Raw genomic sequence first — 115,343 nt, forward strand, 5'->3', positions numbered from 1 at the left:
GGAGTGTGGTCACGTCTTCCCGGTCGGCGCGGTGCGGCGGAGGATGATCCCATGAGTGCGGACGGGCGGGATCTCACCGGCGAGCTGGCCGCGCTCGGCCAGGTGCCCGGCGAGGTCGCGACGCTGCTGCAGTTCTCCACGGCCTTCTGCGCACCGTGCCGGAGCACCCGGCGCATGCTGGCGGAGGTCGCCGCGGTCGTGCCCGGGGTACGGCATGTGGAGGTGGACGCGGAGTCGCACCTGGAGCTGGTGCGGCGCCTCGCGGTCCGCAGCACCCCGACCGTGCTCGTCCTCGACAGCTCGGGCACCGAGGTGCGCCGGGCGAGTGGCGCGCCGCCGACGCGGGCGGCGGTGATCGCCACCCTGGCCTCGTTGGGCGAGATCTTTCCGGGAGATCCACAGTCGGGTCCAGATGGTGATTCGGTGGATCTGTCGCGTAAGGGTTAACACAGCTGTGACGTTCGCTGCTACCGTGACACGCACCATGTGCGACACCCAGCTGGTCAGACGCCGCGCGGTCGATCTCTGCCGCGTCCGCAGCTGCCTGTGTTGCGTTTCCTGACCGTGCGCTGACGTAGGTCCCCGCCCTCGTCCACCGTGTCCACAGCCGTTCCGGGGCGTGCCCGGTCCCGTCCGGCTGCCCGAAACCGCCGCCGGCCCGAAACCGTCCCACGTCAGGAGAGCAGCGTCATGGTGGACCCACGGGGGCCGCGGTTCGCCGCGGCGGTCACCGTCGTCGTGCTCGCCGCCGCGATCATCACGGGAAGTCCCTGGGTCCTGCTCGCGCAGGCCGCGGTCTTCGCCGTGGGCTCGCTCGCCGGGATCCGCCACGCCCCGTACGGGCTCGTCTTCCGCTACCTGATCCGGCCCCGGCTCGGTCCGCCGGCCGAGATGGAGGCCGAGGCACCGCCGCGGTTCGCGCAGACGGTCGGCCTGATGTTCACGCTCGTCGGGGCCGTCGGTCTTCTCGCCGGGGTGCCCGCCCTCGGCTACACGCTCGCCGCGTTCGCGTTCGTCGCCGCCTTCCTCAACGCGGTCTTCGGGCTCTGCCTCGGGTGCCGCATGTATCTCGTCCTACGTTCCATCACCGCGAAGGGAGTACGCGCATGAGCCGCGAGACCGCGCTGGTCAACGCGACCTGGGTGGAAGAGCACGCAGGCGACCCCAAGGTCGTCCTCGTCGAGGTCGACGAGGACGTGTCGGCCTACGACCGGGGCCACATCCCCGGCGCCGTGCGGCTGGACTGGAAGTCCGAGCTGCAGGACCCGGTGATCCGGGACTTCGTGAACAAGGGGCAGTTCGAGAAGCTGCTGTCCGAGAAGGGCATCGCGAACGACGACACCGTGGTGCTGTACGGCGGCAACAACAACTGGTTCGCCGCGTACGCCTACTGGTACTTCGTCCTGTACGGCCACGAGCAGGTGCGTCTGCTCGACGGTGGCCGCAAGAAGTGGGAGCTGGACGGCCGCGAGCTGACCGTCGAGGTCACCCCGCGCACGGCGACCAGCTACACCGCCGCGGAGGCGCGCACCGACATCCGCGCCTTCCGTGACGAGGTCATCGCCGCCATCGGCGAGAAGAATCTGGTGGACGTCCGCTCGCCCGACGAGTTCTCCGGCCGGCTGCTCGCCCCGGCGCACCTGCCGCAGGAGCAGTCGCAGCGGCCCGGGCACGTGCCGACCGCGAAGAACATCCCGTGGGCGAGGACGGCGAACGAGGACGGCACCTTCCGCTCGAACAACGAGCTGACAGCGCTCTACTCCGAGGCCGGCGTGGACCTGACGAAGGACACCATCGCCTACTGCCGGATCGGGGAGCGCTCCGCCCACACCTGGTTCGCGCTGCACGAGTTGCTGGGCCTGGCGAACGTCAAGAACTACGACGGTTCGTGGACGGAGTACGGCTCGCTCGTCGGCGTGCCGATCGAGAAGGGCGCCTGATCATGTGTGGTGCTACCCGTGGCGGACCATCGGTGGAGGGAATCGACGTGGCCAAGGAGACCGTGATCCAGGGGGTCGTTGTCCGGGACGGCGAGCCGGTGTCGACCGGTTACGCCCGCCTGCTCGACTCCGGAGGTGACTTCACCGCCGAGGTGCCGCTGTCGGCCACCGGCCAGTTCCGGTTCTTCGCGCGCCCCGGCGAGTGGACGGTCCGCGCGCTCGTGCCCGGCGCGACGGGGGAGCGCAGGGTCGTGGCGCGTCAGGGTGAGCCGGTCGACACCCAGGTCGACGTCGCCGCCTGATCGGCACGCGGGCCTGAGCGCCTGACGACGGCCGGGTTCCGGGGAGAGCGCTCTCCCCGGAACCCGGCCGTTTCGTTTTCCCGCCCCGCCCCGCCCCGCCTCGTCTCCGCCTCGCCCCGCCTCCGTCACGGGTCCGCCTCCAACGCCCCGGCTCGTCGCCTCCGGGCTGGAGTCGGGAAACTGTCACAAGGTGACACTTGTCCATCGCAGGCGTATATTCGTCCTGGACGGAGATGTCCGGATGGTCTTAATCCTCCCGGTATGAAACGGATGCCGGGAGGGATGGCCGTCGGGACCGGCCTGGGGGGAAGGCGGCGTGGTGGCGGCGGATCAGGCTGAGGGCCTGCGCGAACGGAAGAAACGACGCACCCGCCAGACGATCATCGAGGTGGCGCACGAGCTGTTCCACACGAAGGGCTTCGAGGCCACGACCCTGGAGGAGATCGCCGCCGGCGCGGACGTGTCGGTGCGCACGCTGTTCCGCTACTTCACCGGGAAGGAAGCGATCGCGCTCGCACCGCTGGACGAGATGGGCGATCTGACGGTCGCGGCACTGCGTCGCCGGCCGGCGGACGAACCACCTCTGGCCGCCCTGCGCGCCGCGGCCCTGAGTGCCTGGGCGCTGATGTCGCCCGACGGTCAGGCGCTGCGGCACTATGCCGACCAGCTCCTGCCGAGCGAGCAGGCCTCACCGCTCGCCGGCGCGGTGCTGAGCAGGCTCATCGTCATCGGTGACCGACTGGCGATGGAGCTCGTCGACAACGAGGGGGCGGTCGACGAGCCCCGTGCCCGTGCCGAGCCGTCGCCTGACATACCTGACACGCCCGAAGCGCTCGCCGCGTCCGTGGCGGGGCCGACGGCGCGGTTCCCGGCGCCCATCGCCGAACTGGACGCCCAGCTGACCGTCGTCCGCTTTCTCAGTGCCATCCAGGTCGCCATCCGTTTCTGGTGCGGCTCGGGCAGTACGGATCTGTCGGCGCTTCTCGTCGTCGTCGAGACATGTCTCGACCGGATCTTTCCGAGCCCCTGATTCATCCGTAGTCGACCCTGCCCTATCGATCCGTCCCGGGACGGGCCGCGAACCGAGGTGGACGTTTCGTCGTACATGTCGGTGGGCCCGCCGGGTGGCCCCARCATTCAACTTCAGATGCAGGCTGGTTCCGCAGCCGCATTCGCAGGAAAGGGTGCGCGAACTTCCCATGTCCATTTCCGCGCCAGCGTCCGAGTCCGCCACGAGGTCCCGGCACTCCATTCCCGCGCAGGCTGTCGGCGGCACCGCCCCCAGGCGGGCCGCCGCGGGCACCGAGGCCCACGACAGCGGGGATCCGCTGGTCGGAACCCTGCGTCGGGCCGTTGACCACCTGCTTTCCCGCCAGGACGAGGCGGGCTGGTGGAAGTTCGACCTGGAAAGCAACACCACGATGGACGCCGAGGACCTGCTGCTGCGCGAGTTCCTCGGTATCCGCACGGAGTCGGTCACCGACGCCTCGGCCCGTTTCATCCGTTCCCGTCAGCTGCCGGACGGCACGTGGCCGCAGTATTTCGGTGGCCCCGGTGAGCTTTCCATCACGGTCGAGTCGTACATAGCGCTGCGCCTGGCCGGTGACGAACCGTCCGCCCCGCACATGGAACGTTGCGCGGACTGGATTCGCCGGCACGGCGGAATTCCCGCGACGCGGGTCTTCACCCGGGTCTGGCTGGCGCTTTTCGGCTGGTGGCGCTGGGAGGATCTGCCGGTGCTGCCGCCCGAGATGCTGCTCCTGCCGGCCCGTGCGCCGCTCAGCATCTACGCGTTCGGGTCCTGGGCCCGGCAGACGATCGTCCCGCTCACGGTCGTGTTCGCGCTGCGCCCCGTACGTCCGGCACCGTTCGACCTGGCGGAGCTCTACGCCGAGGAGGCCACGTCCGACCGGTCGGGGACCACCCCGGCGCCGTCCACCCCGTCCTCCACCACGCCGGCCCGGGCGGGGATCAGGAGGATCGGCTGGAAGGACGTCTTCCGCTGGGTCGACGCCGGGCTGCACCGCTACCAGCACCGGCCGATCGGCCCGCTGCGTCGGCACGCGCTGCGGACAGCCGAACGCTGGATCATCGAGCGCCAGGAGGCGGACGGCTGCTTCGGGGGAATCCAGCCGCCGGCCGTGTACTCGATCATCGCGCTGCGGCTGCTCGGCTATGACCTGACACACCCGGTGCTGGCGGCCGCGCTCGACGCGCTGGAGGCCTACACGGTCACCCTGCCCGACGGCGCGCGGATGGTCGAGGCCTCGCAGTCCCCGGTCTGGGACACGGCGCTGGCCGTGAACGCGCTCGCGGAGGCGGGCGCCGTGACCGGGATCGGGGCGGACGACCCGGCCCTGCTCCGCTCGGTCGACTGGCTGCTCGGCCAGGAGATCCGGGAGCGGCGCGGCGACTGGCGGGTCAACCACCCGGATCTGCCCGCGGGCGGCTGGGCGTTCGAGTTCGAGAACGACACCTACCCGGACACCGATGACACGGCCGAGGTGCTCCTCGCCCTGCGCCGGGTGAACCACCCCGAGCCGGAGCGGGTCGAGGCCGCCGCCGACCGCACCGTGGCCTGGCTGTTCGGTCTGCAGTCCAGCGACGGGGGCTGGGGGGCCTACGACTCGGACAACACCAGCACGCTCGTCTACGAGATCCCGTTCGGTGACTTCGGCGCGCTGACCGATCCGCCGTCGGCGGATGTGACCGCCCACATCGTCGAGGCCCTCGCCGACCTGGGCCTCGCCGACGACCCCCGGACCCAGCGCGGGGTGGCCTGGCTGCTGGATCACCAGGAGGCGGACGGGTCGTGGTTCGGCCGCTGGGGGGTGAACCACCTCTACGGCACCGGTGCGGTGCTGCCCGCGCTGGTCGCCGCCGGTGTGGCCCCGGCCCACCCGGCCGTGCGCCGGGGGGCGCGGTGGCTGCTGTCCCACCAGAACCCCGACGGTGGCTGGGGCGAGGACCTGCTGTCCTACGGCGATCCGGAGTGGGTCGRCCGGGGGACGTCCACCGCGTCGCAGACGGCGTGGGCGATGCTCGGGCTCCTCGCGGCGGAACCGGGTGCCGAGATCTCCGCGGCACTCGCCCGGGCGGCCCGCTGGCTCGCCGACCAGCAGCGCCCGGACGGCAACTGGGACGAGGAGGAGTTCACCGGCACCGGCTTCCCGGGGGACTTCTACCTCAACTACAACGGCTACCGGCTGCTCTGGCCGGTTCTCGCCCTCGGCCGTTACCTGCGCACGAGTCGGTAGGGGCCCGGAGGGCCGGATCCACCGCGGATCTACCGCGGCGCCTCCCGGGGGGCGGGCAGGTCGCGGACGGGGGCGGCGCCGGCCGCCACGTCGAACGGAATGCTGGTGGGGACAGCGAAGGCCATCGGACCCACGGTGAAGTGCCGCAGGTCGTTGTCGGTGGCGTAGGTGGCCGCGGCGCTGCGGTCCGGAAACGGCGCGACCACCCGGCGGACCGTGCGCCGGCCCGCTCCCTCGAACTGCACCACGGCGAAGAGCATCTCGGACTCCGGCATCATGCGATCATGAAAGCGTATCCCGATGGCCGGGAGAACGTGCCAGGTCGTGTGCTGTCAGTGGTCCGCTGTGTACGTGCAGCAGGACGTCCCACGCTTCGCGCATGTGCGTCGGGTATGTGCAACCCAGAGTGATGTCCGGGTGAATGTCAGTACACGAGCGCCTGGGCGCCGTCGGCGAGTGCTTCGCTGACGAACACCGCCGCACCGGCGATGCGCACGCCCTCGATCACGTCGTCCGGGCCGATCGAGCGCCGCGCCGCGCACTGCGTGCAGAGCGTGACCCGGCCGCCGGCCAGGACGGCGTCGAGCAGGTCGGTGAGCGGGGCGGACTCCGGCAGCGTGAACTCGGCGGCCCGGCCGGGAAGAGCGAACCAGGCGGACTCGCCGGTGAGCCACAAGGAGACGTCCACCCCCGAGGCCACGGCGATGGAGGCCACGGTGAAGGCCTGGGAGYAGCGTTCCGGGGCGTCGGAGCCGGCGGTCACCTTGACGACAAGCGATCGTGTCACGCGCCCAGTGTGCCCGTCCCGCGCGCGCCGTGCGGCCAGGCCCGCCCGCGACGCGAACGTGCCCGGCCGGGCACTTCCGGGACGGTGGCGGCAGAACGCGGCCGCGGTCGTCCTAGGCTGTGCTCCGTGCTGCACTACTTCATGAGCGGCCTGCTGGTGGCGACGGCGATGCTCATCGCCTGGTTCTCCGGCTACGCGGTCTACAAGTTGTACGGGGGCCGGCGCTGAGCCGGCGGGCGAGGAGCGGAGCACCGATGGGAACGGACCGGACCRGCGACACGGGCACGGTTGCGGCGGCGGCCCCGCCCGATCTGCACGCGAGCCTGCTGCCGTTGGCGTTCCTGGTCGGCACCTGGCGCGGCGAGGGCGTCGGGGGCTACGAGGGCCTGGAGTCGTTCCACTACGGGCAGGAGATCACCTTCGCCGCCGACGGGCGCCCGGCGCTGGGCTACGTGTCGCACACCTGGTGGGCCGACGAGCCGAGGGACGGGCGCGAGCCGGGCAGTCCGCTCGCCACCGAGACCGGGTTCTGGCGGGTGCAGCCGCCGTCCGGCGATCCCGGGCCGGACGGCAGTGCCGATCTCCGCCCGGTCGTCGAGGTGACGCTGGCGCACCCGTTCGGCATCGCCGAGATCTACGTCGGCACAGTCGCCGGCACCCGGATCGACCTTGACTCGAATGTCCTGATCAGGACGGCGACCGCCCGGGAGGTCACCCGGTCGGTGCGGCTGTACGGCCTGGTCGAGGGCGGTGACCTGGCCTACGCGATCGACATGGAGGCCGGCGGCAAGCCGCTGCAGTCGCACCTGTCGGCCCGCCTGCAGCGCGTCAGGGGCTGAGCGCGGCCCAGACTCAGGTGGGGCGGGCTGCGCTGCCGGCGTCGGCGGCGAGCTTGGCCCGCCACGCCCGCTCACGCTCGATGGCACCGGCGAAGCCGAGGGCGATGGCCGGGTCGAAGTTGTCGTCGGCGTACGAGCCGACGCAGCCCAGCAGCCGGTCGATCTCCTCCGCGCTGACCGCCGTGAGCGGGACCTGCCCGGTCAGGAAGATGTCGCCCACCCGGTCGATGGAGAAGTGCACGCCGTAGGTGCGCGCGTTGCGGCCCAGCAGGAAGCCGTAGGTACCGGCGGCGTTCTCCGCGGGGGCACGCATGAAGAACGCCTCCACGAGCAGGGTGTGGTCCTGCACCACCAGCCAGGTCATGGTGCGCAGCTTGTGCTCGCCCTCCAGGGCCACCAGGAAGGCACCGGTGTCGGCGTGCTCGTAGGACACGCCGAGATCGTCCAGCGCGGCCCTGATCACGTCGTCGAGCCGGGTACGTTCGGAAACGTCGATGGGTGCCGTCATGAGCAGGGATCTCCCCGGGGGGCGGTGCGGGTCAAGCCGGTGGGCGGCGGGCAGGGGGGCCGGCGGCCCCATCGCTGACGTTAGCCGGCCAGCGCCCTCGGCACAGCTGTGGCCGCCGCCTGGTAGCTCGCGAGGACGCCCCGGGCGGTGGCGCTCCAACCGAAACCGGCGGCCCGCGCCCGGGCGCCGGCTGACAGGTGCCGCCGCCACCGCTCCTCGGTGAGGATGCGCTCCAGCGCGTCGGCGTAGTCCGCCGGGTTCCAGCCGTGGACGAGGACGCCGGACGTCCCGTGCTCGACGGCGGTGCACAGCCCACCGACGGCGGCGGCGACGACCGGGGTGCCGCACGCCTGCGCCTCCACCGCGACCAGGCCGAAGCTCTCGCTGTGGCTGGGCACGACGACCGCGGTGGCCGCCCGGTACCAGTCGGCGAGCTGCTCCTGTGGGACCGGGGGCTGGAAGTGGACGATGTCGGCGATGCCCAGCTCCGCGGCGAGTTTGACCAGCGAGTCGGGGCGCTCGAGGCCGGAGCCGCTGGGCCCGCCCACGACGACGACCGCGAGCCGCCCGCGGCGGCGCGGGTCGCGGTGGATGAGGTCGGCCGCGGCGGCGAGCAGGACGTCCGGTGCCTTCAGCGGCTGGATCCGCCCGACGAACAGCAGGATCTGGGTGTCGGGGTCGAAACCGAGTCGCACGCGGGCCGCCCGCGCTCCACTGTCCGGCCCGCGGTCCGACGCACCCCTGTCGTCTCCGCCAGGGGGCCGGGGACCGTCGGGGCGGAAGACGTCCAGGTCGACGCCGGGGGCGACGACGTCCACCCGGCTCGGCGCGGCGCCGTAGAGGTCGGTCAGGTGACGGCGTTCGGTCTGCGTCGAGGCGATGAGGCGGCTCGCGCTGTCGATCACCGCCTGCTCGCCGCGCAGCCGCAGCTCGGGTTCCGGGCGGTCGCCGTCCGCGAGCGAGGCGTTCTTGACCTTCGCCAGAGTGTGCGAGGTGTGCACCAGCGGGACGCCCCACCGCCGGGCCACCGAACGGCCGACCTGCCCGGACAGCCAGTAGTGCGAGTGGACGACGTCGAACCAGCCGGCCTCGTACCCGGCCTCGGTACGCAGGACGTCCGCCGTGAACGCGCACAGCCAGGCGGGCAGCTCGGCGCGGCCGATGTCCTCGTACGGGCCGGCCGGGACGTGGCGTACCGTCACTCCCGGAACGATCTCCGCGGTGGGTGGGAGACGGCTGCTCACTGCGCGGGTGAACACCTCGACCTCGGTACCGAGAGCGGCGAGCTGGCGCGCGAGTTCGATGATGTAGACGTTCATCCCGCCCGCATCACCGGTTCCCGGCTGCTCCAGCGGTGAGGTGTGCATCGAGAGCATCGCCACCCGCGACGGCTTCCTCAGCCGGACGCCCTCACCACGGGCCGGCGGCATGCCATCGACCAGGTGCACCAACCACCTCCAGAACGGGACCGACGCGACGAGACCAATGTGAACCGGACGTGACAGTCATCGCCAACGTCGACAACGCCGGGCGGTGTCCGTCCTATGCCCGCCCGGCACACTCGGCACCAGCTGTTTGTGCCCGCGCCGAGTGGGTGCCATTCCGACCGACCCTGCGCGACCAGGGGATTCGCGGCCGGTGTTTTGAGGAGGGTGTGAGCGGAGTGACAGTGGCGCGGCGCCAACCCCGCCTTGCCGCCGGTCGGGCGCGGGCCCTGGGGGTGCCCACCCGGGGCACCACGGCACCCAACCGGTTGCGGCGGGTCGACCGGTGGCTGGCCGCCGCCGCCTGGTCGCCGCTGCGCCGCGCCGCCGACCCGCTGGTCGTGGACGTCGGCTTCGGGGCATCACCGGTCACCACGGTCGAGATGTACGAACGGCTGCGCCCGGTGCGGTCCGACGTGCGGGTCGTCGGCCTCGAGCTCGCCCCCGAACGGGTCGCCGCCGCGCAGGCCGCCGCGCGCCCGCCCGGGCTGCTGTTCGCCCTCGGCGGGTTCGAGCTGGCCGGGCACCGCCCGGTCGTGATCCGGGCGATGAACGTGCTGCGTCAGTACGACGAGCGGGCCGTCGGGTCGGCCTGGGCGGCCATGGCGGGACGGCTGTCGACCGGCGGGATGCTGGTCGAGGGCACCTGCGACGAGATCGGCCGCCGGGCCTGCTGGTTCACCCTCGGGGCGGGCGGGGTCCCGGCGACCCTGACGTTCTCGGCGCACCTGCCGAGCCTGCTCCGCCCCTCCGACCTGGCGCCGCGGCTGCCCAAGGCGCTGATCGCCCGCAACGTGCCCGGTGAGGACGTCCACGCGCTGCTCGCCGCGTTCGACCTGGCCTGGGAGCGGGTGGCACCGCGGGGGACGTTCGGACCGCGCCAGCGCTGGATCGCCGCCGCCGCGCTGCTGCGGCGGGAGGGCTGGCCCGTCCTCGAGGGCCCGCGCCGGTGGCGGCTGGGGGAGCTCACCGTCGCCTGGCCGCCAGGGCCTCGGTGAAGACGTCCAGCATGCGCCGGTCGAACAGGACGAACCTGGCCTCCGTGACGGTGGTGGTGGTGGTCAGGACGGCGTCGAGCGCGATGTCGGCGGCGTCGCGGGCCGGCCAGCCGTAGACGCCGGCGCTGACCGCGGGCAGGGCGAGGCTTCGGGCACCCAGCTCGTCCGCCACCGCGAGTGCCCGCGTGTAGCACGAGCGCAGCAGCCCGGACCGGTCCTCACCGGTGGTGTACACCGGGCCGACGACGTGGATCACGTGGCGGGCCCGCAGGCGCCCGGCCGTGGTGGCGACCGCCTCGCCGGTCGGCAGGCCACCGGGGAGCGTGGTGGCGCGCAGTTCGCGGCAGGCCGCGAGGATCTCCGGACCACCGGCGGCGTGGATCGCGCCGTCGACCCCGCCCCCGCCGAGCAGCGACGAGTTCGCGGCGTTGACGACGGCGTCCACCGCCTGGTCGGTGATGTCACCCTGGACGAGCCGGACGGTGATCATGCGGCCACTGTACCGAGGGGCCCGCAGGGCGCGTGGCCGCTCGGCCTGGCCTGGCGGTCGCTGTGGCCTGTCGGTTTGCCAGCGGTCAGCTGTCTGCGATGCGATGGGGGACGTGGCAGAACTTGTCGTGCTCGGGTTCAGCAGCAGGAACCAGGCGGAGCGGGTCCGGCAGCTGGGCCGCAGGCTGTCGCGGGCGGGCATGGTCGAGCTCGCGGACGAGGCCGTCGCCTGGCGCGACGAGGCGGGCCGGGTCCGGGTGCGGCATCCGGCCAGCCGGTTGAGATCCGCGGCCGTCAGCGGGGCGGTCTGTGGCGCCGCGGTCGGCGCCGCCTTCCTGGCGCCGGTGGCGGGCCTGCTGGTCGGCGCGGCGGGCGGCGCCGTCACCGGCCGCCTGGTCGCGGGCGAGACGATGGACACCGCCATGGTGCGGCGCGTCGCCGGATGTCTGCAGCCCGGCCGGGCCGCCGTCTTCGTCCTGGTCCGCCGGTCACGGCCGGGTGTCGTCGAAGCCCTGCGGGACTACCGGCCGATGGTGATCAGAACCTCGATGCCCCGGGACCGCGAGGAGGCGCTGGTCCGCGCGCTGCGCGGCCAGGAGCTCCGGGCCGAGCCCGGGACCGAGGCCGCGGGAGTCAGGCCGCCGCGGCAGTCAGGCGAGCGGGCGGCGGGTGGGAGCGATCTTGTCGAGGACGCTGAGGTCGTCCGGGCGCGGCTGCCACTGACCGGCGGCCGCGTTCGCCCGCACCTGCGCCGCGCTCGTCGCGCCGGCGATGACCGAGGCGACCCCGGGCTGGGCGGCGAGCCCGCCGATCGCGACGTCGAGCAGTGAGCGGTCCCGCTCCCGGGCGAAGGTCTCGAGCGTCTYGATCMRGTCGAACAGCTCGTCGGTGAGCTCGTCCTGCCGTCCGGCGAGCCGCGTGCCGGGCGGGGGGACCTCGTCGCGCTGGTACTTGCCGCTGAGGACACCGTTGGCCAGCGGGAAGTACGGGATCACCCCGATGCCGTACTTGAGCGTGGCGGGGACGAGCTCGGCCTCGACGTCCCGGGTGAGCAGGTTGTAGTGGTTCTGGGCCGAGATGAAGCGGGTCGTCCCGGACGCGCGGGCGGTCCACTCGGCGTCCGACACCTGCCAGGCGTCGAGGTTGCACGAGCCGACGTAGCGGACCTTGCCCTCCTGGACAAGCTCGCCGAGCGCCTCCAGCGTCTCCTCGATCGGGGTGAACGCGTCGAGGTTGTGCAGCTGGTAGAGGTCGAGGTAGTCGGTCTGCAGGCGGCTGAGCGACCCCTCGACGGCCTTGCGGATGTAGCGGCGCGAGGCGCGCGCGTTGAAGTCCTGGCCGTACATGCCGCCCATGTCGTTACCCACCTTGGTGGCGAGGACGACCTCGTCGCGGCGGCCGCGCAGTACATGCCCCAGCAGGGTCTCCGAGCCGCCCTTGTTCCCGTAGGTGTCGGCGGTGTCGAAGAAGTTGATGCCGGCGTCCAGGGCGGCGTCGACGACGGAGCGGGTACCGGCCAGGTCCACCCGCGAGCCGAAGTTGTTGYAGCCGAGCCCGACGACGGAGACCATCAGACCCGAAGATCCCAGGGGGCGATAACGCATGCCCTGATAACAACACGCGCGTCGCGGGCCGATTCCTGCCAGGGGCCCGGCCCGCGACGCGCGGAGTTGGTGCGTTGTCCCGTTGTGGCGCTGTCGTCAGCGGGGTGTTGCCGCGTCGCTGACGGCGCGGGCGGTGGCACTGGCCGCCTTACGGGTCGAGGTGCGCGYGGCCCGCGTCTGGCTGGTCGCGGTGCGCGTCTGCTTCACGGCCTCCTCCGTCGCCGGGCTGCGCCGGATGCCCGCCACCCGCTTCTCCCCGCGGCTCGCGAAGGAGTTGTACAGGTCGGTCGCGCGGCCCTGCAGATCCGAGATCTGCGAGCCCACCGTGATCGGCAGTGCGAGAACTGCCGAGCTGACCTGGACGGGGACCCGCGCGGCCTGCGCCGGGATCTGACTGACCCGCTCCGAGATGCGGCGGACCTCTGTCCCGTAGGCCGCGGGGATCGTCAGGAGCTTCTCGACCGCCAGGTCGGCGGCGCCCACGGAGGCGTACAGCGGCTTGCGGACGTCGGAAGTGGACGTGGCTTCGCTCTTCGCCTTCGCGCTGGTTCGGGCGGTGGCCATGTGATCTCCTAGTGATCTCCGGTGGTTGTGGCGGTGTTGGGTCAGGTGGTGCCGTCGTCAGCGGACGGTGGCTGCGCCGGGGCGGTCGGCCCTGCCGTGCCGCCGCCGGGTTCCGTGGCGGCCTTCGTACCGCTGCTACGCGGTGCCCGGCGCCCGTCCCCCGACTTGCGGGCGGTGGAACGCCTGGGCGCGGCGGTCGTGCCGCTTCCGCCGGCGGTCGTCCCGGCTGCGCCGTTGGACGTTCCGCTGGTGCTGGTGGACGTGGTCTTCGACGGTGAGCGCGTGGACCTGGTGGCACGCCGGGTGCCGGTGGCCCGCGGCCGTGCCCCCGCCCCGCCCGGGGAACCCGCGGCGGTGGAGGCGGTGGCTGTGGCAGCCGGGGCGGTGGTGACGTCGGGCACCACATCCGCTTCGGCAGCGGCAGGTTCCGCGTCGACGACGGGATTCTCGTCGGCAGGCCCGACGTCGGTCTCCGCATCGGTGCCCGCGGGCCGCATCGCGGCCAGGCGCGCCGTCGAGCCCGCTCCGGCGAGCGCGTTCTCCCGGCGGAAGGCGTCGTAGATGTCGACGATGACCTGCTTCTGACGCTCGGTCAGGGTGTCGTCGGCGTGGACGGCGGCGAGGAGGTCCTCACCGCCCTCGCGTTCCTCCAGGATGCCGGCCTGCACGTAGAGGACCTCCGCGGAGATCCGCAGCGCCTTCGCGATCTGCTGGAGGATCTCGGCCGACGGCCGGCGTAGCCCGCGCTCGATCTGACTCAGGTACGGGTTGCTCACCCCGGCCTGCCGGGCGAGCTGACGCAGCGAGATCTGGGCGCCGCGACGCTGCTCCCGGATGAAGTCGCCGACATCCCGCACATGAATAGCTGCCACCCGTTACCGACCTCCGCAGGTACGCCGCATCACCAGACGAACGTACGACGCAATGCTAGCTTCGGCAAGCGGGCAGTTAGCACACCGGGCGTTCCGGGCGTGCCGGTCAGCCCTGCTTCTCGGCCTGGGCCAGCCACGCCCGCTGGGTCGCCAGCGCCGTCTCGGTCTCCGCGATCTCGCGGGTCCGCCCGTTCGACCGGGCCCGCTCCAGCTTCGTCTCCAGCTTCGCGATCGATTCCCGCAGTCGGCGCAGGAACGGCGACTCGTTGATCTCGCGCTGGTCCCAGCGGGCGTCCGAGGCCTCGCGCAGCTTGTCGCCGATCGAGCTGAGCTGACGCTCCAGGCTGTTCACGACCTCACGGGGCACGTGCCCGATGGCGTCCCACCGGCCCTGGATCTCGCGGTAGCGGCGCAGCGACCGCTCGACGTCCGCCGGGTCGAGCGCGGTGGCTTCGGCGAGCAGTTCCTCCTTGCGGGTCTGGTTCTCCCGCAGCTCCGCGTCGCGCTCGGCGTTCACGGCGTTGCGCCGGCTGAAGAAGGCGTCCTGCGCGGCGCGGAAACGGGCCCACAGCTCGTCGTCGACGTCCTTCGCCGCCCGGCCGGCGGACTTCCACTCGGTCATGAGCGCCCGGTAACGCGCGGTCGTCGGGCCCCAGTCGGAGGAGTCCGACAGGCTGACGGCCTCGGCGATGATCGCTTCCTTGCGCTCCCGGGAACGGGAGCGCTGGGTGTCGAGGGCGGCGAAGTGGGCGGTGCGCCGGCGGGTGAACTCGTCCCGCGCCGCGGCGATCCGCCGCCACAGCGCCGAGTCGGTCCGCTTGTCGACCCCGGTGATTGCGCGAAACTCGTCGCCGATCGTGCGGAAGCGCTCGCTGGTCGCCTTCCACTCGGAGCTGCGGGTGAGCTGCTCCGCCTCGGTGACCAGCTCCTCCTTGGCGGTGACCGCGACGGCCACCCGGCGGGCGCGCTCGGCTGCAAGCTCGGTGCGGCGGGTGTCCGTCGCGGCCATGACGGCGTCGAGACGGGCGGCGAGTGCCTCCACATCACCGACGACCGCGGCCTGGGGGAGACCCTCGCGCAGCCGGCGCGCGCTGCCGGCGATGCCGGCCGGGTCCACACCGCTGACGGTCAGCCGCCGTTCCAGCAGCTCGACCTCGGCGGCCAGATCGTCGTACCGGCGCCGGAAGTGGGCGAGGCCCTCCTCCGGGCTGCCCGCGCGCCAGGAGCCGACGGCCCGCTCGCCGTCGGTGGTACGCAGATACACAGTGCCGTCGGAGGAGACCCGACCCCAGGGGGGCTGGTCGTCGCTCACCCGGTCGGCGCTGCGCGCGCTGGGAGGCCCGCTCCCGTCGGGGCGGGGGGCAGGCCCGCCAGGTCCGGTGCCCAGGCGTGCGCTGTCGTCGCGTCCGCCGTCGCTGCGGTCACTCATCGCGTTCCCGAAGATCGACATCAAGATGCCTGCCATTGTTGCAGGCATCGGCCCGGAAGGGGACCGTCCGCGGGTATCGGATCTGGTGGGAAGTCCGCGGGCCCCCGGTGGGTGCCCGATGCGCCGGTGTGGCCCGTCCGTCGGCGCGGCGCTCGGCGGCACAGCTCACTGCCCGACGGCCTGGCGGTACGGGCCTGGCGGTGCAGGCCCGGTGCGGCCTGGCGGTGCGGGCCGGATGGGGGCACAGCCGCGAGAAGTGTCACGTCGTCAGCACCTCGCCGGGCGGTCACCAGCCAATAGTTCGGAAATGACCCGCCTGGTCACCTTTTTCCCGCACCCGGTGCGTGCGTACGCATCCTCGCGGGGCCAAGATGCGTAACCGTGGCGGAGCGTACGAGGGCCGGGCGTGACGGCTGGCGCGCAGCCGCTCTGGTGACCCCGGCTCTGGTCGGGTTGTGCGTGTTCGTCATCGGGCCGGCTGCCGTGTCCGCCTTTGTCGCGGGGACGGACAAGAAGCTCACCGGTGTCGACTTCCACTGGGTGGGCACCGCGAACCTGCGGGAGGCACTGTCCGACCCGGATCTCGGCCGGGCCGTCCGCAACACGCTCGTCTACTGCCTGTTGACGGTCATTCCGTCCGTTGTGCTCGGCCTGCTRCTCGCGCTGGCCGCGAACAGCGTCGCCCGTGGCCGGCCTGTGGTCCGCTTTGCGTTGTTTCTGCCGGCAAGCGCGAACATCGTGGCGATGGCAGTCGTGTTCCGATACATCTTCGACGCCAGCCCGGACGGCCTGGCGAACACCCTGGTCGGCGTCGTGGGTGTCGACCCGCAGAACTGGCTGGGCGACAGTGACACGGCGCTGCCGGTCGTCGCGCTGGTCGGGGGCTGGCGGCTGACGAGCTTCGTGTTCGTGGTCTACCTCGCCGGGCTCACCGCCATCCCGCCCTCCGTCTACGAGGCGGCGGAGGTGGACGGCGTCCGCGGGCTGGCGCGGCTGCGCCACATCACGCTGCCGCTGCTGGGCCCGACGACCGTCTTCCTCGCCGTCTTCGTCACGGTCCTGACCCTGCAGACCTTCGAGACGGTCGCGGTGCTGACCGACGGCGGCCCGCTCGACTCCAGCACGACGATCATCTACTACATCTACCAGGTCGGCTTCACCGGTTCCTTCCGGATCGGCTACGCATCCATGATCGCTTTGTTGCTGCTGGTCACCGTGGTGCTCATCGGCGCCGCCGGTGCGCTGCTCGGCCGGCGCCTGCGGGTGGCCCGCGAGGACGCGGGCGCGCCCGCCGGGGCAGCACCCGCGCTGGAAGGAGCCCGGCGGTGACGGGGGAGGCGGCGAGCGCGTCGCCGGCGGCCTCCGGTGGAGCGCGGGCAGGCCTGTGGCCGGCCCGGGCCCTGTCCGGGACGGTGCGCTTCGCGTTTCTCGCCGTGGGTGTCACCACGGCGCTTCTGCCGTTCGTCTGGATGCTGCGCACGGCCCTCGGGCCGCCGCAGAACGCGCTCGGGATGTCGGCCAACCCGCTCCCGTCCTCGGTGAGCTTCCGGGCCTTCGAAAGCGCCTGGCGGGCGGCCGATCTCGGGCCGGCGCTGCTGACCGGTGTGGGCGTCAGTCTCGCGATCCTGGCGCTCCAGCTGCTCACGGCGATCCCGGCGGCCTACGCGTTCGCCTGGGTGCCGTTCCGCGGGCGGTCGGTGCTCTTCGGGGTGGTGCTCGCCACGCTGCTCGTCCCGCCGCAGGTCACGGCGGTGCCGAACTACGTGACGATCTCGGCATTCGGGCTCGCCGACACCCGTGTCGGCCTGGTGCTGCCGTTCATGACCCACGCGGCCATGATCTTCCTGCTGCGCCAGTACATGACCACGATCCCGGCGTCGGTGCTGGAGGCGGCGCGGATGGACGGTCTCGGGACGCCGCGCACCCTGCGCCGGGTCGTCGTCCCGCTGTGTGCCCCGGCCATCGCGACCGTGAGCGTGTTCAGCTTCCTGCTCTCGTTCAACGAGTACCTGTGGCCGCTGCTCGTGGCGCGGTCACCGGACATCGCCACCCCGCCGCTCGCCCTGGCCGGRCTGACCAGCAGGAGTTCCGCCCTGCCCGACTTCGCCCAGCTCGCCGCGGGATCACTCATCATCAGCCTGCCGACCCTGCTCGTGTTCATCGTGGCCCAGCGCCGGCTGGCAGCCGGCATCTCGGGCACCGGTCAGGGGGACTGACGGGACGATGAGTGAGCGCGCAGGCCCGGTCTGTCGGGAGGAAAAACCGTGATCCGTATCCGGCGGGCGGTGCCCGCGGCCGTCGCGGCAGCCCTGGTCACCCTGGCGGCGTGCAGCGGGGGCGGTTCGACGCCCGACCCGTCCGAGAGCCTGCGCCCGACCGCCCGGCCGGCCGCCGCCGGCGTCGACGACGTCGCCGGGGCCAAGGCGTCGCCCCGGTGCGCCGCCCAGGTGAAGACACTGCGGATGTACGCGGTGGCGAACCTGAACGACGTCGCCAGGTCCGGCAAGGCCTACCTGGAGAAGGCGCATCCCGGCCTCACCGTGGAGATCGTCGCCACCGCGCCCACCTACACGGCGCTGGTCCAGCAGCTGAGTGCGGACCGGTCCGCCGGCCAGCGGGCCGACGTCGCCGTCGCCGGCTTCGACGTGCTGCCGACCTTCGCCGCCCAGCTCGGCGCCCAGGAGCTGTCCCCCCGCCTGCTGCGGGCGTCCTACGACCAGCGGATGACGCCGCTCGGCCAGGTCGGCGGCCGCCAGATCGGCATCCCCCAGCAGGTCTCGACGCTCGCGCTCGCCTACAACCTCGACGTCCTGGAACGCGCCGGGGTCGACCCGGCGACGCTGACGACGACCGACGGCGTGATCGCCGCGGCCGAGCGGATCCGGGCCTCCGGACAGGACATCCAGCCGATCGACATCCCGACCGGCCAGGGGTTCGCGCAGTGGACGCTGAACAACCTCGCCTCGTCGGGGGGCGTGCCCATCCAGGATGACGCCGGCCGGCCGCGGCTGAACACCCCGCAGGCGCGGGCGGCCGCGCAGTTCCTGGCCAGGGTGGCCAGCTACGGGCCGCAGTCGGACAGCCCGACCAGCCAGGGGCTGCCCCGGTTCGGGATCCGCAAGGAGACCGCGATGACGATGGTGACGGTGGCGACGCTCGCCGGCGGCCTGCGGTTCATCCAGGACCAGGGCGAGCGCGGGTTCCGCGCCGGTGCGGTGCCGTTCCCCACCCTGCCGGGCGGCACCCAGGCGCCGGTCGCCGGCGGAAACGCGCTGACCGTGCTCGCCGAGGACCAGTGCCAGCGGGAGATGGCGACCGAGCTGGTCGTCTCCCTGCTGGCACCGGACGTCATCGTGGCGAGCACCGAATCGCTGAGCTACCTGCCAGTCGACACCGAGGCGCTGGCCCGGCTGGAGCCGCTGTACCGGCAGTACCCTCAGCTCCGGGCGTTCAACGACCTCGCACCGTCGCTGGTGGCGCCCCCCTCCTGGGGCGGCGCGCGTGGCGGCGAACTGCCGCAGGCCATGTCCGACCAGGTGGTGCGGATCATGGGCGGCGCTGACATCGACCAGACCCTGGCCGCGGCCCAGGCTGAGGCGGAGGCACTGACCCGATGACCAGGATGACGGGTGGGGCCCGGTGACGGCGGGCGCGGTCACCGCGGTCGCGGGGGCGCGGATCGAGGCCGTGGGCATCGGGCGGACCTTCGGCCCCGTGCACGCCCTCGCCGGGGTCGACCTCACCATCGCCGCGGGCGAGATCGTCGCGCTGCTGGGGCCGTCCGGGTCGGGAAAGTCGACGCTGCTGCGCATCATCGCCGGCCTCGACCAGCCGACCGCCGGCGATCTGCGGTTCGACGACCGCAGTCAGGTGGGGGTCCCACCGCACCAGCGGGACGTCTCCATGGTCTTCCAGCACTTCGCCCTGTACCCGCATCTGTCCGCGACGGACAACCTGGTGCTGGCCCTGCGGTACGGGCGCGGGATGTCCCGGGCGGACGCGCGCGACCGCGCCGCCGAGACCCTGCGGATGCTGGGCATCGCCGATCTGGCCCGGCGGCGGCCGGCCCAGATGTCCGGCGGGCAGCGCCAGCGGGTGGCCATCGGCCGGGCGATCGCGACCCGCGCCCGGGTCGTGCTCCTCGACGAGCCGATGTCCGGGCTGGACGCGAAGCTGCGGGTCGAGCTGCGGGTGGAGATCGTCGACCTGCTCCGCCGGCTCGGCACCACCGCGGTGTTCGTGACGCACGACCAGGCCGAGGCGATGGCGGTCGGCGACCGGGTCGCCGTCATGAACCACGGGGCCATCGAACAGATCGGGACCCCGGACGCGATCTACGACCTGCCGGCGACCCGCTTCGTGGCGACCTTCGTCGGCAGCCCGCCGATGAACGTCTTCGAGGGCACCTGGTCGGACGGCCAGCTGCGCGGCCCCGGCTCCGGCTTCGTCGTCCCGGCGCCGGCCGCCGCCACCGCCGTCGGCGTCCGGCCGGAGCACCTGCGCCTCGTCCGTGGCGCGAGCGGCCCCTCCGCGGGCGGCGAGTTCAGCGTGCAGGGGCACGTGGTCGTCGCCGAGCGGCTCGGCGCCGAGCGGACCATGTACGTGCGAACGGCCACGGGAATGGTCGGTGTCCGGGTGGACGCGGCCGTCCCGGTGGTGCCCGACGAGCCGGTGACGGTGACGGCGCCCGCGACGGCGCTGCTCTGCTTCGGCCCGGACGGCCGGGCGCTCACCGTCCCGCAGGCCCGCCAGCCCTCCTGACCGCAGGCTCGGCTCGTCCGGTCTCGGTCCGGAGATGTGCTGTTGGCTTCGGTGTCTGCTCATGGGCGCAGAGACGGACCTTGGTCCCTGGTCGGACGTGCCTCCGATGGTGAAAGCTCATTCCAGGGCAATCGCGGCATAACCCGGACGGGGTTCCCGCTGGCGGTCTGCGTCGGCCGACCGTGCGACACCGCCGGACTTGTCCCTCCCTGTGCCGCATCTGGCTTCTGCGGGGCGATGTCGGGGATGGTCGCACGCGCGTAGGTGCGCGAACCGTGCAATCAGCGCTGTGAAGTGGTCTGTGCGTTACCTCTCTGCACACATCGCACTCTCCTCTTGCCTGGGACACGAAGATGTCGCGACATAGCGTTGCGAGCTGGTCACGCAATCGACTGTGTCAGCGACTCAGAGGAGATACGCCGATGCTGACGGACAATGCCCACGCCTGCACCCACCCACTCGCCTTCGTCCGCGCCCAGCGGGGGTGGTCCTACCAACGGCTGGCACGCGTCGTCGCGCGGCGTGCCCGAGATCTCGGCGTCGCGAACATGGCCGCGGAACGGCAGAAGGTCTGGCGCTGGGAACACCGCGGGGTGGTGCCGGACCGGGTCTCCCAGCTGGCCCTCGCCGCCGAGCTCGGCGTCCCGGCCGACCGGCTCGAGTCGCACCCCTGGCCGGCGTGGCTCCCGACGGGCGACGCCGTCCGCACCGAGTACCCGTGGTCGTCCACCGGCAGTGTCACCGCGCTGATGGACGTCGTCGAGGACGCGCTGACCGACCGGCGCGGCTTCCTGACCATCACCGGGCCGGGCGTCGCCTCGCTGTCGTCGGAGTGGCTCAGCCTGGAGCCGGCACGACTGCACGCGGCCCTCGCCGGCGGGCGGGTGGACGAGCAGATCGTCAACCGGATCGAGCACAACATCCCGGGCCTGCGGGTGATGGACGAGCGTCTCGGTGGCGAGAGCGTCCGCCGCCTCGTCGACGCCGAGCTGGGTGTCGTCGCCGAGCTGCTCGCGCGTGGCTCCTACACCGAGGCGATCGGCCGCCACCTGCACCTGGTGGCCGCCGAGCTTGCCCGCTTCGCCGGCTGGGTCTCCTTCGACTCCGGCTACCAGACGGCGGCGCAGCGGTACTGGGTGACCGCCCTGCACGCCGCGCACGCGGCCGGTGACCGGATGCTCGGCGCGAACGTCCTGAAGAACATGTCCCTGCAGTGCGTCGACTTCGCCCGCCCGCGGGAGGCCGTCGACCTGGCGGAGGCCGCTGTCGCCAGCGCCCGGCGCGCGGGCGGGCGGGTCGCGGCGATGTTGCAGATGCGCCGCGCCCGCGCCCACGCGGCGCTCGGCGAGTCCAGCCTGTGCGCGCAGGCCCTGGCCTGTGCCGAGGCGGCGTTCGTCGAGGCCCGCTCCGAGGACCCGGCCTGGTCCGCCTACTTCGACGACGCGGAGTACCAGGCGCAGGTCGGCAGCTGCTACATCGACCTCGGCCATCTCGTGCAGGCCGACCGGTGGCTGGAGCGGTCGCTGGCGATCCGCACCAACGAGCGGACCCGTGACCGGGCCACCTACATGCTGCGGCGGGCGGCCGTCCAGATGGACCTCGGCAACCTCGACGCCGGATGCTCGATCGCCCGGGAGGCCCTGCCGATGCTGGAGTCGACCCGGTCGAAGCGCAACAGCCGGCGGGCGGACGAGCTTCGGCGCCGGCTGCGCCGACACTCGTCGGCCTCGTTCGCCCGGGAGCTGGACCAGGCCCTCGCCCGGATGGCCTGAGCGGTCCTGGCCCGGACGACCCGACCGTGGACGGGTCGTCCGCTGGCCCTGGCCGTCCTTCCCGCTGGCCCTGCCTGTCCTGCCCGCGGGCCCGGCCGCCCTGCCCGCGGGCAGGGCGGCCCGAGGTCAGCCCTCGGTGCCCGGACGGTGCAGTCGACCGGCGGGCCGGGTCGGCGCGGCCAGCTCCGCCTCGGGGTCGATCGTCGCCGCGACCTGCGCACCGTCCGGATCCGTCACGACCAGCGGGACGCCGGCGCCGGTCGATCGCTTCACCACGGCCAGCGCGATCGGGCCCAGCTCGTGGTGCATCTCGGACGACCCGACGAAGCCGACGGCCCGCCCGTCCGCGGTGACCGCGCAGCCCGGGGCCGCAACCATGCCGTCCAGGTGCAGAAGCACCAGGCGGCGGGGCGGGCGGCCGAGGTTGTGCACCCGTGCCACGGTCTCCTGGCCGCGGTAGCAGCCCTTGTCGAGGTGGACGGCGTTCGTCAGCCAGCCGACCTCGTGCGGGATCGTGCGGTGGTCGGTCTCCCGGTTCAGCCGAGGCCGCCGGTCGGCGATCCGCAGCGCCTCGAAGGCGCCCAGGCCGGCGGTTGTGGCGCCGGCAGCCCTCAGCCGGTCAGCGGTGGCGGCGAGGTCGGCGCGCGGCACGAGCAGGTCCAGGCCGTACGGCATCCGCCGCAGCAGCGGGCGCTGGCCACCGCCCGCCGCCCCGGCCTGGCCGACCGGGTAGGGGCCGGTGGTCACCGCACCGGCACTCGTGGCCGTGCCGGCGTCGGCCGCTCCGGAACCACCGCCGGCGCCCGGGACGGCCTCGGGGCCGAACACGGCCGCGGCGACCTCGTCCGCCCGCGGCCCGACCAGCGAGAGCACGGCGACGCCGTCGGTCACCTCGGTCGGCTCGACGCGGAGCATGAACTGCATCGACCTCAGGAACGACAGCAGCCGCCCGGAGGTGGTGGGCTCGACGTCGATCCAGACGGCCGCGCCGTCATCCGCGAGCACGAGGTGATGCTCGACATGGCCGTGCGGGGAGAGCACCAGCGCCTCGGTGCCGCGCATCGGGGCGAGCTGGGACAGGTGCTGGGAGGTGATGCTGTGCAGCCAGGTCAGCCGGTCCGGGCCGGTGATCCGCACCACCTCGCGGTTGGAACGGTCGACCAGCGCGGCCCCGGTCGTGGCCAGGCGCTGCTCGCGCAGCGGGTCGCCGTAGTGGGCCGCGACCGCGGCATCCGGCTCGGCGGCGGCGACGGCGCCCGGCCACCCGAGCAGCGGGGAGGGGGCCGGGGCGGTGCGGAGGGCCTCGGTGTCGGTGCTCATGACCGGTTCAACGCCGGCCGAGGGCCAAGCACTCCGCACACCGGCCCGCCAGTGTCAGGTGGTCCATGTCGACCACGAAGCCGAGCTCGGCGCGCAGCTCGCCGACGATGCCGGCGAGCCGCTCCGGCGAGATCTCCTGGATGGCGCCGCACGCGCCGCAGACCAGGTGCACATGGGGATCAACTCCGGTGACGTGGTAAGTGGGCGCGCCGTGCCCGAGATGTGCGTGGGAGACAAGCTCGAGCTCCTCGAGCAGGTCGAGGGTGCGGTACACGGTGGAGATGTTCACCGCGCTCGCGGTCTGCCGGACCTCGTGGACGATCGCCTCCGGAGTGGCGTGCCCGAGTTTCGCGACGGCCTCCAGCACGAGCTGCCGTTGCGGCGTGAGCCGGTGCCCGCTCGCGCGCAGCCGGGTGTGCCAGTTATCGACGTCGGCCGCCATGAAGTGAGTCTAGGCCGTGCCGCGCGGTTGCCGTGCCGTGCGGTTGCCGTTCGACCGGACCACAACGGGCGACCGCGAACAGGCCGTGACGAGTGACGCGGGCGACCCGCCGAAAAAACAGATTGCGGCGCCCCCCGTGGCGCGCGTAGCGTTCCCGGTACACGAGAAGGGAGGTGGTCCACGCTTTGTATGCACATAGGACTCGTGAGGTGACTGTCAGCTAGCCGGTCTCGTGGTCCTCACCCTTGCCGGGTGGCCCTCGGGCACCGGCGCCGGCGAGAACCAGGCAGTTACCGGGCCCCCGGGTGCCGTCGATCAGTCCCGACGGCCCACTCCGCCTACCAGGCAGAGTGGAAGCCCGGGGGTTTCTGCGTTGCGGGACGACACCGTGACACTGGCCGTGGACCGGCCCGAGCGGGCAGGATTCACCTATRCCGACGCTCGTCCTGCTCCGCCACGGCGAGAGCACGTGGAACCGCGAGAACCTGTTCACCGGCTGGGTGGACGTCGATCTTTCCGAGAAGGGCCTCAAGGAGGCGACGCGGGGCGGTGAGCTGCTCCGGGAGGTGGGCGTGCTCCCGGACGTCGTGCACACCTCCCTGCTCACCCGGGCGATCCGGACCGCAACGCTCGCCCTCGACGCGGCCGGTCGCGGCTGGGTGCCGGTGCGACGCCACTGGCGGCTGAACGAACGGCACTACGGCGGCCTGCAGGGGCTGAACAAGGCCGAGACGCTGGAGAAGTACGGCGAGGAGCAGTTCATGCTCTGGCGCCGCTCCTACGACACCCCGCCCCCGCCGATCGAACCGGGCCAGACCAGCGGCGTGGACGAGCGCTACGCCGATCTGGCTCCCGATGTCATCCCGCTGACCGAGTGCCTGCGGGACGTCGTGATCCGGATGCTGCCCTACTGGTACGACGCCATCGTCCCGGACCTGCGCGCCGGCCAGACGGTGCTGGTCGCCGCGCACGGCAACTCGCTGCGTGCGCTGGTCAAGCACCTGGACGGGATCTCCGACACGGACATCGCCGGCCTGAACATCCCGACCGGCATCCCGCTGCGCTACGAGCTCGACGATGACCTGAAGGTGGTGGACTCGGGCTATCTGGACCCTGACACGGCCGAGGCCGCCGCCGCGGCGGTCGCGGCGCAGGGAAAGAAGAAGTAGAGAACAGCAGAAGTAGAAGCAGAGGACAGCAGAAGTAGAAGGCATCGGAGCGTGCGGAGCTGGCCCGCCCCTGGCTGGTCAGCCCGGCCCCGCTGACGGCTGGGCCCGGGTCGGCCGGTTCGGGTCGATCCGGTCAGGCCGGCTTCTCTCCGGTGACCAGGTAGATGACCCGGCGGGCCACCGACACGGCGTGGTCGGCGTACCGCTCGTAGTAGCGCCCGCACAGGGTGATGTCGATCGCCGCCTCCATGCCGTGCGTCCAGGGCTTCTCGATCAGCACGTGGAACAGGGCGCGGTGCAGGCTGTCCATCGCGTCGTCGTCGGCCTCGAGCTCCTTGGCGAGCTCGGCGTCGCTGCTGGCGATCACCGATCCGGCCTTGGCGACGATGCGCTGGGCGACCTGGCCCATCTGCAGGATCGTTGAGTGCAGCTCCGGCGGGACCGCACGCCCGGGGTAGCGGCGGCGCGCGACCTTGGCCACGTGGAGAGCGAGGTCACCCATCCGCTCCAGGTCGGCCACGATGCGCAGGGTGGTGACCATCATCCGAAGGTCGGTCGCGACCGGCGCCTGGCGCGCCATCACGTCGAACGCGCGCTCCTCGATCTCGTTGCGGAGCAGGTCGACGGTCTCGTCCGCGCTGATCACGTTCTCGGCCAGCTGCAGATCGGCGTCGAGGAGTGAGGTCGTGGCGCGGGCCATGGCGGAGGCAACCATGTTGGTCATCTCTATGAGTGACCGGTTGATGCTCTCCAGTTCTTCCTGAAAGACGTCCCGCACAGACAGCTCCTTACATCTCGGGGAGGTTCGGAGCACCATTCGATCACAGTCGTTCGGTGGTCCTCGGGGGTTGACGTCCGACGATGAAGCGCAGCTGTCGCCGCCCGGTGAACATCGACGATAGGACGGATGAACAGCTGGCGACCATCGGCGGTGAAACATTGCATGGCAAAGCGCGGACGACCTGGTGGGGCCTAGCATTCGGCACGTGGCGGACAGGTCGGGTGTTGTGCTGACTCCTGGTCATCTTTCGTTTCCCGGCGGTTGTGCCACCGGTGACCGGTCGGGCACCCCCCATAGTGCTGCCCGTCACTGTGAAACGGTCGTGGCGTGGGGTGGCGCAGCGGCGAGGCAGGCCGGCACAGCGAAACGGACCGGCACGGATCTGACCGGCACGGATCTGACCGGCGGGGAGCGGACACGGTGACCGCGCAGCGGCCTGACCAGGACCTGCATGACGACCAGGCGGATGGGAGCGGCTCGGCTCCGGCATCGGGGCGCCGCCCTGCAGCGGGGATGACCGGCCCGCACTCGCTGCCACCCGCGCTTGTCCGGCAGGTCATCGCGGGGCTGCCCTCCGGGCTGGTCGTGGTGGACGCCGAGGATGTCGTCGTGCTGGTCAACTCGGCCGCGCGACGGATGGGCGTCGTGGACGGGGACCGGCTCGGCGTCATGGAGGTGGCGGACCTCGTCATCGCCTGCCGCCTGGCCGGTGCGGAACGTAACCGCCAGCTCGATCTGCCGCCGGTGCCGGAACCGCCACTCACCAGGGCGCGACCGGACCAGACCACGCTCGCGGTGTGGGCCTACGCGCGGCCGCTCGGTGACAGTGGGTACGTCTCGGTGCTCCTCGACGACATCACCGACTCCCGGCGGGTCGAGGCCGTGCGGCGCGACTTCGTCGCCAATGTGAGCCACGAGCTCAAGACGCCCGTCGGAGCGCTCCACATCCTCGCGGAGGCGGTGGGCGCGGCCAGTGAGGATCCCGTCGCCATCCGCCGCTTCGCCTCGCGGATGACGCACGAGTCGGCCCGGCTGGCCCGCCTGGTCCAGGAGATCATCGACCTGTCCCGGCTGCAGGGCGCCGATCCCATGCCGGAGCTCGCGCCGGTGCCGGTGTCCGTCGTCCTCGCCGAGGCTGTCGACCGGAACCGTTTCAACGCCCAGGCCCAGGAGATCTCCGTCGCCGTCATCGGTGCAGGTGGGCTGAGGGTGCGCGGCGACGAGGGCCAGCTGGTGACCGCGGTCGCCAACCTGCTCGACAACGCGATCAGCTACTCACCCCGCGGTACCCGCGTCGTGCTCGGTGTCCGGCGGGTCGCGGAAACAATCGAGATCTCCGTCGCCGACGAAGGCATCGGCATTGCCGAGAAGGACCTCGAAAGGGTTTTCGAGCGTTTCTATCGGGCCGACCCGGCCCGTTCCCGGGCGACCGGCGGAACCGGTCTCGGCCTGGCAATCGTCAAGCACATCGCGACCAATCACGGTGGTTCGGTGAGCGTGTGGAGCGCGGAGGGCCGCGGCTCGACCTTCACGCTCCGGCTGCCGTCCGGCGCGGACGAGCCCGTGGCCCGTGGCGGCGGCTCCGACCGAGCGGTGCGCGCTGATCGCGTCGGTAACGGTGATCGTGCTGATTCGGGGTACAGCGGCGCCGCAGTGCTGGACACTGTGCGCGGACCGTCCGGGAGTAACCGGACGTCACAGACAGGTCAGCCGGTGGCGCCGGATGTCTCCTCGGCCGGTCGCGGCGGCGGCGGCAGCAGCGCGGGCTGACCTGACTGCCGGTTTCGACCGGCCTTCTCGCGGTGGCCCCTGTTCCGGCGCCGAGCCGTTCCGACGGCTGACGCCGCGCGGCGTGACACCGCGTGGYACGTCGATGTCGTCCCCGGAGATCCCGGCGGACGAGGAAAAGAAGACAGGGAGCGTGACGGTGACCAGGCTGCTCGTGGTCGAGGACGAGGAGTCCTTCTCCGATGCGTTGTCGTTCATGTTGGAGCGGGAGGGCTTCGAGGTCGCGGTCGTCGGCGACGGGCCGAGCGCGCTGGCCGAGTTCGACCGCCGTGGTGCCGACCTCATTCTGCTCGACCTGATGCTGCCGGGYCTTTCCGGCACCGAGGTCTGCCGGACCCTGCGGGCCCGCTCGACCGTCCCGGTGATCATGCTCACCGCGCGGGACAGCRAGATCGACAAGGTGGTCGGCCTCGAGCTGGGCGCGGACGACTACGTCACCAAGCCGTTCTCGGCGCGCGAGCTCGTCGCGCGGATCCGCGCGGTGCTGCGACGCCGGGTGGAGACCGAGGAGGTCTCCGACGCCACGCTGGAGGTCGGCCGGGTGCGGATGGACGTCGAGCGCCACGTCGTGACGGTCGACGGCGACCAGGTGGCGCTGCCGCTCAAGGAGTTCGAGCTGCTGGAGATGTTCCTGCGCAACGCCGGCCGGGTCCTCACCCGCGGACAGCTGATCGACCGGGTCTGGGGGTCGGACTACGTGGGGGACACCAAGACGCTGGACGTCCACGTGAAGCGACTACGGACCAAGATCGAGGCGGAGCCGGGGGTGCCGCGCCATCTGGTGACCGTACGTGGGCTTGGTTACAAGTTCGAGCCCTGATCCCCTCCCTCTCCCGGGCGGCCGCGGCCACGGCACTACCGTCGACGGATGCCCCGGAGCGGTCGGGATTCCGGGGCTGACCCGCTGCGCGGCGTACTGGTCACGGGACGTCGGCAAGGGCATACACAGGGGGTGACCAGCTCGGTGGCACAGGGGCGTGGGGCAACGGGTCGAGGGGCAACGGGTCGAGGGACAGCAGGTCGAGGGACACAGCGTCATGGGATCCGGCGCCGTGGGGCAGCGGGTCGCGGCGGCGCCGCGACCATGGTCGTCTGGGCAGGTGGTCGGCAGTGCGGTTGAGGCCCACCCTGACTCGCCGGGGTCCCGGCGCGGGTGACATCGACCTGCCCGAGCCCCCGGAACCGCACTGGGGCGCGCCCGCGGCGGACGCCGAGATCCCGATCGCGGCTGCGGTTCCGGTCACGGTTCCGGTCGCGTTTCCGGTCACGGCCCCCGAGCAGCCCGACGCGGTCGAGGCGGGGCAGGTGGGGGAGTTGGACAGGACCAGCACGCGGGGGGCGTCCGCRCACACCCATGGCCCGATGCGGCTCGGCGTCATCGACATCGGCTCGAACACCGTCCACCTGCTGGTGGTCGACGCGCACCGTGGTGGCCAGCCGCAGCCGGCCGCGAGTGTGCGGGTGCCGTTGCGGCTCGTCGAGCTGCTCGACGGTGAGGGCCGCCTGTCGGACAACGGTGAACGCGCGCTGACCGACTGCATCCACGAGCTGCGGACACACGCGCAGGACCTGAATGTGGTCGATCTCGTGGCGTTCGCCACGTCGGCGGTCCGCGAGGCGCCGGACGGGGACGCCGTCCTCGCCCGTCTGCGGGCTGACACCGGGCTGTCGGTCACAGTGCTGCCGGGCGAGGCCGAGGCGCGCCTCACCTTCCTGGCGGTCCGCCGGTGGTTGGGCTGGAGCGCGGGACGCCTGCTCGCCCTAGACATCGGCGGTGGCTCGCTGGAGATCGGCGCCGGCATGCACGAGGACCCGGACGTCGTCGCCTCCCTCCCGCTCGGCGCGAGCCGGCTGACCAGGAACTGGCTGGGCGAGAACGACCCACCCAAGCGGGCCGAGCTGAGCGAGCTGCGACGCTACGTCCGCGCGCAGATCGCTCCGGTCGTCGGCTCGCTCTACAGCGTCGGGGAGCCGACCCGGGCAGTGGCGACGTCGAAGACGTTCCGCTCGCTGGCCCGGATCGCCGGCGCGGAGCCGTACGGGCGGGGCCCGTACGTGCGGCGGGTGCTGCGTCGGGCCGACCTGGTGGACGTCACCGCCCGGGTGTGCCGGATGTCGGTGGCGGAGCGCGCGGCCCTGCCCGGGGTGTCGGTGTCGCGGGCCGGCCAGCTGATCGCCGGTGCCGTCGTCGCCTCCGAGGCCCTTGACCTGCTCAACCTGGACGAGGTGGAGATCTGCCCCTGGGCTCTGCGCGAGGGGGTGATCCTGCGCCGGCTCGACCTGCTGACGTCCGGCCTGGACGGCCCGCGCTCGCTCCCACCCGTCGCGGGGGGATGACTCTCGCCGACGGCGGTCCGCGGAGTATGGCCTAGCCTGGATGGAGGGACCGGTTCCTCACCGGTCCGGGGCGGGCCCCGTGCGGCGAGCCGTCCGGCGGCCTGCGCCCCAGGTTCTGACAGGGAGTCGACGTGCAGCCACGCGGTGCCAGGAGGCGGTCGGCGCCGGTGGCACCGGCGGCGGAGACCACCCCGCCGCCGGCGCCACCAGCCGGCCTCGTCACGCCACGGCAGGAGACCACGCCAGGCGTGACATCAGGTGCGACGCCAGGTGTGTGGACGCCAGGTGGGCCACCAGGCGTGAGATCGGGTGTGGCGCCCGGCGGGTCGGCCGCCCGGCCGGGGTCCGGTGGGCTGATCGCGCTGTCCACGGCGTCCACGTACCCGGAGTCGACGGCCACCTCGTTCGAGATGGCGGCCCGGCTCGGCTACGACGGTGTCGAGATCATGGTCTGGACGGACCCGGTCAGCCAGGACCCGCAGGCGCTGCGCCGGCTCCGCGACTACCACGGCATCCCGATCCTGGCGGTGCACGCGCCCTGCCTGCTGCTGACCCAGCGGGTGTGGGGCACCGACCCGTGGGCCAAGCTGCAGCGCGCGCGCTCGGTGGCCGAGGCGCTCGAGGCGCCCACGGTCGTCGTACACCCACCGTTCCGGTGGCAGCGGGACTATGCCCGCGAGTTCGTCGCGGGCATCGATCGGATGGCGGGGGAGACCGACGTCCGCTTCGCGGTGGAGAACATGTTCCCGCTGCGCGCGCGGGGCCGCGAGGTCTCGGCCTACGCGCCCGACTGGTCCCCCGTCGACGACGAGTACCGCCATGTCACGCTCGACCTCTCCCACACCAGCGTCTCCCGGTCGGACGCGATGGCGATGGCGGACCGCCTCGGCGACCGGCTCGCCCACATCCACATGGCCGACGGCACCGGGCTGGCCAAGGACGAGCACCTGGTCCCCGGCCGCGGCACGCAGCCGTGTGCCGCGCTGCTGGAGCGGCTCGCCGTGAACGGTTTCGACGGCACCGTCGTCGTCGAGATCAACACCCGCCGGGCGGAGTCGCGTGACCAGCGGGAGGCCGACCTCGCGGAGGCGCTGGCCTTCACCCGGCTCAACCTGGCCGCCCCTGCCGGCGTCCCGTCGGCGACGTGACGCGGGCCGCCGGATAGGTCCACTATCGGTGCGTGAGCCCCGGATCACTCTTCGACCCGCTGGCCGACGCCTATGACCAGGCTCGGCCGAGCTATCCCGACCAGCTCTTCGTCGACCTGGAGATGCTGGCCGGGCGTCCCGTCGCCGGGGCCGGTGTCGTCGATGTCGGGGCCGGGACGGGGATCGCCACCCGGGCGATGCTCGCCCGCGGCGCCCGGGTCCTGCCCGTCGACCTGGGCCCGGTGATGCTCGACCGGCTGCGGCGGCACAGCCCCGATCTGCCCGTGGTCCGGGGGGACGGGGAGGCGCTGCCGCTGCGCGATGCCTGCGCCGACCTGGTCACCTATGCCCAGGCCTGGCACTGGGTGGGGGTGCCCGCCGCCGCGGCGGAGGCGGCTCGGGTGCTGCGTCCGGGCGGCTCGCTCGCCGTGTGGTGGAACGACGTCGACGCCGAGGACTTCCACTGGTACCAGCGCCAGCAGGACAGGCTGGAGGCGATGAGCCCCGGCTACACCCGGGACTACCGCAGTCGTCCCTTCGCCGAGGAGCTGCGCTGGACCGGGCTGTTCGCCGAGGTTGTCACCGTGACCTGCCGGTGGCACCGGGAGATCGACCTCGACCGGTACGAGACGTGGCTGCGCTCGAAGTCGTTCGTCGCCGCGATCGGTGACCGGGTCGAGGACTTCCTCGCCGCCGAGCGCCGTTCGCTGCTGCGCTCCTTCCCGGACGGCCTGATCATCGAGCCCTTCCGCACGGTGCTGGTGGTCGCCCGGCTCCCCTGAGGGTCGCGTCGCCCGCACCCGCCCGACCCGCCCGACCCGCCCGCACCCGACTGCCGGTGGCCGCCTGATGCCGAGGTCCTGGCGTTCCGGTGCGGCGGTCTGTCAGGCACGTGGGTGAATGTCTGATAAAGGGCGTCCGCTATCGTCTTGCGGGTTCGTGGGTTTCTGGCCGACTTGTCGGTCGTGACCCTGTCTGCGGATGGCGGGGCGGTCAAGTCCTCCCCGGCCGTGGACGGACGACGGTCCAGGGATGGCCGGGTGCCCACGCCCGGTTCGCCGCGGTCTCCCTGGCTGGACGAGGAGACGCGCGATCGTGAGAGCCGGTTCCCGGTCTGCGACCGACGGCCCGCCGGACTCTGGGCGTCCTGGTGGTCAGCGCCGCGGTGTGCCCGGAATGTCTGGAGTGTCCGGAGCGCCGAGGGTTCCCGGGGTGCCGGCGTCGAGGCGCGCGAGCGCTGCGGAGGCGACCGCCGCGGCGAAGTTCGCCTACAACCCGGCGCTCGACGGCCTGCGCGTCGTCTGCATCTACATCATCCTCGCCGGCCACATGGGCGCGATCCACGCCAGCAACGTCGCCGTGGACATGTTCTGCGTGCTGAGCGGCTTCCTGATCACCACACTGCTGGTGGCCGAGCAGGCCCGGACAGGCACCGTCTCGATCGGGCGCTTCCTGGTGCGGCGGGCGTTCCGGCTGATGCCGGGGATGTGGTTCTACCTGCTCGTCGGTCTCGCCGTGACGGTTGTCTTCAAGTGGGACGACATCGTCTACCGCGACGACTACATCAAAAGCACGCTGAGCGCCTTCTTCAACGTCAACAACTGGTACAAGGTCGCCCACCCGGACGGCGGCGGCCGCTGGCTGGCCCACGTCTGGTCGCTGTCGATGGAGGAGCAGTTCTACCTGGTCTGGCCGTTCGCGTTCGTGCTGTTCGCACGGTCGGCACGGCTGCGGCCCTACCTGCTCATGTTCCTGGTCGCCTCGATCGGCCTCGTCCTGGGCTGGACGTACGTCCTCGCCGCGAACGGCGCCCCGCGCACCCGGATCTACCTGGCGGCCGACACCCACATCGCGCCGCTGCTCATCGGTGCCCTGCTCGCGGTCTGGCGGGACAACCGCCTGCGGGCCCTTGCCGGYCCGGCCAGCCGGGACGACGCCGCCGAAGGGAAGCCCGGTAAGGGCGGGCAGAGTGCGGCGGCCGACCGCTCCGGTGGCGACCGGAGCCGCGGTGCCTCCTCCGCGGCCACGCGCGCCGCGGTCCAACGCTGGACGACGGGCCGCCGGCTCGGCGCCCTCGGCCTGCCGGCCGCGATCGTGATGCTGCTCCTCTGTTTCCTTGGGCCGACCAAGGAGGCGCACGACCCGAACTGGATCGACTACACGGCCTACGTGCCGACCGCCGTCCTCGGCGCCATCCTGATCATCGGCGCCGACGTGAACCGGGACGCCACCTGGGTGCGCCTGCTCGGCCATCCGAAGATGGCCTGGCTCGGGAAGATGACCTACACCATCTACCTGTGGCACTACCCGTTCATCTCGGCCGCGGCCGGCCAGCTCGTCCCCCGGATCGGGCTGTGGCCCGCGGTTTTCGTCGCCTCCGTGGCCACCACCATCACCGCCTACGTGGTGAACCGCTTCGTCGAGAAGCCCATCCAGGCCCGCCGGCCGAAGTGGTCGGACACCCCGCGCGGCCCGGCCCGTCCTGCCGCCGACGAGGCTGCCCGCCCGCCCGTCAGCCTCGGTGCCGGCAACGGGCCGGGCCGGGACGACCGGATGGATCGTGGCGACCGGACGGATCACGGCCGGCCGGCCGGCGAGCGCGGCGGGCGGGACCTGGTCGACCTGCCCGAGCTGTCGGACCTGTCGGACCTGTCGGATTCGCGGGAGCCGCTGGGTCCTCGGGGTGTGCCAGGGCCGAGGGAGCCGCGCCAGCCGGAGCCGGTGGGCGCGCAGTCCCGGGCCGAGGCGGACGTCGACTGGGTGGATGAGGGCTACCCCCTGCGCGACCGGGATCCCCGCCAGGTGCCGCCGCAGGCCGACCGCCGCGACCGGGTGAGCGCACCCGGTGCCACCGGCTTCGGCGGGCCGCGTCCCGGCTCGGTCACCTACGACCGCCCGGACGGCCCGCCGGTGTACGAGCACGGACCCGCGGTGGGCTCCGGTCACCCGGGCGGCTGGAGCGAGCCGACACCCGTGCCGGACTGGGCCGCCTACCCGGCGCTGCGCCGCGGGCCGGACACCCGCGTCGGCGTCGGCGCGACCCCGGCTCCGGCCGACCCGCGGGCGGCCGGAGCCGGGGTGGTCGGCGAGACCATGAACCTGCGCCTGCCCGCGATCGCCGACCCCGGCGCCGAGGCGGGGCGCCGCCCGAGCCCGCCTCCCGGGCACGGGTCCGGCCATCACGGGCAGCACGGCCACTACGGCGAGGAGCCGGTGTACGGGCACGGGGGCCGGACGCCGGCCCCCGGCGACCGGGACCACGCGGCGGGGCCGCCGACCGGTGACCGCGGTGCGCGGGCCGGCCGCCCGGCAGCCGAGCCCGACCCGCTGTTCGGGCCGATGCCCGGCGCGGGCGACGGCTGGTAGGAACGCTGTAGGAACGCGCGGGTCCGGGAGGTCGTAACCTGCACCGGCGGCGCCGCTGCCCGGCTGGCAGGTGGCGGGCGGCGGAGCTGAGGGGAGTGATCTGTGCAGGGCAGGAGCGTTCTCGCGATCGTCGGGGTGGGTCGGCTCGGCGGCGCGCTGCTGTCCGGCCTGCTGCGGGCCGGGCGGACGCCGTCCGATGTGCTCGCGGCGGAGCGGGACGAGCGTCGGGCCGCGGAGATCGCCGCGTCGTTCGGTGTGAAGGTGGTCGACCCGCCGGCCGCGGTGGCCGAGGCCGAGGTCGTTGTCCTGGCCGTCAAGCCACAGGACATGGGTTCCGTGCTGGCGGAGATCCGCGACCATGTGCGGCCCGGGGCGCTGGTCGTCTCCGTGGCCGCCGGCGTGACGTCCACCTTCGTCGCCGAGCGGATGCCGCCGGGGACCGCCGTCGTGCGGGTCATGACGAACACCCCGCTGCTCGTGGACGAGGCGATGTCGGCCCTGTGCGCCGGCCCGGGGGCCGGCGACGAGCACCTCGCCGCCGTCGAGGAGATGCTGCGCCCGGTCGGGCGGGTCGTGCGGGTGAGCGAGGCCCAGCTCGACGCGGTCACGGCACTCTCCGGCAGTGGCCCGGCCTACTTCTTCTACCTGATCGAGGCGATGATCGAGGGCGGGGTGCTGCTGGGCCTCCCGCGGGCACTCGCGGCCGAGCTGGTGGTGCAGACCGCCGCCGGCTCCGCGCGGATGCTGCGCGACGCGCCCGGTCCCGGTGACGCGGGCGGCGTTGGCGGCGTTGGTGGTGCTGGTGGGGGCGAGCATCCGTCCCTGCTGCGCGAGGCGGTCACCTCGCCGGGCGGCACCACGATCGCGGCGCTGCGCCAGCTGGACCGGGGCGGTGTCCGGGCGGCCGTCCTGGACGCGGTGGAGGCGGCGTGTGCCCGCTCCCGCGAGCTCGGCGCCTCCTGACATGTGCCAACTCGGCATCGCCGTCCGCTGCGAAGGTGCACCGGTTGCCGGACCGCAGGGTTCCGGCGGGTAGGCTCGCTCGGAAAAACTTCGTCAACAGATCGGTCGGGTTCGTGGGTTCAGTAATCAAGAAGCGTCGCAAGCGTATGGCCAAGAAGAAGCACCGCAAGCTGCTCAAGCGCACACGGGTTCAGCGCCGCAACAAGAAGTAGCGGGCCGCGGGCGGCGGGGGCGGGCGAGTACCGGGTGCCGGTGATGCCGGGTGCCGGTCACCGCCGACGCCGCCGGCCGCTGCTGCGCGGAATGTTCTGGTCGCCGGGCTCGACCCCGTACTACGGGCGCCCGCGCACCCTCCATGCAACGTCTCCGTTTCACTCTGTGTGCTCCTTCGTGCTTGTTCCGTGACTGTATGGCACGCTGGTCGGGTGGCCGGCAACGGCGCTGGCCAGGCGCAGGGGGTTCGATGRCCAGCACGTGGATCACATTCATGTCGGACTACGGGGTGGACGGCGCCTGCGTCGGCGTCTGCCACGGCATCATCGCCAGGCACGCGCCGGAGGCCAGGGTCCTCGACCTGTGTCACTCGATCGAGCCGCAGGACGTCGGCCTGGCCGCGGTGACCCTCGTCGGCGCCATCGGCTACCTCCCGTCCGGCATTCATCTGGTCGTGGTCGAGCAGCTCGACGCCAGCGGCTACACCCGCGGCATCGTCGTCCGCTCCGCGGACGGGTCACTGTTCGTCGTGCCGGACAACGGCGTCGCCTCGCTCGGCTGGGAGCTTCTCGGTGGTGCCGAGGAGGCCTACCAGATCTCCAACCCGGACCTGTGGCTGCCGCTGCCGACCGCGGTGTTCCGCGGCCGTGACGTGTACGCGCCGGTCGCCGCACGGCTCGCCACCGGGCTCTCCCCGGCGGACGTCGGCCCGCGGCTCGACGTCGCCGAGCTCGTTTCGGTCGAGCCGCGTACCTGCCATGTGGACGACGACCACGTCCACGGCGAGGTGGTGTCGGTGGACCACTTCGGGAACCTGTCCCTGAACATGACCCGCGCCGAGCTCGAGGCGGCCGGCATCCTGCTCGGTGACCGCGTCGAGGTGCGGGCCGACGCGCGGCTCACCACTATGCCCTTCGCCCACACGTACGGCGAGGTCGCCGCCGGCGAGCTGGCGCTCTGCGAGGACGCCCTGCGCCAGGTCATGATCGCGGTGAACTGCGGGCGGGCGGCGGAGGTGCTCCGGCTGCGGCGCGGGGACTCCGTCGTGGTCGCGCAGATGCCCCGCACGGGCCCTCGCACGGCCACTGCCGTCGCCGCGGCGCGAGGCCTGCGGTGAGGCCCAGGCGGTCCGGAGGTACTGAGGTGCTGAGGTCCTGAGGTCCTGAGGTTTATGGCGTGGTRCCGCTGACGGGGACAACGGCGTGGCGGCGGTGCGTGCGCCGGCCGAGACGGCCCCGGGGCGGTTCTGACATCCGTGGGCGCAGGTGGTGGTTCGGGCACCTCGATCGGCTTTCGGCTACGCTAAGTAGCACTTCGGGTGGCGGGTTGTGACGCTGTGCAGTTAAGGGGGTCGCGCGCGGCGTACGATGACCCGCAGGGCCGGCCGCTGGTCGACCTCGGAGAGTTCTGCGCGGGAGGCGTCCATGAGGCCACGTCGCGTGCTTGTGACGGGGGTGTCGCGTCCCCTGGGAGCTCAGGTCGCGGCGGCGCTCGCCGCTGACCCGGAGATCGTCGACATCGTCGGGGTCGACACGATCGCCCCGACGGAGGATCTCGGGCGCACCCAGTTCGTCCGGGTGGACATCCGCAACCCGCTGATCGCGAAGGTGGTCTCGACCGCGGAGATCGACACCGTGCTGCACCTGAGCGTGCTGGCGACACCGCTCGGCGCCGGCGGGCGGACGGCGATGAAGGAGATCAACGTCATCGGGACGATGCAGCTCCTCGCCGCCTGCCAGAAGGCCCCCGGGGTCCGCAAGCTGGTGGTCAAGTCGACGACGTCCATCTACGGCTCGTCGCCGCGGGACCCGGCGCTGTTCACGGAGGAGATGGAGCCGCGCGGATTCCCCGGCGGCGGGTACGCCAAGGACGCTGTCGAGGTCGAGGGGTACGTCCGCGGCTTCGGCCGGCGGCGTCCCGACATCGCGGTGACGGTGCTGCGGTTGGCGAACGTGCTGGGCCCCGGGGTCGACACGCCGCTCGCCCGGTATCTCGACCTGCCGGTGGTCCCCACCGTTCTCGGATTCGACCCGCGTATCCAGCTTCTGCATGCCGACGACGCGATGGCTGTCCTGCTGAAGGCCGCCAGCGAGGACCACGCCGGCACCTTCAACGTGGCAGGCGACGGCGTCCTGCTGTTGTCCCAGGCGATCCGGCGGGCCGGGCGACCGCCGCTGCCGGTCCCCTTCCCGGCCGTCGGCTCGCTGGGCAACATCGCGCGCCGGCTGCGGCTCGTCGACTTCTCCTCCGAACAGCTCGGGTTCCTCGCGCACGGGCGCGCGGTGGACACCACCAGGCTCAAGGAGGTTTTCGGGTACGTCCCGCGGTACTCGACCGTTGCGACGTTCGACAGCTTCGTGCGGCACCGGCAGCTGCGGTTCACCATTGATCACGACCTGGTCACAAGGGTGGAGCACGGCCTACGCGGCGCGCTCGCCGGTCGCCGGTCCGCCGGGGCATCCTGATGGGCGGCCAGCCCGGAGGGCCGGGGAGAGAGGCCGATGTGCCGATGCCGCTGCAGGGACGTACCGGCCCGGCGACGCCGGGGAGATCCGACTCGGCCGCCGGTGGCGCGGGCCAGCCAGACCAGCCCAGACCGGCGAGATCGAACGGGTCCGCCGGGTCCGCCGGGTCCGCCGAGTCGAACGGCTCGGGCCGGCGGAGCAGACCGGTCGGTCTGAACGGAACCAACAGCACCAACGGAACCAACAGCACCAACGGAGCCGGCGACACCACCGGCGGCACCAACGGAATCGGCAGTGTGAAGCGAGCAGGCCGAGGGAACGCCGCCGGCGGGGTGGACGGTGCCGACACGGAGGGCGGTGCCGCCAGAGTGAACGGGGCGGTCAGCTCGCGTCGGGCAAACGACTCCCGCGTCGCGCGCGGCGGGAAGAACAAAGCCACGGCCCGTCCCGCGGCCGCTGTGACGGCGGAGCCACCGCCCCGCCCGGCACCGGAGCTCGGGCCGGAGTTCGAGTTCGGGGCGGAGAGCGGGCTCGGTGCCGCGGATGGCGGATTCGAAGTTGAGGCCGAGGCCGAGGAGCGGGCCGCCGATCCCGGGGATCTGGAGCGGGCACTGGCCGAAATACTCGCCTTCCTCCGCCGCCGCATCACCGGCGAGTACACCGTGGACGAGCACGGCTTCGACGTCGATCTGACCGAGCATGTCGTGGCGCCGCTGCTGCGGCCCATCTACCGCAGCTACTTCCGGGTCGAGACCCGGGGGCTGGAGAACATTCCGGACCAGGGCGGGGCGCTCGTGGTCTCGAACCACTCCGGCGCAATCCCGATGGACGCGCTGATGACCGCCGTGGCCATCCTCGACCACCATCCGGCCCACCGACACCTGCGGATGCTCGCCGCCGATCTGGTCTTCGCGGTGCCGTTCCTCGCGCCGCTGGCCCGCAAGACGGGCAACACCCTGGCCTGCCAGGCGGACGCCGAGCGGCTGCTCGGTGCCGGCCACCTCGTCGGGGTGTGGCCGGAGGGTTTCAAGGGAATCGGCAAGCCGTTCAGCGAGCGGTACAAACTGCAGCGGTTCGGCCGCGGCGGTTTCGTCTCGGCCGCGCTGCGGGCCGGGGTGCCGATCGTGCCGTGCACCGTGGTGGGCGCGGAGGAGATCTACCCGATGATCGGCAACTCCCGGACACTGGCGCGGGTGCTGGGGCTGCCGTACCTGCCGATCACGCCGACGTTCCCGTGGCTTGGGTTGCTCGGCCTTGTCCCGCTGCCGAGCAAGTGGATCATCGAGTTCGGTGAGCCGGTGGACACGGCCGGCTACACGTCGGCCGCGGCCGACGACCCGATGCTCGTCTTCGAGCTGACCGACCGCATCCGGGAGACGATCCAGCACACGTTGTACGGCCTGCTGATGCAGCGCCGATCGGTGTTCTTCTGACCCACTCGCCCGGCGGGGCCGGGCGGAGGCCGTGCCCGTCGGCCCGCCAGGCGATGTCGGCCAAGGTGACACCCGTGTTGGAAAACGGGTCTGCGCCACCTGCCAGACGTTCCACCGAAGGTCATGATCGCCGGGTYGAGGCGATGTCCAGTCGCGGGTTGYCCGGCCGCCGAGCGCTGGTGGATGTCGTTCGGACGGTGACGGCGGTGGACGGCGCGCTGGCGACCCGTCGAGTCGGGCCGTTCACCCGCCACCGCGGGCTCCAGGAGCGCCGCCAAGCCGCTGAACAGCCATCCTCCGATACACGACCGGATTCCGGTGGGCGTGGACGGCGGTGGGTAGATGTGTGGACGATAGAAACTAAAGACCTCTCCGTGGCCTTTCGTTCCCGAGGTCTTGTGAAACATCAACCCCAGTGGACGTCAAGACATTCTCAGGAAAGGCCACGCGAAGGACGTCGATCATGCGGAAGTGGTGCCTGAACCCGCGGCGAAAGGTGTCAGCGGTGCCAGATTCTCGCGTGCCGATCCCCGGCTTCGTGTCGCCCGGTCGAAGGCGGAATCCGGTGGCTGGCTTGGTGATGCGGCGGGCGGATGTGCTGACGGGTCCCGATGGGAACGGCGGGTTCAGGGGTCGGCGGCGGTGGGGCCATGGCGGCGGCAGATGGCCGCAGTGCGTGGCACCGGTGGAACGTCGGCTGGCGGCGATAGTGCGACGGCGTCGATCCGATAGTGGCTGGGAATCTGACATTGCTGGCACATTGGTCGAGGGTTGGGGGGACCGTTTTGCCTGGCGAAATGACCTTCACGTGGTCTTTCTGGGAGGTCCCTTGACGGCGGCGGAGACGAGCATTCCGCAAGCTCTCGGAAAGCAAAGGTCACAGCGAGCCCTTTACTGTAGTCTCCATCGTCAACACAACTGCCCGCCGCCGCCGATGCTCGCCGCGACCTTGTCTGGACGTCGGAGAATGGYTGGTCAGCGACCTGGCGGCGTCCCTGGAGGCCGCCGCGGGGGCGGTGGGACCGGTTCGGTGCACCGTCGTCCGTCCGGTAAGTGGGTGCGGACGTCCCGTGGTTGGCTGCCGGTGCGGCGCCAGATGGGTATGCCGTGCCTGGACGCCGTTCCGGTCCGGCGGGCGTGACGTTCGTCGGGACGTCCCGGGCGATGGTCGGGGTCGGTTTCCGACACCGGTGTCACCCAACGGCCGAACACCCGTGGTAATCGGCCAGGCCAGGCCGGGCCTGGGCTCGCTCGGCGGGCAGCCCTCGTCAGGTTCCGCCGTAGCGGCGGCGCAGCGCCATGCCGGCGGCCACGCCGCCGCCGAGGGCGCCGAGCCCGGCGGCCGTCGGGATGCCGATCCTGGCCGCTTTGCGGGCGGTGCGGAAGTCCTTGATCAGCCAGTCCCGCTCCTTGGCGACCGCGCGCAGGTCGGGATCCGGGTTGATGGCCACCGGATGCCCGACAAGCGAGAGCATCGGCAGATCGTTGATCGAGTCCGAGTAGGCCCAGCACCGGGAAAGGTCGAGTCCCTCGCGTTCGGCCAGTGCCTGCACGGCCGCGCCCTTGGCCGGCCCGTGCAGCGGCTCGCCGACGAGACGTCCGGTGTAACAGCCGTCCGCGACCTCGCTGACGGTGCCCAGCGCGCCGGTGAGGTTCAGCCGCCGGGCGATGATGGACGCCAGTTCGACGGGGGTCGCGGTGACGAGCCAGACCCGCTGCCCGGCATCGAGGTGCTGCTGGGCCAGGGCGTGCGTGCCCGAGTAGATCTGCTGAGCCATCCGCTCGTCGTAGATCTCCTCGCCGTAGCGGACGATGTCGGTGACGTTGCGCCCGGCGACGAAGGCGAGCGCGGCCTCACGGGCGTCCCGCATGCCGTTCGGGTCCTCGAGGCCGCGCACCCGGTAGCTGACGTGCTGCCAGCCGAACTTGAGCAGGTCCCGGGAGTCGAAGAAGTCGCGCGCGGCCAGGCCGCGGGCGAAGTAGAAGATCGAGGCGCCGGCCATCATGGTGTTGTCGACGTCGAAGAAGGCCGCGGCGGACTCGTCCGGCGGGGGCTTCGCGACCTCCTCGGCGRCAACCTTCAACGCGGCCGTGGCGGCCGCCTCCGCGGCCTCGCGGCCGTGCAGATGGTCCTTGCGTCGTCGCACCCTCATGTCATCGGGCTCGCGGCATGGAAGCCCCGGCGTTCAGGCCTGGAAGGAGACGCCGTTCGACGCTGGAACGCATGTTCGATCCTTTCGGTAGAATCGTGGCATGCCCGCCCGCGGGCGCTGGAGGAGATCCGGCTGCCCGAGCCCGTGGGCGGCGCCGTCAGCCTACGACCCCGCCAGGCCCGGGAAGTCAGCGCCGGCCCGCTGTCAGTCTCCACGTGACATGGGCAGGCTGCGGGCAAGGGCGCGCACCGCCCGTAGTTGCAGTGCCCGCACCGCCCCCTCCTTCTTGTTCATCGCCTGTGCGGTCTCGCGCACCGACAACCCCTCGAGGAACCGCAGCGTGACGCATTCCCGCTGCTCCGAGCCCAGTGAGCTGACGGCCTGGAGCAGGTCCCGCAGGCTGAGCGCGGACAGGACGGTGTCCTCGGGCCCCGGGACGGACGTGCGCAGGCCCACACCACTCTCGGCGGTGGTGAACAGGTCGGCGGCCGGGAACTCCAGCCGGGCCCGGCCCGAGCGGGCGAGGTCGACGATGTGGTTGCGGGCGATGGTGACCAGCCACGCGCCGATGTCGCGGCCCTGCCACTCGAAGGTCGAGATCCTGGTCAGCGCGCGGAGGAACGTCTCGGAGACCACGTCCTCGGCGACCGCACGGTTGCCGCCGACGCGGTAGAAGGCGAAGCGGTAGACGAGGTCGGCGTAGCGGTCGTAGATCTGGCCGAACGCCTCCCGCTCCCCGCGGCGGGCCCGGTGGACGAGGTCGGCGTCCACCCGTGGGTCCGGCGGGCGCGCCACGGCCGCGGGCTGCGGCCGGTCCACCAGGCCCGGCAGCCCCCGCAGGTCCGGCCGATCAGACCGATCAGCCGGCTCCGGCGGGTGCTGCGGCTCCGACGCGTCGACGCGGGTGGCGTCCCCAGCAGTCGCGCGGGACATGACAGCCGCGGTACCGAGCAGTGGCAGCAGGGCGAGCAGGCGTCCCAGGGCGGGCGTGGCACGTGGCACGTGGCCGCCGACGCCACCGGCGATCCCGCCGCGCGCGATCGCCGGTGCGATCAGCAGGCGCACGGTGTCTCCGTCGGCCGGACGCCCACGTACCCGGCCGGTCGCACCGCTGTCCGTCGGACGTCCCACCCGCCTGTGGGTGCCGCCGTGACAGTTCCGGCGGGATCGGTTCCGGCGGGATCGGTTCCCGGGAATGCAGTCCTGGCAGGAAAGGTGCCGGTTGCCCCGTGCCGCGACCGTCGACCAGTGGGGCGCGTCATGGCGCACATACGGGCTCCCGGCAAGGACGTCGCGGGCGGTGATGGGCGCCACCACCATAGCCGTCGGGTAGCTGAGTGTAGCCAGGAGGCCCGTCCAGGGAGACCAGGTACCGTAACCCGCCGCCGGTCGTCGACGGACAGTGGGTCGTCACCCGATGGTAGGTATCCGTGCGCCGCGGAAGCATTATCGTCGCTGGGGTGATCGACGCCCGCGCAGCGAACTCCGAACGGCAGCACCCTCCCGGGTCCGGTGATCCCGCCCCGAGCGCCGGGCCGAGCGACCGCGGCTCCAGCGCCGGCTTCGGCGACGAGGTGGCCGCGACCCGGATCGAGCTGGTGACCAGGGTCGGCTGTCACCTGTGCGACGACGCGCGGCAGGTGATCGCGCGGGTCGGTGCGGAGCTGGGTGTCAGCTGGCGGGAGACCGATGTCGATGCGGACCCGGCCGCCGTCGACGCCTACGGGGACCGGGTGCCGGTCGTTCTTGTGGACGGCCGGGAGCACGGCTACTGGCGGGTCGAGGAGGAGCGACTGCGCCGGGCGCTGGCCGGCGACCGGTGGTCCTGGCGGTCGGGGCGTTCCGCCCGGTAGCGGGTGACCTGGGCTGCCGGCTGGGGTGGCGGTCGCACGGGCCTCAGTACTTCGTGAATCCCTTCACGAAGTCGTAGACTTTGTGGGTCCGCAGACGCGGTCGTCGGCCGCACGAAGCACCGGGCCGGCTGTGCCCGCTGTTCGGGCGTGACCGCCAGGCCGGGCGTGACCACACGGAGCAGACCCGTGCAGGCCGGCGGGGCCGTCTCGCATGGCACGGCCACCGGTCCATGGGGCCGAGCAGCCGGCCCGCACTGTCGAACGATGTCGGGAGCCGCGGATGCGTCAACCACGGCGGGGGGCCGGGCGGCTGTCGGGCAGATCGTCGATGCCCGAGGCCACGGTCGCCAGGCTGCCCCTCTACCTACGTGTGCTGACCGCGCTCGGCGAGAGTGGGATGCACACCGTGTCCTCGGACACTCTGGCCACCGCCGCCGGGGTGACCTCGGCGAAGGTCCGCAAGGACCTCTCGCAGCTCGGCTCGTTCGGGACGCGTGGGGTCGGGTACGAGGTGGGCATCCTGCTGGAGTGCATTTCGGCCGAGCTTGGCCTGACCGAAGACCGCTCGGTGGTGCTTGTGGGGGTGGGTAACCTCGGACATGCACTTGCCGGGTATGGCGGTTTCCACGCCCGTGGGTTCCGCATCGCGGCGCTGGTCGACGCGGATCCGTCCCGTGTGGGTGAGCGGGTCGGCGAGGTGGTCGTCCGTCCGGTCGACGAGCTGGAAGYGGTCATCGAGGACTGCCAGGTGACCATCGGCGTGATCTGCACGCCGGCGGCGGCGGCCCAGCATGTCTGCGACCGTCTCGTTGCAGCGGGCGTGACCAGCATCCTGAACTTCGCCCCCACGGTGCTTTCGGTGCCGGAGGGAGTAGATGTGCGTAAGGTCGACCTTGCCCTGGAACTGCAGATTCTCTCCTTTCACGAGGCTCGCAAACGTCCGTCGCCCGGCTCGCCCGCCGGCGCCGTGGCGGGCGGTCGCGGGCCGGGGCCGGGCGCAACCGTGGATGACGAGGCTGGTGAGGTCGTGCGGATGACCCGTCGGGTGGTGCCACCGCCGTCACGGGTGGCGCCGGATGTGCCGCTGCCCGTGGTGGCGCATGGGGGTGACTCCGAGTGAGCCTGCTGGCGGTGGGGCTCAACCACCGGACCGCACCGACCTCGCTGCTGGAACTCGCCGCGGTCTCCGCGGACGAGACGGCGAAGGTCCTCCACGACCTGGTGGCGGCCGACCACATCAGCGAGGCGGTCGTCCTCTCGACCTGCAACCGCACCGAGATCTACGCCGAGGTGGAGACCTTCCACGGCGGGCTGGCCGACATCTCCGACCAGCTCAGCCGGGTGTGCGGGGTGCCGCTGAACGACCTCGCGAACCACCTCTACGTGCACCACGAGGCACGGGCGGTCAGCCACCTGTTCTCGGTGGTGTGCGGGCTGGACTCGATGCTCGTCGGCGAGTCGCAGATCCTCGGCCAGGTGCGGGTGGCGTTCCGGGCGGCTCAGGCGGCCGAGGTGACCAGCGGGATCCTCGGTGGGCTGTTCCAGACCGCCCTGCGGGTCGGCAAGCGCGCGCACGCCGAGACGTCCATCGACGCGGCGGGAGCCTCGATCGTCGCGGTCGGGGTGCGGATGGCCGCCTTCGACCTGCAGGCCCGCCGCCCGGACGCGCTGGCCGCGCCCGTCGCGGGCCCCGGAACCGGCCCGGCGGACGCGGTCGAGGAGATGCTGCGCCCCGGTCTCACCGCACCGGCCGTCCCGGGCGGTGACGACGCCCCCCTTGCCGGTGCCCGCGTGCTGATCATCGGTGCGGGTGCGGTGGGCTCGCTGGCGGCCCAGACCGTGCGCCGGGCCGGTGCCGGCGAGGTCGTCATCGCGAACCGGACGCCGGCGCACGCGGCCCGCGTCGCGCAGACCCACGACGCACGGGCGGTCGGCCTGGCCGACGTCGCCCACGAGATCGGCCGGGCTGATCTGGTCCTCTCCTCGACCGGTGCGTCCGGTCTCGTGGTGGGCCACGATGTGGTCCGGTCGGCCATGGCGGGCCGCGGCGGCCGCCCGCTGGTCTTTCTCGACCTCGCGCTCCCGCGCGACATCGACCCTGCCGTGCGGGAGCTGCCCGGGGTCACCCTGATCGACATCGAGGCCCTCCGGGTCGCCCTGGACGGGGCACAGGTGTCCCACGACGTGGAGGCCGTCCGGTCGTTGGTCGCCGCGGAGGTGGCCGGCTTCCTCGACCGGCGGCGCGCGGAGCGGGTCGCCCCGACCGTGGTGGCTCTGCGGGCGCACGCGGCGGCGGTGGTGCGCGACGAGCTCGACCGGCTGCGCAGCCGCATGCCCGATCTTGACAACCGTGAGTGGGACATGGTTTCCGGCACGGTCCGCAGGGTGGTCGACAAACTGCTGCACGCACCGACGGTGCGGGTGCAGCAGCTCGCGGAGGCACCGGGCGGTGATTCCTATGCGGAGGCCCTTCGCGAACTGTTCGACCTGCCTCGGGACGTGCCAGCCATCGTCTCCGCCCCTGACCTGGATCTGGTGGAGAGAACGTGACTGAGACCCGAGGGCAGACCCCGGCGCCGGCGCCCGACGCGCCGGAGCACGCCTGGCTGGCGCGCCGGCCACTGCGGCTGGGTACACGTCGCTCGGCGCTGGCACTGGCGCAGTCGGGGCAGATCGCCGAGACGCTGCGGGCCCGGCTCGGCCGGCCGGTGGAGCTCGTCGAGATCGTCACCGAGGGTGACCGATCCCAGGTGGCGATCAGTCAGATCGGCGGTACGGGTGTCTTCGTGAGCGCACTGCGCGACGCTCTGTTGGCCGGTGAGATCGACCTCGCCGTCCACTCGCTCAAGGATCTCCCGACCGCCACGCCGGCGGGGCTGGTGCTCGCCGCCGTCCCGCCCCGGGCCGACACCCGGGACGTCCTGGTGTCGCCCGGCGGGCGCACGCTGGCGGAGCTCGGCCCCGACGCGCGGGTGGGCACCGGGTCGCCGCGGCGGGCGGCGCAGCTGCGCGCGCTCGGTCACGGCTTCGAGGTCGTGCCGATCCGGGGCAACGTGGACACCCGGATCAAGAAGGCGATCGATGGCGAGGTGGACGCCGTCGTCCTTGCGCACGCGGGCCTGGCGCGCCTCGACCGGCTCGACGCCGTGACCGAGGTGATCCCGCCCGAGGTGATCCTGCCTGCTCCCGGCCAGGGTGCGCTGGCGATCGAGTGCGCCCGGACGTCGGCCGCCGGACCAGCATCCGATCAGGCCGGACCAGATCGGGGCCGGGGCATCGATGGAGGACTCGCCGAGCTGCTACGGTTTGTGCTCGACGACGCATCGTCCTCTGTCGCGGTCAGAGCCGAGCGTGCTTTCCTGGCAGGCATCGAAGCCGGTTGCACCGCTCCGGTGGGTGCCTTGGCCCAGGTCCTTCCAGGAGCCGGCTCGCACCCGGACACGCGCGGCGATGGTGCGCCCGCCGTGGGTGGCATCCGCCTGCGGGCGGTGGTCTCGGCGCCGGATGGAGGCAGGGTCCTGCGGCGCGAACTCACCGGTTCTGCCGTCGACCCGGAGGCGCTCGGGCAGCGCCTCGCGGACGAGCTGTTGTCCGCCGGAGCACACACGCTGATGGGAACAAGCTGAGCATGGCCACCCGACGTACCAAGAAGCCCGTGTCCCCGGTTGCGCTGGTGGGCGCCGGACCCCATGATCCGGGGCTGCTGACCGTCCTCGCCGTGGAGACTCTCGCCGCCGCGGACGTCGTCGTCGCCGACCCCGACGTCCCGCCCGCCGTGGTCGAGTCGCTGTCGGCGGAGGTGCTGCGGATCGGTGACCTCGACGCCCCGAAGCCGGTCCGCGACGCCGAGGCCGCGACCGCCGCGGTCGTCAGCCGGGCTCGGGCCGGGGAGAAGGTCGTCCGCCTCTACGCGTCGGACCCGTGGCTGACCCGGATCGGAGCCGCGGACGCCCAGTCGCTGGCGAAGGCCCGGATCCCCTACCGGGTGGTGCCCGGTGTCTCCACGTCGGCCGCCGTGGCCACCTACGCCGGGGTGGCCCCCGGCTCCCCGGTCACCTTCGCGAGTACGTCGGGTGTCTTCTCGTCCTCGGGTTCGGTCAACAGCGGGTCGCCGTTCGGCGCCGGTGACCCGGTCGGCCCGCTCACCGCGCCGCCGTTCGGCGCGCCGCGGCTCGGCAGCCGGCCGATGTCCAGCCTGGGCACCGGCCCGCTGGGTGTCGGTGGCGGCTTCGGTGCGCCGCTGGGCCTGGGCACCCCGACCGGCTTCGGCGGGCTCGGCCTGCCCACCACGCACGGGGACGTCGACTGGGGTGCCCTGGCGCAGGCGCCCGGCACTCTGATCATCACCGCCGGCCCCACCGAGATCGGCAAGGTGGCCACCGCGCTGGTCGAGCACGGCCGCCCCGGTGACACCCCGATCGCGGTCACGGTCGACGGCACCACCACCGACCAGCGCACCGTCACCTCGACGCTGGACCGGATCGAGGCCGACGCCGCCCCCATGCTCGGCGCGACCGCCACCCCGCCGCACGAGGTCGTCATCTCGGTCGGCCAGGTCGTCGGGACCCGCTCCAAGCTGTCCTGGTGGGAGACCCGCGCTCTGTTCGGCTGGACCGTGCTGGTGCCCCGGACGAAGGAGCAGGCCGCGATCCTCTCCGACTCCCTGCGCGCGCACGGGGCGAGCCCGCTGGAGGTGCCCACGATCGCCGTGGAGCCGCCCCGCACGGCCGCCCCGATGGAACGGGCCATCACGGGCCTGGTCTCCGGGCGGTACCAGTGGGTTGCGTTCACCTCGGTGAACGCGGTGAAGGCCGTGCAGGAGAAGGTCGAGGAGCGCAGCCTGGACGCCCGCGCCTTCGCCGGGGTCAAGGTCGCCGCGATCGGCGAGGCCACGGCGGACGCGCTGCGCGCCTTCGGTATCCGGCCCGACCTGGTGCCCGCCGGCCAGCAGTCCAGCGAGGGCCTGCTGGAGGAGTGGCCCGAGTTCGACGACTCGCTCGACCTGCTCGACCGCGTCCTGCTGCCGCGGGCCGACATCGCGACCGACACGCTCGTCGCCGGGGTGAAGGACCGCGGCTGGCAGGTCGACGACGTCACCGCCTACCGCACGGTGCGGGCGGCCCCGCCGCCCGCACCGATCCGTGAGGCCCTCAAGGGCGGGCGGGTCGACGCGGTCGTCTTCACGTCCTCCTCCACCGTGCGCAACCTGGTCGGCATCGCCGGCAAGCCGCACGAGACGACCGTCATCGCGGTGATCGGCCCGGCGACCGCGGCCACCGCGGTCGAACTCGGGCTGCGGGTGGACGTACAGGCCACCGAGGCGTCGATCCCGTCGCTGGTGACGGCGCTGGCCGAGTTCGCCGCCGAACACCGCGAGGAACTCGGCAAGGTCGGCCCGCTGGCCGCCCGGCTGCCCAAGCCGCGACGGGGCTCCCGGCGGTGACCGGGACGCCCGGGCGTGCCGCGGCCGGCCTGCCGGCGGCGGCCCAGCCGGGGTTCCCGCTGGCGCGCCCGCGGCGGCTGCGTCGCGGTGCGCCGCTGCGCCGGCTGGTGGCCGACGTGCGGCTGCATCCGGCCGACCTCGTCCTGCCGATGTTCGTCCGGGAGGGTGTGACCGACCCGGTGCCGATCTCGTCGATGCCGGGAGTCGTCCAGCACACGCGGTCGACGCTGCGCAAGGCCGCGGCCGAGGCCGCGGCGGCCGGTGTCGGCGGGATCATCCTGTTCGGCGTGCCCGAGCACAAGGACAGCCGCGGCTCGGCTGCCGACGACCCGGCCGGCATCGTCCAGCTCGCCCTCGCGGACCTGGCGTCAGAGGTCGGCGGTGACGTGGTGATCATGGCCGATCTCTGCCTTGACGAGTACACCGACCACGGTCACTGCGGCCTGCTGACCCCCGCGGGCGAAGTTGACAACGACGCGACACTCGGGCGCTACGCGCAGATCGCGCTCGCCCAGGCCGCCGCCGGCGTCGAGGTGATCGCCCCCAGCGGCATGATGGACGGGCAGGTCGCGGCGATCCGGGCCGCACTCGACGGCGCCGGCCACACCGAGCTGCCTGTCCTCGCCTACTCCGCCAAGTACGCCTCGGCCTTCTACGGGCCGTTCCGGGAGGCGGCGCTGTGCGCGCCGCAGTTCGGTGACCGTGCCGGCTACCAGCAGGACCCGGCCCGTTCGGTGGGGGAGGCGCTGCGCGAGGTGGCGCTCGACCTCGCCGAGGGCGCCGACGCGGTGATGGTGAAGCCGGCGCTGGCCTACCTGGACATCCTGCGCGCGGTCGCCGACAGCGTGGACGTCCCGGTCGCCGCCTACCAGGTCTCCGGCGAGTACGCGATGGTCGAGGCGGCGGCGGCCAACGGGTGGCTCGACCGGGACAGGATCATCCTGGAGACGCTGACGGCCGTCCGGCGGGCCGGCGCGGACATCATCCTCACGTACTGGGCGGCCGAGGTCGCCGAGCTCCTGCGCTCCCGCGGCTGACCTGCGCCGAGCGCGGCCGTCCCGGCTGTCCCGGCTCGCTCGCGTCGCCGGGCCCCGGCGACGCCGTGTCTCGTTGTGGCCCATGTGGCCGGGTCGACCCCGGGACGGAACCCTACGGGGGGAGGGTATGGGCGTAGGGTGCTGACCGTCGGAATCTTCGGGCTCCGCGCGCAGTTCAGGCCCGGGGCCCATGATCACATCACGGGAGGCGTCGTCATGTCCGTCACCAGCATCGTGACCACCTTCAGCGTCACCGGGATGACCTGCGGCCACTGCGCCGCGGCCGTCAGCGAGGAGATCTCGCGGCTGCCCGCCGTGAGCGCGGTCGACGTCGACGCCGCGACCGGGCGGGTCACCGTGACGAGCGCCAGCGAGATCGACGACGCCGCGGTCGACGCGGCTGTCAAGGAGGCCGGTTACACCCTCGCCGGCCGCATCTGACGATCGGCTGACCGGCCTGCGCCGGGTCCGGTCTGGCCGGGCCGATCCCCGCGGTTCCGTGAGCTTCCGGGCCGCGGAACCGCGGAGTCCGGAGCGCTCAGAGCGAACGCTGGTACGTGCGGAAAGCCCGGAGTGTGAGCCCGGTGGCGACCGCGGTCGCCGCGGCCAGCGCGCCGACACGCCAGCCGGCCTGAGCCCAGTCCGTCCCGCCGGCAACCACCGCACGGGCCGCGGTGACAGCCCAGTCGAGCGGGTTGCCATACGTGATCCGGCGGATCCACCCGGGCAGCAGGTCGCGTGACATCATCGCGGTCGACAGGAAGGCCAGCGGGAGCGCGAGGAAGTTCGTGGCCGCGATCAGCGCCTCCTCCGTCCGCAGCACCAGTGCCAGCGCCATGGACAGTGCGGCCACCACCGTCGACAGCAGGATGGCCGTCAGCAGCAGCACCAGTGGCCCGGTGACACCGTGGTAGTCGGCACCCAGCGCCCACCCGAGCAGCAGGATGACCACACTCTGGACGGTGGTGAGCAGGGCCTGGTAGGCGAGACCCGCGCCGACCACGGAGAACCGGCTTACCGGCGCGGCGAGCAGGCGGTCCATCACGCCGCGCTCCATGTCCTGCACGAACGCCATCCCCGCCCAGCCGGCGCTGAAGAACGCCGACATCATCACCACGCCCGGGGTGAGGTAGCTGAAGTACGAGCTTTCCCCGAAGCCCGGGATGCCGGTGACGCGGCGGAACAGCGAGCCGAACAGCGGCAGCCAGACCACCGCCTGGACCAGGCTGATAGCCAGGTAGGCGGGCTGGCGGAGCAGCGCCCGCACATGGCGGGCGAGCAGGGTCGCGACCTGCGGGCCGGCCGGCACCCGCCCCGCACCGCCGCCCCCGCGATGCTCGGTCTCCGCGGCAGCGGCCGGGATGCCCATCGCCGGCTCGTCCGCCGGAACCAGCTGCGTCATCGGACGTCCTCCCGCGCGCTGTCGAGCGCCGTCCCGACCGTTTCGTTCAGCCGCTCGCCGACGTGCCGCAGGTAGACGTCGTCGAGTGACGGCCGTGCGATCGTGGCGGAGGCGACGGTGAGGCCCGCGGAGCCCAGCGTGGCGATGATCGCCGGCAGGGTGGCGGCCCCGCCCGTCACCCTGCTGCGGATCCGGGCCCCGTCGATCGTCACCTCGTCGACGCCGGGCACCGCGCACAGCCGGGCGCGCACGTCCGCAGCCGGCCCGTCGGTGCGGCCGGCCTGGCCCGGCCAGCCGTGCTCGTCGGCCCGGTCGAGTCCGCCGGCCTGGTCGGCCCGGTCGAGTCCGCCGGCCTGGTCGAGTCGGTCGAGTCCGCCGGGCTGGTCGGGGGCGGCGAGTTCGAGTTCCACCGTGTCGCCGCGCAGCTCGCCGCGCAGTGCCTCCGGACTGCCCTCGACGACGAGCCGGCCGTCCCGGATGATCGCGATCCTGGCCGCGAGGCGGTCCGCCTCCTCCAGGTAGTGCGTCGTCAGCACGACGGTCAGGCCGTCCGCGGTCAGCTGCGCGATCTCCCGCCACATCATCGTGCGGGCCTGTGGGTCCAGACCGGTCGTCGGCTCGTCCAGGAAGAGCACCGACGGACGCTGCACCAGGCCGACGGCGACGTCCAGCCGGCGCAGCATGCCGCCGGAGTAGGTGCGGGCGAGCCGGTCGGCCGCGGTGCCCAGGTCGAAGCGGTCGAGCAGTTCGTCGACCCGCCGGGTCAGCCGTGCCCCGGCCATGCCGTGCAGGCGCCCCTGCAGCCGCAGGTTCTCCCGCCCGGTCTCGTCCGGGACGCACCCGGACCGCTGGGTCACCAGCCCGATCGAGGCGCGGACCCGCGCGGGCTGACGGTGGACGTCGAAGCCGGCCACCTGGGCCTGCCCGCCGTCCGCCCGGGCGAGGGTGGTGAGGATCCGTACGGTCGTCGACTTGCCGGCGCCGTTCGGCCCGAGCAGGCCGAACACGGTGCCGCGCGGGACCGTGAGGTCGATGCCGGCCAGCGCGGTGACGGGTGCGCCGCCGCGGCCGCGGCCCGGATAGCTCTTGCGGAGCCCGCGGACGACGACGGCCGCCCCGGCTCCGCTGGTGTCCTGTCGTGACATGTGGTCCCTGGTCCCTGGTCGCGTTGCACCGCCCGTCCGGGCGGTGTATGCCCGGGCCGGCCGGGACGTGTTCCCGACTCGGCCGACAGCAGCTGCCCGGCCGCCCGGGGCCCGGACCGCGGGACACGCGGTCGGGCGCGGGGCAGGYCGCCTGAGCGCGAGCGGGCCGGCCTTCCACGAACCAGCGACGACTATCGTCGATCTGGGGAGATGACTGGTTCGCGCGGTGGGAACCGCGTGGTCGGTCGCTCGCTGGACGGATCCCGGCGCCGTGTTGCCGCACCGCGCCGGGATCCGTCTCCGGTCACGTCGTCATCCCGGCCTCCCCGTCGTGGCGGTTCCGTCGCCCGGGTGGCCGTCGCGGGCCGGGCTGCCGCCTGGCCCCTCGCCCTGCCCGGTGTCGGGCCCGGCCGCCTCGATCTCCCGCCGCCCCTGCGCGTTCGCCCGCACGTCGGAGACGACGGACGGCGGGAGCGCCGCCCACCGGCCCTCGGCGATCCGTTCCTCGGCGGCGGCCAGCAGCCTGGTGGTCTCCTCGGGCCGGGCCGGGTCCGCGTGGAACACATCCCACAGCTCGATCCCGTCGAGGGTGCGCTCGACGAGTGCGGTGATCAGCTCGTCGACGTAACGCAGCTCGGCGTCGCGGAGGGCGTCCACGTACTCGCCCTCCAGACGGAAGATGTGCGGCAGGCCTGCCACCTTGGCGAGCCTGCCGGTGGCCTTCGCCGCCTCCGCGTCCTCCAGAAGCCGCTGGCGCCGCTCCCGGAGCAGACCCACGACCTCGCTGGCCGGCAGCACCGGCAGCAGGGAGAGCGCCGCCTCGAACCGGGTGTACTCCTTCATCGGAGTGCTGACCAGCTCGACCATCCAGTCGTCGAGCTCGGTGCGGCCCGAGTCGGTGATGGCGTAAATGGTCCGTTCGGGGCGGCGGCCCGCCCGCACGGTCGCCGTCGCAGTGATGTGGCCGGCCCGTTCGAGTGCCTCGACGACCGTGTAGAGCGAGCCGAAGTTCAGCTTGATGCTGTCCTGCTTGCGGCGTCCGCGCAGCGTCGTCGAGATCTCGTAGGGATGCATCGGACGTTCGTTCAACAGCGCCAGGACAGCGAGTGCGAGCGGGTTGGACATCCTTCGCCGTGTCATCGCGCCTCCTCGAATCCGCTGTTCGACCTGCCGACACGGTGTCCGATCTCGAATGCCGTCCGATTCCGAATATCCGTGGCCGAGTATCAGGTCTGGAGTGATCCGAGTCAATCCTCGCGAGGCTGGAGGCGGAGCCTGTTGCGGCGACGGCGACGGCGACGGCGACGGCGACGCGGCGGTACCGGGCGGACCGGAGGGGGAGGCACATACAGGACAACTGCGCCTATTGATCATGGTCTTTCGGGTGGTCTCCCGGGCGGAGATGCGCTCTGCCAGCACATCCGTCGGTGGACGGGACCACGGGCGGGACTGTGCCGGTGGGCGGCCGTCCTGCGGCGGCGGCATATCATCGACATGGCAGCCAGGCAAGACCCCGGGTGGCAGCGAGACGCGGGAGCGTGACGGGGCCCCGCGGGCCGGTGTTGGCCATCCGCGGGCAGCGAGCGCCTGGTGGCCGTGAGCCGCCGCCGGTGGGCGGCCGGGGCAGACCCCCGTCCGCCGGCGGCCTTCGTCGTGTCAGGTACGTCACGGGCCCCGCGGGCCGGCCGGGCGGCCCCGAGCGGCGGTACCGGATCCGGGTGGCCGCGCCGGGCGCCGGCCCCGGGCGAGACCTGCAAGGATCGGGGCATGGTGGTTCCGTCTGCCGCACCGGCGTCCGAGGCTCTCTTCCAGCGCGCCCAGCGGGTTGTTCCGGGCGGAGTGAACTCTCCGGTGCGCGCGTTCCGCGCCGTCGGCGGCACTCCCCGTTTCATGGTCGGCGGCGAGGGGCCGCGGCTCGTCGACGCCGACGGCCGTTCCTACGTCGATCTCGTCTGCTCCTGGGGCCCGATGATCCTCGGGCACGCGCATCCGGACGTCGTCGCGGCGATCACGGCAGCCGCGGCCCGGGGGACGAGCTTCGGTACCCCGACTCCCGGCGAGGTGGAGCTGGCCGAGCTCATCGTCGACCGGATCCGCCCGGTGGAGCAGGTGCGCCTGGTCAACTCCGGCACCGAGGCGACGATGAGCGCCATCCGGCTGGCCCGTGGGTTCACCGGCCGCTCCACGGTGGTGAAGTTCGCCGGCTGCTACCACGGGCATGTCGACGCGCTGCTCGCCTCGGCCGGTTCCGGCGTGGCGACCCTCGGGCTGCCCGACACCCCCGGTGTGACCGGTGCGGCCACCGCCGACACCATCGTCCTGCCCTACAACGATCTTGATCTGGTGGAGGCGACCTTCGCCGAGCGCGGCGACAGCATCGCGGCGGTCATCACCGAGGCCGTTGCGGCGAACATGGGTGTCGTCCCGCCGCTGCCCGGCTTCAACGCCGGCCTGCGGCGCCTGTGCGACTCCCACGGCGCGCTGCTGGTGTTCGACGAGGTGATGACCGGCTTCCGCGTCTCCTCGACGGGCTGGTGGGGCCTGGAGGGCGCGGAGCAGGGCTGGGCGCCGGACCTGTTCACCTTCGGCAAGGTGATGGGCGGCGGCCTGCCCGCCGCGGCGTTCGGCGGCCGGGCCGACGTGATGGCCCGGCTGGCCCCCGCCGGCCCCGTCTACCAGGCGGGCACCCTCTCCGGGAACCCGCTCGCTGTCGCCGCCGGGCTGGCCACCCTGCGCGCCTGCACCGACGAGGTCTACGCGACCGTCGACGCGCGGGCGGCGGACGTCGCCGGCATCGTCTCCACCGCGCTCACCGAGCAGGGCGTGCCGCACCTGCTGAACAGCGCCGGGTCGCTGTTCAGCGTGTTCTTCACCGAGGCCGCGGCGGTCGTCGACTACGCCGGAGCGAAGCAGCAGACCAGCGAGCGGTACGCGGCGTTCTTCCACACCATGCTCGACGGCGGCGTCTACCTGCCGCCGTCGGCGTTCGAGGCCTGGTTCGTCTCGGCGGCGCACGACGACGAGGCGGTCGAGCGGATCGCCGCCGTCGCACCGGCGGCGGCCCGGGCGGCCGCCGCGGTCGAGGCCGGCTCCGAGCTGGTCGGCGGGGGCGCGGCGTGACCGGGGCGGACCTGACCACGGTGCACCTCGTCCGGCACGGGGAGGTCTTCAACCCCGAGAAGGTGCTGTACGGCCGGCTGCCCGGCTACCGGCTCTCCGAGACCGGCGAGCGGCAGGCGAAGGTCACCGCCGAGTACCTCGCCGGGCTGGACGTCGCCGCGGTCGTCTCCAGTCCGCTGGACCGCGCCCGGCAGACGGCCACCCCGATCGCCGAGGCCCACGGTGTGGATCTCCAGGTCGACCCGCGGCTGATCGAGAGCCGCAACGCCTTCGAGGGCCGGCCGTTCGAGGCCGGGCCGGCCGTCCTGCGCTACCCGCGGATGTGGAAGCTGCTGCGCAACCCGCTGACCCCGTCCTGGGGCGAGCCGTACGCCGAGATCGCGAGCCGGATGCTCACCAGCGTCGCGGAGTGGCGGGACACCTTCCCCGGGCGGCATGTCGTCCTGGTCAGCCACCAGCTCCCGGTCTGGACCGCCCGGCGGGCGCTGGAGGGGCAGCATCTGTGGCACCGCCCGGACCGGCGGCAGTGTTCCCTCGCCAGCGTCACCTCCGCGGTCTACCGGGGCGACCGGCTGGTCCGGGTGGACTACGCCGAGCCCAACGGGCCGACCGCGAACGCGGCCGGCTCCGTCGGCGCCTGACCCGGCGCACCCCCGAGCAGGTCGTGGCTGTGATCCACCCGGCGCTGCGGCTGCTGCGGTGCCCGGTGTGCGCGGCGCCGCTGGACGGGCCCGCCGGGCCCGCCGGGCCATCCGGCCTGCGCTGCGGCGGTGGGCACGCGTTCGACGTCGAGCGGTCCGGCTACCTGAACCTGCGGACGGGGCAGGCCCGCCGGGTGACCGGTGACACCGCGGAGATGGTCCAGGCCCGGGTCGACTTCCTCGGGCGTGGCCACTACGCGCCGCTCACCGCCCGCCTCGCCCGGCTGGCCAGCCTCGCCATGACCAGCCCGGGGGGTGTCGGGCCGGCCGGGGCTGGCGAGGTGGACCCCGAGCTGGTGCTGGAGATCGGGGCCGGCACGGCCCACCACCTGTCCGCCGTCGTCGACGCCCGCCCGCGGGCACTCGGCCTCGCGGTCGACGTGTCGAAGCCGGCACTGCGCCGGGCGGCCCGGGCGCATGCCCGGGTCGGCGCGGTGGCCTTCGACGTCGCCCGGCCCTGGCCGCTGCCTGACAGGTCGGTGGACGTCCTGCTCGACGTGTTCGCCCCGCGCAACCTGCCGGAGATGCGCCGTCTGCTCCGGCCGGGCGGGGTGCTGCTGCTGGTGACCCCGGGCGATGACCACCTGGTGGAGCTGCGGGGGCCGCTCGGTCTGGTCGGCATTCACCCGGGCAAGCGGGCGCGGCTCGCCGAGGACCTGGCCGGCCGGTTCACCCGGCTGTCGTCGGAGACCCTGACCCGTACCCTCCGGCTGGGGGTGGACGAGCTCGTCGAACTGGCCCTCATGGGCCCCACCGGCCACCACACCGGCGCGGCCGAGCTCCGGCGGCGACTGGAGGCGGTGCTGCCGGCCGGGTGCACCGCGATGGAGGTCACAGCGTCCTTCGTCATCGACCGTGCCCAGGGGGCGGCGGAGATGGCGGTGGACTGACCTGCACCGCCGCCGGACCCGCTGCGACTGCGCGGCAGATGCGCCCCACGGCCGAGGTGTRCTCCCTCCCCGCGACGGGCCGGCCCGGGGGCGGTGCCCGCCGCGCCGCGGGAGTACGGCGAAGCCTCAGGGCCGGACGTCCCAGGGCCGAACGGCCCAGCCCCGGCGCAGACGACTCTCGGGGCACCTACTCTGGAGGACGTAGTTCTACAGTTGGTCGTAGACGGCCACTGCGGCAGGGGCACGGCAGCATCGAAGGGAGCGGGCTCATCCTGGGCGCGATGCGGGACAGAGGGCGGACTCGCGGCGCGGTGGCCGGAGCCGCCGCCGCCATGCTGCTGGCCGGGGGCGGGCTCGCGGCCTGCTCCGCCAACGCGAACAGTGTCGACGCCACCGGTGGTGGGGGCTACGGCTTCGTCCAACAGGCGCCCGGGCAGGATTTCGTGGAGCCCGGAAAGCGCCGGGTGCCGCCCAGCATGGCGGGGGAGACCCTGGACGGTGAGCAGYTGGACGTGGCCTCCCTGCGGGGCCGCCCGGTCGTGCTGAACTTCTGGGCCTCCTGGTGCGCCCCGTGCCGCGCCGAGACCGACGGCCTGGTCACACTGGCGAAGGACAACCCGGACGTCGCCTTCGTCGGCGTGAACGAGAAGGACGAGCCGTCCAGCGCCCGGGCGTTCGTCCGCGACGAGCAGGTGCCCTACCCCAGCATCATTGACGAGACCGGCGTCCTGGCCGCCGGCTGGCCGATCTCCATCGGGCTCCCGTCGACCGTCGTCCTGGACGACCAGGGGCGGCTAGCCGCCCGCTTCACCGGCGGCGTCGTGCCCGAAGAGYTCACCGCCGTTCTCGGCAGGCTCCGGACGGAGGCCTGAGTTCCGGATGGGTGTCGTGGACGTCGTCACGGACGGCCCGCTGCTGCTCGCCGCACCCGTGGCCGCCGCGGCCGGGCTGTTGTCCTTCCTGTCTCCCTGCGTCCTGCCCCTGGTGCCCGGCTACCTGTCCTTCATCACCGGCCTGTCCGGCGAGGACCTCCAGCGGCGCGCCGAGAAGCCCGAGCCGGCCACCGCTGCGCCCGAGCAGGCGCAGGTACCGGTCCCTGCCGCGGTCGGCGCGCCGGTCACGTCCCTGGCCGCTCCGGACGCGGTGGGCGTTCCCGGCGCGCCGGGGCCAACCGCGGACGCCGTGGCTGCCGCCCCCGCAGCCGGTCCACAGCCGGCCGGCGGCGAGCCCGGGGCCGGGGCCGGGGCCGCTGCCGGGCGGGCCTGGTGGGGCGAGCGGCTGGGCGACATCCGCCGGGCGGGGCGGGTGACCGCCGGCACCGGCCTCTTCATCCTCGGGTTCACCGTCGTGTTCGTCTCCTACGGGGCGGCGTTCGGCGGGCTGGGCCAGTGGCTGCGGGTTCACCAGGTGGGGCTGAGCCAGGTGCTGGGCGCGGTGACCATCGTGATGGGGCTCAGCTTCGCCGGTGTGTTCTCCCGGACGTCCTGGGCCAACCGCGAATGGCGGTTCCACCGGCTGCCGTCCCCGGGCCTGCTCGGCGCCCCCGCCCTCGGGGTGCTCTTCGGCATCGGCTGGACGCCCTGTATCGGCCCGACCCTGACCGCCGTGCTCGGGCTCGCGACCCAGAGCGCCACCGTCGGCCGTGGCGCGTTCCTTTCCGCCGTGTACTGCCTGGGCCTGGGGCTGCCGTTCCTCGTCGTCGGACTGGCGTTCCGCCGCGTCGCGGGCGCGCTGCTCGCGGTGCGCCGCCACGCGAGGCTCCTGGCGCTCACGGGCGGCGCCCTGCTGGTGATCGTCGGCGTCCTGCAGCTCACCGGTGCCTGGACGGATCTCATCGCCGAGCTCCGCCCGTACGCGCCCGGATTCTCGGAGACTCCGCTGTGACCACACGCCCCACCGCCCCGTCCGGCCATGTCGACGGGCTGATGCCGGACGATCCGACGGTCCTGGAAGATCCGGAGGCGTTCGACCCGCCAGCTCCGCGGCGCGCGGCGGACCGGACCGACCCGACCGAGCGCACGGAGCGGGAGAGCAGCAGGGACCGGACGTCCACCACCGCCGGCGACGGCACGGATGGCGCCCCGGTCGCGGGCGGCGACGCGGCGGCGATACCCGACCGCGACGCCACGGCGTGGACGAGCCCGTCAGGCTCCGGCCCGGTGGAGGTCGCCGGAGCAGGAGCTGACAGATCGGGAGACGGCCGCGCAGAGGCGGGTGGAGCTGAGGCTGGCGCGCGTCCGGTCGGGCGCGGCGGCGGCAGTCCCTACGCCCTGCCCTCCGACACGACCCGGCGCGGCAGGGTCGGGGGGCGCGCCGGTGCGGTGGCGCTGATCGCCCGGTCGTGGCGGCAGCTCACCAGCATGCGGACGGCCCTCGTGCTGCTCTTCATGCTGGCCGTGGCGGCTGTGCCGGGGTCCCTCCTCCCACAGCGCAACGTCAACCCCATGAAGGTCGAGGAGTACCTCGCCGACCATGGTTCGCTTGCCGCCTGGCTGGATCGGTTCTCCTTCTTCGACGTCTTCGGCGCCCCCTGGTTCGCCGCGATCTACCTGCTGCTGTTCATCTCGCTGATCGGCTGCCTGTGGTCGCGGGTCCGCTGGCACGCGCGCGCCCTGTTCACCGCCCCGCCGAAGGCGCCGTCGCGGCCGGGTCGACTGCCCGGCGGCAGCACCTGGACCAGCCCGTTCGAGGCCGACGAGGCGGTGCTCCGGGCCCGCGGCGTGCTGCGCGGACGGCGGTTCCGGGTCGCGGTCGCGCCCGCCGACGCCCGCCGGCCGGACGGCACCCCCGACCACTCCGCCGCCGCCGAGAAGGGCTATCTGCGCGAGACCGGCAACCTGGTGTTCCACCTCGCGCTGGTCGCGCTGCTCGCCGGCATGGGGTTCGGTTCCTGGTTCGGCTACCAGGGCACGGTGCTGGTGATCACCGGCAACGGTTTCGCGAACACCYTGATCTCCTATGACCAGTACAACGGCGGTGAGCTCGTCGACCCGGTGGACCTGCCGCCGTTCTCGGTGATGCTGGACCGGTTCGAGGCGACCTACCAGGACAACGGCCAGCCCGCCGACTTCCGGGCCGACGTCCGGTACGCCGAGGATCGCGACGCGCCGACCAGGACCGACACGGTGCGGGTCAACCATCCGCTGGCGATCGGCAACGCCAAGATCTATCTGATCGGGCACGGCTACGCCCCGCACTTCGTCCTGCGCGACCCGGCCGGGGAGGTCGTCTGGGAGTCGTACGTGCCCTGCACCCCCCGCGACGGCATGTTCACCTCGACCTGCACCGTGAAGATCCCGGACACCGGCCTGCCGCCGCTCGGCGAACTCCGGGTGCCGCAGCAGCTCGCGTTCAGCGGGGTGTTCACCCCGACGACGGTGCTCGACCCGGGGCACGGCTACGTCTCGGTCTTCCCGGCGGCTCGCGCGCCGGGGCTCACCCTCACCGGGTTCGTCGGCAACCTGCACCTCAACGAGGGCATCCCGCAGAACGTCTACACCGTCGACACCCGCGACATGACCCAGTTCACGATGACCGGGCCGGCCGGCGCGGACCGGATCGCCCAGGTCGTCGCGCCGAACAACCCGCAGCAGCGGACGCTGACCGGCCTGCCGGGCGGCCTGTCGCTCGAGGTCGACGGGGTCCGCGAGTTCGCGACCTTCCAGACGAAGTCCGATCCCTTCAAGGGCCTGGTGCTCGTCGCCTCCGTGGTGATCATCGCGGGACTGATCGCGAGCCTGCGGGTGCGGCGCCGGCGGGTGTGGGTCCGGGCGACGCCGCTCGACGGCGGCGGAAGCACCGTCGAGATCGGCGGGCTCTCCCGCTCCGACGCCCAGGGCTTCGCCGCCGAACTGACCGCGCTCACCCGCCGGATCAGGGACGACACGGCGCCGGAGGACGTCACCCCGAGCGCAGAGACCCCGAGCACCGGCACCCCGGGTACCACGGCGCCGGGTACCACGACGCCGAGCGCCGCAACCCCGAACACCACGTCCAGCAGCACCTCCAGCACCACCAGCGCCACCAGCGAACGGGAGCCTTGATGCCGGTCAACGAAGGCATGGCAGAACTGTCCGATCTGCTGTTCAGGACCTCGATCGGCGTCTATGCCGTGGGCATGCTCGGCTTCGGCGCCGAGTTCGCGTTCAGCCGGCTCGGCCGGGTCGCGGGCAGCGCCTCGGCGGTCGACGAGACCGAGGCCGCGGACGCCGTGGGCGAGACCGCCGCGAAGCAGGCCGTGCTGGTCGGCGCGGCTCCGGCCGGCGGCGGGGAGGTCGGAACCACCGGCTCCTCCGGCGGCGTGCCGGGGCGGACCGACGGCGGCACCGGCCTGGCCGGCGACGGCTCCCTGCGGAAGGGGACCAGCCCGGCGGGGACAGACGGCGTCACACCGCGCACCTCGGTCTGGATCGGCCGCCTCGCGGTCGTGCTGACCATCGTCGGCTGGGCGACCCATGTGGGCTCGGTCGTGACGCGGGCGATCGCGGCCGACCGCGTCCCCTGGGGCAACATGTACGAGTTCTCGTCCATGATCTGCCTCATCGCGGTCACGACGTTCCTCGTCCTGATCGCGCGGCAGCCGCTCCGGTGGCTCGGGGTCTTCGTGATGGTCCCCGTCGTGCTCTCGATGGGGTTCGCGGGGACGGTGCTCTACGTCGCTGCGGGTCCGCTGGTCCCGGCGCTGGACTCGTACTGGCTCAAGATCCACGTGGCCGGTGCGATCATCTCGAGCGGTGTCTTCCTGGTCTCCGCCGTCACGACGGTGCTGTTCCTGCTCAAGGACCGGTGGGAGAGCCGGCTGGCCGAGGTGGCGTCGGGCCGGGCGGAGGCATCCCGGGCGATGCRCAGCCGCGGTGGCATCGTGATGCGGCTGCCCTCATCCGCGACGCTCGACACGATCACCTACCGGATCATCGCGTTCGCGTTCCCGATCTGGACCTTCGCCATCATCGCCGGCGCCATCTGGGCCGAGGCGGCCTGGGGCCGCTACTGGGGGTGGGACCCGAAGGAGACCTGGTCGTTCATCACCTGGGTCATCTACGCGGCCTACCTGCACGCGCGGGCGACGGCCGGCTGGCGGGGGCGGCGCGCGGCAGCGGTCTCGCTGCTGGCGTTCAGCGCCCTGTTCATCGACTACTACCTGGTGAACCTGGTGATCAACGGCCTGCACTCGTACGCGGGGATCTGATCCGGCTCCGGCGGGCCGCTCGCGTGGACGGTGCGGCGGAAGGTCAGTCGCGCGCGGCGGGGGGCTCGGACTCCCCRCCGCGGATGCGGTCGGTCAGCTGGCGCAGGAACTCGGGGTCGTCGTCCGGCCCGACGGGGCGCACGGCCTGGCGGCGCATCCCCGCCCGGGGCGCACTCGAGCGGCTGTAACCGGTGGTGCGCCGTTCGGTGCCCCACTGACCGCGGCCGCCGAAGGCGGGGTGGTCCGACGCGTGGTGACGCTCGTAGCCAGCGGTGCCGTAGACCGTCCGCGGGCGCCCGAAGACGAACCAGCAGATGGACCCGAGGAAGAAGAAGACGATCAGGATGATGAGCCAGATCGGCTTCGGCGCGACCTTCACCGCGTCCGCAGGTGTGCCGATCACATCGATGACCGAGAACACCCAGACACCGATGATCAGGAATGTCAGCGCGAGACCCAGCAAGGCCGACCGCTCCTCTCTGCTCGCCGTGAGCGGCGTACCGCGGCGCGGCCGCCACGAGCACCCCGGGTTGGCGTGCCCTTGGTCGAAGACCCACCAGCCTGCCGCGCGACCGCCGGTGCCAGCACCGCCCGCCCCCGTCGTTCCCGATCCGCCCGTGTTTCGGGGCAGATCCGCGCAGCCTGGGCCGGACGTCTGATGTGTCCCTAGTCTGCCTCTCCCACGGACGGCGTGTCCCGGCGGTCCGCGAAGGGGATGTTCACTGGTCGCGAAGATGAGGCGGCGGGTGGTTCACGTGCCTCCAACCAGGGTACGTCCGGCGGCCGCCACCGGACGCTGCAAAGATGGACGTCATGGCCTGGGCCGATCTCCGCGCGTTTCTGACGCACCTCGACCGCGCTGGTGACCTGCACCGGGTGCGGGTCCCTGTCGACCCCCGCCTGGAGGTGACGGAAATCGTCACCCGGGTGGTCCGCGCCGGCGGGCCCGCGCTGCTGTTCGAACGGCCCGAAGGGGCCGACATGCCCCTGGCCATCAACGTCTTCGGCACCGAGGCGCGGATGGCGGCCGCGCTCGGCGTCGAGCGCCTCGACGACATCGGCACCCGGATCGGCGAGATGCTGCGCCCCGAGCTGCCCGTCGGTTTCGGCGGCGTACGCTCCGCACTCGGCAAGGCGGCGCAGCTCACCTCGCTGCCGCCGCGGCGCGTCCGCACCGCGCCCTGCCAGGACGTCGTCCTGAAAGGTTCGGACGTCGACCTGAACCTGCTCCCCGGCGTGCACGCCTGGCCGCAGGACGGCGGGAAGTTCCTGAACCTGGGGCTCACCCACACCAAGCACCCGGAGACCGGCGCCCGCAACCTGGGGATGTACCGGCTGCAGCAGCACGACGCGCGCACCGTGGGCATGCACTGGCAGATCCACAAGGATTCGAACGCCCACCACGCGGTCGCCGAGCGGCGTGGTGAGCGGCTGCCGGTCGCCATCGCCTTCGGGTGTGATCCCGCGGTGACCTACGCGTCGTCGGCACCGTTGCCCGCCGAGATCGACGAGTACCTGTTCGCCGGTTTCCTGCGCCGGGAACGGGTCGAGATGGTCGACTGCCTGACCGTGCCGCTGCAGGTCCCGGCGAACGCCCAGGTCGTGCTGGAGGGCTGGCTGGAGCCGGGGGAGCGGATCCCGGAGGGCCCGTTCGGCGACCACACCGGCTTCTACACACCGGTCGAGCCGTTCCCCGCCCTGCACATCGATGTGATGACCATGCAGCGCGACCCGGTCTTCCAGGGCATCGTCGTCGGGCGTCCCCCGCAGGAGGACGGGCCGATGGGCAAGGCGACCGAGCGCATCTTCCTGCCGCTGATCCGGATGATGATCCCGGAGATCGTCGACTACGACCTGCCCGAGGCCGGGGTCTTCCACAACTGCGCGATCGTCTCGATCGAGAAGCGCTTCCCCAAGCACGCCCAGAAGGTCATGAACGCGGTCTGGGGCGCGGGCCTGCTGTCACTGTCGAAACTGATCATCGTCGTGGACGCCGACTGTGACGTCCACGACTACCACGAGGTCGCCTGGCGGGCCTTCGGCAATGTGGACTACGCACACGACCTGGTCACCACGATCGGCCCGGTGGACCACCTCGACCACGCCTCCTACGAGCAGTTCTACGGCGGCAAGGTCGGGGTTGACGCGACCCGCAAGCTGCCCACCGAGGGGTATCGCCGCGACGGCGGCTGGCCCGAGGAGATCGTGATGGACCCCGACATCCGGGACAGGGTGACCCGGCGCTGGAAGGAGTACGGCCTTTGAGTGGCGCCGCCGTCGCCCCTGGGATGCCCGGCCGGGCATCCGGCGAGCCCGCGCACGGCCGGGTGCGCGCCTTCCTGCGACTCGTCGTCATCGAGCACTCGGTGTTCGCGCTGCCCTTCGCCTACGTCGCGGCGCTCGCCGCCTGCTTCGACGTCTCGCGGACGACGCACTGGCGCGACCTCGCGCTGATCACGGTGGCGATGGTGGCGGCCCGCACGTTCGCGATGGCCACCAACCGCATCATCGACCGGGCGATCGACGCCCGGAACCCGCGGACGGCCGGCCGGGAGCTCGTCACCGGGGTGGTGTCGGTCCGCACCGCGGTCGTCGGTTCGGTCGTGGCGCTCGCCGTGTTCCTCGGCTCGGCCGCGGTGCTGGGCTGGCTGTGTCTGGTCCTGGCCCCGGCCGCGGTCGCCCCCCTGATCGTCTACTCCTACGCCAAGCGGTTCACCGACTTCCCGCACGCGGTGCTCGCGTTCGCACAGGCGGTCGCGCCGGTCGGGGCCTGGATCGCGATCACCGGCGAGTGGTCCTGGGCGGCGGTCGTCCTCGGCCTCGCCGTGGGCACCTGGATCGGCGGCTTCGACCTGATCTACTCCTGCCAGGACGCCGAGGTCGACCGCCGGATCGGCGTGCGTTCCGTCCCCGCCCGCTTCGGGGTCCGGGCGGCCCTCGCCGCCTCGATCGTCACCCACGTCGTGACGTTCGCGTTGTTCGTCCTCTTCGGTCTGCTCGAGGACTTCGGCGCCTGGTGGTGGGCCGGCCTCGCCCTCACCGCCGCCGCCTTCTGCTACGAGCACGCCATCGTCTCGCCGACCGACCTCTCCCGGGTGAACCGCGCGTTCCTCACCGCCAACGGCTTCGTCGGCATCGCACTGTTCGCCTTCGCCCTGATCGACCTGATCAACCGCGGCCTCGGCGCCTGAGCGCCTGAGCCTGCACCGTGCCCGACGATCCCGCGCCCCAGCCCCGGCCCCTGCAGGAGTCGACCGAGCCGCGGGTTCCCTGGGTCGTCGGAGTCAGCGGTGCCAGTGGCACTCCGTACGCCGCGTCGGTGCTGCGCGGGCTGCTCGCCGCGGACCTGCCGGTCGATCTGGTGGTCTCCCGCGCCGCCCGCCTCACCCTGCTGGACGAGACCGGTGTCGGCTGGYGCGACGGGGCGTGGCGCGACCCGCTGACGTCCTGGCTGACGACCCGGGCCGACGGACGTCGCCGCGCCGACGCGGACGACCTGGCCGACCGGATCGACTGCCTCGTCACCGTGTACCCCCCCGCGGACCTGGGCGCGCGCCCCAGCAGCGGCTCCTACCCGACCCGGGGCATGATCGTCGTGCCGGCCAGCACCGCGTCGGTCGCGGGCATCACCCTCGGGCTTTCCAAGGACCTGCTCCAGCGCGCCGCGGATGTCACCCTCAAGGAGGGGCGGCGCCTCGTCGTGGTCCCCCGCGAGATGCCCTACACCCGGGCGACCCTGCGCCACATGCTCGACCTGGACGCCGCCGGCGCCGTGGTCGCCGCGGCCAGCCCCGGGTTCTACGCCGGCGCGCGTGACGTGGAGGATCTCGCCGACTTCGTCGCCGGCCGGGTCCTGGACGCCGCAGGCGTCCCCAACGCTCTCTTCCGGCGGTGGACGGGAACCCTCGGCGACGCCCGCCAGGCCCGTGCAGCTGACGCTGTGGGCGGGCCGGGCGGCGGTCGGGATGCCGAGCGGGAGCCGTGACGAGGCGGCCCGCGGGCGCGGCGCGTACAACAGACCTGGTGGACGGGCAGGCGGACCTGCTCGAAAGGCGGGCGGCGCGGTCCGGTGGCGGGCCGGTGCCCGCCGCGGTGAGGGGCGGGCGGACGGCATGGCGGGGAAGCGGAACCGGAACTCGTCGGGCACGCCGTCGACGGGCCAGGACGCCTCAACGGCGGCGCCTGGCCATGGCGGGCGGCCGGGCCGGACCGGGCAGACCGGAGAGCCAGGGGAGCCGGGTGGGGCCCGTCGGTCGGGCCGGCCGACGGAGACCGCCCCTGATCTGCGGGTGCAGATGCCGTACTTCCTCGCGCGGCTCGCCGTCCTGGTGATCCTCACGGTGGTCCTTGTGGTGGTCAACGTTCCGCTGCTGCTCGCCCTGCTCATCGGCTTCGCGGCCGCGGGCCTGGCCACCTGGCCGATCGGCCGTATGCAGCGCCGGGCAGCGGCGCGCTCCCGGGCGGCGGGCTCCCGGGTGGCGGGCTCCCAGGCGGCGGACGCCCAGCGGAAAGCACCCGGCCCCTGAGTGGAGTCCGGGCCGGTGTGACGGATGTGACCGGCCTGGCTCGGCCGTCCGCGGGTCTAATCTGGACCCATGGATGCCGGCCTCAAGCGCGAGATCGAAGCCAAGGTCCACGACGGGGTCCGGCTGAGCCGGGCCGACGGCGAGGCGCTCTACGCCAGCGATGATCTCGTCTGGCTCGGCGGGCTCGCCCACGAGGTGCGCACCCGCAAGAACGGCGACCAGACCTTCTTCAACGTGAACCGGCACCTGAACCTCACGAACGTCTGCTCGGCGTCGTGCGCCTACTGTTCGTTCCAGCGCAAGCCCGGCGAGCAGGACGCCTACACGATGCGCATCGAGGAGGCCGTCCGGCTGGCGAAGGAGATGGAGCCGGCGGGGATCACCGAGCTGCACATCGTCAACGGCCTGCACCCGACCCTGCCGTGGCGCTACTACCCGCGGTCGCTGCGGGAGCTGGGCAAGGCCCTGCCTGGCGTGGCGCTCAAGGCGTTCACCGCCACCGAGATCCACTGGTTCGAGAAGATCAGCGGGCTGCCCGCCGACGAGATCCTGGACGAGCTGATCGACGCCGGGCTGGAATCGCTGACCGGCGGCGGTGCGGAGATCTTCGACTGGGAGATCCGCCAGCAGATCGTCGGCCACGAAACCCACTGGGAGGACTGGTCGCGGATCCACCGGTTGGCGCACAGCAAGGGCCTGCGGACACCGTGCACCATGCTCTACGGGCACGTCGAGGAGCCCCGGCACCGCGTCGACCATGTGCTGCGCCTGCGCGAGCTGCAGGACGAGACCGGCGGTTTCTCGGTGTTCATCCCGCTGCGGTTCCAGCACGACTCGGTCGGGGATCCGCGTAACCGCCTGATGAACCAGCCGATGGCGACCGGCGCCGAGGCGCTGAAGACGTTCGCGGTCTCGCGCCTGCTGTTCGACAACGTCGATCACATCAAGTGCTTCTGGGTGATGCACGGCCTGACCACCGCCCAGCTCTCGCTGAACTTCGGCGTGGATGACCTCGACGGCTCGGTCGTCGAGTACAAGATCACGCACGATGCGGACGGGTTCGGCACTCCCGGCACGATGACCCGAGATGATCTCCTGACCGTGATCCGGGACGCCGGGTTCCACCCCGTCGAGCGGGACACCCGCTACCGGACGATCCGTACCTACGACGGCCCGGACACCACCCGGCGGGACACCCCCGTCGCGATCGACGCCTAGGTCGGGCGCTGTCATGGCAACTGACGAGACCACTCCTCGGGTGACGCCCGGGGGCGCCGGCGGTGTCCCGCGGCCCGGCCCCGAGACGGGAGTCGCGGGCAGCCCCGCCCTCAGCGCCGGGCAGCCCCCTGCCCCGGGCGCGCCGGGCGGCGGTGCTGCTCCGGGCACGCCAACCGCATCGGGCACATCGGGCGCGGAGCCCTTGCAGGCACCGGGGGGAGGAGCCGCCCCGGCAGGTGCGGGCGCTGCTCCGGCGGGCGCTGCTCCGGCGGGTGCTGGCCGGCCGGTCCGCCCACCGGGCGCGCCCGGGATGGGCTCGATCTTCGTGCTCGCGTTTCTGGTGATCCTCGTCCCGGGGCTCGTCGCCTACAGTCTGCTGCGGTGGGCCGGCCTCGCGATCGGCCCGGCAGGGCTGCTGGGTCTGCTGATCATCCTGGTCGGGCTGGGCATCTATCCGTCGCTGCTGCAACGTCTCGGGTGGGTGCGCCGCCGCGGGCGCCGTCCCGCCAGAAACCGGAGTGCATGATGTCCGCTGGCGATGTCCCGCCGACCGGTGGGAGCTTCCGGCCCGCGCGCCGCGGCCGGCTGCGGGTGAGTGCCGCGGGCAAGACCGGTGACCCAGGCCTGATGGGGCTGAACCTGCGGTACTTCGCGATCCGGGCTGTCCTCTTCGGCGGGGTCCTCGCGGTGCTGCTGCTGCTCGGCCTCGACGGGCTGTTCGGCTTCGCGCTCGCGCTCGTCATCAGTGGGCTGCTCAGCTATCCGCTGGCGTTGCGGCAGCGCCGCGCGGTGCTGAACACCATCGCCGTGCGCCGCGCCGGCGAGCACCGGTGACGGCGGCGGGCGGTGAGGCCGGGCAGGAGCACCCGTCACCCGGGCCGGCATCAGCGCCGGCCTCGCTGCCGCCAGCCGGGCCCGGTGCAGCCGGCGTTCCCGCCGCTCGTTCCGGCCGTCCTGGAGGGCCCGGAGGGCTTGGCGGTCCCGGTTGGCCCGGCGTTGCCGACACTCCCGCTGTCGCCGTTCCCGGCGTGCCGGAGCAGCCCACCCGGCAGGGGCGACCCAGGGTCGGGCACATCCAGTTTCTGAACTGCCTGCCGCTGTACTGGGGCCTGGTCCACTCCGGGGCGCTGCTCGACCTGGAACTGACCAAGGACTCCCCGGACCGGCTCAACGAGGCGCTGATCGCCGGCGATCTCGACATCGGCCCGATCAGCCTGGTCGAATACCTGCGCCATGCCGACGAGCTGGCGGTCCTGCCGGACCTCGCCGTCGGGTCGGACGGCCCGGTACTGTCCGTCGTCGTCACGAGCGCCGTGCCGTTCGAGCAGATCCGCACTGTCGCGCTCGGGTCGACGTCCCGGACGAGCGTGCTGCTGGCCCGGATGCTGTTCGAGCAGCGCTGGGGCCTGCGGCCGGACTACGTCACGATGCCGCCCGAGATTCCGCTGATGCTGCGGGAGGCTGATGCGGCGGTGACCATCGGCGACGTGGCGCTGCGGGCGACCTATGACGCCGAGCGGGCCGGTGACGGTCATCCGCTGCGGATCGCCGATCTGGGATCCGAGTGGCGTGAATGGACGGGTCTGCCGATGGTGTTCGCCGTCTGGGCCGCGCGGCGTTCCTTCGCGGCCGCACACCCCGGTGTGGTCAAGGAGGTGCACGGGGCCTTCCGGTCCAGCCTCGACGCGGCACTGCGCGAGGTGGACGAGGTCGCCCGGCGGGCGGCGCGGTTCGAGGTGTTCGATCCCGCGACGCTCGCGCGCTACTTCAGGACGTTGGACTTCCGGCTGGGCCCGCGACAACAGGCGGGGATACTCGAGTTCGCCCGGCGGGCGGCGGCCCGTGGGGACGCGCCGCCGCTGGGCGAGATCGTCTTCGCCGCCGTCTGACTGGCCGCGGGGTGGTGCCGCCCGCTGCGCGGCAGGGACTTCAGACCGGCGGGCGGAATGCCTGGGAGATGCCTACCGGAGGCGTCGCCCGCTGCGCGGAGGCCGTCGCGAAACGCRCAATCCGCCGTTTGACGAGAGCCACCAGCCGGGGCGGGGTGGCTCGGCCGCCCGGGGCGATCATAATCTCGTCGAGGCTGGGTRCAGCTTCGGCATGGCCACCGCCCGAGCTGGATGCGGACAGTGACGAGAAGCCGTCCATCGGCCGGTGCTGCAGGCCCGGACGGGGATCGATCTCCCCGCTCGTAGGTGTGGTTTCAAGGCCGCGAACATGGTCTTCCGTATACCCAGCGTGATGGAGTGCCGCGTCGAGGGCGAGCTCGAAGGCGTCATCACCGGGGCCCGGGGCCGGGCGACCCGGGCGCTCTCCGGCCGAAATCTCCGGGTTCGGGGTGGAACGTGTCGGTGCCAGGCGCTTCCCGGACCGCGCCGGGCCACTGGCGGCCGTTCCCACGGGGCGCCTGGCGTCAGCCTGGCGGGCAGCGGCGTCGATGAGGCTGTTGACGGCGAGCGTCCAGGCCCGTAGCCCCTCGTGGCCGGTCAGCTCGGTGAACACGGCCGCTTCGAGGCAGCAGGTGCTCGCCTTCGCCAGTTCGTCCATGTCGAGCAGGGAGATCGCGAGCAGACCGGCGAGATGGCCGGCGATCATGAAGAGCCGGAACTGCTGGTGCGGCAGCATCGGCGTGCGCAGGAGCTGGTCGACGAAGGTCTGCTGGTCGAGGACCCGGGCCGTGACGTCGGCGGGCTCCAGCGTGTCCGCGGCGGCGATGAGGTCGGCGGCGAGCCGGTCGAGGTAGTCCAGCTCGCGGTCGGACCGGCGGTGGTCGAGCAGGTCACCGATCCGCCGCCGGGACTCGGCCTCCGCGTCGGGCTGCCGGCCGCGCCGCTCGGCACGTTCCGCGATGGCGGTCTCCCGCAGGTCGACGAGCGCCCCGCCGGCCTCGAGGGCCGCGTCGACGGCGGCCAGGACCGGTCGGGCGGGAATACCGCGGCTCGGCTGCTCCAGTTGGCTGATGTACTGACGGCTGTAGCCGGTGCGTACGGCGAGCTCCGCACGGCTGAGCCCGCTCTCACAGCGGCGCCGCCGGATCTCTGCTGGAAGCATGTCCTCAGCAGTGCTCAAACCCTGCCGGCCCCGGCTCCGTTGCCGCATGCGCGCAGATCCTTCCGCTGCCCGGAGGCTCCCGAGGGTGACCGATCGACCCCGCTCCATGGGAGGACGGGCGGGCGTTGGGGCTTCGGTCGCGTGCACCATCGGCTGCCTGTTCACTGTCGTGGGGGCGTGGTTACACCGTTGTGGCGAGGGTGTGGAGCGTGTCTGGGCTGGTCACACGTCCGCCCTCGTCGCCGCGGCGCCTGCCACCGTGTGTGTGCTGGGTTTCCAAGGGTGCAGTCTGCCCGCATTGTGAGCGTCGAGCATCACCTGGAGTGATGACCATACTCCTCCTGGCACAAGGCGCGCCTGGGGTCAAAGGTCCCGGACACGGAGAGTTGTCGGCGCCACGTGAGCATGTGGTAGCGGTGTGGCGCTGAAGCCGATTACTCTTCGTGTTTAAAGAGTTGTCCTGCGGCGGGAGGCTTTACTCTGCTCGGCCGGTCGCCGCTCTCTGCGGCGGAGTGGGTCGCCTATGCCGCCAAGCTCGGGTCCAGTGGGTGGAGTGTGCTCTCCCTGTGGGAGATGGTTGTGTGTCCGGCGATTTGTTTGGCGGGTCGGAAATGGCGCGGGAAATGCGGTGAGTGTCGTCGGGTCGTCATAATTCACCGCACCGGCGACTATCCGGTGGGGATGGCCCCGGCGGCCCTTCGAGCAGGGGCGAACGGGGGGTGTCCAGCGCGTTTGGGTCATACCGCGAAACCATCCCGAATGACGATGGGCGGGCCTCCCGTGCGGCGCGTACAAATGACGGGTGATGGACCGCTGGCCGTCGACGGATGAGGATGTCGGCGTCGTTGGCGCCGACACCGGCATCTCCGGTGCGGGCGTCGTCGGCGTCACGGGCGCGGGTGTCTCCGGCGCGCCTGGCGTCGGTGCGGCGGGCGTCGGTGCGGCGGGTGTCGGTGTCGCCGAGCGTGCCTCGGCCGGCCGAGGTCGGCCCGGTCCGTATCGGGTGGTCGTCGCGGACGACGCCGACGGGCTGCGTGAGCTGCTCTGCCTGCTCTTCGACACCGAGCCCGACTTCACCGTGGTAGGCCGTGCGACCAACGGGGCGGAGGCCGTCGAGGTCGTGAGTCGGACGGGGCCCGACCTCGTCCTGCTGGACGTAGCGATGCCCGTCCTCGACGGGATCGGAGCGCTGCCCCGGGTGCGCAGAGCCGCTCCCGAGGCGCATGTCGTGATCTTCACCGGGTTCTCGGGCGGGAGCCTGCGGGAGCAGGTCCTGGCGCTTGGCGCCGACGAGCTGATGGAGAAGGACCTGTCCACCGGGGTGCTGCTCGACCGGCTGCGCCAGATGTGCCGGCGTCCGCGCCCACTCTGAACCTGCCCGGCCTGGCCCGGCCTGGTCCGTTCCGTGGTTTGTCGCATGTTGTGTTCGTGCCGTGACTGGGATGGGGTGTGACGACGCATCCACGACGTCAGCGGCAGATCTGTGGGAACATGGCCAGCGTGACTGCCCGGGCCCACCTCTTGGAGCCGTCGGGCGGGCGTCTGATCGTCGCCCGCCGTCGGCGCGCTGAGGTGTTCCCACTGGCCGGGCCGTCACGTTCCGGGGCCCCGGTGGCCTCGCCGGGTACGCCCGTCGCACGGCCAACTGACGTGAGCCCCGTCGACCCCTGCCTGGTCGCGCGTCTGCACGTCGACCTGTTGCGCGTCTCCAGCGCCGGCTGTCGCCGCTCCCGCTGACTCCGCCCACCCGGCCGTACGACGCCGCGGTGGACCCTGCTCACCGAGAGATCTGATGACTTCTCCTGCTCGAAACCCGCGTGCCGCGCGCCCGCAGACCCCGTCCCGCCCCAAGGGGCAGGGCCAATGGGCGCTGGGCTACTCCGAACCGCTCAACGCCAACGAGCGGATGAAGAAGGATCAGAACGGTCTCGCCGTGCGCGACCGCATCCTGAACCTGTACCCGCACACGGGTTTCGACAGCATCGACCCGCAGGACCTGCGCGGCCGGTTCCGCTGGTGGGGCCTCTACACGCAGCGCCGGCCGGGGATCAGTGGCGGCCGCACGGCCGTCCTGGAGCCCGAGGAGCTCGACGACAGCTACTTCATGCAGCGGATCCGCCTCGACGGCGGCCGGATGACATCCGACCAGCTGCGGGTGATCGCCGACATCTCCACCCGGTACGGGCGGGACGTCGCTGACGTGACCGACCGGCAGAACATCCAGCTGCACTGGATCCGCATCGAGGACGTCCCCGCCATCTGGGGTGCGCTCGAGGCGGCGGGCATGACCACCGCCGAGGCCTGCGGGGACACGCCGCGGGTCATCCTCGGCTGCCCGCTGGCGGGGGTGGACGCCGACGAGGTCCTCGACGCCACCGGTGTGATCGACGAGGTCGTCGAGCGGTTCGTCGGGGACCCGGAGCTGGCGAACCTGCCCCGCAAGTTCAAGAGCGCGATGTCCGGCTGCGCGGACCAGTGCACCCTGCACGAGATCAACGACATCGCCTTCGTCGGTGTGGTGCACCCAGATCTCGGCCCGGGCTACGACCTGTGGGTCGGGGGTGGCCTGTCGACGAACCCGAAGCTCGGTGTGCGCCTCGGCGCCTTCGTGACGCCCGAGCGGGTCGCCGAGGTGTGGCACGGCGTCATCCAGCTGTTCCGTGACTACGGCTACCGGYGGATGCGCACCCGCGCCCGGCTGAAGTTCCTCGTGGCGGACATGGGCGTCGAGTGGGTCCGCTCGACGCTGGAGAAGGAGTACCTCTCGGCGGCCCTGCCGGACGGCCCGGCGCCGCTTCCGCCGCGCAACGAGGGGCGGGACCACATCGGAGTGCACCAGCAGCGGGACGGCAGCTACGCGGTCGGGTTCGCGCCGCGCGCCGGCCGGCTGACCGGGACGACACTGACCGCCGTCGCGAACCTCGCGGACCGCCACGGCCAGGGCCGGATCCGGGCGACCACGATGCAGAAGCTCGTGATCCTCGACGTCCCGGGCAGCGAGCTCGACGCGCTGGAGGCGGAGCTGGCGAAGCTCGACCTCGTCGTGAAGCCCAGCGTGTTCCGCCGCGGCACGATGGCCTGTACCGGGATCGAGTTCTGCAAGCTCGCGATCGTCGAGACCAAGGGCAACGCCCGCGATCTCATCACCGAGCTGGAGAGCCGGCTGCCGGACTTCACGGAGCCGATCGGCATCAACATCAACGGGTGCCCGAACGCCTGCGCCCGTTTCCAGGTGGCGGACATCGGCCTGAAGGGCTCGCTCGTCCCGGACGACAGCGGCGCGATGGTCGAGGGGTTCCAGGTCCACCTCGGCGGGCACCTGGGAACGCGTTCCCGGCTCGGGCGCAAGTCGCGCGGGCTCAAGGTCACCGCCGACGGCCTCGTCGACTACGTCGTCGGGCTTCTGGAGACGTACCAGGCGAACCGGGCCGACGGTGACACCTTCGCCGACTGGGCGGAACGCGCCGACGAGTCGCTGCTCGTCGGCGCCGCGCCGCCGGCGGACGCGGATGCGGGCGGGGCGACGTGAGCGCCCGCGCCGTCCCCTTCTACTGCCCGTACTGCGGCGACGAGGACCTGGTGCCCGAGCCCGCTCCAGGCGGGTCGGGCGAGGGCCACGGGCACTGGGCCTGCCGGGCGTGCCAGCGGGCCTTCCGGCTCAGCCTCACGGCGCTCGTCGCAGCAACAGAACCGGGCGCCGGAGGACCAGGCGCCGCAGCATCGGCGGCCAGCGGGGTGGAGCCCTCCGGGGGGGTCCGCACCGGGACGACGCCAGGGGGATCGGGTTCGGCGAACGGCACCGCCGTCGCGCCGTCGGACGTGGAGGAGAGGGACTGATGGATGCCGCGCTGAAGGCCCGGGCACTGCGGGCCGGTGACGAGCTCGAGGGCGCACCAGCGGAGGAGATCCTCCGCTGGGCCGCCGAGGAGTTCGGTACCGGGCTTGCTGTCGCGGCGTCCATGGCCGAGGCGGTGCTCGTCGACATGCTGTCGCGGATCCGCACGGACATCCCGGTCGTCTTCATCGACACCGGCTACCACTTCGCCGAGACCATCGGCACGCGGGACGCGGTCGCGCACACCTACTCGCTGCCCATCATCAGCGCGAGCCCGCAGCTCACCGTGGCCGGGCAGGACGCCGTGCACGGTCCGCGGCTGTACGAGACCGATCCGGACCTGTGCTGCCGGATGCGCAAGATCGTTCCGCTGGACCGGGCGCTGGCGCCCTACCGGGCCTGGGCCGCCGGCTCCCGGCGCGCCGAGTCGGCCGGGCGGCGTAACCTGCCCGTGGTCGGCTGGGACCAGCGCCGCGGCAAGGTGAAGGTGCACCCGCTGGCCACCTGGACGGACGAGGACGTCGAGCGTTACGTCCAGGAGCACAACGTGATCGTCAACCCGTTGCTCTCGGACGGCTACGACTCGGTCGGCTGCTGGCCGTGCACCCGCCGCGGCGCCGGCAGGGAGGGCCGCTGGGCCGGCACGAGCAAGTCCGAGTGCGGCATTCACTGACTTCGGCCTGACTCCGGCCGGACCTCGGCCCGGCACCGGCGCGGCAGCCGGCCGCTGCCCGCGTGGCTTCCGGCCCGCGTCGGCCTGGCCAGGGCTGTCACCAGCAACGGTCCCGGCCGGGGGTCGATGCCGACGCCGCGACGAACCAGGGCAGGCTGCGCCCACCAGGCTGTACCGTGCACGCCGTGGTAGTCGCGACGACCGGGCCCGGCAGCCGGCGGCCCGAGCCTGACCCGGCCCCGGTGGCCCTCGGCCGCAGCGGAACCGGCGAGGTATGGCTGGTGGGGGCTGGTCCCGGTGATCCCGGGCTGCTGACGGTGCGCGGGCGTGAGCTGCTTGCCCGGGCCGACGTGGTTGTCACCGACCGCCTGGCCGCGGCGGTGCTGCTCGACGCGGCGCGGCCGGAGGCGCGGGTGATCCACGTCGGCAAGAGCCCGACGCTGTCTCGCAGCCAGGAGGAAGTGAACCGGATCCTGGTCGAGGAGGCTCGCGCCGGGGCGATGGTGGTGCGGCTCAAGGGCGGGGACCCGTTCCTGCTCGGCCGCGGCGGCGAGGAGGCCGAGGCCTGCGCCGCCGCCGGGATTCCCTGCACCGTGGTCCCCGGTGTGAGCTCCGCGATCGCCGCCCCCGCCTACGCGGGCATCCCGGTCACCCACCGCGGGGTCGCGCAGGACATCGCGATCGTCTCCGGCCACCTGCCACCCAACCACCCGCAGTCGACGGTGGACTGGGCGGCCCTCGCGGCCAGCCGGGCCACGATCGTCGTGCTCATGGGCGTCGCCCGGCTGATCGACATCGTCGAGGCGCTGATGCGCGGCGGCCGACCGCCGACGACGCCGGCAGCGGTCATCGAGCGCGGCACCACCCCCGCGCAGCGGGTGCTCCGCACCACCCTCGACGCTCTCGCCGTCGACGCCATCGCGTTCCAGCTGCGTTCGCCCGCGGTGCTGGTGGTCGGTGCGGTCGCCGCCCGGCGTGACGCCGCCGTCCTCCCCGACCTGGCGCCCGACCTGGCGCCCGACCTGGTCTCTGCAGGGCAGGACGCAGACAGGGCCGCGGGGCAGGTCGGGAGTGCGGCAGCGCCGCTTGCCGGGCTCCGGGTCCTAGTGCCGCGGACCAGAACGCGCCAGGGCCTGCTGGCGCGCCGGCTGCGTGAGCTCGGCGCGGAGGCCGTCGAGACGGTGGTCAGCCAACTCGTCCCGGTCGCCGACGGGGCAGCCCTGCGCGCGGCGCTGCCCGGCGCGGACGGGCTGGTGCTGGCCGATGCGGACGAGGTCGCCGCCACCGTCGCGCTGCTGCGTGCCCAGGGCACGGACGTCCGCGCGCTGGCCGGTCTGACGCTGGTCGCGGCGTCCGACTCCGCGGCGGCGGCGCTGGCCGGGCTCGGGCTGACGGCGGTCCGCTCGTCGGCCGAGGTCCAGGTCGCGAACCGGATGGTCACCGAGGTACCGGTGTCAGGGCTGCGGGTGGTGGTCTGCGGGGACGCGCCGCCGCCGGCCGGGATCCGGACGATGCGCCGGGTCCGGTTGCTGACCGACGCGGCGACCGAGGCCGACCCGCGGATCGCGCAGGAGCTGCGCCATGGTGACATCGACGCCGTCGCGCTCGCCTCGTCGACCGCGGCCCGCTGCCTGGCCGAGCTGTACGGGCCGCTGCCCGAGTCCGTCCTCGTGGCCGCGATGGGGCGGCGCACCGTCCAGGCCTGTGAGGCCGCGGGCCTGCGGGTGGACGCCGTCCCGCCCGAGCCGGGGATCTACCCGCTCGCCGCGGTGGTCGCCGAGCTGGTGGCCGCCCGCCGCGCACCGACCGCCTGAGCCTCGCCGCCCCTGCTCCCACCCGCGCTCTCACCGTCAGCCGCGGCGTCCAGCCCGGGCTGCTCCAGCGCGTCCTCGATGCGGGCCCGGACCGCGTGGACGACTCCCGGATGCAGGCCGAGCGGCAGGGTGATCGTCCACCGTGTACCGGGGTGCGCGGACTGCGCCGCCGCCAGCGCGTCGGGAATGTCACGGGCGGTGTGGTTTCCCTCGAACAGGAAGAAGGGGTGCGCGATGATCTCCGAGCAGCCGGCGTCGACCAGCGCGGCATAGCCCTGGGCGATGTCCGGGTGGGCGAGGTCGAGGAAGGCCGGCTCCACCGCGTCCCATTCCGGCAGGTCCGCGCAGGGTGCGAGCGCGTGGGAGAGCTCGACCACCATGGCATTCGCCTCATCCCGACGGGAGCCGTGTCCGATCACCAGCAGACCGCGCATGCGTCCAGTCTGCCGCCGCCCGCACCTTCCCGCCGGCAGCGCCCCCGTGCCCGGCAGCACGGCCGCCGCAGCCCGGCCACAAGCAGCACCGCCACCGCAGAACCGGGCCCCATACACGAGCCGCCAGGGTGGCTGGCACGCCCGGGCGGCACGCTCGGGTGGTCCTGCCGCCCCCGGGCCGTCCCAGGCCGGCATGACCCCCCGATGGTGTGAACAGGCGTTCGACATCCGGCCGGCGGCGATGGTGTGCTGTGTCGCGTACCTGCAACCGCCGGCCCTGACCCGTCGGCGGTCGCAGGTGAGTTCCCCTCCTCCACCCTGGCTGACCGTCGGCAGTGCCCTCGGCTGATCGTCGGCAGCCCGCCCGCCCCGACGGCGGACCCTCCCGCAGGCCGTCGGAAGGCGGACACGACGCGGCCCCCGGACCCCGGGCGCGTTAGCGTCACATTCGGCGCCGCTGTTGTCGATCTGGACGTCTGGTCTGTCGCGGCCGCCGCCGAAGCGTGATGATGGAGGTGCCCGCGGGCTCGCGGGCACGCAGGTGGTGTGTTCCGGCGGCCGCCGGAACAGGCGGGAGAGCGGGCGAGACGTGGCGGACCGATCGGCACGCCGGACGCACGGGGAACCTCTGCACCCGGACGATCCGACGTCGATCGGGCGCTATGAGGTCATCGGCCGGCTGGGCGCGGGCGGCATGGGCCGGGTGTACCTCGCCCTCGACTCTCAGGGCCGGCAGGTCGCGATCAAGGTGATCCGGTCGGATCTCGCGATCGACCCCGAGTTCCGCGACCGGTTCGCCGACGAGGTCGCCGCCGCGCGCCGGGTGGCGCCGTTCTGCACCGCCCAGGTCCTGGACGCCGACCCGCACGCACGGCGTCCCTATCTGGTCACCGAGTTCATCGACGGCGCCCGGCTCGACGAGGTCGTCGCGGAGTCAGGCCCGCTGCCGCTGTCCACTCTGCAGGGGGTGGCGGTCGGTGTCGCCTCCGCGCTGACCGCGATCCACGGTGCCGGGATCGTGCACCGTGACCTCAAGCCGAGCAACGTCCTGCTGTCGTACTCCGGCCCGCGGGTGATCGATTTCGGGATCGCCCGGGCGCTGGACGCTGTGGGCGGGCGCACCCAGTCCGGCCTGGTTCTGGGCTCCGTCGGCTGGATGGCGCCAGAACAGATGGAGGGCACCGCGCCGGTGGGCCCGGCGACCGACATCTACGCCTGGGGCCTGCTGGTGGCCTTCGCCGCGGCGGGGGAGCACCCGTACGGCGACGGCACCTACCTCGAGATGTCGGAGCGGATGCTCCTGCACGAGCCCGATCTGCGGCATGTTCCGGCACCACTGCTCGACATCGTCGTCGCTGCGCTGCAACGGGATCCGCGGCGCCGGCCGTCCGCCGAGCAGCTGCTGCTGCGCCTGCTTGGCGACCGCGGCCGGGAGGGCGGCGGCAGCACCCGCGCCGTCGCCAGTGAGGTCCTGGACAACACCTGGCCGCGCGGCCGGTCCGCCGCCGCCGCGGCGGCCGGGTTCGGCCTGGGGGCGCCCGCCGGTGCCGCGGCGGCGGGCGCCGCGGCCGGCGATTCCGCCGGTGCCGGTGCGCGCGCCGGAGCGGAGGCGGGCCTGCCCCGCACCCGGCTCGACGGGCCGCCCGGCGGTGCGGGTGGTGCAGGTCCGGCCGGGCGGCCCGCGCCGACCCGGGTCGCGGGGCCGGCCGATGCCGGCAACCACTGGTGGGAGGCCCCGCCGGGCGCCCGGCAGGCACCATCTCCGCCGCGGCCACCGGGGCCCGTGGGGCCGCAGGGCCCAGGTGGCCCGCAGCCCGCGCGACGGCGCCGCAAGGGCGGATTCGTCCAGTACGGCGACGAGCCGGAGCCGGTGCGCGCTGGCCCGGATCCCTGGGGATACGGCGGCCCTCCGCCGGGGCCGGTGCCCGCCGCGGCCGCTCCGGCCCCGCAGCGCCCCGCTGCCCGGCCGGCGCCGCCGCCCGCTCCAGCCGCCCCGTACTACGGCGACCCGCGCCAGCGCCCGCAGGGCGGCGAGCGCCGTCCCGCGGCACCTCCGCCGGCACCGCCCGCGCCGCCGACACCGGCGCCCTATCGCCCCGAGCGCCGACCTCGACCCCGGCGCCGCTGGCGGTTGCGGATCCCGTTCAAGCGGACGATCATCTTCGTCCTGCTCGTGCTGTTCCTGCTCTCCGCCGCCGACCAGATCGCGACGATGGTCGACGAGCAGCGCCAGCAGATCTGGAACCGGATCGTCACCTCGGTGCAGGATTCGGTCGACAACCAGGTCGACCGGCTGCGCGGCGGCGCTGACGACCTGCGCGAGCAGGTCCCGGACCTGGGTGGCCAGGGCGCGGACCAGAACGGCCAGGGCGCGGACCAGAACGGCGCCCAGGATCCCGCCAGTGGGGATTCGAGCCTGCCCGGGCGGATCGAAGGCCTGCCGGATGACCTCAACGACCTGCTGGGCAGCCCGAACAGCTGACCGGAAGGGCCGCTGCCGCCCGCCCCAGCGGACCGGGCCATGATCGTCGGCATGAACGAGCCCTGACCCAGGTACACCAGGGTTATGGCGAACTTCACCAGCAAGGTTCAGGAGCTGCTGCACAGCCCCAAGGCCCGCGAGATGGTCGACAAGGCGAAGATGGCCGCGAACAAGCCGGAGAACCGGGAGAAGTTCCGGCATCTGTCCAGCAAGTTCACCGGCCGCGGCCGTGGGCCCGGCGACGACCACACCCCGCACGCCTCCACGACGTCCAGTACCTCGAGCACGTCCGGCGTTGGCGGGGCACCCGGTTCCTCGACGTCCGGCTCCGTCGGCGGGGACAGCCGCAGCGCCGCCGAGCGCGAGCGGTCGGACTACGGCCCCTTCTGAGTCCCCTCGCCGCCGTCCCGCGGTGCCCTCGTCCCGGTCGCCGTGACGCGTACGGGCCGGGGGCCGGGGGCGCAGGTCGTACGATCTGACGGGTGAGCCTTCTTGATGCGGACGGCGAGCCCCCGGCCGGTTCGGCCCGGGTGGCCGATGCCGAGATGCGCACGCTGCTGGACCGTGCGGCCGAGGGTGGGCGGATCTCGCCGGAAGAGGCCCTCCTGCTCTACACCTCCGCGCCCCTGCACGCCCTCGGTCGGGCGGCGGACGTGGTGCGCCGCCGCAGATACCCGGACGGCATCGCCACCTACATCATCGATCGGAACATCAACTACACGAACGTCTGCGTGACGGCGTGCCGTTTCTGTGCCTTCTACCGGTCGCCCAAGCACCCCGAGGGCTGGGTGCGTGACGTCGACGACATCGTGGCCAGGTGCGGCGAGGCCGTGGAACTGGGCGCGACGCAGATCATGCTTCAGGGCGGCCACCATCCCGAGTTCGGGATCGAGTGGTACGAGGGCACCTTCGCGGCCATCAAGGCGGCGTACCCCCAGCTCGCGCTGCACTCGCTCGGTGCCAGTGAGGTCRTGCACATCGGGCGGACGTCGGGCCTGGGCCATGCCGAGGTCATCACCCGCCTGCGCGACGCCGGGCTCGACAGCTTCGCCGGCRCCGGCGCCGAGATCCTCACCGAGCGGCCGCGCCACGCCATCGCCCCGCTCAAGGAGCCCGGCCACGTCTGGCTGTCGGTGATGGAGACCGCCCACGGCCTCGGCCTGGAGTCCACGGCGACGTTCATGATGGGCACCGGGGAGACGAACGCCGAGCGCATCGAGCACATGCGCATGATCCGCGACGTCCAGGACCGCACCGGGGGCTTCCGTTCGTTCATCCCGTGGACGTACCAGCCGGAGAACAACCACCTCGGCGGCCGGACGCAGGCGACCACCCTGGAGTACCTGCGGCTGGTCGCTGTCGCGCGGCTGTTCTTCGACAACGTCGCGCACCTGCAGGGCTCGTGGCTGACGACCGGCAAGGAGGTCGGCCAGCTCACCCTGCACATGGGCGCCGACGACCTCGGCTCGGTCATGCTCGAGGAGAACGTCGTCTCCTCCGCCGGGGCCCGGCACCGGACGAACCGTACCGAGCTGATCCACCTGATCCGCGCGGCCGGCCGGATCCCCGCCCAGCGCGACACCCTGTACCGGCACCTGGTGGTGCACCGCGATCCGGCGCAGGACCCGGTCGACGAGCGCGTGGCCTCCCACTTCTCCTCGACAGCTCTGCCGCTGGTGACGACCTGAGCCGCGAGCCCACGCCGGTGTCCGCGGCGCCGACCGGTCCGAAAATCGAGCTGCATGTGCACCTCGAAGGGACGGTGCGGCCCGAGATCCTGCTCGACATGGCCCGCCGCAACGACGAGGCACTGCCCGCACGCACCGTGGAGGGCCTCCGCGACCTGTACCGGTTCCGGGACTTCGACCACTTCATCAAGGTCTGGGTGCTCACCACCCACGTGATGCGCACCGCGGAGGACTTCCGCGAGGTCGTCGTCGACTACGCGGGCCGCGCCGCCGCGGACGGAGCCGTCTACCTGGAGGGGATCTTCTCGCCCTGGTACCGCGTGCACCGCGGCGTCCCGTGGCAGGAGATCTTCATCGGTTACACCGAGGGCGCCGTGGAGGCCCGGGAGCGCTTCGGCGTCGAGATCCGGCTCACCCCGGACATCGACCGGGTGCTCCCCCCGGAGGTCGCGATGGACGTCGTGGGCTGGTCGTCGCACTTCACCGACCGCGGGGTCGTCGGGATCGGGCTGGGCGGCCCCGAGGTGGGTCACCCGCCGGAGCCGTACGCGCCGGTCTTCGCCGCCGCGGYGGACGCCGGCCTGGCCGCCGTGCCGCACGCGGGGGAGACGTCCGGGCCGGAGTCGGTGCGTGGAGCGCTGGACGCGCTCGGTGCCCGGCGGATCCGGCACGGCATCCGCGCGCTGGAGGACCCGGAACTGGTCGCCGAGCTGGTCGAGCGGAACATCGTGCTGGACGTCTGCCCGGTGTCCAACCTGCGGACCGGAGTGATCCGGGAGCTGGCCGCGCACCCGCTGACGGCGATGCTCGCAGCCGGCCTGCGCTGCTCACTCGGGACGGACGACCCGGCGATGTTCGGCACCGACCTGGCGCGGGAGTACGCGATCGCGGCCGGCCTGGGCGCGCCGCTGCGGGACCTGTTCGCCGCCGGTGTCGACGGCGCGTTGTGCGACGACGGCACGAGGGCCCGGCTGGCGGCGGTCGGCGCCGGCACCGACTGGGACGCCGTCCAGGCCAACGCCTTCGCCGAGGCCGCAACCGCAACCGCGACCGCGACGGCGACTGCCACCGGCACGAACACAGAAGGATGATCTGGTGAGCCGAGCGGGTCTCGACAAGAAGCCCGAGCAGGTCGCAGCGATGTTCGATCAGGTCGCGCGACGCTACGATGTGACGAACGCGATCCTGTCCGCCGGCCTGGACCGCACCTGGCGGACCGCCACCGCGCGGGCGCTCGACCTGACGCCGGGCCTGCGTGTCCTCGACGTCGCGGCTGGCACGGCGACGTCCTCGCGCGCGTTCGCCGCCAGCGGCGCCGACGTCGTGGCCTGCGACTTCTCGCTCGGCATGCTGGAGGTCGGCCGCCACCGACTCGCCGGCACGTCCAGCGTCGGCGCCGGCACGCCCCGCGTCGGTACCGGCGCTCCGCGGCCGGGACGGGTGCTGCTGACCGCCGGGGACGGCCTGCGGCTGCCCTTCGTCGACGCCTCGTTCGACCGGGTGACGATCTCGTTCGGGCTCCGCAACGTCGCCGCCGTGGACGTCTGCCTCGGCGAGCTGCTGCGGGTGACCCGGCCGGGCGGTGTGCTCGCGATCTGTGAGTTCAGCCGGCCGGTGTGGGGGCCGGTACGCACGGTCTACCTGGAGTACCTGATGCGTGCGTTGCCGGCTGTGGCCCGCGGGGTCAGCAGCAGCCCAGACTCGTACGTGTACCTGGCGGAATCCATCCGCGCCTGGCCGGGGCAGGCGGAGCTGGCCGATCTCGTCCGCGGGGCCGGCTGGACGCGGGTGAACTGGCGCAACCTCAGCGGCGGCATCGTGGCGGTGCATCGGGCTGTGCGCCCCTCGGAGTAGGAGCCCCTCGGAGCAGGAGCCCCGCGCAGGAGGAGCCCCGCGCAGGAGGAACAGGCACGTTCCTACGCGGTGGGGACGTGCGACTCGATCCAGGCGACGGTGCGGGTCCAGGCGTCGCGGGCCGCCTGCGGGTCGTACGAGTCGGGGCGCGCGTCGTTGTGGAACGCATGGCCGGCCCCGGGGTAGCGCACGATCTCGGTGTCGACGTCGGCGAGGGCGGCGGCGGCCCGCAGGTGTTCCACCTGCTCGACCGGCGCCGCCGGGTCGAGGTCGGCGTACAGCCCCAGCCACGGACTCTGCAGGCGGGCGGCGACGTCCAGCTGGGAGGGCTCGCCGAACCGGCCGTCCTCGATGCCGCCACCGCAGAACGTGACCGCGGCACCCAGTGGGCGCCGGACGGCTGCGTGGAAGGCGATGCTGCCGCCCATGCAGAAGCCGACGACCGCGCAGCGGTCGACCGCCGTTCCCGACTCGGCGAGCACCATCAGCCCGGAGTCCAGGTCCTCGAGGATGTCGTCGCCGGYGAGCCGGCCGCGTACGGAGAGGGCCCCCGGGGCGTCGCCGTAGTCGAACACGGGCGAACCCACCCGGTGGTAGAAGTCGGGGGCGACGGCCCGCCAGCCGAGATCCGCGAAGCGGCGGCAGACGTCGGTGATGTGGTCGGTGAGGCCGAACGCCTCGTGGACCACCAGCACACCACCGCGGGCCGTCCGGCACGGTTCGGCGATGACGGCGGGTGTCGGGCCGACCGCCGTGGTGAGGACCACGGTCTCTGATGTCGTCACAGTGTCTGAGGTCATGGCCGTCGATCTCCGAGGTCGGGGGGCCGGGGTCGATCCGGGTCGGAGACGATCGGCCGGCTCCAGGTCAGCTGGGGGGCGTCAGCTGCGGCGCGCCCGCCACCTGCCGGTCGGCCCGCCTCGTACCCGGTCAGGATGTACCCGGCTCGGGCGGCCATGTCACCTCATCGGGCACCCGGGCCGGCGCCGGGCGCCCGGACGGGTGGGTACCGCCCGGTTGGGCCACCACGGCGGTGCCATGGGTTGCCACGGCGTAGCGCTGCGTTGCTCCTCCACGGGCTGGGTTGACTCGTCTTCGGTTCTGGAGGTCCTGGTTGATGCCTCCGGCCCGGCCAAGGCCTACACTTCGGCGTGGCGCTCGTGAAGAATTTCACGAGCGCGCAAGCAGGGGTCTGGAATGGGGCCGTCGACCGGCCGACAGCGTGGGGAATCCGGAGCAGCGCGTGACCACAGGGATGACGGAACGAGATGGCGCCCGCACGGACGACCGTCCCGATGCCGACGTCATCGTGGTGGGCGCCGGGCCCGGCGGCTCGGCGACCGCCTACCACCTCGCGCGGACCGGCCTGGATGTCCTGCTGCTGGAGAAGAGTGYCTTCCCGCGCGAGAAGGTCTGCGGCGACGGGCTGACCCCCCGGGCGGTGCGAAGCCTGGTCGAGATGGGTATCGACACCTCGGCGGAGGCCGGCTGGCTGCGCAACAGGGGGCTGCGCATCATCGGCGGCGGCCTGCGACTCGAGCTGCCCTGGCCGGAGCTGGCGAGCTGGCCGGACTACGGGCTGGTCCGTCCACGCGCCGACTTCGACGAGATGCTCGCCCGGCACGCGGTCAAGGCCGGCGCGCGGCTGCGCGAGGGCACCACGGTGACCGGGCCGCTGCGTGACGACCGCACCGGGCGGGTCGTGGGCGTGACCGCACGGGCCGGGGTCGACCGGGCACCGGTCGACTTCCGCGCCCCGGTGGTCGTCGCGGCGGACGGGAACAGCGCGCGGATCGCGCTGGCGCTGGGGATCCGTCGGCGGGAGGACCGCCCGCTCGGCGTCGCGGTGCGGCGCTACTACCGCAGCCCACGCTCGGGCGACGACTTCCTGGAGTCGCATCTGGAGCTGTGGGAGGGTCCGCCCCGGCAGAGCCGGCTGCTGCCCGGGTACGGCTGGATCTTCGGTATGGGTGACGGCACGAGTAATGTCGGCCTCGGGATGCTGAACACCACCAGCGCCTTCCAGAACACCGACTACCGGGATCTTCTGCACCGGTGGCTGGCGGCGCTGCCGCCGGAGTGGGGATACACCGAGGAGAACGCGCTCGGCCCGGTCCGGGGGAGCGCGCTGCCGATGGCGTTCAACCGCACCCCGCACTACCAGGACGGGGTTCTCCTCGTCGGCGATGCCGGCGGGATGGTGAACCCGTTCAATGGTGAGGGCATCGCGTATGCGATGGAATCGGGCCGGATTGCCGCGGAGGCGATCGTGCTCGCGCTCGCCCGCGGCTCCGGGTCGGCGCGGGAGCGTGCACTGGCGCGTTATCCGGAGATCATCCGTGAGACATACGGCGGGTATTACACCCTGGGTCGCCTGTTCGTACAGCTGATCGGGAATCCGACCGTGATGGGTCTGGGTACCCGGTACGGGCTGCCCCGGCCCATGTTGATGCGTTTCGTCCTGAAGATCATGGCGAATCTGACCGACCCGCGGGGAGGTGATGCCTCGGACCGGCTGATCAACGCGCTGACCCGGCTGGCGCCCACCACCTGACCGCAGGCCCCGCGGCCGGCATGGCCGCGACCCGGGTCTCCTCGGGATGGACGAGAGACCGTCCGGTGACGAACGACTGGGACATCGGCGCACCTGCCCGCGAGCCGCGGATATTCGTCCGGTCGCCCGTACCGGCGGCGAAAGAACGTTTCGGCGTCCTTCGGCCGGCCAACAGGCAGCCGCCTGGTGACGGGCAGGAGTGAACAATCCCGGTGCGACCGGGAAAACAGCGGTCGCGTAGGCTGCATGCGCGCTCCGCCCCATCCGGGGCCGGGGCGGGAAGTACACCGGTTGGCCCGGGCGGGCGGTAACGGCCGCCCCCGGCGAACCGCCACCAAGACGTCCGCACCAAACATTCGAAGGAGAGGAGTTCGGCATGCTTGACAGTTATGTGCCGATCCTCGTTCTGCTCGCGATCGCGATGCTGTTCGCGGTCGGTTCCGTGGCGGTGAGCGCGCTGGTCGGCCCGAAACGGTTCAACCGTGCCAAGGTCGACATCTACGAGTGCGGTATCGAACCCGAGCCGGTGCCGGCCGGGCCGCACCGCTTTCCGGTGAAGTACTACAACACCGCGATGCTCTTCATCGTCTTCGACATCGAGATCATCTTCCTGTTCCCGTGGGCGGTCGCGTTCGACAGCCTCGCGGTCTTCGGTCTCGGCGCGATGGTGTCGTTCATGGCGACGATCTTCGTCGCCTACGCCTACATATGGCGCCGGGGGGGTCTGGAATGGGACTAGAAGAGAAGCTGCCCGGTGGAGTTCTGCTGACCACCGTCGAGAAGCTGGCGAACTGGTCGCGGCGTTCCTCGCTGTGGCCGGCCACGTTCGGCCTGGCCTGCTGCGCCATCGAGATGATGTCCACCGGTGCCGGCCGCTACGACCTCTCCCGCTTCGGGATGGAGGTCTTCCGCGCCAGCCCGCGCCAGGCCGACCTCATGATCGTCGCGGGCCGGGTGAGTCAGAAGATGGCCCCGGTGCTGCGCCAGATCTACGACCAGATGCCCGAGCCCAAGTGGGTGCTGTCGATGGGCGTCTGTGCGAGCAGCGGCGGCATGTTCAACAACTACGCCATCGTGCAGGGCGTCGACCACATCGTCCCGGTCGACATGTATCTGCCCGGCTGCCCGCCGCGTCCGGAGATGCTGATGGACGCGATCATCAAGCTGCACGAGAAGATCCTCGCCGGCCCGGTGTCGGGCAAGACCGAGCACACCGAGGTCGGCGCCGCGCCGTACGCGAAGCCCATCGAGGTGGCCACGGCGTGGTCCGGCCTGCCGGCCGGGGCGGTCGACACCCGCACCCTGTCGGTCAACGACCGCAAGCGCTTCAGCCTCCCGGAGGGGGCCCCGGCCCCGGCCGGTCGCGGTGCCGTCGAGCCGTCGCTGGACACCCGCCGCCCGGCTGCGATCGCCCCGCCGTCGGTGTTCGGGCGCGGCAAGCGGGTGCCGGTCGACGCCAAGCCGACCGACGAGTCCCGATCCGGTGGACCCGGACCGACCACGGAGACGCTGACCGATGACTGACCTGGTACCGGGCAACGCCGGGGTCCCGGGCGGCCCGGGCGGCCGCCGGCGGGACGCGTTCGGCGCCCGCGGCAGCGGCGACACCTCCGGTTTCGGTGGGCTGGTCCCGCCGGTGGCGACCCTGGAGTCCAGCTCCCGCCCGTTCGGGGACGACGCGGCGGACTCGGTGTACGACACCCTGGAGCGGGTCTTCCCCGAGCTGGGCGACGCCGTCGAGCGGGTCGTGTTCGCCTACGGCGAGCTGACGATCCACGTCCGCCGCGAGCGGCTGCTCGAGGTCGCCCGGACGTTGCGCGACGACCCGGGCCTGCGGTTCGAGCTGCTGTCCTCCTCGTCCGGGGTCGACTACCCCGACGATCTGACGGGCCGGCGCCTGCACACGGTCGTCCACCTGACGTCGATGACCCACCGCCGCCGGCTGCGCGTCGAGGTCTCGGTGCCGGACGCCGACCCACACCTGCCGAGCCTGACGTCGGTCTGGCCGACCGCCGACTGGCACGAGCGGGAGACCTACGACCTGTTCGGCATCGTCTACGACGGCCACCCCGGCCTCGCGCGGATCATGATGCCGGACGACTGGGTCGGCCATCCGCAGCGCAAGGACTATCCGCTCGGCGGCATCGCCGTCGAGTACAAGGGCGCGCAGATCCCGCCCCCCGACACGCGCCGGAGCTACTCGTGACGGCCCGTCGTCGGGCTGTCGGGGAGCGCCAGGCCGCCGGGACTGTCGGTACCGCCGCGTACAACAGTGCCGCCGCGTACATCCGAGCAGACCTCCGAGGTTCGCTATGAGCACGCACACCGAGACCCCTGTCGACACCGCGGGCGGCACGGCGGCCGGCGATCCGGCCGAGACCGTCACCGGTGCCCAGCCCTACGAGGCCGGCTTCACCGAGTCGTCCGCCGGCCGGGTCTACACCGTCACCGGGGGGGACTGGGAGCAGGTCCTCGGTTCCGGTGAGGACGACGGCGAGCGCATCGTCGTCAACATGGGCCCGCAGCACCCGTCCACGCACGGGGTGCTCCGGCTGGTGCTGGAGATCGAGGGCGAGACGGTCACCGAGACCCGCCTCGTCATCGGCTACCTGCACACCGGCATCGAGAAGAGCTGCGAGTACCGCACCTGGACGCAGGCGGTCACCTTCCTCACCCGGGCGGACTACCTCTCCCCGCTGTACAACGAGGCGGCCTACTGCCTGTCGGTGGAGAAGCTGCTGGGCATCACCGACGAGGTGCCCGAGCGGGCGACCGTCATCCGGGTGCTGGTCATGGAGCTGCAGCGGATCGCCTCGCACCTGGTGTGGCTGGCGACCGGCGGTATGGAGCTCGGCGCCACCACCGGCATGATCTTCGGTTTCCGGGAACGGGAGAAGATTCTCGACCTGCTCGAGCTGATCACCGGCCTGCGGATGAACCACGCCTACATCCGCCCCGGCGGCCTCGCCCAGGACCTCCCGGACGAGGCGGTGCCGAGAATCCGCGAGTTCCTCGTCGACATGCCGAAGYGGATCCGCGAGTACCACGCGCTGCTGACCGGCCAGCCGATCTGGAAGGCGCGGATGGTCGACGTCAACTTCCTCGACGCGGCCGCCTGCATCGCGCTGGGCACGACCGGCCCGGTGCTCCGCGCCGCCGGCCTGCCCTGGGACCTGCGTAAGACCATGCCGTACTGCGGCTACGAGACCTACGAGTTCGACGTCCCGACGGCCCTGGAGGCCGACTCCTACGCCCGCTACCTGGTGCGGCTGGAGGAGATGGGCGAGTCCCTCAAGCTCATCGAGCAGTGCCTGGACCGGCTGCGCCCCGGCCCGGTCATGGTCGCCGACAAGAAGATCGCCTGGCCGTCGCAGCTGTCGATCGGGTCGGACGGCATGGGTAACTCGCTCGACCACATCCGCAAGATCATGGGTACCTCGATGGAGGCCCTGATCCACCACTTCAAGCTCGTCACCGAGGGCTTCCGGGTGCCGGCCGGCCAGGTGTACACCCAGATCGAGTCGCCCCGCGGCGAGCTCGGCTACCACGTCGTCAGTGACGGCGGCACCAGGCCGTTCCGCGTCCACGTGCGCGACCCAAGCTTCGTCAACCTGCAGGCCGTGCCCGCGATGACGGAGGGCGGGCAGGTGGCGGACGTGATCGTCGGAGTAGCCTCCGTGGACCCGGTGCTCGGGGGAGTTGACCGCTGATGGCACTGACCGAACAGACGCGGGCCGCCGCGGCTGAGATCATCGCGCGCTACCCGGCGGGGCGTTCCCGCTCCGCGCTGCTGCCGATGCTGCACCTGGTGCAGTCGGTGGAGGGCTCGGTCACGGCGGAGGGCGTCGACTTCTGTGCCGAGCAGCTCGGCATMACCCACGCGGAGGTCGGTGCGGTCGCGACCTTCTACACGATGTACAAGCGCCGCCCGGTCGGGGACTGGCTGGTCTCGGTGTGCACGAACCTCTCCTGCCTGCTCCGTGGCGGCGAGGACGTCTACCAGCGGCTGTCGGGCACGCTCGGGGTCGGGCACGACCAGACCACCGAGGACGGCACGATCACGCTGGAGCACGCCGAGTGTCTCGCGGCCTGCGACTACGCCCCGGTCATGACTGTGAACTACGAGTTCTACGACCAGGTGACTCCGGACTCCGCCGAGGAGATCGTCGACGCCCTTCGGCGCGGCGAGCGCCCGACGCCCACCCGTGGTGGCCCGCTGTGTACGTTCGGTGAGGCCTCCTTCCAGCTTGCCGGGTTCGCCGACCCGCGGCCGGAGGGTGTCGCGGGCCCGGGGGTGGGCGACCCGTCGCTCGCCGGCGTGCTGATCGCCGAAGCCGGCGGCTGGAAGCCGGAGGACGGTGTCGCCGGTGCCCCGCCGCTGACGCCGCTCCCGTCGACCGCGCCGCCGTCCGCCCCCGCGGGCGCGACCGGCGCGGCGGACCAGGCGCCGCCGCCCGCCTCGGCGACCGGCGCCACGCAGACGAAGGTGAACTGACCATGCCTGTCACCCCGGTCCTCACCCGGCGCTGGAGCGCGCCCGAGTCGTGGACGCTGGCGACCTACGAGCGCCTCGACGGTTACCAGGGCCTGCGCCGGGCGCTCGCCCAGGGCCCCGACGACCTCATCAAGCTGATCAAGGACTCCGGCCTGCGTGGCCGTGGCGGAGCCGGCTTCCCCACCGGCATGAAGTGGGGCTTCATCCCGCAGGGCGACGGCAAGCCGCACTACCTCGTCATCAACGCCGACGAGGGCGAGCCGGGCACGTGCAAGGACGCCCCGCTGATGAAGGCGGACCCGCACTCGCTCATCGAGGGCATCGTCATCGCCGCCTACGCGGTGCGGGCCAACCGGGCCTTCGTCTACCTGCGCGGCGAGCTGATCCACGCCGCGCGGCGGCTGCGCGCCGCCGTCGCCGAGGCCTACCAGGCCGGCTACCTGGGGCGGGACATCCTCGGGAGCGGCTTCGACCTCGACCTCGTGATCCACTCGGGGGCCGGTGCCTACATCTGCGGCGAGGAGACGGCCCTGCTCGACTCGCTGGAGGGCCGGCGGGGCCAGCCGCGGCTGCGCCCGCCGTTCCCGGCGACGCACGGTCTGTACGCATCCCCCACGGTCGTGAACAACGTCGAGACGATCGCCACGGTTCCCTTCATCGTCAACTACGGCGTCGACTGGTTCCGCTCGATGGGCCGGGAACGCTCGCCGGGCCCGAAGATCTACAGCCTCTCCGGGCACGTGACCCGCCCCGGGCAGTACGAGGCCCCGATGGGCACCACCCTGCGCGAGCTGCTGGACCTGGCCGGCGGCGTGCTCGGCGGCCGCAAGCTGAAGGCGTGGACGCCGGGTGGCTCCTCCACCCCGCTGCTCACCGCCGACCACCTGGACGCTCCCCTGGACTTCGAGGGCGTGCAGGAGGCCGGCTCGCTGCTCGGCACCGCCGCGCTGATGATCATGGACGAGACCGTCGACATGCTCCCGGTGGTCCGCCGGCTCACCCAGTTCTACGCACACGAGTCGTGTGGCAAGTGCACCCCCTGCCGGGAGGGCACCACCTGGATGGTGCAGATCCTGTCCCGGATGGAGCGCGGCCAGGGCGACCCGGACGACGTCGACACCCTCGTCGACGCCTGCGACAACATCTTCGGACGCGCCTTCTGCGCGCTCGCGGACGGCGCCACCTCGCCGATCGTCTCCGGGATCAAGTTCTTCCGGAACGAGTTCCTCCCGATCACCCCGGCGAACCCGTCGGGCTCCACCACGTCGGTAGCCGGCTCGGCGAACGGCGCGACCGCGGGTGGCGCGGCCGCGGGCACGCCGGGCGCCTACGCGGGAGCGCACTGACATGACCGTCGCCCCAGAGAAGCCGGCCGCGCCGGCTGCCCCCGACCACGTCACGCTCACCATCGACGGCCTGCCGGTGAGCGTGCCGAAGGGCACCCTGATCATCCGGGCCGCGGAGCAGCTGGGCATCGAGATCCCGCGCTTCTGCGACCACCCGCTGCTGGACCCGGTCGGGGCCTGCCGGCAGTGCATCGTGGAGGTCGAGGGCCAGCGCAAGCCGGTCGCGTCCTGCACCGCGACGGTCGCCGCGGACATGGTGGTCAAGACCCAGATCTCCTCGCCGGTGGCCAAGAAGGCACAGGCCGGGACGCTGGAGTTCCTGCTGCTCAACCACCCCCTCGACTGCCCGATCTGCGACAAGGGCGGCGAGTGCCCGCTGCAGAACCAGTCGATGGCGAACGGCGCCGCCACCTCCCGGTTCAAGGAGACCAAGCGGGCCTACCCCAAGCCGCTGGCCATCTCCACCCAGATCCTGCTGGACCGCGAGCGCTGCGTGCTCTGCGCGCGGTGCACCCGGTTCTCCGCGCAGATCGCCGGCGACCCGTTCATCGAGCTGTTCGAGCGCGGTGCCGCCGAGCAGGTCGCGGTCAGCGACGGGCAGCCGTTCTCGTCCTACTTCTCCGGCAACACGGTGCAGATCTGTCCGGTCGGCGCGCTCACCAGCGCCGCCTACCGGTTCCGGGCCCGGCCGTTCGATCTGGTGTCGACGCCGACGTCCTGCGAGCACTGCGCCGCCGGCTGCTCGCTGCGCACCGACCACCGGCGCGGCAAGGTGACCCGTCGCCTCGCCGCCGAGGACCCGGCGGTCAACGAGGAGTGGAACTGCGACAAGGGCCGCTTCGCGTTCACCTACGCCCGGCAGGCCGACCGTCTCACCACCCCGCTGATCCGCGACGACAACACCGGCGAGCTGGTCGAGGCGAGCTGGTCGGAGGCGCTGGAGTACGCCGCCCGCGGTCTCGCCGAGTGCCGGGACCGCCGCGGCGTCGGCGTGCTGGCCGGAGGCCGGCTCACCCGTGAGGACGCCTACGCCTACGCCAAGTTCGCCCGGGTGGCGCTGCGCACCAACGACGTGGACTTCCGGGCCCGCCCGCACTCCGCCGAGGAGGAGGCGTTCCTCGGCAGCGAGGTCGCCGGCACCGGCATCGGCGTCACCTACGCCGACCTGGAGACCGCGCCCGCCGTCCTGCTCGTGGCCTTCGAGCCCGAGGAGGAGTCCGGCATCGTCTTCCTGCGGCTACGCAAGGCGGCCAGCAAGCACGGGACCGTGGTGCACGCGCTCGCTCCGCTGGTCACCCGTGGCCTGCGGAAGCTGGCAGGCACCCTGATCCCGATCGTGCCCGGTGGCGAGGCCGCCGCGCTCGACGAGCTGGCCACCGGGACGACCGGCGCCGCCACGACCGAGGCACTGCGCGCACCCGGCGCGGTGATCCTGGTCGGTTCGCGGGCCGCCGAGTCGCCCGGGGCCCTGTCGGCAGCCCTGCGGCTGGCCGAGACGACCGGTGCCGCGCTGGCCTGGGTGCCGCGCCGCGCCGGTGAACGCGGCGCGGTGTCCGCCGGCCTGCTGCCGTCACTGCTTCCCGGCGGGCGCCCGGTGGCGGACGTCGGAGCCCGCGCCGAGGTGGAGTCCTTCTGGGGCGCCAACCTGCTCGGCGCCCCGGGCCGCGACACCACCGGCATCCTGGCCGCCGCCGAGGCGGGCCGGCTTGACGCGGTCGTCGTCGCCGGCGTCGACGCCGAGGACCTGCCCGACCCGGCCGCCGCACTGGCGGCGCTGGCGCGGGTGCCGTTCTGCGTCTCGCTGGAGATCCGCCGTTCGTCGATCGCCGAGGTCGCCGACGTGGTCTTCCCGGTGGCTCCAGTCGCGGAGAAGGCGGGCACGTTCGTGAACTGGGAGGGCCGGCTGCGTCCCTTCCAGCGGGCGCTCGACACCCCCGCGCTGCCCGACCTGCGGGTCCTGCACCTGCTCGCCGCCGAGATGGGCATCGACCTGCGCGTCCCGGACGCCGGGGCGGCCGCGCGCGAGCTGAGCGAACTCGGCCGGGCCGGCGACGAGACGGGCCGCGGGCCGGCGCCGACGGAGGTCCCGTCCGCGCCGGTGCCCGCCGGGGCGGGCGAGGCACTGCTCGCCACCTGGCACCTCAACATCGACGACGGCGCGCTGCAGACCGGCGAGCCCTATCTCGCCGGCACCGCCCGCCCGCCACGGCTGCTGCTCTCGGCGGCCACCGCGGACGAGATCGGCGCGGTCGAGGGCCAGCCGGTCACCGTCAGCACGTCCCGCGGCTCGGTCACCCTGCCGCTGGAGATCAGCGAGATGCCCTTCCGGGTGGTCTGGGTCCCGACGCACTCGCCCGGCTCGCACGTGCGCCGCTCGCTGGCGGAGCACGCGGGGGTCCGGGTACGACTCACCCCCGGCGGTCCGCTGCCGGCCGAGACCGCGCCCGGCGGGCTCGTCGACACCTTCCCGGTCGACGAGCGGCGCGGCACCGCGCTGGGCTCGCAGCTCGCCGAAGCCAGTGACACCGCCGTGACCGTGGCCCCGCTCGGCCGGAACGACACCACCGGAGGCCGGGCATGACCGGGACCTCGACGCTCCTGATCGCCGCGAACATGGGCGACCCGGACACGTCCGTCCTCACCGACGACCCGTTCTGGCTCATCCTGATCAAGGCCGTCGCGGTCTTCGCCTTCCTGCTCGTGATGACGCTGTTCGCGATCGTCTTCGAGCGCAAGGTCGTCGCGAAGATGCAGCAGCGGGTCGGGCCGAACCGGCACGGCCCGCGCGGCTGGCTGCAGAGCCTCGCCGACGGCGTCAAGCTGATGCTCAAGGAGGACATCGTCCCGGCGCTGGCCGACAAGCCGATCTTCATCCTGGCGCCGGTCATCTCCGCGGTACCCGCGTTCCTCGCGTTCGCCTGCATCCCGTTCGGGCCCGAGGTGTCGATCTTCGGTGAGCGGACCCTGCTGCAGCTCGCCGACCTGCCGGTCAGCGTCCTGTACCTGCTGGCGGCGGCGTCGGTGGGCGTCTACGGTCTGATCCTCGCCGGCTGGTCCAGCGGGTCGACGTACCCGCTGCTCGGCTCGCTGCGCTCGGCCGCGCAGATCATCTCCTACGAGGTCGCGATGGGCCTCGCGTTCGTCGCGGTGTTCATCTACGCCGGGACGCTGAGCACGGCCGGCATCGTGCAGAGCCAGCACGACTGGTGGTACGTCGCGCTGCTGCCGTCCTTCATCCTGTACGTGATCGCGATGGTCGGCGAGACGAACCGGACGCCCTTCGACCTCCCCGAGGCCGAAGGCGAGCTGGTCGGTGGCTTCCACACCGAGTACAGCTCGATCAAGTTCGCCTTCTTCTTCCTCGCCGAGTACATCAACATGGTCACCGTCTCGGCGATCGCGACGACGCTGTTCCTCGGCGGATGGCAGCCGCCACCCATCCCCGGCCTGTCCGGGCTGGACCACGGCTGGTTCCCGCTGATCTGGTTCGTCGCCAAGCTGCTGCTGTTCATCTTCGTCTTCATCTGGCTGCGGGGAACGCTYCCGCGGCTGCGGTACGACCAGTTCATGGCCTTCGGCTGGAAGGTCCTCATCCCGGTCGGCCTGGTCTGGGTGGTCGCGGTCGCCACCTTCCGCGCCTACCAGGAGCACGTCACCGACCGCACGCCCTGGCTCATCGGCTTCGGGGTCGTGGTGGGCATCCTGCTCATCGTCGCGATCATCGACCCGGGTGCGGGCAGGGCCCAGCGGGAGCAGGAGGAGGCCGAGCGGGAACGGGCCGAATCGGCCCCGAGCCTCGACCGGATTCCCTGGCCTCCGCCGTCCGGCGGCCCGGCCGCGGGTGTGCTGGCCGGGCGCGACAAGGGAAACACCACCGTCATCCCCGCGGGCTCCGGCCCGCGTCAGGAGAGCTGAACCATGGGGATCCTCGACCCCTACAAGGGATTCGGCGTCACCTTCTCGACGATGTTCAAGAAGCCGACGACCGAGCAGTACCCGGAGTACAAGAAGGAGACGGCGCCGCGGTTCCACGGCCGGCACCAGCTGAACCGGCACCCCGACGGTCTCGAGAAGTGCGTCGGGTGCGAGCTGTGCGCCTGGGCGTGCCCCGCGGACGCGATCTACGTCGAGGGCGCGGACAACACCGACGAGGAGCGCTACTCCCCGGGTGAGCGCTACGGCAGCGTCTACCAGATCAACTACCTGCGCTGCATCCTGTGCGGGCTGTGCATCGAGGCGTGCCCGACCCGGGCGCTCACCATGTCGAACGACTACGAGCTCGCCGACGACAGCCGCGCCGACCTGATCTTCACCAAGGAGCAGCTCCTCGCCCCGCTGCGGGAGGGGATGGAGTCCCCGCCGCACCCGATGCGGCTAGGCGAGAGCGAGACCGACTACTACACCCGCGACCCGGACGCCCCGCTGCCCTGGCAGGTCGGCAGCACCCCGGGCGGCGGTGCGCCGGCCGGTGACACCCAGGCCGAGGCGGAGAGCGTCATCGCCCGCCGGGTCGCCGGCGAGCACTCCCGGGCGGACGAGGTCCCCGCCCACGGCGCCGGTTCGGAGCAGCCGCGATGAATCCGCAGATCCTCGCCCAGGCGGCGGAGATGACCAGCACGTCGAACGGCGAGGCCTGGACCTTCTGGCTGCTCGCGCCGGTCGCGGTCATCGCCGCCCTCGGCCTGGTGCTGATGCGCAGCGCGGTGCACTCGGCGCTGCTGCTGGTCGTGAACCTGTTCTGCGTCGCGGTGTTCTACCTGATCCAGGACGCGCCGTTCCTCGGGTTCGTCCAGATCATCGTCTACACCGGCGCGATCATGGTCCTGTTCCTGTTCGTGCTGATGCTGGTCGGCGTGGACTCGTCCGACTCGCTCGTCGAGACCCTGCGCGGCCAGCGGATCGCCGCGGTGATCCTCGGGCTGGGCTTCGCCGGCCTGCTGGTCTTCCCGATCGGCCGCGCGATCGACGGTGGCACGGCGGCGGGCCTGGAGGCGGCGAACAGCGGGGGCAACGTCCACGCGATCGGACGCCTCCTCTTCACCGAGTACGTGTTCGTCTTCGAGGCGATCTCGGTCCTGCTGGTCGTGGCCGCCATCGGGACGATGGTCCTGGGCCACCGCGAGCACACCGGCGGGAAGCTCACGCAGAAGGAGCAGATGCGCCGGCGCTTCACCGCGGGCGGGCCGGTCACGCCGCGACCCGGGCCGAAGGTCTTCGCGCTCAACCCCGATCTTGAGCAGGCCGTCCGCGGCACCGGCGAGCCCTCGGCCGTCGGCGCGACGTCCACCGGTGACGGGCCCGGAGCCAGCGGGCCAGGCCCAGGCAGTGCGGGGCCGGGACCGGGCGGTGCGGGGCCGGAGGGCTCCGGTCCCGCCACGGGCGGTCCAGGTGGCAACGACGGCCCCGGCGGCGGCTCAGGTGGTGCGGGTGGCGACGGCGGGCCGGGCACCGGCGGTGGCGGCCAGGGCGTGAACGRCACAGCGGAGGGCTCCGACAGCGGGAGCGCCGTGGGCGAGTCGGCGCCGGTCGGCGCGGGCAGGGGGAGTGGTCGGTGAACCCGGCGAACTATCTGATCCTGTCGGGACTGCTCTTCACCATCGGGGCGACCGGCGTACTGGTCCGGCGCAACGCGATCGTCGTGTTCATGTCGATCGAGCTGATGCTCAACTCGGTGAACCTGACGCTGGTGACCTTCTCCCGCATCCACGGCACGCTGGAGGGCCAGATCATGGCGTTCTTCGTCATGGTCGTGGCCGCCGCCGAGGTGGTCATCGGCCTCGCCATCATCCTGGCGATCTTCCGGACACGCAGATCCGCCTCGGTCGACGACGTGAACCTCCTGAAGTACTGAGCCGCTGACGTACTGAGCAACCTCGACGTACTGAGCGCAACCCTCGACGTACTCGGGCCTCCTCCAGGCCTGTCCCCGGCCGCCCACGACGCGGCCGCGACCGGGACCTCCGGTCACGGAAGAACGGACGACACTGCAGTGACGCTTTGCGCAACAGGGGCGGCGCAGCCCGGACCACCTCCGGTGGCCCTGGCGCTGGCGCACGTACCCGGAACCGGACCGCGATGAGCGCGCCAGGGGCCCTCCTCGCGGCCGAGGAGCACGGCGGTGGGGCCGTGCACTACGCCGCCGCGTCCGGGGCGTTCTCGCTGACCTGGCTGCTCATCGCGCTGCCGCTGGCCGGGGCGGCCGTTCTCCTGCTCGGCGGCCGGCGCACCGACCGGTGGGGCCACCTGCTCGGGACGCTCACGGCGGCGGCCTCGTTCGTCGTCGGCCTGGTGCTGTTCTTCGGGCTGCTCGACCGGGAGGGCGACGACCGCGCGGTCTCCCAGCACCTGTTCAGCTGGGTGCCGGTCAACAGCTTCCAGGTTGACGTCGGGCTGCTGGTGGACCAGCTGTCCATCCTGTTCGTACTGCTGATCACCGGTGTGGGAACGCTGATCCACATCTACTCGATCGGCTACATGGCGCACGACGCGGGGCGCCGGCGCTTCTTCGCCTACATGAACCTGTTCCTGGCGTCCATGCTGCTGCTGGTCCTGGGGAACAACTTCCTGGTCCTGTACGGCGGCTGGGAGCTGGTCGGTCTCTCGTCCTACCTGCTCATCAAGTTCTGGGAGTACAAGCCCGCCGCGGCCACCGCCGCGAACAAGGCCTTCTACATGAACCGGGTCGGTGACGTCGGGCTGGCGCTCGCCATCATGTTCATGTTCGCCACCGTCGGCAGCACCAACTACGACGACGTGTTCGGCGCGGCCGCCGCGGACGTGATCGGCTACGGCACCATCAGCGCGGTCGCGCTGCTGCTCCTGCTCGGCGCGTGCGGCAAGTCCGGCCAGTTCCCGCTGCAGGCCTGGCTGCCGGACGCCATGGAGGGCCCCACCCCGATCTCCGCGCTGATCCACGCCGCGACGATGGTCACCGCCGGCGTCTACCTGATCGTCCGCTCGGCGCCGATCTTCAACGAGACGCAGGCCGCCCGCACCGTCGTCCTGATCATCGGGGCGGTCACCATCCTGATCGGGTGCGTCATCGGCTGCGCCTACGACGACATCAAGAAGGTCCTGGCGTACTCGACGGTCAGCCAGATCGGCTACATGTTCCTGGCGGTGGGCCTCGGGCCCGCCGGCTACGCGCTCGGCATCATGCACCTGCTGGCGCACGGCTTCTTCAAGGCCGGCCTCTTCCTCGGCTCCGGCTCCGTCATCCACGCGATGGACGACGAGCAGGACATGCGCCGCTACGGCGGGCTGCGGAAGTACATGCCGATCACCTGGATCACCTTCGGGCTCGGCTACCTGGCGATCATCGGCTTCCCGGGCCTGTCCGGCTTCTTCACCAAGGACCGCATCATCGAGACCGCGCTGGCCAAGGGCGGGACGAGCGGCTACGTCCTCGGCGGAGTGGCACTGCTCGGCGCCGGTATCACCGCGTTCTACATGACCCGGCTGTTCCTCATGACCTTCCACGGCAAGGAACGCTGGGAGCACGAGGGCCCGAAGGCGAAGCACCCGCACGAGTCGCCGACCACGATGACCGGCCCGATGCTGCTGCTCGCGGTCGGCTCGGTGTTCGCCGGTGGCCTGTTCGTCCTCGGCAACTCGATGCAGAACTGGCTGGCGCCGGTGGTCGGTGAGCACGGCGAGGCGCACCACGACATCTCGCCCGCCGTCGTCACCGCGCTGGTGCTGGTCGTCTCGGCCGGTGGTTTCGCCGGTGCCTACCTGCGCTACGCGCTGCGCCCCGTCGAGGCCGTCGCCCGGCCGGACGCCGAGGTCAGCGTGGTCACCGTCGCCGCGCGGCACGACCTCTACGCGAACACCGTCAACGAGGCCGTCGCCATGCGGCCCGGGCAGTACCTGACCCGCTTCCTGGTCTGGGCGGACAACGTCGGGATCGACGGATTCGTGCGCGGCAGCGCCGCGGCCGTCGGCGGGCTGTCCGGCCGGCTGCGACGCACCCAGACCGGTTTCGTCCGGTCCTACGCACTGTCGATGTTGGGAGGTGCCGTCCTCGTGGTCGGTGCTCTGCTGCTGACCAGGGCCGGCTGACGTGAGTACGGCTCCCTGGCTGACGATCCTGCTGATCGTCCCCGCGGTCGGATCGCTTGTGGTCGCGGGTCTTCCGCGCCGGTCCGTCGCGCTCGCCAAGCAGCTCACGCTGGCGATCTCGCTCGCGGTGCTGGTGCTGGCCGTGCTGGCCACCGCCGCCTACGACCCGGACAAGGCCGGTTTCCAGTTCGGTCAGTCCTACGACTGGATCAAGGAGTTCGGCGTCTCCTACTCGGTGGGCGCCGACGGCATCTCGCTGGTGCTGATGCTGCTCGCCGCGCTGCTCGTGCCGGTGGTCGTGCTGGCCTCGTGGGACGAGGTCGAGGAGGGCAAGCGGTCGGTCCCGGCGTTCTTCGCGCTGCTGCTGGCGCTGGAGACGGGCATGATCGGGGTCTTCGCGGCCACCGACGTGTTCCTCTTCTACGTCTTCTTCGAGGYCATGCTCATCCCGATGTACTTCCTCATCGGGAGCTACGGGCCGGCCGAGGAGAAGGCGCAGCGCTCCTACGCGGCGGTGAAGTTCCTGCTCTACAGCCTGTTCGGCGGGCTGCTGATGCTGGCCGCGGTGATCGGTCTCTACGTGGTCTCCGCCGACCAGCTCGGTACCGGCACCTTCGACTTCGCCACCCTGCGCCAGCTGGAGATCACCCCCGGCGTGCAGAAGCTGCTGTTCCTCGGCTTCTTCATCGCCTTCGCGATCAAGGCGCCGCTGTTCCCGTTCCACACCTGGCTGCCCGACGCCGGCGCGCAGTCGCCCACCGGCGGCGCCGTGCTGCTGGTCGGCGTCCTGGACAAGGTCGGCACCTTCGGCCTCATCCGGTACTGCATCCCGCTGTTCCCGGACGCCGCCGAGTACTTCGCGCCGATGGTGCTGGCCCTGGCGGTGGTCGGCATCTTCTACGGCGCACTGCTGGCCATCGGCCAGCGGGACATGAAACGCCTGGTCGCCTACACCTCGCTGGCGCACTTCGGCTTCATCGCCCTGGGGACGTTCGCCTTCACCTCGCAGGCCGGCACCGGCGCCGTGCTCTACATGGTCAACCACGGCCTGTCGACGGGCCTGCTGTTCCTGGTGGTCGGCATCCTGGTCAGCCGGCGAGGCAGCCGGGACGTCAGCGCCTACGGCGGCATGGCCCAGGTGACGCCGATACTCGCCGGGGTCTTCCTGATCGCCGGCCTGTCCTCGCTGGCGCTGCCGGGCACGAACAGTTTCGTCAGCGAGTTCCTGGTGCTGGTCGGAACCTTCACCGAGTACCGGGCGCTGGCGATCGTGGCGACCTGCGGCATCGTGCTCGCCGCGATCTACATCCTCTACCTGTACCAGCGCACGATGACCGGTCCGATCAAGGACGAGAAGATGCGACTCGTCAAGGACCTCAGCACGCGGGAGCGGCTGGTGGTCGCGCCGATGGTCGTGCTGATCATCGGGCTCGGTGTGTACCCCAAGCCGCTGCTCGACATCATCACGCCCACGGTCACCGCCACCTTCGAGGACATCGGGAAGTCTGACCCGGCGCCGACGGCCCCGGTGGCCGCGCCGGAATCCGGAGGCCATTCGTGAGCGCAGTACCCACTGTGCTGGCGCAGGACGTCACGCAGAAGATCACACCGCCGTCGATCGAGTACTCGGCGCTCAGCCCGATGCTCATCCTCTTCGGCGTCGCCCTGGCCGGTGTCCTCGTCGACGCCTTCGCGCCGCCGAAGGCCCGGCGGGTGCTGCAGCCGCTGCTCGCGGGCGGCGGCTTCATCGCCGCCTTCGTCGCCGTCGTGCTTCTGCACACCCGGCGCGAGATCCTCGCCGCCGGCGCGGTGGCCATCGACGGGCCCACCCTGTTCATGCAGGGCACCATCCTGGTGTTCGCGGCGCTGGCCGTCCTGCTCGTCGCCGAGCGCCGGCTGGACTCCTCCGGTGGCGCGCTCGTCGCCTCCGCGGCCGTAGTGCCCGGCTCCAAGGGCTCCACGGCGCAGCGCACCTCCCCGGAGGTGCAGACCGAGGCCTACCCGCTGATGGTCTTCTCGGTCAGCGGCATGCTGCTCTTCGTCGCCTCGAACAACCTGCTCGTCATGTTCGTCGCGCTGGAGATCCTCTCGCTGCCGCTGTACCTGCTGGCCGGGCTCGCCCGCCGGCGGCGCCTGCTGTCGCAGGAAGCCGCGATGAAGTACTTCCTGCTCGGGGCGTTCTCGTCGGCCTTCTTCCTCTACGGCGTCGCGTTCGCCTACGGCTACGCCGGCAGCGTCGAGCTGGGCCGGGTCGCCGACGCGGTCGGCACGGTGGGCCAGAGCGACACCTACCTCTACCTGTCGCTCGCCCTGCTCGGCGTCGGCCTGTTCTTCAAGATCGGCGCCGCTCCGTTCCACTCCTGGACGCCGGACGTCTACCAGGGCTCCCCGACGCCGATCACCGCGTTCATGGCGGCCGGCACCAAGGTGGCCGCCTTCGGCGCGCTGCTCCGGGTCTTCTACGTGGCCTTCGGTGGCATGCGCTGGGACTGGCGTCCCGTGGTCTGGGCCGTCGCGATCCTCACCATGGTCGTCGGGGCGGTGCTGGCGCTGACCCAGCGCGACATCAAGCGGATGCTCGCCTACTCGGCCGTCGCCCACGCCGGCTTCCTGCTGGTCGGCATGGCCGGCTCGAACACCGACGGCCTGCGCGGCGCGATGTTCTACCTGGTCACCTACGGCTTCACCACCATCGCCGCGTTCGGCGTCGTCTCGCTCGTCCGCACCGGAGACGGGGAGGCCAGCGACCTGTCCCAGTGGCAGGGCCTGGGCCGCACCTCGCCGGTGGTTGCGGGCACGTTCGCGTTCCTGCTGCTCGCCCTGGCCGGTATCCCGCTGACCAGCGGATTCACCGGCAAGTTCRCCGTCTTCCAGGCCGCGATCGCCGGCGACGCCACTCCGCTTGTCATCGTCGCGCTCGTGTGCAGTGCCATCGCCGCCTTCTTCTACGTCCGCGTGATCGTGCTGATGTTCTTCTCCGAGCCGTTGGCTGACGGCCCGGTGGTGGTCACCCGCCCGACGCTGACTTTCGCCACGGTGGGTATAGGTGCACTCATGACCCTGCTGCTGGGCGTAATTCCCCAGCCACTTCTCGACCTTGCGACCACCGCGGCGACCTCCGGCTTCGTACGCTGATGGCGGTATGAGCGCTATCGGGCTGGACGTGATGGGGATCAGGGCCGACCCTGATCTTGAGAAGGCTGTCCGGGTCGGGCTCGCCGCGGTCGAGGACCAGCTGCGGGTGTCCGTCCGCAGCGAGTTCCCGTTCGTCACCGAGGCGTCCCGGCACCTCGTCGACGCGGGCGGCAAGCGGTTCCGGCCGATGGTCGTGCTGCTCGCGGCGCAGTTCGCCGATCCCGACGCTGTCGGCGTGGTGCCGGCAGCCGTCGCGATCGAGCTGACGCACCTGTCGACGCTGTACCACGACGACGTGATGGACGAGGCGCCGCTGCGGCGTGGCGCGGCGTCGGCGAACGCCCGCTGGACGAACACGGTCGCGATCCTCACCGGCGACTTCCTGTTCGCCCGCGCCTCCGAGATCACGGCCGACCTGGGGCCGGAGGCCACCCGCATCCTGGCCCGTACCATCGCCGCGCTGTGCGAGGGGCAGATCCGCGAGACTGTCGGCCCCGCACCCGGCCAGGACCCGATCGAGCACTACCTGCGGGTCATCACCGACAAGACCGCGTCGCTGATCGCCACCTCCGGCCGGCTCGGGGCGATGCTCGCCGGCGCCGACCCGGTGACGTCCGACATTCTCGCCGCGTTCGGCGAGCGGTTCGGGGTGGCCTTCCAGCTCTCCGACGACCTCATCGACGTCGCGTCGCCGACCGAGGCGTCCGGGAAGACCCCCGGCACCGATCTGCGTGAGGGCATCCCGACGCTGCCCGTCCTGTACGCCCTGGAGAGCGACGACGCGGGTGCGCGGCGGCTGCGTGACCTGCTCGGCGAGAACCCCTGGGCGCAGGAGGGAGTCGCGGAGCCCGCCGTCGCGGAGGCGTTGGAGGTACTGCGGGAGCACCCGGCCATGGGCCGGGCACGTGCCGAGCTGATCCGCTGGTCGAGTGAGGCCCGCGCCTGCCTGGCTCCGCTCCCCGACAGCTCCGCGAAGGTGGCCCTGGAATCACTGGCTGACTTCGTCGTCGATCGCACGGGCTGACCACGGGCTGCCAGCGGCCGCCCGCCCGCCAGGAGCGGTGGGCGGGCGGCCGCAGGGACCTTCCCGGCCCTGCGGCCGAGCGCCTTTACCTGGTGGCGGAGCTGCTCGTCGCCGTGGAGCCGGAGGCCGCGGGCGGGAAGAGCGAATCCCAGATCGGGGTGACCTGCACCGGCTCCGGGTTGAACGGCAGCGAGCCCTCCTCCTCGTCCTCCGGCGTCGTGCTCGGCGGCGGGGTCGTCGAGGCCGAGCTGGACGGGCGCGGAGTAGTGGGCGTCGTCGTGCCGCCGGATGCGGGCTTCGTCGCCGGGGTTGTTGGCCTCGGGGTGGCGGTGCCCCCGGGCTGGGTGGTAGCCGGAGCGGTGGTCGTGCCGCCGGGCGTTGCACCAGGGGTCGTGCCGGTTGTGGTTCCACCGGTCGTGGTTCCACCGGCGGCCGGGTCGGACGTCGTGCCCGCCGGCGGGGTGGACCCGCCCGGCGTCGGCGCTGCGCTGGTCTGCGGGGTCAGCGGTACGAACGGGATCTCGTAGCCGGAGAGACCCTCCTCGCCCGTGGTGCCCGTGGTGCCCGTGGTGCCCGTGGTGCCCGGGTTCGCCGGCGGCGCCGGGGCGTTCTGGCGGGTGTAGTGCTGGTACCCGTACTCCTGGCCGATCGGGCCCGTGCTGGTGCTCGTGCCGGAACCGGTGGGGAAGGTGTCGCCGGTGGGGTCGGGGACCTGCGGAGGCAGCAGCGGTTCGCGGCTGCCCCGGGAGGCCTGCGCGTCGTCCGAACCGAACGCGTGGCGGGCCTCGTCCACCTGGATGAGCGGCGTGGCGCCGGTCGTCGGCCCGGCGTTGGTGACCGCGTGCTCGCCCGTGAGCGCGACGCCGGTCACGATCGCGGAGAGGCCGGCGAGGGAAGCGGTGCCCGCCACCACCATCCTGGTGCGGCCGGGTGCGCGGCGGGGGGCTTGTGCGCGGTGCGCTCCGCGGCCGGCCGTGGCGGAACCCGACCGGGTGCCTCCCGGGCGCGGCGCCCGATCCTGGGGAGCGAGTCGCGCGCCGGTCGCGCGCAGACCCTTCACCCGGGCGGCTGGAGCGTCCGGATCGACGTCCTCGGCGTGCCCGACGTCGAGAGAGCCGACCGGGCGTACCGGCTCGAACAGCGAGGAGCGCGTGGTGCGGGCGGGCCGGGCCGGCCGTGCGGTGTCGGCACCGGAGCTCATCGACAGCGGCCCGGTGAGCGTGTCGATCTCTCCGGGGGGTCGGCTGGTCGGCCGGGGCGGGGGGAAACGCCTCGGCAGCGGGGACATCCCCGCGGAGGGGCTGCTGCTCCACTCGCTGGTGACCCAGGTGGAACGGGTCGGGGCCGCGCTCTGCTGCCGGCTCTGCGCCTGGGAGGTCCGTGGGAGGGGCTCGGCGCGCCGCTGGGCGTAGAGCGACGGCTCGCGATGCTGTGACGGCTCGCGGCGCGGCGTCGGGTAGCGGTGCGGCAGCGGCTCACGGTAGGGGTCGCGCTCGGAGGGCTGCGACGGGGGGCTGCCTGGGGGCGTGTGGGCGGAGGCCTGGCCCGGAGCCTCGGCCCGCGCCTCGGGGCGCCGACCGCTGCCGGGGGCTCCCCGGCTGTGCYGGCCCGCGGAGTGGCTACCCATGCTGCGCTCCCGCGGCCGGCAGGCCCTGGAACCGGGCACTGATGGGCGGCGGAGAGCCTCGGTGATGGGCTCGGTGACCTCGCGCTGCGTGAACCCGCACTACGCCTCCGGCTGTTCTGGTGTTGTGAGCCCCCCCGGGCCGCACGGCACCCCCACCGGCAATCACCTTACCGCACACTGATCAGAAAGCGGCAAGTGCAGCATGTGCCGCCAACAGGGACAAAAGGAAGCAGATAGCACCTTGGGGCGGCGCGCCGGGGGTCCGGAAACGATGCGCGGGGCCGAAAGGCGAAGGCCGGGGTGGTGTCGTTCCACCACCCCGGCCGTCACGGTCGTGCTGCYGGCCGACCTGAGCCGTCAGCCGATCTCTGCGGTCGCTCGACGTGCGGTCAGTCGATCGTCCAGGTCTCGCTGCCCGAGATGAGACCGATCAGGTCGCCGGTGCCGTTCTTGGCGCGGGCCTGCTCGACCTGCCCGTTGAGGGCCTCGTCGTAGGTCGGTACGTCGACGTTGCGGAACACCCCGATCGGGGTGACCCCGTGGTCGTCGCCGGTCAGCCGCGACAGGGCGAAGGCCTGGCTCGGGTCCCGGTTCGCCGCATCGTGCACGAGGACACCCTCGTCGGTGGCCGCACAGACCTCCAGACCGCCCGACGCGGAGCGCCGGATGGCCTTGTCCCGCTCGGCGCCGAACAGCAGCGGCTCGCCGTCGACCAGCTTCAGGGTGACGTCGTCCCGCGTCGTCCGGTCCTTGAGGGGCTCGAACGCRCCATCGTTGAAGATGTTGCAGTTCTGGAAGATCTCGACGAACGCGGTGCCCGGGTGCTCCGCCGCGGCGCGCAGCACCGACGTCAGGTGGGCTCGGTCCGAGTCGATCGACCGGGCGACGAAAGTGGCCTCCGCGCCCAGCGCCAGCGACGCCGGGTTGTACGGGCGGTCCAGCGAGCCGAACGGTGTCGACTTCGTGATCTTCCCGACCTCGGAGGTCGGCGAGTACTGCCCCTTGGTCAGACCGTAGATCCTGTTGTTGAACATCAGGATCTTGAGGTTGACGTTGCGGCGCATCGCGTGGAGCAGGTGGTTCCCGCCGATGGACAGGGCGTCACCGTCGCCGGTGACGACCCACACCGACAGGTCCGGACGGGAGGTGGCCAGCCCGGTCGCGATCGCCGGCGCACGCCCGTGGATCGAGTGCATCCCGTAGGTCTGCAGGTAGTACGGGAAACGGGAGGAGCACCCGATGCCCGAGATGAAGGCGACGTTCTCCCGGGCGATGCCGAGCTCCGGCAGGAAGCCCTRCACGGTCGCCAGGATGGCGTAGTCGCCACAACCCGGGCACCACCGGACCTCCTGGTCGGAGGTGAAGTCCTTGCGGGTCAGCTGGGTCGGGGCGGCGGGCACCAGGTCCAGGAGTCGGTTGGTAATCCCGTTGCCGTTCGTCGTGACGGTCACTGGTTGATCACATCCTCCAAGACGCCCGCGAGTTCCGCAGCCTTGAACGGCAGCCCACGGACCTGGTTGTAGCCGATCGCGTCCACCAGGAACTGCGACCTGATCAGGGTGCGGAGCTGGCCGAGGTTCATCTCGGGGATCAGCACCTTGTCGTAGGAGCRCAGCACCTCGGCAGTGTTCGCCGGGAACGGGTTGAGGTGACGCAGGTGCGCCTGGGCCACGTGCAGGCCCTTGGCCCGAACCCGCCGGCAGCCGGCGGCGATCGGCCCGAAGGTCGACCCCCAGCCGAGCACGAGCACGTCCRCCATGCCGGACGGGTCGTCGACCTCCAGCGGGGCGATGTCGCGGGCGATGCCGTCGACCTTCGCCTGCCGCAGCCGCACCATGCGGTCGTGGTTCGCCGGGTCGTAGGAGATGTTGCCCGACCCGTCGGCCTTCTCCAGACCACCGATCCGGTGCTCGAGGCCCGGGGTGCCGGGGAGAGCCCACGGCCGGGCGAGCGTCTCGGGGTCGCGCTGGTAGGGCCAGAACTCGGGACCCTTCGGACCGGTGTGGTTCGGCTCGGTCGTGAAGGTCACCGTGAGGTCCGGAAGCTCCTCACTGGTCGGCAGCAGCCACGGCTCGGAGCCGTTCGCCAGGTAGCCGTCCGAGAGCAGGAACACCGGCGTGCGGTACTTGGTCGCGATCCGGGCGGCCTCGATGGCGGCGTGGAAACAGTCCGCCGGTGACTGCGGCGCCACGATCGGCACCGGGGCCTCACCGTTGCGGCCGAACATCGCCTGCAGGAGGTCGGCCTGCTCGGTCTTGGTCGGCAGGCCCGTCGACGGGCCACCGCGCTGGATGTCCACGATCAGCAGCGGCAGCTCCAGGCTGACCGCCAGGCCGATCGTCTCGCTCTTCAGCGCGACTCCCGGGCCGGATGTCGTCGTCACACCCAGCGAGCCGCCGAACGAGGCGCCGAGCGCCGCGCCGACGCCGGCGATCTCGTCCTCGRCCTGGAACGTCCGGATGCCGAACTGCTTGTGCTTGCTCAGCTCGTGCAGGATGTCCGTCGCCGGGGTGATCGGGTAGGTGCCGAGGAACAGCGGCAGCTTCGTGAGCTCACCGGCGGCGATCAGCCCGTAGGAGAGGGCGATGTTCCCGGTGATGCGCCGGTAGGTGCCGGACCGCATACGGGCCGGGGCGACCTCGTAGGTCACCGAGAAGGACTCGGTGGTCTCGCCGTAGTTGAAACCGGCACGGAACGCGGCGATGTTGGCCGCCGCGATCTCCGGTCGCTTGGCGAACTTCTTCTTGAGGAAGCCCTCGGTGCCGCCGGTGGGCCGGTGGTACAGCCAGCTCATCAGGCCGAGCGCGAACATGTTCTTCGCCCGCTCGGCCTCCTTCTTGTTCACCGCCCCGCCGACGCCCTCGGCGGCGTGGACCGCGCTGATCGTCATCGACGTCAGCGGCACGCGGTGGACGGTGTAGTTGTCCAGGGTCCCGTCCGTCAGCGGGTCGGCGGCGTAGCCGGCCTTCTTCAGGTTGCCGCCGGTGAACGCATCGGTGTTGACGATCAGGTCCGCGCCGGGTGGCAGGTCCTTGAGATTCGCCTTCAGCGCGGCCGGGTTCATGGCGACCAGGACGTCCGGGGCATCGCCCGGGGTCAGAATATCGTGATCGGAAAAATGGAGCTGGAAGCCAGAAACTCCGGCAGGCGTGCCGGCTGGCGCCCGAATTTCCGCGGGAAAGTCCGGAAGCGTGGACAGATCGTTGCCGAATGCCGCCGTCTCGCTTGTGAACTGTTCCCCGGTTAGCTGCATACCGTCGCCGGAGTCGCCGGCGAACCGCACGACGACCCGGTCGAGCCGGCGGGTCTCCCTCTCCCTGACCTGCTCAGACACCTTTAGTAACCTCCTCAGGTACCACCCCAGCCTACCGGGCAGCTCAATAGGGCACGAGGATGCCGCCGCCCGGCGTCGCCGGGAAGAGCGGGGTACCGCGGCTTCCGGCCGGATTATCCCGACCGCCGACCCCTTGCTGGCCGTGCGTGACTGGTTGCAGTATGCGTTTTCTGGTATCGGCCGCGGGGGTCCGGGAACAGGGGGCCGGGCCGCCTCCGGCGGACCATGCGGACGTGGCGCGAGCGGCCCGGACTCCCGCGGGCGACACACCGGCCGCGTGTCGCCGCGAGCGCGGAGCCGCGCCGACGCTGGGACCCGTCGCCCCCTCGGGACCACCACGACATACGACGTCACCCGCTCGCGGGAACCCTGACGGGTGTCCGCAGGCGGACAGCCGGACCTGGCCGGTCGGCCAGGCGCCAGAGCCTCGTGCGCAGGCACCGACGGCACGTGTGGGCAGCCCGCCGGTGGCCTGTGCCCCGACCGCGGCAGGTATGTGCGGCGCGCGAGTATTCAGCTGGCCTCCGATCCGCGGCGGCTATGGCGGCGTAGTCGGCTAAACGACCGCTCGGCACCCTGGTGGTAACGCTGGCCCGCCTCGGCGGCCGCGCGGCCCGTCACGGTATGACTGTATTCCAGGAGCGGGYCGGATAGGGTCGATGGTGGCCGACGCAACCGTCGTCTATAGGCGGATCTCAGCGGTTCGCCGGGCTGCCAATTCGTATCGCTCGATAACGATGGCCGTGACCCGGTTGCGCCRCCGCCGGCACCAACCGTGCACGGAACGCCGTATGTAGGCAGCGGCGGCGTGTCGGCCGTCACGGTGCGGAGGGCAGGCCGGTGCCCGGCGGCTTCGCGGCCGGCCGGCATCACCCGAAACGGCCTCGTGAGAAGGCCACCACGGCAGTGTCGACGCCCGGCCCGGCATCCCGGCACCACCCCGAACGCGGCCCGTTCCTTTGTGCTGTGACGTTCGGGTTTACCGGCGTGAGCGCGACCGGACGGATGGCGGATGGCGTGCACGAGGAGGAGGGTCACATGCGGCCGCAGTCCCCCGACGCCGGACCGGCGGACGAACCGACGGAGTCGCTGGAGTCGCTGGAGCCGGTGGAGTCGGCCGGGTGCTCCGTGGCGATCATCGGGCCGGGCCGGGCCGGCACGGCGATGGGCCGGGCGCTCGTGGCTGCCGGATACGAGGTGAGCGCGTTGTACAGCCGGACCGGTGCTGGCCGGGAACGGGCCGCGGCGGTGTTCCCCGCCGCCGAGGTCTGTGTCACCCCCGCCGCGGCCGCGGCCCGAGCAGAAATGATCATTCTGGGTGTGCCGGACGACCGGATCGCCGAGGTGGCCCGGCAGGTCGCTCCCGGCGCTGCCCGCACGCCGGCTCCCCTCGTCGCGCATCTGAGCGGGCGGCACGGGATCCTGCCGCTGCGGGCGGTGACCGCAGTCGGTGCCCGGGCCGCCGCGATCCATCCGATCATGACCCTGACCGGTGCACCGGACGACGCGGCTCGGCTGGTCGGTGCGACGTTCGGCATCACCACCGCGCCCGGGGACGACGCAGCGGCTGCCCGCGCCCGTCGTCTCGTCGAGAGCGTCGGTGGCCGGCCGGCGATCATCCCCGAGGAGCGACGGGCGATCTACCACGCGGCCCTGGTGCTCGGCGGCAACTTCCTTGCCACCCTCGTCACCGCGGCCGGGCAGCTGGTGGCCGCGGCCGGCGTCGACGACCAGGCGGCGGCGCTCGGCCCGCTGCTGCGGATGTCGCTGGAGAACGCGCTCGCCGCCGGCGAACACGCGATGACAGGCCCGGTCCGGCGTGGCGATGTCGGGACCGTCACAGTYCAGTGGGCGGAGCTGGCGCGGCTGGACCCCCATCTCGCCGATGCCTACGCCGCGCTGGCCGTCCTGACGGCCGACCGCCTCGAGGGCGCAGGCCTGCTGACCTCGGATGTCGCCGCCTCCGTGCGCGCCGCCGCGGGGGAGYGGGGCCGCGACCCGGATACACCCGGAGGTGCCGGGCAGGGCGGCGGCGCTCCGGCGTAGGGCAGCCACCGCCGGGAACGAGGAGTGTCAGCTCCTTCGTTGGTGAAGTCGCAACAGGTCAACAGGACGGATGCGCGACAGCCATGCCTCATCGCAGTCTCAACGGGCTGAAGACGGCTCTTCTCCTCGGCGTGCTCTCGGCGGTCATTGTGGCGGTCGGTTCGCTGTTCGGCAGGGGCGGCATCGTGATCGCGGCCGTGCTCGCCCTCGGGATGAACGGCTTCTCCTACTTCTTTTCGGACCGGCTCGCGCTGCGCGCGATGCGCGCATACCCGGTCAGCCAGGTCCAGCAGCCTCGGCTGTACGCCATCGTGCAGGAACTCGCCACCCGGGCGCGCATGCCGATGCCCAGGCTCTATCTCAGCCCCACCTCGTCTCCGAACGCCTTCGCGACCGGCCGGAACCCGCGTAATGCGGCAGTGTGCTGCACCGAGGGAATCCTGGAGATCATGGACGACCGCGAGCTGCGCGGCGTCCTGGGGCACGAACTGAGTCATGTGTACAACCGCGACATCCTGATCGCCTCGGTCGCGGGCGCGCTGGCGGGCATCATCGTCTATTTCGCGAACATGATGCAGGTCTTCGCCTTCTTCGGCGGTGGCCGGGACGAGGAGGGCCCCGGCCTGGTGGAGATGCTCGCCCTGATCGTCGTCGGCCCGATTGCCGCCACCATCATCCAGTTGGCGATCAGCCGCGCCCGTGAGTACCAGGCCGACGAGTCCGGGTCGACGTTGACCGGCGATCCACTCGGGCTGGCCAGTGCTCTGCGCAAGCTGGAGGCTGGAACCGCGGCGCGCCCGCTGCCGGCCGATTCCCGGCTCGGCCCGGCATCCGCGCTGATGATCGCCAACCCGTTCCGCGGTGGTGGCGTCTCCCGGTTCTTCTCGACCCACCCGCCGATCGCCGAACGAGTCGCCCGGCTGGAAGAGCGCGCCCGGATGAACCCCTACCAGTAGRCCCCCGTGTAGGCCCCCTCCAGGGCTGCGGCGAGCCATGGTGCGGACCACGTCGGCGCACGGTTCCGGCGAGTACAAGTCGGGCACAAGGAGTTCACTGCGGTGAAATAAGAAGACCCGCGGAAGGCACGCCGCGGCGCCCGAACGCGAGTACGCTTAATCCTCACGGACCGCGGCGGAGCGTACCCCCCAGGTTCCGCCGCGCGCACCCCGCCCGAAACCCCCCATCGGGCGGGGTGCACCTTTTCCGGGGTAAGTCTCCCAGTCCGGGCATCGGCTTGCTTTCCGTACGAGAATCGGCGACCGTGCAGAATCCTGTGCACCTGCATGTGAATCCTGCCGCTGCCGACGGCCCGCCTTCGTTGTCAAGGACAATGTCATATCGCCGGCATCGGATGTCCTACGTCCTACGTCAGGCATCCGCGCTTCGGGCGGCGGCCGACGGTCGGCGAGTGGCGGATGTCGCGGGTCGGCCTCGTACGCCGGCTGACCGGGGCCGCCGGGCCAGGTCGGGCCGGCAGGACCCCGGCCGGGCAGCCGAGGCGGGCGTCAGCGGTAGTTGACGAACTGCAACGGAACCTCGAAGTCCTCCGCCTTGAGCAGTGCGATGACGCGCTGCAGGTCGTCCCGCTTCTTGCCGGTCACCCGCAACTGGTCACCCTGGATCTGCGCCTGCACACCCTTGGGCCCGTCGGCGCGGATCTTCTTGGCGATCGCCTTGGCCTTCTCGTCCGCGATGCCCTGCTGCACGGTGACGGTCAGCCGGTACTCCTTGCCGGACTGCCGCGGCTCGCCGTACTCGAGGCTCTTGAGTGAGATGCCGCGCTTCACGCACTTCTCCTGCAGGACGTCCAGGACTGCCTTCACCCGCTCCTCGCTGTTGGCCTGCAGCTGGATCGTCTCGCCGCTCAGCTCCGCGGCGGCGCCGGTGTCCCGGAAGTCGAACCGGGTCCGGATCTCCTTCGCGGTCTGGTTGACGGCGTTGTCGATCTCCTGGGTGTCGACCTTGCTCACGATGTCGAAGGACGGATCTGCCACGGGCACGGACCTCCTGGGTCGGGTCGCTCGGTGCGGCCTGGCGCACCGAGACGTGGTTCGGGCATCGGCCGGGATGTTCGGGTGCCCCTCCCGTCGTACTGCTCCGAGCAACCGGTATGCTTGCCGAACACGGCAGGTTGCCCGAGCGGCCAAAGGGAGCGGTCTGTAAAACCGTCGGCTGAGCCTACGATGGTTCGAATCCATCACCTGCCACCACCCCGGTTCGTCCGGGGGACACGCGTCGACGAAGGCCCGGAGGGTTTCTCTCCGGGCCTTCGTCATGTTCGGCGGTCGTATGTCCGTAGGTTCGCGCGGTAAGCGTGCCAGCGGGCCGAACCTGCGGGGCCGGCCGGTCCGGGGAACCAGAGAAGGCCGGCCCGTAGAGTCGGTCGGTGTGGCCGACATCGACACACTGGCCGTCCGGGTCCGGGCGGCATCTCATCTGACCGGCACCTTCGTGTTGCGGTCAGGTCGCACCAGTACGGAGTACTTCGACAAGTACCTCTTCGAGGCCGAGCCCGCCCTGCTCGCCGACATCGTGGCCGCGATGGCCGTACATCTGCCTCCCGGCACGGATCTCCTCGCGGGTCTGGAGCTGGGCGGCGTCCCGCTCGCGACGCTGCTCTCGGCCCGGACCGGCCTACCGGCGCGGTTCGTCCGGAAGAAGGCGAAGGAGTACGGCACCCGGCGGATCGCCGAGGGCGGCGAGGTCGAAGGCCGCCGCATCGTCCTGGTGGAGGACGTCGTGACCAGCGGCGGCGCCGTCCTGGACGCCACCCGCGTACTGCGGGAGGAGGGGGCGGTCGTCGAGGACGTCCTGTGTGTGATCGATCGGCAGGAGGGCGGCCGGGAGCGCCTGGCCGACATCGGCCTGACTCTGCGCCCGGTGCTGACCCGGGCCGACCTCGACGCGGCGGGATAGCCGTGCCCGCGCTCTCCCCGGACGGCGGCCGGCCGGCGGAGTCGGTGCTGTTCGCCTACGGAACGCTGCGCTTCGCCGAGGTCGTCGAGGCGCTGCTCGGGCGGCGTCCGGCCATGACTTCCGGCGCGGTCCGGGGATGGCGGGCCGCGGCACTGCGGGGGCGGAGCTACCCGGGCCTGGTCCCGGCCACCGCGGATGTGCACTGCCAGGGAACCTGCCTGCGCGGTCTCACCCGAGCGGAGCGGGAGCTGCTCGACCTGTTCGAAGGCGAGCCCTACGAGCCGCGGGACGTCCCGCTGGCCGAGGGCGGACGGGCCGTCGCCTACCTGTGGCGGAGTCCGGCCGAGGTGGAGACGTGGGACTGGAACATCGCCGCCTTCGAGGCCGAGCACCTCGCCGGGTTCATCGATCACTGCCTGGAGTGGCGCCGGCAGGTGGACGTGCCGAGGCCGCCGCGGTGACAGGTCCGCGACGGCCTCGGCGGTCAGGTGGACTGCTAGCGGTCAGCGGGCGGTGGGCGCTCGTTGTTCCAGCGACCGGCGCCGGAGTCCGGCCCGGTGCCGCCCGTCCCCCCGGGCGCAGGCCGGTAACCGGACTCGGGGCGTCGCGTTGCCGCGCTCGGGTCGGTCGGCCCCGACGGGAAGCGCCCACCGGAGTCGCCGGCCATACCGGCTCCCCGGTCGTCCCCGGTGCTACCGGTGCTACCGGTGCTACCGGTGTTTCCGGTGTTTCCGACCGCACGGTCGTGGCCGGCCGGCCGGCCACCCGCGGCGCCCGGTCGGTCCGAGGCCGGCTCGAAGAAGTCGTCGCCGGGGCCCCCCGATCGGCCCGCGCCGGAGGCATCGCCGCCGGCGCGCATGCCGCCACCGCCGGGCCCCGTCGTGCTGCCCGCGTAGGCGCCTGTCCGCGACCGCGTCGACGCGCCGCGGGCCACCTCGGGCCGGTCACCTGGGTAGGGCTCGACCGCGCCGCCCGGACGTCCCCGCGTCTGGTAGGTGGCCAGCGCGTAGATCACCAGGATGTCGATCGCGATGATGATGACCGACCACACCGGGAACGCGGCGAGAARGGCCAGCTGGCCGATCGCGTTCAGCGCGGCGATCACGATGCCGACCCAGCGGGCGAGCTCGTTGCCGGCCGCGATGCCGACCGCGATGACCATCTGGATGACGCCGAACGCGATCCACAGCCAGCCCCAGAACGAGGTGCTGGCGTAGATCACCCCGGTGCCGGTCGAGGTGGAGTAGAGGTTGTCGACCACCACGAT

Annotated in this window: 103 protein-coding genes, 1 tRNA gene and 1 pseudogene (2 of these 105 running past the window's edge); 79 read left to right on the forward strand and 26 right to left on the reverse strand. The window is 72.4% G+C overall.

Annotation, left to right across the window (positions count from 1 at the left end):
• The 6 genes from CC117_RS11825 to shc form a co-directional block, all read left to right on the forward strand.
• A protein-coding gene (locus tag CC117_RS11825; RefSeq protein WP_368958613.1) for a TlpA family protein disulfide reductase crosses the window boundary here: on the forward strand, positions 1-447 show its 3' portion. The gene continues 129 nt to the left of window position 1, outside the view; only the last 447 of its 576 coding nucleotides appear in the window; the start codon falls outside the window, past its left edge; its stop codon occupies positions 445-447.
• A gap of 243 nt (positions 448-690) precedes the next feature.
• A complete protein-coding gene (locus tag CC117_RS11830) occupies positions 691-1,110 on the forward strand; it encodes a DUF4395 domain-containing protein (RefSeq protein WP_071083775.1) in 420 nt (139 codons plus the stop codon).
• Positions 1,107-1,940, forward strand: coding sequence for a sulfurtransferase (locus CC117_RS11835; RefSeq protein WP_071083776.1), 834 nt, complete (start codon positions 1,107-1,109; stop codon positions 1,938-1,940). Before CC117_RS11830 ends, CC117_RS11835 begins: the two co-directional genes overlap by 4 nt.
• A 2-nt stretch (positions 1,941-1,942) precedes the next feature.
• Entirely contained in the window at positions 1,943-2,242 is a 300-nt protein-coding gene (locus CC117_RS11840) for a DUF1416 domain-containing protein (RefSeq protein ID WP_071083777.1), read from the forward strand.
• 319 nt (positions 2,243-2,561) lie between these two features.
• Positions 2,562-3,272: a TetR/AcrR family transcriptional regulator gene (locus CC117_RS11845; protein ID WP_071083982.1), complete on the forward strand. Its 711-nt coding sequence runs from the start codon at positions 2,562-2,564 to the stop codon at positions 3,270-3,272.
• Between the two features lie 169 nt (positions 3,273-3,441).
• Positions 3,442-5,499, forward strand: coding sequence for a squalene--hopene cyclase (shc, locus tag CC117_RS11850; protein WP_071083778.1), 2,058 nt, complete (start codon positions 3,442-3,444; stop codon positions 5,497-5,499).
• Positions 5,500-5,528: 29 nt separating this feature from the next.
• On the opposite strand, the gene CC117_RS11855 is transcribed toward shc, so the two are convergent.
• On the reverse strand, positions 5,529-5,777 hold the full coding sequence (locus tag CC117_RS11855) for a hypothetical protein (protein WP_071083779.1): 249 nt from the start codon (positions 5,775-5,777) through the stop codon (positions 5,529-5,531).
• A gap of 146 nt (positions 5,778-5,923) precedes the next feature.
• Positions 5,924-6,286, reverse strand: a complete 363-nt coding sequence (locus CC117_RS11860; protein ID WP_071083780.1) for a DsrE family protein — start codon at positions 6,284-6,286, stop codon at positions 5,924-5,926.
• Between the two features lie 254 nt (positions 6,287-6,540).
• Between CC117_RS11860 and CC117_RS11865 the strand changes: the two genes are divergently transcribed.
• A complete protein-coding gene (locus CC117_RS11865; protein WP_071083781.1) occupies positions 6,541-7,125 on the forward strand; it encodes a nitrobindin family protein in 585 nt (194 codons plus the stop codon).
• Positions 7,126-7,138: 13 nt separating this feature from the next.
• Here the strand turns inward: CC117_RS11865 and CC117_RS11870 are convergent, their stop codons facing one another.
• Both CC117_RS11870 and mshA read right to left on the reverse strand, forming a co-directional pair.
• Positions 7,139-7,633 (reverse strand): type III secretion system chaperone family protein, encoded by a 495-nt coding sequence (locus tag CC117_RS11870; RefSeq protein ID WP_018638581.1) that lies wholly within the window; start codon positions 7,631-7,633, stop codon positions 7,139-7,141.
• Between the two features lie 80 nt (positions 7,634-7,713).
• The gene (gene mshA / locus CC117_RS11875) at positions 7,714-9,081 is read right to left on the reverse strand and encodes a D-inositol-3-phosphate glycosyltransferase (RefSeq protein WP_071083782.1); all 1,368 of its coding nucleotides are present in this window, start codon (positions 9,079-9,081) and stop codon (positions 7,714-7,716) included.
• A 215-nt stretch (positions 9,082-9,296) separates the two neighbouring features.
• Between mshA and CC117_RS11880 the strand changes: the two genes are divergently transcribed.
• Positions 9,297-10,115, forward strand: coding sequence for a class I SAM-dependent methyltransferase (locus tag CC117_RS11880; RefSeq protein ID WP_116287766.1), 819 nt, complete (start codon positions 9,297-9,299; stop codon positions 10,113-10,115).
• On the opposite strand, the gene CC117_RS11885 is transcribed toward CC117_RS11880, so the two are convergent.
• On the reverse strand, positions 10,084-10,605 hold the full coding sequence (locus CC117_RS11885) for an O-acetyl-ADP-ribose deacetylase (protein WP_071083783.1): 522 nt from the start codon (positions 10,603-10,605) through the stop codon (positions 10,084-10,086). The genes CC117_RS11880 and CC117_RS11885 overlap by 32 nt on opposite strands.
• A 199-nt stretch (positions 10,606-10,804) precedes the next feature.
• Between CC117_RS11885 and CC117_RS34590 the strand changes: the two are divergent.
• Positions 10,805-11,131 (forward strand): annotated as a pseudogene (locus tag CC117_RS34590) (DUF1269 domain-containing protein); the annotation flags it as partial.
• Positions 11,132-11,254: 123 nt separating this feature from the next.
• Here the strand turns inward: CC117_RS34590 and CC117_RS11890 are convergent.
• The 4 genes from CC117_RS11890 to CC117_RS11905 all read right to left on the reverse strand — a co-directional run bounded on the left by CC117_RS11890 (position 11,255) and on the right by CC117_RS11905 (position 15,073).
• Complete coding sequence (locus tag CC117_RS11890; RefSeq protein ID WP_241830037.1) at positions 11,255-12,175, reverse strand: aldo/keto reductase; 921 nt, start codon at positions 12,173-12,175, stop codon at positions 11,255-11,257.
• Between the two features lie 129 nt (positions 12,176-12,304).
• Entirely contained in the window at positions 12,305-12,772 is a 468-nt protein-coding gene (locus CC117_RS11895; protein ID WP_071083785.1) for a hypothetical protein, read from the reverse strand.
• Between the two features lie 41 nt (positions 12,773-12,813).
• Positions 12,814-13,644, reverse strand: a complete 831-nt coding sequence (locus CC117_RS40095; protein ID WP_321572602.1) for a helix-turn-helix domain-containing protein — start codon at positions 13,642-13,644, stop codon at positions 12,814-12,816.
• Positions 13,645-13,750: 106 nt separating this feature from the next.
• The gene (locus CC117_RS11905; RefSeq protein WP_241830038.1) at positions 13,751-15,073 is read right to left on the reverse strand and encodes a DUF349 domain-containing protein; all 1,323 of its coding nucleotides are present in this window, start codon (positions 15,071-15,073) and stop codon (positions 13,751-13,753) included.
• 381 nt (positions 15,074-15,454) lie between these two features.
• On the opposite strand from CC117_RS11905, the gene CC117_RS11910 reads away from it, so the two are divergent.
• The 5 genes from CC117_RS11910 (at position 15,455) to CC117_RS11930 (ending at position 21,606) form a co-directional block, all read left to right on the forward strand.
• Positions 15,455-16,402 carry a carbohydrate ABC transporter permease gene (locus tag CC117_RS11910; protein WP_071083787.1) on the forward strand — a complete coding sequence of 316 codons (948 nt, stop codon included), beginning with the start codon at positions 15,455-15,457 and terminating at the stop codon, positions 16,400-16,402.
• A complete protein-coding gene (locus tag CC117_RS11915; protein ID WP_084131965.1) occupies positions 16,399-17,289 on the forward strand; it encodes a carbohydrate ABC transporter permease in 891 nt (296 codons plus the stop codon). Before CC117_RS11910 ends, CC117_RS11915 begins: the two co-directional genes overlap by 4 nt.
• A 48-nt stretch (positions 17,290-17,337) precedes the next feature.
• Positions 17,338-18,690: an extracellular solute-binding protein gene (locus CC117_RS11920; protein ID WP_071083788.1), complete on the forward strand. Its 1,353-nt coding sequence runs from the start codon at positions 17,338-17,340 to the stop codon at positions 18,688-18,690.
• A gap of 22 nt (positions 18,691-18,712) precedes the next feature.
• Positions 18,713-19,834, forward strand: a complete 1,122-nt coding sequence (locus CC117_RS11925) for an ABC transporter ATP-binding protein (RefSeq protein WP_071083789.1) — start codon at positions 18,713-18,715, stop codon at positions 19,832-19,834.
• 422 nt (positions 19,835-20,256) lie between these two features.
• Complete coding sequence (locus CC117_RS11930; RefSeq protein WP_071083790.1) at positions 20,257-21,606, forward strand: transcriptional regulator; 1,350 nt, start codon at positions 20,257-20,259, stop codon at positions 21,604-21,606.
• A gap of 126 nt (positions 21,607-21,732) precedes the next feature.
• Here CC117_RS11930 and ygfZ read toward each other — a convergent pair whose 3' ends face one another.
• On the reverse strand, positions 21,733-22,926 hold the full coding sequence (gene ygfZ, locus CC117_RS11935; protein WP_071083791.1) for a CAF17-like 4Fe-4S cluster assembly/insertion protein YgfZ: 1,194 nt from the start codon (positions 22,924-22,926) through the stop codon (positions 21,733-21,735).
• A 7-nt stretch (positions 22,927-22,933) separates the two neighbouring features.
• Positions 22,934-23,368 carry a Fur family transcriptional regulator gene (locus CC117_RS11940; protein WP_018638566.1) on the reverse strand — a complete coding sequence of 145 codons (435 nt, stop codon included), beginning with the start codon at positions 23,366-23,368 and terminating at the stop codon, positions 22,934-22,936.
• A gap of 431 nt (positions 23,369-23,799) precedes the next feature.
• Here CC117_RS11940 and CC117_RS11945 point away from each other — a divergent pair, with 431 nt between their 5' ends.
• The gene (locus tag CC117_RS11945) at positions 23,800-24,537 is read left to right on the forward strand and encodes a phosphoglyceromutase (protein ID WP_071083792.1); all 738 of its coding nucleotides are present in this window, start codon (positions 23,800-23,802) and stop codon (positions 24,535-24,537) included.
• Between the two features lie 133 nt (positions 24,538-24,670).
• On the opposite strand, the gene phoU is transcribed toward CC117_RS11945, so the two are convergent.
• Entirely contained in the window at positions 24,671-25,315 is a 645-nt protein-coding gene (gene phoU, locus CC117_RS11950) for a phosphate signaling complex protein PhoU (protein ID WP_018638564.1), read from the reverse strand.
• Positions 25,316-25,738: 423 nt separating this feature from the next.
• Between phoU and CC117_RS11955 the strand changes: the two genes are divergently transcribed.
• The 11 genes from CC117_RS11955 (at position 25,739) to CC117_RS12000 (ending at position 39,031) form a co-directional block, all read left to right on the forward strand.
• Positions 25,739-27,088 (forward strand): sensor histidine kinase, encoded by a 1,350-nt coding sequence (locus tag CC117_RS11955; RefSeq protein ID WP_084131967.1) that lies wholly within the window; start codon positions 25,739-25,741, stop codon positions 27,086-27,088.
• A 157-nt stretch (positions 27,089-27,245) separates the two neighbouring features.
• The gene (locus tag CC117_RS11960; RefSeq protein WP_071083986.1) at positions 27,246-27,926 is read left to right on the forward strand and encodes a response regulator transcription factor; all 681 of its coding nucleotides are present in this window, start codon (positions 27,246-27,248) and stop codon (positions 27,924-27,926) included.
• Between the two features lie 542 nt (positions 27,927-28,468).
• The gene (locus CC117_RS11965; protein ID WP_071083987.1) at positions 28,469-29,443 is read left to right on the forward strand and encodes a Ppx/GppA phosphatase family protein; all 975 of its coding nucleotides are present in this window, start codon (positions 28,469-28,471) and stop codon (positions 29,441-29,443) included.
• Positions 29,444-29,742: 299 nt separating this feature from the next.
• A complete protein-coding gene (locus CC117_RS11970) occupies positions 29,743-30,591 on the forward strand; it encodes a sugar phosphate isomerase/epimerase family protein (protein ID WP_241830040.1) in 849 nt (282 codons plus the stop codon).
• Between the two features lie 32 nt (positions 30,592-30,623).
• Positions 30,624-31,373, forward strand: a complete 750-nt coding sequence (locus tag CC117_RS11975; protein ID WP_071083795.1) for a class I SAM-dependent methyltransferase — start codon at positions 30,624-30,626, stop codon at positions 31,371-31,373.
• A 430-nt stretch (positions 31,374-31,803) separates the two neighbouring features.
• The gene (locus tag CC117_RS11980) at positions 31,804-33,957 is read left to right on the forward strand and encodes an acyltransferase (RefSeq protein ID WP_241830041.1); all 2,154 of its coding nucleotides are present in this window, start codon (positions 31,804-31,806) and stop codon (positions 33,955-33,957) included.
• Positions 33,958-34,059: 102 nt separating this feature from the next.
• Entirely contained in the window at positions 34,060-34,920 is an 861-nt protein-coding gene (gene proC, locus CC117_RS11985) for a pyrroline-5-carboxylate reductase (RefSeq protein ID WP_071083797.1), read from the forward strand.
• 113 nt (positions 34,921-35,033) lie between these two features.
• Positions 35,034-35,132, forward strand: a complete 99-nt coding sequence (locus CC117_RS34595; RefSeq protein ID WP_003948845.1) for a 30S ribosomal protein bS22 — start codon at positions 35,034-35,036, stop codon at positions 35,130-35,132.
• Positions 35,133-35,383: 251 nt separating this feature from the next.
• The gene (locus CC117_RS11990) at positions 35,384-36,250 is read left to right on the forward strand and encodes an SAM hydrolase/SAM-dependent halogenase family protein (RefSeq protein WP_071083798.1); all 867 of its coding nucleotides are present in this window, start codon (positions 35,384-35,386) and stop codon (positions 36,248-36,250) included.
• A 307-nt stretch (positions 36,251-36,557) separates the two neighbouring features.
• Positions 36,558-37,598, forward strand: a complete 1,041-nt coding sequence (locus CC117_RS11995) for an NAD-dependent epimerase/dehydratase family protein (RefSeq protein WP_071083799.1) — start codon at positions 36,558-36,560, stop codon at positions 37,596-37,598.
• Positions 37,599-37,894: 296 nt separating this feature from the next.
• Positions 37,895-39,031, forward strand: a complete 1,137-nt coding sequence (locus tag CC117_RS12000) for a lysophospholipid acyltransferase family protein (protein ID WP_241830042.1) — start codon at positions 37,895-37,897, stop codon at positions 39,029-39,031.
• A gap of 1,268 nt (positions 39,032-40,299) precedes the next feature.
• Here the strand turns inward: CC117_RS12000 and CC117_RS12005 are convergent.
• Positions 40,300-41,184, reverse strand: coding sequence for an HAD family hydrolase (locus CC117_RS12005; RefSeq protein ID WP_071083800.1), 885 nt, complete (start codon positions 41,182-41,184; stop codon positions 40,300-40,302).
• A 204-nt stretch (positions 41,185-41,388) separates the two neighbouring features.
• Complete coding sequence (locus tag CC117_RS12010) at positions 41,389-42,249, reverse strand: sigma-70 family RNA polymerase sigma factor (RefSeq protein ID WP_071083989.1); 861 nt, start codon at positions 42,247-42,249, stop codon at positions 41,389-41,391.
• A gap of 365 nt (positions 42,250-42,614) precedes the next feature.
• Between CC117_RS12010 and CC117_RS12015 the strand changes: the two genes are divergently transcribed.
• The 7 genes from CC117_RS12015 (at position 42,615) to CC117_RS12045 (ending at position 49,958) form a co-directional block, all read left to right on the forward strand.
• Complete coding sequence (locus tag CC117_RS12015) at positions 42,615-43,037, forward strand: glutaredoxin family protein (RefSeq protein WP_241830043.1); 423 nt, start codon at positions 42,615-42,617, stop codon at positions 43,035-43,037.
• Between the two features lie 328 nt (positions 43,038-43,365).
• Positions 43,366-44,157 carry a redox-sensing transcriptional repressor Rex gene (locus CC117_RS12020; RefSeq protein WP_071083801.1) on the forward strand — a complete coding sequence of 264 codons (792 nt, stop codon included), beginning with the start codon at positions 43,366-43,368 and terminating at the stop codon, positions 44,155-44,157.
• Positions 44,154-45,587 carry a glutamyl-tRNA reductase gene (locus CC117_RS12025; protein WP_071083802.1) on the forward strand — a complete coding sequence of 478 codons (1,434 nt, stop codon included), beginning with the start codon at positions 44,154-44,156 and terminating at the stop codon, positions 45,585-45,587. Before CC117_RS12020 ends, CC117_RS12025 begins: the two co-directional genes overlap by 4 nt.
• A complete protein-coding gene (hemC, locus tag CC117_RS12030) occupies positions 45,584-46,663 on the forward strand; it encodes a hydroxymethylbilane synthase (RefSeq protein WP_084131975.1) in 1,080 nt (359 codons plus the stop codon). Before CC117_RS12025 ends, hemC begins: the two co-directional genes overlap by 4 nt.
• 2 nt (positions 46,664-46,665) lie before the next feature.
• Complete coding sequence (locus CC117_RS12035) at positions 46,666-48,480, forward strand: bifunctional uroporphyrinogen-III C-methyltransferase/uroporphyrinogen-III synthase (RefSeq protein WP_071083803.1); 1,815 nt, start codon at positions 46,666-46,668, stop codon at positions 48,478-48,480.
• Positions 48,477-49,517 (forward strand): porphobilinogen synthase, encoded by a 1,041-nt coding sequence (hemB, locus tag CC117_RS12040; protein ID WP_071083804.1) that lies wholly within the window; start codon positions 48,477-48,479, stop codon positions 49,515-49,517. The genes CC117_RS12035 and hemB overlap by 4 nt, the downstream gene beginning before the upstream one ends.
• Before the next feature lie 216 nt (positions 49,518-49,733).
• Positions 49,734-49,958, forward strand: a complete 225-nt coding sequence (locus CC117_RS12045; protein ID WP_071083992.1) for a heavy-metal-associated domain-containing protein — start codon at positions 49,734-49,736, stop codon at positions 49,956-49,958.
• A 97-nt stretch (positions 49,959-50,055) separates the two neighbouring features.
• Here CC117_RS12045 and CC117_RS12050 read toward each other — a convergent pair whose 3' ends face one another.
• The 3 genes from CC117_RS12050 to CC117_RS12060 form a co-directional block, all read right to left on the reverse strand.
• Entirely contained in the window at positions 50,056-50,919 is an 864-nt protein-coding gene (locus CC117_RS12050) for an ABC transporter permease (protein WP_241830044.1), read from the reverse strand.
• Positions 50,916-52,064, reverse strand: coding sequence for an ABC transporter ATP-binding protein (locus CC117_RS12055; RefSeq protein ID WP_071083805.1), 1,149 nt, complete (start codon positions 52,062-52,064; stop codon positions 50,916-50,918). Before CC117_RS12055 ends, CC117_RS12050 begins: the two co-directional genes overlap by 4 nt.
• Before the next feature lie 312 nt (positions 52,065-52,376).
• A complete protein-coding gene (locus CC117_RS12060; RefSeq protein WP_084131977.1) occupies positions 52,377-53,204 on the reverse strand; it encodes a PadR family transcriptional regulator in 828 nt (275 codons plus the stop codon).
• Positions 53,205-53,831: 627 nt separating this feature from the next.
• Here CC117_RS12060 and hemL point away from each other — a divergent pair.
• From hemL to ccsB, 7 genes are all read left to right on the forward strand, one after another.
• Positions 53,832-55,184 carry a glutamate-1-semialdehyde 2,1-aminomutase gene (gene hemL, locus CC117_RS12065; RefSeq protein WP_071083806.1) on the forward strand — a complete coding sequence of 451 codons (1,353 nt, stop codon included), beginning with the start codon at positions 53,832-53,834 and terminating at the stop codon, positions 55,182-55,184.
• Complete coding sequence (locus tag CC117_RS12070) at positions 55,181-55,825, forward strand: histidine phosphatase family protein (RefSeq protein ID WP_071083807.1); 645 nt, start codon at positions 55,181-55,183, stop codon at positions 55,823-55,825. The genes hemL and CC117_RS12070 overlap by 4 nt, the downstream gene beginning before the upstream one ends.
• 29 nt (positions 55,826-55,854) lie before the next feature.
• Positions 55,855-56,775 (forward strand): methyltransferase domain-containing protein, encoded by a 921-nt coding sequence (locus tag CC117_RS12075; protein WP_071083808.1) that lies wholly within the window; start codon positions 55,855-55,857, stop codon positions 56,773-56,775.
• 311 nt (positions 56,776-57,086) lie between these two features.
• Positions 57,087-57,647 carry a TlpA family protein disulfide reductase gene (locus tag CC117_RS12080; RefSeq protein ID WP_084131980.1) on the forward strand — a complete coding sequence of 187 codons (561 nt, stop codon included), beginning with the start codon at positions 57,087-57,089 and terminating at the stop codon, positions 57,645-57,647.
• A gap of 7 nt (positions 57,648-57,654) precedes the next feature.
• Positions 57,655-58,659, forward strand: a complete 1,005-nt coding sequence (locus CC117_RS12085; protein ID WP_071083810.1) for a cytochrome c biogenesis CcdA family protein — start codon at positions 57,655-57,657, stop codon at positions 58,657-58,659.
• On the forward strand, positions 58,656-60,818 hold the full coding sequence (resB, locus tag CC117_RS12090) for a cytochrome c biogenesis protein ResB (RefSeq protein ID WP_071083811.1): 2,163 nt from the start codon (positions 58,656-58,658) through the stop codon (positions 60,816-60,818). The genes CC117_RS12085 and resB overlap by 4 nt, the downstream gene beginning before the upstream one ends.
• Positions 60,818-61,963 carry a c-type cytochrome biogenesis protein CcsB gene (ccsB, locus tag CC117_RS12095; RefSeq protein WP_071083812.1) on the forward strand — a complete coding sequence of 382 codons (1,146 nt, stop codon included), beginning with the start codon at positions 60,818-60,820 and terminating at the stop codon, positions 61,961-61,963. The genes resB and ccsB overlap by 1 nt, the downstream gene beginning before the upstream one ends.
• A gap of 43 nt (positions 61,964-62,006) precedes the next feature.
• On the opposite strand, the gene CC117_RS12100 is transcribed toward ccsB, so the two are convergent.
• Positions 62,007-62,426 (reverse strand): PLD nuclease N-terminal domain-containing protein, encoded by a 420-nt coding sequence (locus CC117_RS12100; protein ID WP_071083813.1) that lies wholly within the window; start codon positions 62,424-62,426, stop codon positions 62,007-62,009.
• 350 nt (positions 62,427-62,776) lie between these two features.
• Here CC117_RS12100 and CC117_RS12105 point away from each other — a divergent pair, with 350 nt between their 5' ends.
• From CC117_RS12105 to CC117_RS12140, 8 genes are all read left to right on the forward strand, one after another.
• Entirely contained in the window at positions 62,777-64,228 is a 1,452-nt protein-coding gene (locus tag CC117_RS12105; protein WP_071083994.1) for a menaquinone biosynthesis decarboxylase, read from the forward strand.
• Complete coding sequence (gene mqnP, locus CC117_RS12110) at positions 64,225-65,154, forward strand: menaquinone biosynthesis prenyltransferase MqnP (protein WP_084131982.1); 930 nt, start codon at positions 64,225-64,227, stop codon at positions 65,152-65,154. The genes CC117_RS12105 and mqnP overlap by 4 nt, the downstream gene beginning before the upstream one ends.
• Positions 65,155-65,171: 17 nt before the next feature.
• Complete coding sequence (locus CC117_RS12115) at positions 65,172-65,948, forward strand: UbiX family flavin prenyltransferase (RefSeq protein ID WP_071083814.1); 777 nt, start codon at positions 65,172-65,174, stop codon at positions 65,946-65,948.
• A gap of 310 nt (positions 65,949-66,258) precedes the next feature.
• Entirely contained in the window at positions 66,259-66,489 is a 231-nt protein-coding gene (locus CC117_RS36235) for a hypothetical protein (RefSeq protein ID WP_071083996.1), read from the forward strand.
• A 69-nt stretch (positions 66,490-66,558) separates the two neighbouring features.
• Positions 66,559-67,707 carry an aminofutalosine synthase MqnE gene (gene mqnE, locus CC117_RS12125; RefSeq protein ID WP_071083815.1) on the forward strand — a complete coding sequence of 383 codons (1,149 nt, stop codon included), beginning with the start codon at positions 66,559-66,561 and terminating at the stop codon, positions 67,705-67,707.
• 13 nt (positions 67,708-67,720) lie between these two features.
• On the forward strand, positions 67,721-68,233 hold the full coding sequence (locus CC117_RS38915) for a hypothetical protein (RefSeq protein ID WP_241830045.1): 513 nt from the start codon (positions 67,721-67,723) through the stop codon (positions 68,231-68,233).
• Entirely contained in the window at positions 68,233-68,541 is a 309-nt protein-coding gene (locus tag CC117_RS12135) for a hypothetical protein (protein WP_071083817.1), read from the forward strand. The genes CC117_RS38915 and CC117_RS12135 overlap by 1 nt, the downstream gene beginning before the upstream one ends.
• A gap of 194 nt (positions 68,542-68,735) precedes the next feature.
• Complete coding sequence (locus tag CC117_RS12140; protein WP_071083818.1) at positions 68,736-69,596, forward strand: menaquinone biosynthetic enzyme MqnA/MqnD family protein; 861 nt, start codon at positions 68,736-68,738, stop codon at positions 69,594-69,596.
• 40 nt (positions 69,597-69,636) lie between these two features.
• On the opposite strand, the gene CC117_RS12145 is transcribed toward CC117_RS12140, so the two are convergent.
• Positions 69,637-70,806, reverse strand: coding sequence for a helix-turn-helix domain-containing protein (locus CC117_RS12145; protein WP_071083819.1), 1,170 nt, complete (start codon positions 70,804-70,806; stop codon positions 69,637-69,639).
• Positions 70,807-71,563: 757 nt separating this feature from the next.
• On the opposite strand from CC117_RS12145, the gene CC117_RS12150 reads away from it, so the two are divergent.
• From CC117_RS12150 to cobA, 5 genes are all read left to right on the forward strand, one after another.
• A complete protein-coding gene (locus CC117_RS12150) occupies positions 71,564-72,130 on the forward strand; it encodes a response regulator transcription factor (protein ID WP_071083820.1) in 567 nt (188 codons plus the stop codon).
• 420 nt (positions 72,131-72,550) lie between these two features.
• Positions 72,551-74,287 (forward strand): nitrite/sulfite reductase, encoded by a 1,737-nt coding sequence (locus CC117_RS12155; RefSeq protein WP_071083821.1) that lies wholly within the window; start codon positions 72,551-72,553, stop codon positions 74,285-74,287.
• Complete coding sequence (locus CC117_RS12160; protein WP_071083822.1) at positions 74,284-74,595, forward strand: hypothetical protein; 312 nt, start codon at positions 74,284-74,286, stop codon at positions 74,593-74,595. The genes CC117_RS12155 and CC117_RS12160 overlap by 4 nt, the downstream gene beginning before the upstream one ends.
• Positions 74,595-75,266: a phosphoadenylyl-sulfate reductase gene (locus CC117_RS12165; protein WP_018638526.1), complete on the forward strand. Its 672-nt coding sequence runs from the start codon at positions 74,595-74,597 to the stop codon at positions 75,264-75,266. Before CC117_RS12160 ends, CC117_RS12165 begins: the two co-directional genes overlap by 1 nt.
• Before the next feature lie 176 nt (positions 75,267-75,442).
• Positions 75,443-77,080: a uroporphyrinogen-III C-methyltransferase gene (gene cobA, locus CC117_RS12170; protein WP_071083823.1), complete on the forward strand. Its 1,638-nt coding sequence runs from the start codon at positions 75,443-75,445 to the stop codon at positions 77,078-77,080.
• Here the strand turns inward: cobA and CC117_RS12175 are convergent.
• Positions 77,020-77,514, reverse strand: coding sequence for a sirohydrochlorin chelatase (locus CC117_RS12175; RefSeq protein ID WP_071083824.1), 495 nt, complete (start codon positions 77,512-77,514; stop codon positions 77,020-77,022). The genes cobA and CC117_RS12175 overlap by 61 nt on opposite strands.
• Positions 77,515-78,103: 589 nt before the next feature.
• On the opposite strand from CC117_RS12175, the gene CC117_RS12180 reads away from it, so the two are divergent.
• From CC117_RS12180 to CC117_RS12200, 5 genes are all read left to right on the forward strand, one after another.
• Positions 78,104-79,996, forward strand: a complete 1,893-nt coding sequence (locus CC117_RS12180) for a serine/threonine-protein kinase (RefSeq protein WP_071083825.1) — start codon at positions 78,104-78,106, stop codon at positions 79,994-79,996.
• An 84-nt stretch (positions 79,997-80,080) separates the two neighbouring features.
• Positions 80,081-80,386, forward strand: coding sequence for a hypothetical protein (locus tag CC117_RS12185; protein ID WP_071083826.1), 306 nt, complete (start codon positions 80,081-80,083; stop codon positions 80,384-80,386).
• Between the two features lie 92 nt (positions 80,387-80,478).
• Positions 80,479-81,684, forward strand: coding sequence for a cyclic dehypoxanthinyl futalosine synthase (gene mqnC / locus CC117_RS12190; RefSeq protein ID WP_071083827.1), 1,206 nt, complete (start codon positions 80,479-80,481; stop codon positions 81,682-81,684).
• Between the two features lie 17 nt (positions 81,685-81,701).
• Positions 81,702-82,775, forward strand: coding sequence for an adenosine deaminase (gene add / locus CC117_RS12195; protein WP_116287769.1), 1,074 nt, complete (start codon positions 81,702-81,704; stop codon positions 82,773-82,775).
• Between the two features lie 4 nt (positions 82,776-82,779).
• Positions 82,780-83,538 carry a demethylmenaquinone methyltransferase gene (locus tag CC117_RS12200; protein WP_071083828.1) on the forward strand — a complete coding sequence of 253 codons (759 nt, stop codon included), beginning with the start codon at positions 82,780-82,782 and terminating at the stop codon, positions 83,536-83,538.
• A gap of 62 nt (positions 83,539-83,600) precedes the next feature.
• Here the strand turns inward: CC117_RS12200 and CC117_RS12205 are convergent, their stop codons facing one another.
• Complete coding sequence (locus tag CC117_RS12205; RefSeq protein WP_241830046.1) at positions 83,601-84,323, reverse strand: dienelactone hydrolase family protein; 723 nt, start codon at positions 84,321-84,323, stop codon at positions 83,601-83,603.
• A 470-nt stretch (positions 84,324-84,793) separates the two neighbouring features.
• Between CC117_RS12205 and CC117_RS12210 the strand changes: the two genes are divergently transcribed.
• The 16 genes from CC117_RS12210 to CC117_RS12285 all read left to right on the forward strand — a co-directional run bounded on the left by CC117_RS12210 (position 84,794) and on the right by CC117_RS12285 (position 104,153).
• Complete coding sequence (locus CC117_RS12210) at positions 84,794-86,092, forward strand: geranylgeranyl reductase family protein (RefSeq protein WP_071083830.1); 1,299 nt, start codon at positions 84,794-84,796, stop codon at positions 86,090-86,092.
• 376 nt (positions 86,093-86,468) lie between these two features.
• Entirely contained in the window at positions 86,469-86,831 is a 363-nt protein-coding gene (locus CC117_RS12215; protein ID WP_071083831.1) for an NADH-quinone oxidoreductase subunit A, read from the forward strand.
• Complete coding sequence (locus CC117_RS40500) at positions 86,822-87,616, forward strand: NuoB/complex I 20 kDa subunit family protein (protein ID WP_071083832.1); 795 nt, start codon at positions 86,822-86,824, stop codon at positions 87,614-87,616. The genes CC117_RS12215 and CC117_RS40500 overlap by 10 nt, the downstream gene beginning before the upstream one ends.
• Positions 87,609-88,298 (forward strand): NADH-quinone oxidoreductase subunit C, encoded by a 690-nt coding sequence (locus CC117_RS12225; RefSeq protein WP_071083833.1) that lies wholly within the window; start codon positions 87,609-87,611, stop codon positions 88,296-88,298. Before CC117_RS40500 ends, CC117_RS12225 begins: the two co-directional genes overlap by 8 nt.
• A gap of 106 nt (positions 88,299-88,404) precedes the next feature.
• On the forward strand, positions 88,405-89,802 hold the full coding sequence (locus CC117_RS12230) for an NADH-quinone oxidoreductase subunit D (protein ID WP_071083834.1): 1,398 nt from the start codon (positions 88,405-88,407) through the stop codon (positions 89,800-89,802).
• Entirely contained in the window at positions 89,802-90,587 is a 786-nt protein-coding gene (nuoE, locus tag CC117_RS12235) for an NADH-quinone oxidoreductase subunit NuoE (RefSeq protein WP_071083835.1), read from the forward strand. The genes CC117_RS12230 and nuoE overlap by 1 nt, the downstream gene beginning before the upstream one ends.
• Positions 90,588-90,589: 2 nt before the next feature.
• A complete protein-coding gene (nuoF, locus tag CC117_RS12240; protein ID WP_071083836.1) occupies positions 90,590-91,933 on the forward strand; it encodes an NADH-quinone oxidoreductase subunit NuoF in 1,344 nt (447 codons plus the stop codon).
• A gap of 1 nt (position 91,934) precedes the next feature.
• Entirely contained in the window at positions 91,935-94,514 is a 2,580-nt protein-coding gene (locus CC117_RS12245; RefSeq protein ID WP_071083837.1) for an NADH-quinone oxidoreductase subunit G, read from the forward strand.
• Positions 94,511-95,848 carry an NADH-quinone oxidoreductase subunit NuoH gene (nuoH, locus tag CC117_RS12250; protein WP_071083838.1) on the forward strand — a complete coding sequence of 446 codons (1,338 nt, stop codon included), beginning with the start codon at positions 94,511-94,513 and terminating at the stop codon, positions 95,846-95,848. Before CC117_RS12245 ends, nuoH begins: the two co-directional genes overlap by 4 nt.
• Before the next feature lie 3 nt (positions 95,849-95,851).
• Entirely contained in the window at positions 95,852-96,511 is a 660-nt protein-coding gene (gene nuoI / locus CC117_RS12255; protein WP_071083839.1) for an NADH-quinone oxidoreductase subunit NuoI, read from the forward strand.
• Positions 96,508-97,488 (forward strand): NADH-quinone oxidoreductase subunit J, encoded by a 981-nt coding sequence (locus CC117_RS12260; protein ID WP_071083840.1) that lies wholly within the window; start codon positions 96,508-96,510, stop codon positions 97,486-97,488. The genes nuoI and CC117_RS12260 overlap by 4 nt, the downstream gene beginning before the upstream one ends.
• Positions 97,485-97,784 (forward strand): NADH-quinone oxidoreductase subunit NuoK, encoded by a 300-nt coding sequence (nuoK, locus tag CC117_RS12265; RefSeq protein ID WP_018638506.1) that lies wholly within the window; start codon positions 97,485-97,487, stop codon positions 97,782-97,784. The genes CC117_RS12260 and nuoK overlap by 4 nt, the downstream gene beginning before the upstream one ends.
• Positions 97,785-98,008: 224 nt before the next feature.
• Positions 98,009-99,994, forward strand: coding sequence for an NADH-quinone oxidoreductase subunit L (gene nuoL, locus CC117_RS12270; protein WP_071083841.1), 1,986 nt, complete (start codon positions 98,009-98,011; stop codon positions 99,992-99,994).
• A gap of 1 nt (position 99,995) precedes the next feature.
• The gene (locus CC117_RS12275; protein ID WP_071083842.1) at positions 99,996-101,555 is read left to right on the forward strand and encodes an NADH-quinone oxidoreductase subunit M; all 1,560 of its coding nucleotides are present in this window, start codon (positions 99,996-99,998) and stop codon (positions 101,553-101,555) included.
• The gene (nuoN, locus tag CC117_RS12280; protein ID WP_071083843.1) at positions 101,552-103,129 is read left to right on the forward strand and encodes an NADH-quinone oxidoreductase subunit NuoN; all 1,578 of its coding nucleotides are present in this window, start codon (positions 101,552-101,554) and stop codon (positions 103,127-103,129) included. Before CC117_RS12275 ends, nuoN begins: the two co-directional genes overlap by 4 nt.
• Before the next feature lie 7 nt (positions 103,130-103,136).
• Positions 103,137-104,153, forward strand: a complete 1,017-nt coding sequence (locus tag CC117_RS12285; protein WP_071083844.1) for a polyprenyl synthetase family protein — start codon at positions 103,137-103,139, stop codon at positions 104,151-104,153.
• An 85-nt stretch (positions 104,154-104,238) separates the two neighbouring features.
• Here the strand turns inward: CC117_RS12285 and CC117_RS37425 are convergent, their stop codons facing one another.
• From CC117_RS37425 to CC117_RS12305, 3 genes are all read right to left on the reverse strand, one after another.
• On the reverse strand, positions 104,239-105,780 hold the full coding sequence (locus tag CC117_RS37425) for a hypothetical protein (RefSeq protein WP_084131986.1): 1,542 nt from the start codon (positions 105,778-105,780) through the stop codon (positions 104,239-104,241).
• A 389-nt stretch (positions 105,781-106,169) separates the two neighbouring features.
• Positions 106,170-107,231 (reverse strand): 2-oxoacid:ferredoxin oxidoreductase subunit beta, encoded by a 1,062-nt coding sequence (locus CC117_RS12300; RefSeq protein ID WP_071083847.1) that lies wholly within the window; start codon positions 107,229-107,231, stop codon positions 106,170-106,172.
• Positions 107,228-109,114, reverse strand: a complete 1,887-nt coding sequence (locus CC117_RS12305; RefSeq protein ID WP_071083848.1) for a 2-oxoacid:acceptor oxidoreductase subunit alpha — start codon at positions 109,112-109,114, stop codon at positions 107,228-107,230. The genes CC117_RS12300 and CC117_RS12305 overlap by 4 nt, the downstream gene beginning before the upstream one ends.
• A gap of 1,038 nt (positions 109,115-110,152) precedes the next feature.
• Between CC117_RS12305 and CC117_RS12310 the strand changes: the two genes are divergently transcribed.
• Together CC117_RS12310 and htpX are read left to right on the forward strand one after the other, a co-directional pair.
• Complete coding sequence (locus tag CC117_RS12310) at positions 110,153-111,160, forward strand: Rossmann-like and DUF2520 domain-containing protein (RefSeq protein WP_241830047.1); 1,008 nt, start codon at positions 110,153-110,155, stop codon at positions 111,158-111,160.
• Between the two features lie 83 nt (positions 111,161-111,243).
• Entirely contained in the window at positions 111,244-112,116 is an 873-nt protein-coding gene (gene htpX, locus CC117_RS12315) for a zinc metalloprotease HtpX (RefSeq protein ID WP_071083850.1), read from the forward strand.
• A 549-nt stretch (positions 112,117-112,665) separates the two neighbouring features.
• Here htpX and CC117_RS12320 read toward each other — a convergent pair.
• Positions 112,666-113,154, reverse strand: coding sequence for a YajQ family cyclic di-GMP-binding protein (locus CC117_RS12320; protein ID WP_071083851.1), 489 nt, complete (start codon positions 113,152-113,154; stop codon positions 112,666-112,668).
• A 131-nt stretch (positions 113,155-113,285) separates the two neighbouring features.
• Between CC117_RS12320 and CC117_RS12325 the strand changes: the two genes are divergently transcribed.
• The 3 genes from CC117_RS12325 (at position 113,286) to CC117_RS12335 (ending at position 114,537) form a co-directional block, all read left to right on the forward strand.
• Positions 113,286-113,370: transfer RNA gene (locus tag CC117_RS12325), tRNA-Tyr, on the forward strand.
• A gap of 178 nt (positions 113,371-113,548) precedes the next feature.
• Positions 113,549-114,076, forward strand: coding sequence for an orotate phosphoribosyltransferase (pyrE, locus tag CC117_RS12330; RefSeq protein WP_071083852.1), 528 nt, complete (start codon positions 113,549-113,551; stop codon positions 114,074-114,076).
• A 2-nt stretch (positions 114,077-114,078) separates the two neighbouring features.
• Positions 114,079-114,537: a gamma-glutamylcyclotransferase family protein gene (locus CC117_RS12335; protein ID WP_071083853.1), complete on the forward strand. Its 459-nt coding sequence runs from the start codon at positions 114,079-114,081 to the stop codon at positions 114,535-114,537.
• Between the two features lie 35 nt (positions 114,538-114,572).
• Here CC117_RS12335 and CC117_RS12340 read toward each other — a convergent pair whose 3' ends face one another.
• A protein-coding gene (locus tag CC117_RS12340) for a DUF7144 family membrane protein (protein WP_071083854.1) crosses the window boundary here: on the reverse strand, positions 114,573-115,343 show its 3' portion. The gene runs 117 nt beyond the window's last position; only the last 771 of its 888 coding nucleotides appear in the window; its start codon lies beyond the right edge, outside the window; its stop codon occupies positions 114,573-114,575.

Source organism: Parafrankia colletiae (assembly GCF_001854655.1).
GTDB lineage: Bacteria > Actinomycetota > Actinomycetes > Frankiales > Frankiaceae > Parafrankia > Parafrankia colletiae.

What these genes read in the sequence shown, in the direction of transcription:
- CC117_RS11930 (WP_071083790.1), top strand. Translation starts at nt 20,257, where the DNA reads ATGCTGACGGACAATGCCCACGCCTGCACCCACCCACTCGCCTTCGTC.
- CC117_RS11905 (WP_241830038.1), bottom strand. Translation starts at nt 15,073, where the DNA reads ATGAGTGACCGCAGCGACGGCGGACGCGACGACAGCGCACGCCTGGGC.
- CC117_RS12105 (WP_071083994.1), top strand. Translation starts at nt 62,777, where the DNA reads ATGGCCTGGGCCGATCTCCGCGCGTTTCTGACGCACCTCGACCGCGCT.
- nuoF (WP_071083836.1), top strand. Translation starts at nt 90,590, where the DNA reads ATGCCTGTCACCCCGGTCCTCACCCGGCGCTGGAGCGCGCCCGAGTCG.
- CC117_RS11855 (WP_071083779.1), bottom strand. Translation starts at nt 5,777, where the DNA reads ATGATGCCGGAGTCCGAGATGCTCTTCGCCGTGGTGCAGTTCGAGGGA.
- nuoL (WP_071083841.1), top strand. Translation starts at nt 98,009, where the DNA reads ATGAGCGCGCCAGGGGCCCTCCTCGCGGCCGAGGAGCACGGCGGTGGG.
- CC117_RS12055 (WP_071083805.1), bottom strand. Translation starts at nt 52,064, where the DNA reads ATGTCACGACAGGACACCAGCGGAGCCGGGGCGGCCGTCGTCGTCCGC.
- CC117_RS11940 (WP_018638566.1), bottom strand. Translation starts at nt 23,368, where the DNA reads ATGGCGGCCGACGTCGATAACTGGCACACCCGGCTGCGCGCGAGCGGG.
- CC117_RS11995 (WP_071083799.1), top strand. Translation starts at nt 36,558, where the DNA reads ATGAGGCCACGTCGCGTGCTTGTGACGGGGGTGTCGCGTCCCCTGGGA.
- nuoI (WP_071083839.1), top strand. Translation starts at nt 95,852, where the DNA reads ATGGGGATCCTCGACCCCTACAAGGGATTCGGCGTCACCTTCTCGACG.
- CC117_RS40500 (WP_071083832.1), top strand. Translation starts at nt 86,822, where the DNA reads ATGGGACTAGAAGAGAAGCTGCCCGGTGGAGTTCTGCTGACCACCGTC.
- CC117_RS11965 (WP_071083987.1), top strand. Translation starts at nt 28,469, where the DNA reads ATGCGGCTCGGCGTCATCGACATCGGCTCGAACACCGTCCACCTGCTG.
- mqnE (WP_071083815.1), top strand. Translation starts at nt 66,559, where the DNA reads ATGGATGCCGGCCTCAAGCGCGAGATCGAAGCCAAGGTCCACGACGGG.
- CC117_RS12165 (WP_018638526.1), top strand. Translation starts at nt 74,595, where the DNA reads ATGGATGCCGCGCTGAAGGCCCGGGCACTGCGGGCCGGTGACGAGCTC.
- CC117_RS11870 (WP_018638581.1), bottom strand. Translation starts at nt 7,633, where the DNA reads ATGACGGCACCCATCGACGTTTCCGAACGTACCCGGCTCGACGACGTG.
- htpX (WP_071083850.1), top strand. Translation starts at nt 111,244, where the DNA reads ATGCCTCATCGCAGTCTCAACGGGCTGAAGACGGCTCTTCTCCTCGGC.
- hemL (WP_071083806.1), top strand. Translation starts at nt 53,832, where the DNA reads ATGGTGGTTCCGTCTGCCGCACCGGCGTCCGAGGCTCTCTTCCAGCGC.
- CC117_RS11835 (WP_071083776.1), top strand. Translation starts at nt 1,107, where the DNA reads ATGAGCCGCGAGACCGCGCTGGTCAACGCGACCTGGGTGGAAGAGCAC.
- CC117_RS12050 (WP_241830044.1), bottom strand. Translation starts at nt 50,919, where the DNA reads ATGACGCAGCTGGTTCCGGCGGACGAGCCGGCGATGGGCATCCCGGCC.
- CC117_RS12135 (WP_071083817.1), top strand. Translation starts at nt 68,233, where the DNA reads ATGTCCGCTGGCGATGTCCCGCCGACCGGTGGGAGCTTCCGGCCCGCG.
- CC117_RS12175 (WP_071083824.1), bottom strand. Translation starts at nt 77,514, where the DNA reads ATGCGCGGTCTGCTGGTGATCGGACACGGCTCCCGTCGGGATGAGGCG.
- CC117_RS12045 (WP_071083992.1), top strand. Translation starts at nt 49,734, where the DNA reads ATGTCCGTCACCAGCATCGTGACCACCTTCAGCGTCACCGGGATGACC.
- CC117_RS11830 (WP_071083775.1), top strand. Translation starts at nt 691, where the DNA reads ATGGTGGACCCACGGGGGCCGCGGTTCGCCGCGGCGGTCACCGTCGTC.
- CC117_RS11885 (WP_071083783.1), bottom strand. Translation starts at nt 10,605, where the DNA reads ATGATCACCGTCCGGCTCGTCCAGGGTGACATCACCGACCAGGCGGTG.
- CC117_RS12060 (WP_084131977.1), bottom strand. Translation starts at nt 53,204, where the DNA reads ATGACACGGCGAAGGATGTCCAACCCGCTCGCACTCGCTGTCCTGGCG.
- CC117_RS36235 (WP_071083996.1), top strand. Translation starts at nt 66,259, where the DNA reads ATGCCGTACTTCCTCGCGCGGCTCGCCGTCCTGGTGATCCTCACGGTG.
- CC117_RS12085 (WP_071083810.1), top strand. Translation starts at nt 57,655, where the DNA reads ATGGGTGTCGTGGACGTCGTCACGGACGGCCCGCTGCTGCTCGCCGCA.
- CC117_RS12285 (WP_071083844.1), top strand. Translation starts at nt 103,137, where the DNA reads ATGAGCGCTATCGGGCTGGACGTGATGGGGATCAGGGCCGACCCTGAT.
- CC117_RS11840 (WP_071083777.1), top strand. Translation starts at nt 1,943, where the DNA reads ATGTGTGGTGCTACCCGTGGCGGACCATCGGTGGAGGGAATCGACGTG.
- CC117_RS12245 (WP_071083837.1), top strand. Translation starts at nt 91,935, where the DNA reads ATGACCGTCGCCCCAGAGAAGCCGGCCGCGCCGGCTGCCCCCGACCAC.
- CC117_RS12225 (WP_071083833.1), top strand. Translation starts at nt 87,609, where the DNA reads ATGACTGACCTGGTACCGGGCAACGCCGGGGTCCCGGGCGGCCCGGGC.
- CC117_RS38915 (WP_241830045.1), top strand. Translation starts at nt 67,721, where the DNA reads ATGGCAACTGACGAGACCACTCCTCGGGTGACGCCCGGGGGCGCCGGC.
- ygfZ (WP_071083791.1), bottom strand. Translation starts at nt 22,926, where the DNA reads ATGAGCACCGACACCGAGGCCCTCCGCACCGCCCCGGCCCCCTCCCCG.
- CC117_RS12035 (WP_071083803.1), top strand. Translation starts at nt 46,666, where the DNA reads ATGGCCACCCGACGTACCAAGAAGCCCGTGTCCCCGGTTGCGCTGGTG.
- CC117_RS12185 (WP_071083826.1), top strand. Translation starts at nt 80,081, where the DNA reads ATGGCGAACTTCACCAGCAAGGTTCAGGAGCTGCTGCACAGCCCCAAG.
- CC117_RS12215 (WP_071083831.1), top strand. Translation starts at nt 86,469, where the DNA reads ATGCTTGACAGTTATGTGCCGATCCTCGTTCTGCTCGCGATCGCGATG.
- CC117_RS12150 (WP_071083820.1), top strand. Translation starts at nt 71,564, where the DNA reads ATGGACCGCTGGCCGTCGACGGATGAGGATGTCGGCGTCGTTGGCGCC.